General features: G+C 52.8%; 96 protein-coding genes and 3 tRNA genes (1 of these 99 running past the window's edge). 64 read left to right on the top strand and 35 right to left on the bottom strand.

Translation table 11 applies throughout. From position 1 onward, the window contains the following. From kduI to araE, 3 genes are all read left to right on the top strand, one after another. Positions 1–172: the 3' portion of a 5-dehydro-4-deoxy-D-glucuronate isomerase gene (kduI, locus tag OGY13_RS20965; protein ID WP_048215619.1), read on the top strand. 665 nt of this gene lie to the left of the window's left edge; the window shows 172 of its 837 coding nt (coding positions 666–837); its start codon lies off the left edge, out of view; its stop codon occupies positions 170–172. Positions 173–229: 57 nt separating this feature from the next. Continuing rightward, complete coding sequence (kduD, locus tag OGY13_RS20960; RefSeq protein WP_003033923.1) at positions 230–991, top strand: 2-dehydro-3-deoxy-D-gluconate 5-dehydrogenase KduD; 762 nt, start codon at positions 230–232, stop codon at positions 989–991. Positions 992–1,305: 314 nt separating this feature from the next. Then, positions 1,306–2,724 (top strand): arabinose-proton symporter AraE, encoded by a 1,419-nt coding sequence (gene araE / locus OGY13_RS20955; RefSeq protein ID WP_003033926.1) that lies wholly within the window; start codon positions 1,306–1,308, stop codon positions 2,722–2,724. A 106-nt stretch (positions 2,725–2,830) separates the two neighbouring features. Here araE and OGY13_RS20950 read toward each other — a convergent pair whose 3' ends face one another. Further along, entirely contained in the window at positions 2,831–3,157 is a 327-nt protein-coding gene (locus OGY13_RS20950; RefSeq protein ID WP_003825583.1) for a cupin domain-containing protein, read from the bottom strand. Positions 3,158–3,298: 141 nt separating this feature from the next. On the opposite strand from OGY13_RS20950, the gene OGY13_RS20945 reads away from it, so the two are divergent. Then, a complete protein-coding gene (locus OGY13_RS20945; RefSeq protein WP_048236705.1) occupies positions 3,299–4,006 on the top strand; it encodes an aspartate/glutamate racemase in 708 nt (235 codons plus the stop codon). On the opposite strand, the gene OGY13_RS20940 is transcribed toward OGY13_RS20945, so the two are convergent. Next, entirely contained in the window at positions 3,978–4,913 is a 936-nt protein-coding gene (locus OGY13_RS20940) for a LysR family transcriptional regulator (protein ID WP_213752989.1), read from the bottom strand. The genes OGY13_RS20945 and OGY13_RS20940 overlap by 29 nt on opposite strands. Positions 4,914–5,031: 118 nt before the next feature. Here OGY13_RS20940 and lysA point away from each other — a divergent pair, with 118 nt between their 5' ends. Further along, entirely contained in the window at positions 5,032–6,288 is a 1,257-nt protein-coding gene (gene lysA, locus OGY13_RS20935) for a diaminopimelate decarboxylase (protein WP_213752988.1), read from the top strand. A 78-nt stretch (positions 6,289–6,366) separates the two neighbouring features. On the opposite strand, the gene OGY13_RS20930 is transcribed toward lysA, so the two are convergent. Both OGY13_RS20930 and galR read right to left on the bottom strand, forming a co-directional pair. Continuing rightward, positions 6,367–7,377, bottom strand: a complete 1,011-nt coding sequence (locus tag OGY13_RS20930; protein WP_174771111.1) for a LacI family DNA-binding transcriptional regulator — start codon at positions 7,375–7,377, stop codon at positions 6,367–6,369. Positions 7,378–7,381: 4 nt separating this feature from the next. After that, on the bottom strand, positions 7,382–8,419 hold the full coding sequence (galR, locus tag OGY13_RS20925) for an HTH-type transcriptional regulator GalR (protein WP_213752987.1): 1,038 nt from the start codon (positions 8,417–8,419) through the stop codon (positions 7,382–7,384). Positions 8,420–9,016: 597 nt separating this feature from the next. Here galR and aas point away from each other — a divergent pair. Beyond that, positions 9,017–11,176, top strand: a complete 2,160-nt coding sequence (aas, locus tag OGY13_RS20920) for a bifunctional acyl-ACP--phospholipid O-acyltransferase/long-chain-fatty-acid--ACP ligase (RefSeq protein WP_213752986.1) — start codon at positions 9,017–9,019, stop codon at positions 11,174–11,176. Beyond that, positions 11,169–12,362 (top strand): lysophospholipid transporter LplT, encoded by a 1,194-nt coding sequence (lplT, locus tag OGY13_RS20915; RefSeq protein WP_048236702.1) that lies wholly within the window; start codon positions 11,169–11,171, stop codon positions 12,360–12,362. Before aas ends, lplT begins: the two co-directional genes overlap by 8 nt. 100 nt (positions 12,363–12,462) lie before the next feature. On the opposite strand, the gene OGY13_RS20910 is transcribed toward lplT, so the two are convergent. The 4 genes from OGY13_RS20910 to mutH all read right to left on the bottom strand — a co-directional run bounded on the left by OGY13_RS20910 (position 12,463) and on the right by mutH (position 15,457). Continuing rightward, positions 12,463–13,503, bottom strand: coding sequence for an NADP(H)-dependent aldo-keto reductase (locus OGY13_RS20910; RefSeq protein WP_213752985.1), 1,041 nt, complete (start codon positions 13,501–13,503; stop codon positions 12,463–12,465). Positions 13,504–13,609: 106 nt separating this feature from the next. After that, the gene (ygdR, locus tag OGY13_RS20905) at positions 13,610–13,828 is read right to left on the bottom strand and encodes a lipoprotein YgdR (RefSeq protein ID WP_000758660.1); all 219 of its coding nucleotides are present in this window, start codon (positions 13,826–13,828) and stop codon (positions 13,610–13,612) included. Positions 13,829–13,972: 144 nt separating this feature from the next. Next, positions 13,973–14,686, bottom strand: a complete 714-nt coding sequence (locus tag OGY13_RS20900; RefSeq protein WP_003033961.1) for a TerC family protein — start codon at positions 14,684–14,686, stop codon at positions 13,973–13,975. 75 nt (positions 14,687–14,761) lie between these two features. Next, entirely contained in the window at positions 14,762–15,457 is a 696-nt protein-coding gene (gene mutH, locus OGY13_RS20895; RefSeq protein WP_003033965.1) for a DNA mismatch repair endonuclease MutH, read from the bottom strand. Positions 15,458–16,141: 684 nt separating this feature from the next. Here mutH and rppH point away from each other — a divergent pair. The 12 genes from rppH to recD all read left to right on the top strand — a co-directional run bounded on the left by rppH (position 16,142) and on the right by recD (position 34,531). Beyond that, a complete protein-coding gene (gene rppH / locus OGY13_RS20890) occupies positions 16,142–16,672 on the top strand; it encodes an RNA pyrophosphohydrolase (RefSeq protein WP_003825602.1) in 531 nt (176 codons plus the stop codon). Between the two features lie 12 nt (positions 16,673–16,684). Next, a complete protein-coding gene (gene ptsP / locus OGY13_RS20885) occupies positions 16,685–18,931 on the top strand; it encodes a phosphoenolpyruvate--protein phosphotransferase (protein WP_003825604.1) in 2,247 nt (748 codons plus the stop codon). A 190-nt stretch (positions 18,932–19,121) separates the two neighbouring features. After that, the gene (gene lgt / locus OGY13_RS20880; protein ID WP_003825606.1) at positions 19,122–19,997 is read left to right on the top strand and encodes a prolipoprotein diacylglyceryl transferase; all 876 of its coding nucleotides are present in this window, start codon (positions 19,122–19,124) and stop codon (positions 19,995–19,997) included. A gap of 6 nt (positions 19,998–20,003) precedes the next feature. Further along, entirely contained in the window at positions 20,004–20,798 is a 795-nt protein-coding gene (gene thyA, locus OGY13_RS20875) for a thymidylate synthase (protein ID WP_003033990.1), read from the top strand. Between the two features lie 183 nt (positions 20,799–20,981). After that, positions 20,982–21,452: a prepilin peptidase-dependent protein gene (locus tag OGY13_RS20870; protein ID WP_213752984.1), complete on the top strand. Its 471-nt coding sequence runs from the start codon at positions 20,982–20,984 to the stop codon at positions 21,450–21,452. Continuing rightward, the gene (locus OGY13_RS20865) at positions 21,443–22,006 is read left to right on the top strand and encodes a prepilin peptidase-dependent protein (protein WP_008785710.1); all 564 of its coding nucleotides are present in this window, start codon (positions 21,443–21,445) and stop codon (positions 22,004–22,006) included. Before OGY13_RS20870 ends, OGY13_RS20865 begins: the two co-directional genes overlap by 10 nt. Further along, positions 22,003–22,410, top strand: a complete 408-nt coding sequence (locus OGY13_RS20860; RefSeq protein WP_213752983.1) for a DUF2509 family protein — start codon at positions 22,003–22,005, stop codon at positions 22,408–22,410. The genes OGY13_RS20865 and OGY13_RS20860 overlap by 4 nt, the downstream gene beginning before the upstream one ends. Further along, positions 22,395–22,718, top strand: a complete 324-nt coding sequence (locus OGY13_RS20855; RefSeq protein WP_008785708.1) for a prepilin-type N-terminal cleavage/methylation domain-containing protein — start codon at positions 22,395–22,397, stop codon at positions 22,716–22,718. Before OGY13_RS20860 ends, OGY13_RS20855 begins: the two co-directional genes overlap by 16 nt. 12 nt (positions 22,719–22,730) lie before the next feature. Further along, on the top strand, positions 22,731–26,099 hold the full coding sequence (gene recC, locus OGY13_RS20850) for an exodeoxyribonuclease V subunit gamma (protein WP_213752982.1): 3,369 nt from the start codon (positions 22,731–22,733) through the stop codon (positions 26,097–26,099). 179 nt (positions 26,100–26,278) lie between these two features. After that, on the top strand, positions 26,279–29,167 hold the full coding sequence (gene ptrA, locus OGY13_RS20845; RefSeq protein ID WP_198801788.1) for a pitrilysin: 2,889 nt from the start codon (positions 26,279–26,281) through the stop codon (positions 29,165–29,167). Continuing rightward, positions 29,160–32,705, top strand: a complete 3,546-nt coding sequence (gene recB, locus OGY13_RS20840; protein ID WP_213752981.1) for an exodeoxyribonuclease V subunit beta — start codon at positions 29,160–29,162, stop codon at positions 32,703–32,705. The genes ptrA and recB overlap by 8 nt, the downstream gene beginning before the upstream one ends. Beyond that, entirely contained in the window at positions 32,702–34,531 is a 1,830-nt protein-coding gene (gene recD, locus OGY13_RS20835) for an exodeoxyribonuclease V subunit alpha (RefSeq protein ID WP_103284769.1), read from the top strand. Before recB ends, recD begins: the two co-directional genes overlap by 4 nt. Positions 34,532–34,628: 97 nt before the next feature. Here the strand turns inward: recD and argA are convergent, their stop codons facing one another. Beyond that, entirely contained in the window at positions 34,629–35,960 is a 1,332-nt protein-coding gene (argA, locus tag OGY13_RS20830; RefSeq protein ID WP_003034012.1) for an amino-acid N-acetyltransferase, read from the bottom strand. 235 nt (positions 35,961–36,195) lie between these two features. Between argA and amiC the strand changes: the two genes are divergently transcribed. Further along, positions 36,196–37,449 carry an N-acetylmuramoyl-L-alanine amidase AmiC gene (gene amiC, locus OGY13_RS20825; RefSeq protein WP_048215635.1) on the top strand — a complete coding sequence of 418 codons (1,254 nt, stop codon included), beginning with the start codon at positions 36,196–36,198 and terminating at the stop codon, positions 37,447–37,449. A gap of 74 nt (positions 37,450–37,523) precedes the next feature. Here amiC and OGY13_RS20820 read toward each other — a convergent pair. The 3 genes from OGY13_RS20820 to OGY13_RS20810 all read right to left on the bottom strand — a co-directional run bounded on the left by OGY13_RS20820 (position 37,524) and on the right by OGY13_RS20810 (position 37,939). Then, positions 37,524–37,600: transfer RNA gene (locus OGY13_RS20820), tRNA-Met, on the bottom strand. Positions 37,601–37,633: 33 nt separating this feature from the next. After that, positions 37,634–37,710, bottom strand: a tRNA-Met gene (locus tag OGY13_RS20815). A 152-nt stretch (positions 37,711–37,862) separates the two neighbouring features. Further along, positions 37,863–37,939 (bottom strand) — tRNA-Met (locus OGY13_RS20810). Positions 37,940–38,144: 205 nt separating this feature from the next. Here OGY13_RS20810 and mltA point away from each other — a divergent pair. Next, entirely contained in the window at positions 38,145–39,242 is a 1,098-nt protein-coding gene (gene mltA, locus OGY13_RS20805) for a murein transglycosylase A (protein ID WP_103284770.1), read from the top strand. A 108-nt stretch (positions 39,243–39,350) separates the two neighbouring features. After that, entirely contained in the window at positions 39,351–40,157 is an 807-nt protein-coding gene (tcdA, locus tag OGY13_RS20800; protein ID WP_003825630.1) for a tRNA cyclic N6-threonylcarbamoyladenosine(37) synthase TcdA, read from the top strand. 77 nt (positions 40,158–40,234) lie between these two features. On the opposite strand, the gene csdE is transcribed toward tcdA, so the two are convergent. Both csdE and csdA read right to left on the bottom strand, forming a co-directional pair. Further along, complete coding sequence (csdE, locus tag OGY13_RS20795; RefSeq protein WP_057067295.1) at positions 40,235–40,681, bottom strand: cysteine desulfurase sulfur acceptor subunit CsdE; 447 nt, start codon at positions 40,679–40,681, stop codon at positions 40,235–40,237. Beyond that, positions 40,681–41,886 carry a cysteine desulfurase CsdA gene (gene csdA / locus OGY13_RS20790; RefSeq protein WP_204191821.1) on the bottom strand — a complete coding sequence of 402 codons (1,206 nt, stop codon included), beginning with the start codon at positions 41,884–41,886 and terminating at the stop codon, positions 40,681–40,683. Before csdA ends, csdE begins: the two co-directional genes overlap by 1 nt. A gap of 192 nt (positions 41,887–42,078) precedes the next feature. On the opposite strand from csdA, the gene OGY13_RS20785 reads away from it, so the two are divergent. The 4 genes from OGY13_RS20785 to rlmM all read left to right on the top strand — a co-directional run bounded on the left by OGY13_RS20785 (position 42,079) and on the right by rlmM (position 45,096). Then, positions 42,079–42,306 (top strand): YgdI/YgdR family lipoprotein, encoded by a 228-nt coding sequence (locus OGY13_RS20785; RefSeq protein ID WP_003825635.1) that lies wholly within the window; start codon positions 42,079–42,081, stop codon positions 42,304–42,306. Between the two features lie 365 nt (positions 42,307–42,671). Next, entirely contained in the window at positions 42,672–43,589 is a 918-nt protein-coding gene (gene gcvA / locus OGY13_RS20780; protein WP_003034035.1) for a glycine cleavage system transcriptional regulator GcvA, read from the top strand. A gap of 18 nt (positions 43,590–43,607) precedes the next feature. Next, positions 43,608–44,003, top strand: a complete 396-nt coding sequence (locus tag OGY13_RS20775; protein ID WP_003034037.1) for a DUF423 domain-containing protein — start codon at positions 43,608–43,610, stop codon at positions 44,001–44,003. Continuing rightward, positions 43,996–45,096 (top strand): 23S rRNA (cytidine(2498)-2'-O)-methyltransferase RlmM, encoded by a 1,101-nt coding sequence (rlmM, locus tag OGY13_RS20770; protein ID WP_003034040.1) that lies wholly within the window; start codon positions 43,996–43,998, stop codon positions 45,094–45,096. The genes OGY13_RS20775 and rlmM overlap by 8 nt, the downstream gene beginning before the upstream one ends. 35 nt (positions 45,097–45,131) lie before the next feature. On the opposite strand, the gene fucR is transcribed toward rlmM, so the two are convergent. From fucR to fucP, 5 genes are all read right to left on the bottom strand, one after another. Beyond that, positions 45,132–45,860 (bottom strand): L-fucose operon activator, encoded by a 729-nt coding sequence (gene fucR / locus OGY13_RS20765; RefSeq protein ID WP_003825642.1) that lies wholly within the window; start codon positions 45,858–45,860, stop codon positions 45,132–45,134. Between the two features lie 57 nt (positions 45,861–45,917). After that, a complete protein-coding gene (gene fucU, locus OGY13_RS20760; RefSeq protein ID WP_213752694.1) occupies positions 45,918–46,340 on the bottom strand; it encodes an L-fucose mutarotase in 423 nt (140 codons plus the stop codon). Position 46,341: 1 nt separating this feature from the next. Continuing rightward, positions 46,342–47,760 (bottom strand): L-fuculokinase, encoded by a 1,419-nt coding sequence (gene fucK / locus OGY13_RS20755; RefSeq protein ID WP_213752693.1) that lies wholly within the window; start codon positions 47,758–47,760, stop codon positions 46,342–46,344. Positions 47,761–47,867: 107 nt separating this feature from the next. Then, positions 47,868–49,643, bottom strand: coding sequence for an L-fucose isomerase (gene fucI, locus OGY13_RS20750; RefSeq protein ID WP_003825648.1), 1,776 nt, complete (start codon positions 49,641–49,643; stop codon positions 47,868–47,870). Between the two features lie 31 nt (positions 49,644–49,674). Then, positions 49,675–50,985: an L-fucose:H+ symporter permease gene (gene fucP / locus OGY13_RS20745; RefSeq protein WP_008785696.1), complete on the bottom strand. Its 1,311-nt coding sequence runs from the start codon at positions 50,983–50,985 to the stop codon at positions 49,675–49,677. Positions 50,986–51,548: 563 nt separating this feature from the next. On the opposite strand from fucP, the gene fucA reads away from it, so the two are divergent. Both fucA and fucO read left to right on the top strand, forming a co-directional pair. Continuing rightward, complete coding sequence (gene fucA, locus OGY13_RS20740) at positions 51,549–52,196, top strand: L-fuculose-phosphate aldolase (protein WP_003825656.1); 648 nt, start codon at positions 51,549–51,551, stop codon at positions 52,194–52,196. An 11-nt stretch (positions 52,197–52,207) separates the two neighbouring features. After that, the gene (fucO, locus tag OGY13_RS20735) at positions 52,208–53,356 is read left to right on the top strand and encodes a lactaldehyde reductase (protein ID WP_213752692.1); all 1,149 of its coding nucleotides are present in this window, start codon (positions 52,208–52,210) and stop codon (positions 53,354–53,356) included. 76 nt (positions 53,357–53,432) lie between these two features. Here fucO and xni read toward each other — a convergent pair whose 3' ends face one another. From xni to queF, 5 genes are all read right to left on the bottom strand, one after another. Next, entirely contained in the window at positions 53,433–54,188 is a 756-nt protein-coding gene (gene xni / locus OGY13_RS20730) for a flap endonuclease Xni (protein WP_213752691.1), read from the bottom strand. Between the two features lie 169 nt (positions 54,189–54,357). Continuing rightward, the gene (locus OGY13_RS20725; protein ID WP_003034070.1) at positions 54,358–55,725 is read right to left on the bottom strand and encodes an L-serine ammonia-lyase; all 1,368 of its coding nucleotides are present in this window, start codon (positions 55,723–55,725) and stop codon (positions 54,358–54,360) included. Positions 55,726–55,778: 53 nt separating this feature from the next. Next, a complete protein-coding gene (locus OGY13_RS20720; protein ID WP_003034073.1) occupies positions 55,779–57,068 on the bottom strand; it encodes an HAAAP family serine/threonine permease in 1,290 nt (429 codons plus the stop codon). Positions 57,069–57,628: 560 nt separating this feature from the next. Beyond that, positions 57,629–58,993, bottom strand: a complete 1,365-nt coding sequence (gene ppnN, locus OGY13_RS20715; protein WP_003034076.1) for a nucleotide 5'-monophosphate nucleosidase PpnN — start codon at positions 58,991–58,993, stop codon at positions 57,629–57,631. Between the two features lie 113 nt (positions 58,994–59,106). Continuing rightward, on the bottom strand, positions 59,107–59,955 hold the full coding sequence (gene queF, locus OGY13_RS20710; RefSeq protein WP_286637850.1) for an NADPH-dependent 7-cyano-7-deazaguanine reductase QueF: 849 nt from the start codon (positions 59,953–59,955) through the stop codon (positions 59,107–59,109). A 68-nt stretch (positions 59,956–60,023) separates the two neighbouring features. Between queF and syd the strand changes: the two genes are divergently transcribed. The 8 genes from syd to OGY13_RS20670 all read left to right on the top strand — a co-directional run bounded on the left by syd (position 60,024) and on the right by OGY13_RS20670 (position 68,407). Next, a complete protein-coding gene (syd, locus tag OGY13_RS20705; RefSeq protein ID WP_032944836.1) occupies positions 60,024–60,569 on the top strand; it encodes a SecY-interacting protein in 546 nt (181 codons plus the stop codon). 632 nt (positions 60,570–61,201) lie between these two features. Continuing rightward, positions 61,202–61,531, top strand: a complete 330-nt coding sequence (locus OGY13_RS20700) for a YqcC family protein (protein WP_003825670.1) — start codon at positions 61,202–61,204, stop codon at positions 61,529–61,531. Next, the gene (gene truC / locus OGY13_RS20695) at positions 61,531–62,313 is read left to right on the top strand and encodes a tRNA pseudouridine(65) synthase TruC (protein WP_071445292.1); all 783 of its coding nucleotides are present in this window, start codon (positions 61,531–61,533) and stop codon (positions 62,311–62,313) included. The genes OGY13_RS20700 and truC overlap by 1 nt, the downstream gene beginning before the upstream one ends. A gap of 19 nt (positions 62,314–62,332) precedes the next feature. Continuing rightward, positions 62,333–62,782, top strand: coding sequence for a flavodoxin (locus OGY13_RS20690; RefSeq protein WP_003825676.1), 450 nt, complete (start codon positions 62,333–62,335; stop codon positions 62,780–62,782). A 343-nt stretch (positions 62,783–63,125) separates the two neighbouring features. Then, the gene (gene gudP / locus OGY13_RS20685) at positions 63,126–64,478 is read left to right on the top strand and encodes a galactarate/glucarate/glycerate transporter GudP (RefSeq protein WP_048215647.1); all 1,353 of its coding nucleotides are present in this window, start codon (positions 63,126–63,128) and stop codon (positions 64,476–64,478) included. A gap of 2 nt (positions 64,479–64,480) precedes the next feature. Beyond that, positions 64,481–65,821 (top strand): enolase C-terminal domain-like protein, encoded by a 1,341-nt coding sequence (locus OGY13_RS20680; protein ID WP_213752690.1) that lies wholly within the window; start codon positions 64,481–64,483, stop codon positions 65,819–65,821. Between the two features lie 20 nt (positions 65,822–65,841). Beyond that, a complete protein-coding gene (gudD, locus tag OGY13_RS20675) occupies positions 65,842–67,182 on the top strand; it encodes a glucarate dehydratase (RefSeq protein ID WP_008785687.1) in 1,341 nt (446 codons plus the stop codon). An 82-nt stretch (positions 67,183–67,264) separates the two neighbouring features. Beyond that, the gene (locus OGY13_RS20670) at positions 67,265–68,407 is read left to right on the top strand and encodes a glycerate kinase (RefSeq protein WP_153686789.1); all 1,143 of its coding nucleotides are present in this window, start codon (positions 67,265–67,267) and stop codon (positions 68,405–68,407) included. Between the two features lie 196 nt (positions 68,408–68,603). Here OGY13_RS20670 and barA read toward each other — a convergent pair whose 3' ends face one another. After that, a complete protein-coding gene (gene barA / locus OGY13_RS20665) occupies positions 68,604–71,360 on the bottom strand; it encodes a two-component sensor histidine kinase BarA (protein WP_048215651.1) in 2,757 nt (918 codons plus the stop codon). 57 nt (positions 71,361–71,417) lie between these two features. On the opposite strand from barA, the gene rlmD reads away from it, so the two are divergent. The 5 genes from rlmD (at position 71,418) to eno (ending at position 79,347) form a co-directional block, all read left to right on the top strand. Next, the gene (rlmD, locus tag OGY13_RS20660; RefSeq protein WP_008785684.1) at positions 71,418–72,716 is read left to right on the top strand and encodes a 23S rRNA (uracil(1939)-C(5))-methyltransferase RlmD; all 1,299 of its coding nucleotides are present in this window, start codon (positions 71,418–71,420) and stop codon (positions 72,714–72,716) included. A gap of 100 nt (positions 72,717–72,816) precedes the next feature. Continuing rightward, positions 72,817–75,051 carry a GTP diphosphokinase gene (gene relA, locus OGY13_RS20655; protein WP_003825690.1) on the top strand — a complete coding sequence of 745 codons (2,235 nt, stop codon included), beginning with the start codon at positions 72,817–72,819 and terminating at the stop codon, positions 75,049–75,051. A gap of 130 nt (positions 75,052–75,181) precedes the next feature. Beyond that, positions 75,182–75,973 (top strand): nucleoside triphosphate pyrophosphohydrolase, encoded by a 792-nt coding sequence (gene mazG, locus OGY13_RS20650; protein WP_213752689.1) that lies wholly within the window; start codon positions 75,182–75,184, stop codon positions 75,971–75,973. A gap of 350 nt (positions 75,974–76,323) precedes the next feature. Then, the gene (pyrG, locus tag OGY13_RS20645) at positions 76,324–77,961 is read left to right on the top strand and encodes a glutamine hydrolyzing CTP synthase (protein ID WP_003034127.1); all 1,638 of its coding nucleotides are present in this window, start codon (positions 76,324–76,326) and stop codon (positions 77,959–77,961) included. Positions 77,962–78,048: 87 nt separating this feature from the next. Beyond that, positions 78,049–79,347, top strand: a complete 1,299-nt coding sequence (eno, locus tag OGY13_RS20640; protein ID WP_003034129.1) for a phosphopyruvate hydratase — start codon at positions 78,049–78,051, stop codon at positions 79,345–79,347. A 55-nt stretch (positions 79,348–79,402) separates the two neighbouring features. On the opposite strand, the gene OGY13_RS20635 is transcribed toward eno, so the two are convergent. Beyond that, complete coding sequence (locus OGY13_RS20635) at positions 79,403–80,227, bottom strand: MurR/RpiR family transcriptional regulator (RefSeq protein WP_032944830.1); 825 nt, start codon at positions 80,225–80,227, stop codon at positions 79,403–79,405. A 165-nt stretch (positions 80,228–80,392) separates the two neighbouring features. Between OGY13_RS20635 and OGY13_RS20630 the strand changes: the two genes are divergently transcribed. The 3 genes from OGY13_RS20630 (at position 80,393) to queE (ending at position 83,381) form a co-directional block, all read left to right on the top strand. Further along, a complete protein-coding gene (locus OGY13_RS20630) occupies positions 80,393–81,949 on the top strand; it encodes a maltose/glucose-specific PTS transporter subunit IIC (RefSeq protein ID WP_213752688.1) in 1,557 nt (518 codons plus the stop codon). Beyond that, positions 81,949–82,638, top strand: coding sequence for an N-acetylmannosamine-6-phosphate 2-epimerase (locus OGY13_RS20625; RefSeq protein ID WP_032944829.1), 690 nt, complete (start codon positions 81,949–81,951; stop codon positions 82,636–82,638). Before OGY13_RS20630 ends, OGY13_RS20625 begins: the two co-directional genes overlap by 1 nt. 71 nt (positions 82,639–82,709) lie before the next feature. Further along, a complete protein-coding gene (gene queE / locus OGY13_RS20620) occupies positions 82,710–83,381 on the top strand; it encodes a 7-carboxy-7-deazaguanine synthase QueE (RefSeq protein ID WP_043017395.1) in 672 nt (223 codons plus the stop codon). Positions 83,382–83,472: 91 nt separating this feature from the next. On the opposite strand, the gene queD is transcribed toward queE, so the two are convergent. Then, positions 83,473–83,835: a 6-carboxytetrahydropterin synthase QueD gene (queD, locus tag OGY13_RS20615; protein WP_003825707.1), complete on the bottom strand. Its 363-nt coding sequence runs from the start codon at positions 83,833–83,835 to the stop codon at positions 83,473–83,475. Between the two features lie 430 nt (positions 83,836–84,265). On the opposite strand from queD, the gene cysJ reads away from it, so the two are divergent. The 3 genes from cysJ to cysH all read left to right on the top strand — a co-directional run bounded on the left by cysJ (position 84,266) and on the right by cysH (position 88,595). Further along, on the top strand, positions 84,266–86,065 hold the full coding sequence (gene cysJ, locus OGY13_RS20610; RefSeq protein WP_008785680.1) for an NADPH-dependent assimilatory sulfite reductase flavoprotein subunit: 1,800 nt from the start codon (positions 84,266–84,268) through the stop codon (positions 86,063–86,065). After that, positions 86,065–87,777 carry an assimilatory sulfite reductase (NADPH) hemoprotein subunit gene (cysI, locus tag OGY13_RS20605; protein WP_003034148.1) on the top strand — a complete coding sequence of 571 codons (1,713 nt, stop codon included), beginning with the start codon at positions 86,065–86,067 and terminating at the stop codon, positions 87,775–87,777. Before cysJ ends, cysI begins: the two co-directional genes overlap by 1 nt. Before the next feature lie 83 nt (positions 87,778–87,860). Then, complete coding sequence (gene cysH, locus OGY13_RS20600) at positions 87,861–88,595, top strand: phosphoadenosine phosphosulfate reductase (RefSeq protein WP_060683316.1); 735 nt, start codon at positions 87,861–87,863, stop codon at positions 88,593–88,595. Positions 88,596–88,640: 45 nt separating this feature from the next. Here the strand turns inward: cysH and OGY13_RS20595 are convergent, their stop codons facing one another. Continuing rightward, positions 88,641–89,684, bottom strand: a complete 1,044-nt coding sequence (locus OGY13_RS20595; protein ID WP_213752687.1) for an aminopeptidase — start codon at positions 89,682–89,684, stop codon at positions 88,641–88,643. 254 nt (positions 89,685–89,938) lie between these two features. On the opposite strand from OGY13_RS20595, the gene cysD reads away from it, so the two are divergent. The 12 genes from cysD (at position 89,939) to rpoS (ending at position 99,764) form a co-directional block, all read left to right on the top strand. Further along, a complete protein-coding gene (gene cysD, locus OGY13_RS20590; RefSeq protein ID WP_003034152.1) occupies positions 89,939–90,847 on the top strand; it encodes a sulfate adenylyltransferase subunit CysD in 909 nt (302 codons plus the stop codon). Between the two features lie 9 nt (positions 90,848–90,856). Further along, positions 90,857–92,284, top strand: coding sequence for a sulfate adenylyltransferase subunit CysN (gene cysN, locus OGY13_RS20585; RefSeq protein ID WP_008785677.1), 1,428 nt, complete (start codon positions 90,857–90,859; stop codon positions 92,282–92,284). Beyond that, positions 92,284–92,889: an adenylyl-sulfate kinase gene (gene cysC / locus OGY13_RS20580; RefSeq protein ID WP_060683317.1), complete on the top strand. Its 606-nt coding sequence runs from the start codon at positions 92,284–92,286 to the stop codon at positions 92,887–92,889. The genes cysN and cysC overlap by 1 nt, the downstream gene beginning before the upstream one ends. A gap of 47 nt (positions 92,890–92,936) precedes the next feature. Next, complete coding sequence (locus OGY13_RS20575) at positions 92,937–93,260, top strand: DUF3561 family protein (protein WP_020996298.1); 324 nt, start codon at positions 92,937–92,939, stop codon at positions 93,258–93,260. Between the two features lie 214 nt (positions 93,261–93,474). Further along, a complete protein-coding gene (ftsB, locus tag OGY13_RS20570) occupies positions 93,475–93,786 on the top strand; it encodes a cell division protein FtsB (protein WP_003034163.1) in 312 nt (103 codons plus the stop codon). A gap of 18 nt (positions 93,787–93,804) precedes the next feature. Next, a complete protein-coding gene (ispD, locus tag OGY13_RS20565) occupies positions 93,805–94,500 on the top strand; it encodes a 2-C-methyl-D-erythritol 4-phosphate cytidylyltransferase (protein WP_195995334.1) in 696 nt (231 codons plus the stop codon). 54 nt (positions 94,501–94,554) lie between these two features. After that, the gene (ispF, locus tag OGY13_RS20560; RefSeq protein WP_003034167.1) at positions 94,555–95,034 is read left to right on the top strand and encodes a 2-C-methyl-D-erythritol 2,4-cyclodiphosphate synthase; all 480 of its coding nucleotides are present in this window, start codon (positions 94,555–94,557) and stop codon (positions 95,032–95,034) included. Continuing rightward, positions 95,031–96,080, top strand: a complete 1,050-nt coding sequence (gene truD / locus OGY13_RS20555; protein WP_213752686.1) for a tRNA pseudouridine(13) synthase TruD — start codon at positions 95,031–95,033, stop codon at positions 96,078–96,080. The genes ispF and truD overlap by 4 nt, the downstream gene beginning before the upstream one ends. Continuing rightward, complete coding sequence (surE, locus tag OGY13_RS20550) at positions 96,061–96,822, top strand: 5'/3'-nucleotidase SurE (RefSeq protein ID WP_213752685.1); 762 nt, start codon at positions 96,061–96,063, stop codon at positions 96,820–96,822. The genes truD and surE overlap by 20 nt, the downstream gene beginning before the upstream one ends. Next, a complete protein-coding gene (locus tag OGY13_RS20545) occupies positions 96,816–97,442 on the top strand; it encodes a protein-L-isoaspartate(D-aspartate) O-methyltransferase (RefSeq protein WP_003034172.1) in 627 nt (208 codons plus the stop codon). Before surE ends, OGY13_RS20545 begins: the two co-directional genes overlap by 7 nt. A gap of 184 nt (positions 97,443–97,626) precedes the next feature. Continuing rightward, positions 97,627–98,709 carry a murein hydrolase activator NlpD gene (gene nlpD, locus OGY13_RS20540; protein WP_250153140.1) on the top strand — a complete coding sequence of 361 codons (1,083 nt, stop codon included), beginning with the start codon at positions 97,627–97,629 and terminating at the stop codon, positions 98,707–98,709. Between the two features lie 62 nt (positions 98,710–98,771). Further along, the gene (rpoS, locus tag OGY13_RS20535; protein WP_000081498.1) at positions 98,772–99,764 is read left to right on the top strand and encodes an RNA polymerase sigma factor RpoS; all 993 of its coding nucleotides are present in this window, start codon (positions 98,772–98,774) and stop codon (positions 99,762–99,764) included. Positions 99,765–99,905: 141 nt separating this feature from the next. Here rpoS and OGY13_RS20530 read toward each other — a convergent pair whose 3' ends face one another. Further along, positions 99,906–100,310 (bottom strand): MarR family winged helix-turn-helix transcriptional regulator, encoded by a 405-nt coding sequence (locus OGY13_RS20530; RefSeq protein WP_020996296.1) that lies wholly within the window; start codon positions 100,308–100,310, stop codon positions 99,906–99,908. Between the two features lie 160 nt (positions 100,311–100,470). Here OGY13_RS20530 and OGY13_RS20525 point away from each other — a divergent pair, with 160 nt between their 5' ends. The 3 genes from OGY13_RS20525 to OGY13_RS20515 are packed head-to-tail and all read left to right on the top strand — an operon-like array spanning position 100,471 to position 102,738. Then, positions 100,471–101,064, top strand: coding sequence for a non-oxidative hydroxyarylic acid decarboxylases subunit B (locus tag OGY13_RS20525; protein ID WP_048215657.1), 594 nt, complete (start codon positions 100,471–100,473; stop codon positions 101,062–101,064). Continuing rightward, the gene (locus OGY13_RS20520; protein ID WP_213752683.1) at positions 101,064–102,491 is read left to right on the top strand and encodes a non-oxidative hydroxyarylic acid decarboxylases subunit C; all 1,428 of its coding nucleotides are present in this window, start codon (positions 101,064–101,066) and stop codon (positions 102,489–102,491) included. The genes OGY13_RS20525 and OGY13_RS20520 overlap by 1 nt, the downstream gene beginning before the upstream one ends. 10 nt (positions 102,492–102,501) lie before the next feature. After that, positions 102,502–102,738 carry a non-oxidative hydroxyarylic acid decarboxylases subunit D gene (locus tag OGY13_RS20515; RefSeq protein WP_032944812.1) on the top strand — a complete coding sequence of 79 codons (237 nt, stop codon included), beginning with the start codon at positions 102,502–102,504 and terminating at the stop codon, positions 102,736–102,738. 92 nt (positions 102,739–102,830) lie between these two features. Here OGY13_RS20515 and mutS read toward each other — a convergent pair whose 3' ends face one another. The 3 genes from mutS to OGY13_RS20500 form a co-directional block, all read right to left on the bottom strand. Further along, positions 102,831–105,398 (bottom strand): DNA mismatch repair protein MutS, encoded by a 2,568-nt coding sequence (gene mutS / locus OGY13_RS20510; protein WP_079934207.1) that lies wholly within the window; start codon positions 105,396–105,398, stop codon positions 102,831–102,833. Between the two features lie 206 nt (positions 105,399–105,604). Continuing rightward, on the bottom strand, positions 105,605–106,117 hold the full coding sequence (locus OGY13_RS20505) for a YqeJ family protein (RefSeq protein WP_003825820.1): 513 nt from the start codon (positions 106,115–106,117) through the stop codon (positions 105,605–105,607). Beyond that, a complete protein-coding gene (locus OGY13_RS20500; RefSeq protein WP_128612549.1) occupies positions 106,117–106,902 on the bottom strand; it encodes a winged helix-turn-helix domain-containing protein in 786 nt (261 codons plus the stop codon). Before OGY13_RS20500 ends, OGY13_RS20505 begins: the two co-directional genes overlap by 1 nt. 455 nt (positions 106,903–107,357) lie before the next feature. On the opposite strand from OGY13_RS20500, the gene OGY13_RS20495 reads away from it, so the two are divergent. Further along, the gene (locus OGY13_RS20495) at positions 107,358–107,963 is read left to right on the top strand and encodes a helix-turn-helix domain-containing protein (RefSeq protein WP_008785664.1); all 606 of its coding nucleotides are present in this window, start codon (positions 107,358–107,360) and stop codon (positions 107,961–107,963) included. Positions 107,964–108,004: 41 nt separating this feature from the next. Here OGY13_RS20495 and OGY13_RS20490 read toward each other — a convergent pair whose 3' ends face one another. From OGY13_RS20490 to OGY13_RS20480, 3 genes are all read right to left on the bottom strand, one after another. Then, positions 108,005–109,378: an HlyD family type I secretion periplasmic adaptor subunit gene (locus OGY13_RS20490; RefSeq protein WP_213752682.1), complete on the bottom strand. Its 1,374-nt coding sequence runs from the start codon at positions 109,376–109,378 to the stop codon at positions 108,005–108,007. Further along, a complete protein-coding gene (locus OGY13_RS20485; RefSeq protein WP_250153139.1) occupies positions 109,365–111,557 on the bottom strand; it encodes a type I secretion system permease/ATPase in 2,193 nt (730 codons plus the stop codon). The genes OGY13_RS20490 and OGY13_RS20485 overlap by 14 nt, the downstream gene beginning before the upstream one ends. Before the next feature lie 89 nt (positions 111,558–111,646). Next, positions 111,647–112,990, bottom strand: coding sequence for a TolC family outer membrane protein (locus OGY13_RS20480; protein ID WP_057068072.1), 1,344 nt, complete (start codon positions 112,988–112,990; stop codon positions 111,647–111,649). A 332-nt stretch (positions 112,991–113,322) separates the two neighbouring features. On the opposite strand from OGY13_RS20480, the gene OGY13_RS20475 reads away from it, so the two are divergent. After that, on the top strand, positions 113,323–115,343 hold a 2,021-nt coding region (locus tag OGY13_RS20475), incomplete at its 3' end, for a retention module-containing protein (protein WP_286593466.1).

Below are 115,343 nucleotides of genomic sequence, written 5' to 3'. Positions count from 1 at the left end.
GCCTCAGGAAACGCGTCATATTGTGATGCACAACGAGCAGGCGGTGATTTCTCCAAGCTGGTCTATTCACTCCGGTGTCGGCACAAAAGCTTATACGTTCATTTGGGGCATGGTCGGCGAAAACCAGGTCTTTGATGATATGGACCATGTTGCAGTAAAAGATCTGCGCTAGTTGCGGGCGACAGCCGTGCCTGCTGCGGCGGGCATTATAAAAAATTAAGGATTTACAATGATTTTGAATGCATTCTCTCTTGAAGGTAAAGTCGCCGTTGTGACCGGTTGTGACACAGGTTTGGGTCAGGGTATGGCGCTGGGCCTGGCTGAAGCGGGCTGCGATATCGTCGGTATCAATATTGTTGAACCGACAGAAACCATCGAACGCGTGACCGCACTGGGCCGCCGTTTTTTAAGCCTGACCGCCGATCTGCGTCAAATCGATGGTATTCCGGCGCTGCTGGAGCGCGCAGTGGCAGAATTCGGCCATATTGATATTCTGGTCAACAACGCGGGTCTTATCCGTCGTGACGATGCGATCGACTTCAGCGAAAAAGACTGGGATGACGTGATGAACCTGAACATTAAGAGCGTGTTCTTTATGTCTCAGGCTGCGGCGAAGCATTTTATCGCTCAGGGTAACGGCGGCAAAATTATCAATATCGCCTCTATGCTTTCCTTCCAGGGCGGGATCCGCGTGCCGTCTTACACCGCATCTAAAAGCGGCGTAATGGGTGTTACCCGTCTGATGGCGAACGAGTGGGCAAAACATAACATCAACGTCAACGCGATTGCACCAGGTTACATGGCGACGAATAACACCCAACAGCTGCGTGCTGATGAGCAGCGTAGCGCAGAGATCCTCGATCGTATCCCGGCGGGTCGTTGGGGTTTACCGAGCGACCTGATGGGGCCTGTCGTGTTCCTGGCGTCCAGCGCATCTGACTATATCAACGGCTATACCGTTGCAGTAGATGGCGGCTGGCTGGCACGTTAATTCACTTTCCAGAACCGTTAAACCCTGCCCTCTGGCAGGGTTTTTTATATTCGGATTAATAAAATCCATATTGTGGTTATAAATTATTCCATATTAAATTTCATACGTATAAATTTATTGTTTTTAATATCCTTTAATATCAACAAATTAAATTTAATTGAGTGATTGTCGGTAAATTTTAAAATTGGAATATCCATCACATAACCATGTGGTGTAGCTATTTAATCCATGTTTTTGCCGTTTCCCGCCTGACGCTTCCTGCAAGGGATCCCTTACTTTCAATGGCATGGTTACTCTGTATCTGGCAGGAAAAAATGGTCTCAATAAATAATGATGCTGCTTTAGCGCCGCGCCCAGTGCGCGATACGCGACGTATGAATATGTTTGTTTCTATCTCTGCGGCTGTCGCAGGGTTGTTATTCGGCCTGGATATTGGCGTGATTGCTGGCGCGTTGCCTTTTATCACCGATCACTTTGTGTTGACCAGCCGCCTGCAGGAGTGGGTGGTAAGCAGCATGATGCTGGGTGCGGCAATTGGTGCGCTGTTTAACGGTTGGTTGTCATTCCGCCTGGGGCGCAAATACAGCCTGATGGCGGGCGCGATCCTTTTCGTCGTCGGATCTCTGGGCTCGGCGTTTGCCTCCAGCGTAGAAATGCTCATTTTTGCCCGCGTGGTGCTGGGCGTAGCGGTGGGGATCGCGTCTTACACCGCACCGCTCTATCTCTCTGAAATGGCCAGCGAAAATGTGCGTGGCAAGATGATCAGTATGTATCAGCTGATGGTGACGCTGGGCATCGTTCTGGCCTTTTTGTCCGATACCGCGTTCAGCTACAGCGGTAACTGGCGCGCTATGCTTGGCGTGCTGGCGCTTCCGGCTGTATTGCTGATTATTCTGGTTGTTTTCTTGCCCAACAGCCCGCGCTGGCTGGCGGAGAAAGGTCGCCACATCGAAGCTGAAGAAGTACTGCGCATGTTGCGCGATACGTCAGAAAAAGCCCGCGATGAGCTGAACGAAATCCGTGAAAGCCTGAAGCTGAAGCAGGGTGGTTGGGCGCTGTTTAAAATTAACCGTAACGTGCGTCGTGCGGTTTTCCTCGGAATGTTACTGCAGGCGATGCAGCAGTTCACCGGGATGAACATCATCATGTACTACGCGCCGCGTATTTTTAAAATGGCGGGTTTTACCACCACAGAGCAGCAGATGATTGCCACGCTGGTAGTTGGCTTAACGTTTATGTTCGCCACCTTTATTGCCGTCTTCACGGTCGACAAAGCAGGACGTAAACCGGCGCTGAAAATTGGTTTCAGCGTAATGGCCATCGGGACGCTGGTGCTTGGTTATTGTCTGATGCAGTTTGATAACGGCACGGCTTCCAGTGGGCTATCCTGGCTGTCAGTTGGTATGACGATGATGTGTATTGCAGGCTATGCAATGAGCGCCGCGCCGGTGGTGTGGATCCTGTGTTCGGAAATTCAGCCACTGAAATGCCGAGATTTTGGTATTACCTGCTCCACCACCACCAACTGGGTGTCGAACATGATCATTGGCGCAACGTTCCTGACGCTGCTCGACAGCATTGGCGCCGCCGGTACGTTCTGGCTCTATACTGCGCTGAACGTCGTATTTATTGGCATCACGTTCTGGCTGATTCCAGAAACCAAAAACGTCACGCTGGAGCATATCGAACGTAAGCTGATGGCAGGCGAGAAGTTAAGAGATATTGGGGTGTAAGTCAGACAAGCATGCCGGATAGTGGTTCAGCCTTATCCGGCCTGCGAGTGGAATCTCTTATAGGCCGGGAAAGCGTCAACGCGACCCGGTTTTTTTATTTAGCGCCTTACCCGTGCAGAAAATCTTCGCGAATAGGGGTAAAGGTATCCAGCAGCGTTCCCGGTTTTAAACAGACGCAGCCATGCATAATGTTGGGCTGTTTATACAGAGTATCGCCCGCCCTAACGATATGTTTCTCTTCGCCGATGGTAAATTCAAACTCACCGGACAACACGTAAGTCAGCTGCTCGTGCGGATGATTGTGCATCGGGCCGATTGCGCCTTGCTCGAAGTTCACCTCAACCGCCATCATGTTACCGCCGTGAGCAAGAATGCGCCGGGTAACGCCATTGCCCAGATCGTCAAGCGTGGTCTCTTTATGAAAAATAAACATCCGGCCTTCCTGTAATTAATTAAAACAATGTTTCATTAAAGCTATATCAGAAAATTAAAAAAAGAAATGCACGCCAACAGATGTGGAAAGTTGATCACATCTTTGGTTCACTGGAGAGACAACAACGAGTCAGGGGAAATGATGAAAACGATCGGTCTGTTAGGCGGTATGAGCTGGGAATCTACCATTCCTTATTATCGACTCATTAATGAAGGCATAAAACAGCGTCTGGGCGGTCTGCATTCTGCGCAGATTCTGTTGCACAGCGTGGATTTTCACGAGATTGAAGTCTGCCAGTCAAGCGGTGACTGGCAGCGAGCCGGTGAGATCCTCGCGCAGGCCGCCACAGGGCTACAGCAAGCCGGGGCGCAAGGAATTGTGCTGTGTACCAACACCATGCACAAAGTTGCTGAGGCGATTGAAAGCGCCTGTGACGTGCCGTTTCTGCATATTGCTGACGCGACGGGTCGGGCGATACAAAAGCAGCAGATGAACAACGTGGCGCTACTGGGTACGCGTTACACCATGGAGCAGGATTTTTACCGCGGGCGTTTACAGACTGAATTCGGCATTAGCACGTTGATCCCTGAAGCTGATGATCGTCAGAAAATAAACCAGATTATTTTCGATGAGCTGTGTCTCGGTGAATTCAGCGAGGCTTCCCGCGATTATTACCTGGGCGTCATCGACCAACTGGCGAAACAGGGGGCGCAAGGGGTGATCTTTGGCTGTACCGAGATTGGTCTGCTGGTTCCCACCGAGCTAAGCCCACTACCGGTTTTCGACACCGCGGCAATCCATGCGCAAGATGCGGTGGCGTTTATGCTTTCGGCTGTGGATGCAAAATAGCCTCCAGCAGGTCAATAAGCCTCGGTAGATGGGCCTGCAGATGCGCCGTAAAAGCATCAACCAGCGCCGAGGCGGGGCGATGAAGCGGGTGAATCAGGCTGACTGTAAAGGGTACCGAAATACTGAAGCGGCGGATAACGACTCCGCTGCTGGCGTAATCCAGCGCGGTAAGTGGGTTCACCACCGAGATCCCCACGCCTGCCCGTACCATTGCACAAATTGAAGCGGCGCTATGGGTTTCAATCACCATGCGGCGCTTCACCTGGTGCTCATTAAACAGGGTATCCAGTAGCTGACGGTAGCTGTCGGTGCGCGACAGGCTGATGTAGTTTTCTCCCTGAAAATCCTGCGGCGTTAACACCGCTTTCTTAGTCAGCGGATGGCCCTGCGGCAGCACGCACACTTCATCCAGCGCCAGCAATTCGGTGCGTTTCGTTCCGGCAGGCGTATGCAGCGTTTCCGTTAACCCCAGATCGTGGCGCTGCGCCGACAGCCACTCTTCCAGCAGCGGTGACTCCTGCGGCACTATCTGAATATTGACCTGTGGATAGCGAGCGAGGAATGGCTGCAGCAGCGGCGGTAAAAAAGACTGTGAGAATACCGGCAGGCAAACAATCGACAATTCGCCCTGGCGAAACTCGCGCAGGCTTTCGGCGGCGCTCACAATTCTGTCCAGGCCATACCACGAACGTTGCACCTCTTCAAACAGACGTAACCCTTGCACGGTTGGGTGCAGTCGGCCACGCGTACGTTCAAACAGCGTTAACCCCAGCACTTTCTCGAATCGGGCCAGTTCCCGGCTGACGGTGGGCTGCGAGGTATGTAGCATGCGCGCGGCTTCTGTCAGATTGCCTGCCGTCATGATGGCGTGAAAAATTTCGATGTGTCGCAGGTTAACGGCGGGCATGGGCAATCCTCGAATGAATCAATCCATATCATTTTTGCATAGACTCACGATAAAACGATATTTTTTATTCTTTTCGGGCTGTGGCGTAATCATAAAAAAGCCAATACCGGAGCACACCATGCCACGCCCACTCAATAGTACTGACACTGACCTGACCGCCGACAACCTGCTACGCCTGCCTGCCGAATTCGGCTGCCCGGTGTGGGTCTATGATGCGCAGATTATCCGCGGGCAGATTGCCAAATTGAGTCAGTTTGACGTGGTGCGTTTCGCCCAAAAGGCATGTTCGAATATTCATATTTTGCGCCTGATGCGCGAGCAGGGCGTGAAGGTTGATTCCGTCTCGCTTGGCGAAATTGAACGTGCGTTGGCGGCAGGCTTCGTACCGGGGAAAGATGAAATCGTCTTTACCGCCGATATGATTGATGAAGCGACGCTCGCGCGGGTGCATGAATTGCGCATTCCGGTAAATGCCGGGTCGGTGGATATGCTTGAACAACTGGGCCAGGTCTCGCCGGGCCATCGCGTGTGGCTACGCGTAAACCCTGGCTTTGGGCATGGGCACAGTCAGAAAACCAATACCGGCGGCGAAAACAGCAAGCACGGGATCTGGTATAGCGATCTTCCCGCGGCGCTGGAGGTGATTCAGCGCTATAAGCTGAAGCTGGTGGGGATTCATATGCATATCGGCTCCGGCGTGGACTATGCGCATCTGGAGCAGGTGTGCGGTGCGATGGTGCGCCAGGTGGTTGAATTTGACCAGGATCTGGAGGCGATCTCCGCAGGTGGTGGTTTATCAATCCCGTATCGCGAAGGCGAAGAGGCAATCGATACCGATCACTACTTTGGATTGTGGAACGCTGCGCGTGAACAGATTGCTAAACACCTGGGTCATCCGATCGCGCTTGAGATCGAGCCTGGTCGTTTTCTGGTCGCGGAAGCCGGCGTGTTAGTGGCGCAGGTGCGTAGCGTTAAAGAGATGGGTAGCCGCCACTTTGTGCTGATCGATGCGGGCTTCAACGATCTAATGCGCCCGGCCATGTACGGTAGTTATCACCATATCTCCGCGCTGGCAGGAGATGGTCGCTCTCTGGAGCACACACCGCAACGGGAAACCGTGGTAGCCGGGCCGCTGTGCGAATCTGGCGACGTGTTTACCCAGCAGGAAGGCGGAAATGTGGAAACCCGTCTGTTGCCTGCGGTGGTGCCGGGCGATTATCTGGTGCTGCATGATACCGGGGCGTACGGCGCGTCAATGTCGTCAAACTACAATAGCCGTCCGCTGCTGCCGGAAGTTTTGTTCGATAACGGCGTGGCGCGGCTGATTCGCCGTCGCCAGACCATTAATGAGCTGTTAGCGCTGGAATTAATCTGATTACAGCGTTGTGAAATGCCGGATGGCGCTACGCTTATCCGGCCTACAAGATTAACTGCGCCGCCATCCGGCATTTGATTACTTAAAGTATGGCCCGAGCGTTACTGAGTCACGTAGTACAAGTTTGCCGGTGAACGGTGGGATTGGCTCGACGCTCTCGCCGTTGGCCAGCCGGATAGCCTGGTCGATTGCCGTGGTTATCATGGTATCAATCGGCAGATAAACGGTAGACAGCCCCGGCTCCAGCCATTTGGCGCTGGGCGCATCATCAAAACCAAACAGTGAGACGTCCGTTGGGATCCTCAGCCCGGCCTGATGTAACGCTTTTGATGCGCCTAATGCCATGTCATCGTTACAGGCGAACAGGGCGCTGAATCTCACCCCTTCCTCCAGCAGTTCACGGCAGGCCTCATAGCCTCGCGTCATCGTGGAGTCGCCGTATTTGACCTTATCGGGATCCCAGGGAATACCGTTTTTTTCCAGCGCCTTACGATACCCCATCAGGCGGGATTTACCGGTAGGCGTATGACCTGGCACAGTGATACAAGCAATATCGCTATGGCCCTGGGAGATCAGGTAATTGACCGCCTGATAGGCCGCGTCTTCCTGTTCAAAGAAAATTGCGCGATCGCGGGCCTGGCTGACATCACGGTTGATGACCAGCAAGGGCATAGCAATGCTGTTCATCAACGACATAATCGCCTTTTCACTCATATAGCGTGTATAGAGAATAATGGCGTCGCACTGCCTGTCCGCCAGCATTTGCACGGCTTCCTGCTCACGCTCTGGTGTGTCGTGGCCGTCGGTGACGATCAACTGCTTGCCGTGAGATTCCGTCTGGCGTGAAGCCTGTTGCAGCAGGCGGCCAAAGTAGAATCCATCAAATGTGGAAACTACCAGACCAATGCTGTTGCTGGTGCGGTTTGCCAAAGAGCGCGCTAAAAAATTAGGCCGATAATCAAGTGCCTGCATGGCCTTAAACACTTTCTGGCGCGTGCTCTCTTTTACCTGACCCGTGCCATTCAGTACGCGCGAAACGGTCGCTTTTGAGACGCCTGCGTGTCGTGAAACGTCCAACATCGTAGTCATAACGCTATCCTGGTAATTCGTTTGACGATGAATTCCCCGGCTCTGTCAGCGTCGAAACGGAATGGCGACGCACCAGAGTTGGGTTAAAAACGTGGGTAATTTCAGGCACGGGACGCTTCTCCGCCAGCGCGAGCGCCAGTTCGGCAGCCTGGGTTGCCATCGTCACGATCGGGTAGCGCACCGTGGTCAGACGCGGGCGCACGTAGCGGGAAACCAGCACATCATCAAAACCAATCAGCGAGATTTCTCCCGGCACATCAATGCCGTTATCATTCAATACGCCCATGGCACCAGCCGCCATTGAGTCGTTGTAGCAGGCTACCGCAGTGAAGTTTTTGCCACGGCCAAGTAACTCGGTCATAGCCTGTTCACCGCCGCTTTCATCCGGTTCACCAAACGTTACCAGTCGATCGCTGACAGGAATATTGCTCTCTGCCAGCGCGTCGTAATAGCCTTGCAGACGATCTTCCGCATCTGAAATCGTGTGATTGGAGCACAGATAACCAATGCGCGTATGGCCCTGCTGAATGAGGTGTCGGGTCGCGAGCCAGGCGCCGAAACGGTCATCAAGGGCAACGCAGCGTTGTTCGAATCCCGGCAGAATTCGGTTAATCAATACCATGCCGGGGATTTGCTTCATGAGTGATGCCAGCTCAGCATCCGGGATAATTTTCGCGTGGACAACAAGGGCTGCGCAGCGGTGGCGAATGAGCTGTTCAATCGCCAGTCGTTCCTTCTGTTCGTTATGGTAGCCGTTACCAATCAGTAAAAAATTACCGGTGTTATACGCCACCTGCTCGACAGCTTTAACCATTGCCCCAAAAAATGGATCGGACACATCACCTACCACCAGACCGATGGTTTCAGTGGATTGTTGTGCCAGCGCACGCGCATTGGCGTTGGGGTGGTAGCTGAGTGATTCCATTGCACTCGTTACGGCCAGGCGCGATGCTTCGCTGGCTTTAGGGGAATCATTAATCACTCGAGAAACGGTGGCGACTGATACACCAGCTAGTCGGGCTACATCCTTTATGGTCGCCATGATAGTACCTGTTGTGGGTAAACGCTTACATTCCGTCAGTGTTACGGAAAATGGCTGGCTGTTCAAGCAGATTGCCCGTCAGAACGTCGCAAATGTGAGCGCACACGAGCGAAGTAAGACAGAAAATAGAAAATGCTAATTTTTGCTTACACTTTGCGATGTGCTGTTGCGATTGTTCGCTGGTGAGGGAACTGAGCAGATTGCTAGAGTTGAGATCCCAGAGGTATTGATAGGTGAAATCAACTTTCGGGTTGATCACTAGAATTACACCAGCCTGCGCAGATGCGCAGGTTTTTTTTTACCTTCAGCCTATCTGTAACAGTAACCGATAATTTACACAACTCGTTGCATTTGGGTTCATTCCTTTGCGTTTTCGCACTGGCGTATCTGGCTGCTGACGACCACAATCAAGATCCCAGAGGTATTGATTGGTGAGATTATTCGGTACGCACTTCGTACCTGTCTCTTGCACCAACCTGCGCGGATGCGCAGGTTTTTTTTCGGATTGTATTTACCAGTTACCTGTCGCGCCCATTCCCCAACTCGTATACTCTCCCACCATTGATGTTTATATAATTAATGGCACAGGGAGTTGAGATGCTATTTGGCTTTTTTCGTAATCTGTTTCGCGTGCTTTTCCGCGTTCGCGTCACGGGCGATGTCAGCGCGCTACAGGGAGAACGCGTTCTAATCACTCCCAACCATGTCTCATTTATAGACGGCATCCTGTTGGCGCTCTTTTTACCGATTCGTCCCGTCTTCGCTGTTTACACCTCGATCAGCCAGCAATGGTATATGCGCTGGCTAACCCCGTTGATTGATTTCGTACCGTTAGATCCAACCAAACCGATGTCGATTAAACATCTGGTTCGTCTGGTCGAACAGGGCCGTCCGGTGGTTATTTTCCCGGAAGGACGTATTTCGACGTCCGGTTCGTTAATGAAAATTTATGACGGCGCGGGGTTTGTCGCCGCAAAGTCGGGGGCGACGGTGGTTCCTGTGCGCATTGAAGGCGCGGAGCTTTCCCGCTTTAGCCGCCTGAAAGGTTTGGTTAAACAGCGATTCTTCCCGCGCATCCGCTTACATATCCTACCGCCGACACAACTGCCGATGCCGGAAGCACCGCGTGCTCGCGATCGCCGCAAAATTGCCGGAGAGATGCTGCATCAAATTATGATGGAAGCACGCATGGCGGTTCGTCCGCGTGAAACGCTATATGAGTCGCTGCTGGCGGCGAAATACCGTTTTGGCGCAGGCAAAAACTGCATTGAAGATGTTAACTTTACCCCGGACAGCTACCGCAAACTGCTGACAAAGACGCTCTTTGTGGCCCGTATTCTGGAAAAATACAGCGTCGAAGGTGAAAAAATCGGCCTGATGCTGCCAAACGCGGGGATCAGCGCGGCGGTTATTTTTGGCGCCATTGCGCGTCAACGCATTCCGGCCATGATGAATTACACCGCGGGCGTGAAAGGATTAACCAGCGCCATTACTGCGTCTGAAATTAAAACGATCTTCACATCCCGACAGTTTCTCGATAAAGGCAAACTCTGGCATTTACCGGAACAGCTCACCCAGGTGCGTTGGGTTTATCTGGAAGACTTAAAAGCTGATGTGACCTTCAGCGATAAGCTGTGGATTTTCTCACATCTGCTGGCACCTCATCTGGCGCAGGTGAAGCAGCAGCCGGAAGACGCTGCGGTGATCCTCTTTACTTCTGGCTCAGAAGGCCATCCGAAAGGTGTGGTTCACAGTCATAAAAGCATTCTGGCGAACGTTGAGCAGATCAAAACGATTGCCGATTTCACCGCCGATGACCGTTTTATGTCGGCGCTGCCGCTGTTCCACTCCTTTGGCCTGACGGTGGGATTATTCACGCCGCTACTGACTGGCGCAGAAGTGTTTCTTTATCCCAGCCCGCTGCATTACCGCATTGTGCCAGAGCTGGTATACGACCGGAACTGCACCGTGTTGTTTGGTACTTCAACGTTCCTCGGCAACTACGCGCGTTTTGCGCATCCGTACGATTTCCACCGCCTGCGCTATGTGGTGGCGGGAGCGGAAAAACTTCAGGACAGCACAAAGCAGCTGTGGCAGGAGAAATTTGGCCTGCGCGTTCTTGAAGGCTATGGCGTGACGGAATGTGCGCCGGTTGTGTCGATTAACGTACCAATGGCGGCAAAATCGGGAACGGTAGGGCGCATCTTGCCTGGTATGGATGCTCGACTGTTGGCCGTTCCGGGAATTGAGGACGGTGGGCGTTTACAACTGAAAGGTCCTAATATTATGAGCGGCTATTTGCGCGTCGAAAAACCTGGCGTGCTGGAAGTGCCGACAGCAGAGAATGCGCAAGGTGAGATTGAGCGCGGCTGGTATGACACCGGAGACATCGTGCGCTTTGATGAAAACGGCTTTGTACAGATTCAGGGGCGCGCTAAGCGTTTCGCTAAAATTGCCGGAGAGATGGTTTCGCTGGAAATGGTTGAGCAACTTGCGTTGGCGGTATCTGCAGACAAAATGCACGCCACGGCGATCAAGAGTGATGCCAGCAAAGGTGAGGCGCTGGTGCTGTTCACTACCGACAGCGAACTGACACGTGAAAAACTACAGCAGTATGCGCGGGCGCACGGTGTACCTGAACTCGCCGTACCGCGTGATATTCGCCATCTGAAGCAACTCCCCTTACTCGGCAGCGGTAAGCCGGATTTTGTTACGCTGAAAAGCTGGGTCGATGAGCCGGAAAAACAACATGAGTGAGTCAGTGCACACTAACACTTCAATCTGGTCCAAAGGGATGATGTCCGTTATCGCCGCGCAGTTTCTGTCGGCGTTTGGCGATAATGCGTTGCTGTTTGCTACGCTGGCGTTGCTGAAAGAACAATTCTATCCGGACTGGAGTCAGCCAATTCTGCAAATGGTGTTTGTGGGCGCTTACATTCTGTTTGCTCCCTTTGTGGGACAGGTGGCGGATAGCTTTGCCAAAGGCAGAGTGATGATGTTCGCGAACGCTCTGAAACTGCTGGGCGCGGCGAGTATTTGCTTCGGTATTAATCCGTTTCTTGGGTATACGCTGGTGGGGATCGGCGCGGCGGCATATTCACCGGCCAAGTACGGCATTCTCGGTGAACTGACTACCGGCGACAAACTGGTGAAGGCTAACGGCCTGATGGAAGCCTCCACCATTGCCGCGATTTTGCTCGGTTCTGTCGCCGGCGGCGTTCTGGCCGACTGGCACGTGATTGCCGCGCTTTCTGCCTGTGCCCTGGCCTATGCTGGCGCGGTGGTGGCTAACCTGTATATCCCGAAACTGGCCGCGGCTCGTCCTGGCCAGTCCTGGCATCTGGGGAAAATGACGCGCAGTTTCTTCTGTGCTGCTTCATCGTTGTGGCGTAATGGCGAGACGCGTTTCTCGCTGGTGGGAACCAGCCTTTTTTGGGGCGCGGGCGTTACGCTGCGTTTTCTGCTGGTGCTGTGGGTCCCGGTGGCGCTCGGCATCACCGATAACGCCACACCGACCTACCTCAATGCCATGGTAGCAATCGGGATTGTGGTCGGTGCGGGTGCGGCAGCGAAGCTGGTAACGCTGGAAACCGTGTCGCGCTGTATGCCTGCGGGGATCCTGATTGGCGTCGTGGTGCTGATTTTCTCTCTTCAACATTCGCTGCTTCCGGCCTACGCATTGCTGATGCTTATCGGCGTGTCGGGTGGCTTCTTTGTGGTGCCGTTGAATGCGTTGCTGCAGGAACGGGGTAAGAAAAGCGTCGGCGCGGGTAATGCGATAGCGGTGCAAAACCTGGGTGAAAACAGCGCGATGCTGTTGATGCTGGGGATTTACTCACTGGCGGTGCTGGTGGGGATCCCGGCAGTTGCGATTGGTATTGGATTTGGTGCGCTGTTTGCGCTGGCGATTGCGGCGCTGTGGATTTGGCAGCGCCGCCAATAGTCTGTTGTATGCTGTTGCCGGATGGCGGCGTTGCCTTATCCGGCCTACAGGATGCTCACTTTGTAGGCCTGATAAGCGTAGCGCCATCAGGCGCTAATCGTCACGGTGCAGGATAGGTATACACCTGATGCACCGCTTCAATCTCTGCCAGTACTTCTTCGCTCAACTCCAGATGCAGGCTTTCAACGTTGGTTTTTAGCTGCTCCATCGTCGTGGCGCCCAGCAAAGTGCTGGCGACAAACGGCTGACGACGCACGAATGCCAGCGCCATTTGCGCAGGATCCAGATTATGGCGTTTCGCGATATCCACATAGGCCGCAACGGCTTTCTGCGTCTGCTCGCCGCTGTAGCGCGTGAAACGACTAAACAACGTATTGCGTGCACCGGCAGGTTTCGCGCCGTTCAGGTATTTCCCGGTTAACGTACCGAAGCCCAGGCAAGAGTAAGCCAGCAGCTCAACGCCTTCATACTGGCTCACTTCAGCCAGTCCAACCTCAAAGCTGCGGTTCAGCAGGCTGTAGGGGTTCTGGATGGTGGCGATGCGTGGCAGATCGTGTTTGTCCGCCAGGTGTAGATAGCGCATCACGCCAAACGCGGTTTCATTAGAAACGCCGATGTAGCGAATTTTCCCGGCGCGCTGAAACTCGGCCAGTGCGTCCAGCGTATCGAGAAGGGAAATGACCGGCGCGGAGTCTGTCCAGCTGTAGCCTAACTTACCAAAACAGTTGGTCGGGCGCTGCGGCCAGTGAACCTGATACAGATCCAGATAATCAGTTTTCAGTCTTTTCAGGCTGTCGTGCAGCGCTTCACGGATATTTTTACGGTCCAGCGCCTGATTCGGTCGAATGCCGCTGTCGTTGTTACGTGATGGTCCGCTGACCTTAGACGCAACGATCAGCTTTTCGCGGCTACCGTGTTTGGCGAGCCAGTTACCTACGTAGGTTTCGGTGAGACCCTGGGTTTCAGGACGCGGCGGTACCGGATACATCTCGGCAACGTCGATCAAATTAATGCCCTGTGCTACGGCATAATCGAGCTGTGCATGTGCGTCGGCTTCGCTGTTTTGTTCACCAAACGTCATTGTGCCCAGCCCCAGTGTACTGACTTCCAGCGAGCTGTGGGGTATACGGTGATATTGCATAGCCGTTTCCTTTTTATAATCACGACATAAGGATTATAAAAATGGCTGAGGGAAGAGAAAAAGGGAAGTAAAATTGTTAAGGCCAGCGCGCTGCTGACCTCAACCATCAGCGTTCAATGATTTGAGACACATCATCGCGGTTAATCTGCATCGCATTGCCCTGCTGGTCGTGATAGCTCACCAGACCAGTATCATCGTCAATTTCTGGTTTTCCATCGGTCAGGATCATTCGACCATCTTTTGTCGCCATAACATAATCGCTGCTGCATCCGGAAACGGCAAAAGCCAGTCCTACGGCGGAAATCAAAACTGCCCATTTTTTCATCTGCTTATCCTCACATGGTCTGCGTCTGACAATAGTTTAGTAATAACGCGAAGTTGTGCAGGGTGAAAGCAGTAAAATCTTAAACTGTGAGAAGGGGTAGGTGTGGCTGGCATTCGCTCCCCTTGCGGGGAGCGATGGGTTTCATCAGAGCGGATTTTTTTTATTACGCCACAGGTTCAGGGTCTCTACCGCGATAGAGAAGAACATGGCGAAATAGATATATCCTTTTGGAACGTGGACGTCGAAACTTTCCAGAATCAGCGTAAAACCGACCAGAATCAGAAACGAGAGCGCCAGCATTTTTACCGAAGGGTGGCGATCGACAAACTCACCAATCGGGCGAGCAGCAAACATCATCACGCCTACGGCAATCACCACCGCCGCCATCATGATAAACAGATGATCGGACAAACCAACCGCAGTAATCACGGAATCCAGACTGAAGATAATGTCTAACAACATGATCTGTACAATCGCGCCCAGGAAAGAAGATACGCGGGTTTTTAACCCCTCTTCCTCACCTTCAATGGATTCGTGGATCTCTTTACTGGCTTTCCAGATCAGGAACAATCCCCCCAGCAGAAGGATCAGGTCGCGTGCTGATATCGCCTCGCCAAACAGCTCGAATAACGGGTTTGTCAGCCGCGTTACCCAGGCGATAGAAGCCAGCAGTGCCAGACGCATGATCATCGCCGCCGCCAGCCCAATACGTCGGGCATGATTGCGTTGCGCTGTCGGGAGTTTGGCTACAACCAGAGAAAGGAAAATAATATTGTCGATCCCAAGAACGATCTCCAGCAGCGTCAGCGTACCGAGCGCAAGCCAGGCGTTAGGATCGGTTATCCATGCAAATAACATCGAACAAAGTCCTGCCAAAAAAAAGAAGCGGTAATTATAGGCCCGTAACGCGGCGGGTGAAAGGCCGGACGGTGCCTATTGCGCCTGGAACAAGAAATGTCGCTCAAGCAATGCGCGGGTGAAGTTCTTTTTCAGGTAAAAGCCGCGTGGCAGGGTCAGGATGGGTTCGCCGTTGGCGCCAATGGCCTCGGTAAGCGCGCGGGCGTTGGCGGCTTTAGGACGCAGTTGCAGTACTTCCCCATGGCGAGCGGTGATGCGTTCGACATGTCCTAACACAATCATGTCCATTAACTCTTCCCAGTCCAGACGCAATTGCCGGTCTTCTTCTTCATTCGGGCTCCACAGCAGGGGAGAGCCGACGCGGCGCTCAGCCAGAGGGATGCTGCGTTCGCCTTCTACCGGGATCCACAGAACACGTTTGAGTTTGTGCCGTACATGGCTGGTTTCCCAGGTGACGCCGGTATTGCCGGTTAACGGCGCCACACACACAAAGGTGGTTTCCAGCGGTCTGCCAAGACTGTCCACAGGGATCGTTTTCAGCTCCACGCCCAGCGCCGCAAAATCCTGCTCTGGTTTACTGCCCGCGCTGGCACCGAGCCAGATTTCCAGCAGGACGCCAATCCAGCCTTTATCGCGCTTAAGATCCTTCGGCGTAACGATTCCCGCCATTGCCGCTAATTCTCCTAACGCGTAGCCCGAAAGTTGCCGTGCCTGGCTCAGCAACTGGGCTTCAGATTCAGGGGGAGAAAGTAACGGACGGAGTTCTGGCATCGGGTTAACCCTTAGGTGAAAAAATGAGCAATGATTTTATACCGTGTGGACAGAGTTTATCTTTTTCCACATGCTTTATTCAATTCTATGATTTATATTGGTTTTTAGATTTACGTTCGCAGAGTTGCGCAACAGCGAAGCGGGTTTTCCAATTCTGGTCACTGACAATGAACAGGATCTTACACCATGTTATCCACAGAAAGATGGGATAACTGTGAAAAACCCCCACTACTGTTTCAATTTACAGCCTTGACGTGCGACGAAAATCGAATTTTCACACAAATTGTGCCTAACTTATTGGCATAATCTGTGGATAAAACCAACGCTGGTCGATCTTTCATCAGCGTGAAGATCGTATGCGTGATGCACATCACATTTCTGTGTGTTTATCTGCGTGGATCGGTTTTAACTTTATGAATGTATAAGAGTATTTTTGATATGTGACGAATGTCTTATTCGGACTGTTCTGGGTTTTCCCATAGTAATTCCGTACTTCTTCACAACTATATCCACAGAAAAGGTGAATAAAATCGCCTTGCTTGCCCTTCTTCTGTTTATAACTCGGCCTTTAACTGTGAGTTATTCAATTGTTATTAGAATATCGCACCCTTAACAGAGTGGTTTACCGCCCCTCAGGAGTGTGAAACAATCGTTTGTATATAAGGTTTATGTTGAGGTAGTCCGGTGATTGATGACGATGGCTACCGCCCGAATGTAGGGATAGTAATTTGTAACCGCCAGGGGCAGGTCATGTGGGCCCGGCGATTTGGTCAGCACTCCTGGCAATTCCCACAAGGTGGGATCAACGCAGGAGAGACAGCAGAGCAGGCGATGTACCGGGAACTCTTTGAAGAAGTGGGTCTCAGTCGTAAAGATGTACGGATCCTTGCTTCTACTCGTAACTGGTTGCGTTACAAGTTACCGAAACGTTTGGTGCGTTGGGACACGAAGCCGGTTTGTATCGGCCAGAAACAAAAATGGTTTCTTCTGCAATTGGTCAGCAGCGATGCTGAAATCAATATGCAAACCAGCAGTACACCTGAGTTCGACGGCTGGCGCTGGGTGAGTTACTGGTATCCGGTTCGACAGGTGGTGTCATTTAAACGCGATGTCTATCGCAGGGTGATGAAAGAATTCGCAAGTGTTGTCATGGCGCTTCAGGAGAGCACTCCTAAACCGCAAAGCGCACCTGCGTACAGACGTAAAAGAGGTTAAGCTACGCAAATTATGCTCACCCGCCTGCGCGAAATAGTCGAAAAGGTGGCCAGTGCTCCGCGTCTGAACGAAGCGCTGAATATACTGGTTACCGACATCTGTCTTGCGATGGATACAGAGGTCTGCTCGGTCTATCTGGCCGATCACGATCGACGTTGTTATTACCTCATGGCGACCCGGGGACTAAAAAAACCACGTGGTCGCACTGTCGCACTCGCGTTTGATGAAGGTATCGTTGGCCTGGTTGGCAGGCTGGCGGAACCTATCAACCTCGCCGATGCGCAAAAACATCCCAGCTTTAAATACATTCCTTCGGTAAAAGAAGAGCGTTTTCGTGCATTCTTAGGCGTACCGATCATTCAGCGTCGCCAGCTTTTAGGTGTGCTGGTGGTGCAGCAGCGTGAACTGCGTCAGTACGATGAAAGTGAAGAGTCTTTCCTCGTCACGCTCGCCACGCAAATGGCGGCCATACTTTCGCAGTCGCAGCTAAACGCGCTGTTCGGCCAGTACCGTCAAACGCGCATCCGTGCGCTGCCTGCCGCTCCCGGTGTGGCAATAGCCGAAGGTTGGCAGGATGCGACGCTGCCGTTGATGGAACAGGTCTACCAGGCTTCAACGCTGGATCCTGTGCTTGAACGCGAGCGACTGACCGGTGCGCTGGAAGAGGCGGCGAACGAATTCCGCCGCTACAGCAAGCGTTTTACCGCTGGGGCGCAGAAAGAAACGGCGGCGATCTTTGATCTTTACTCGCACTTGCTTTCCGATACCCGTCTGCGCCGCGAGCTGTTTGCGGAAGTGGATAACGGTTCGGTGGCCGAGTGGGCGGTTAAAACGATCATTGAAAAGTTTGCCGAACAGTTCGCCGCGCTGAGCGATAACTACCTCAAAGAGCGGGCCGGAGATTTACGCGCGCTGGGCCAGCGCCTGCTGTTCCACCTTGATGACTCTATCCAGGGGCCGAATGCCTGGCCGGAACGCTTTGTGCTGGTGGCGGATGAACTTTCAGCAACCACGCTGGCGGAGCTTCCTCAGGACCGGTTAGTTGGCGTGGTTGTCCGGGACGGCGCAGCCAACTCTCATGCGGCAATTATGGTGCGTGCGCTGGGTATCCCTACCGTCATGGGGGCCGATATCCAGCCGTCGGTGCTGCATCGCCGTACGCTGGTGGTGGACGGTTATCGCGGTGAACTGCTGGTCGATCCGGAACCGGTATTGATCCAGGAATACCAGCGTCTTATCAGTGAAGAAATTGAGCTGAGCCGCCTGGCAGAAGACGACGTCAACCAGCCAGCACAGCTGAAAAGCGGCGAGCGCGTGAAGGTGATGCTCAATGCGGGCCTCAGCCCGGAACATGAAGAAAAGCTGGGTAGCCGAATCGACGGCATTGGCCTCTATCGCACCGAAATCCCGTTCATGCTGCAAAGCGGATTTCCTTCGGAAGAAGAACAGGTTGCGCAGTATCAGGGTATGCTGCAAATGTTTAACGACAAGCCGGTGACCCTGCGTACGCTGGATGTCGGCGCCGATAAACAGCTGCCCTACATGCCGATCAGTGAAGAGAACCCGTGCCTTGGCTGGCGAGGGATCCGCATAACGCTCGATCAGCCGGAGATCTTTTTGATCCAGGTTCGCGCTATGCTGCGTGCGAATGCGGCAACCGGAAACCTGAGCATTTTGCTGCCGATGGTAACCAGCATCGATGAAGTGGACGAAGCGCGACGTTTGATTGAACGCGCCGGACGCGAAGTGGAGGAGATGATCGGTTACGAGATCCCGAAACCGCGCATTGGCATCATGCTGGAAGTTCCGTCGATGGTGTTCATGCTGCCGCATCTGACAAACCGGATAGACTTTATCTCGGTCGGAACCAACGACCTTACCCAGTACATACTGGCCGTCGATCGTAACAACACACGGGTAGCCAGCATTTATGACAGCCTGCATCCGGGGATGTTGCGTGCGCTGGCGATGATTGCGCAGGAAGCCGAAAGAAGCGGTATCGATTTGCGCCTGTGTGGTGAAATGGCGGGCGACCCGATGTGCGTGGCTATTCTGATCGGTCTCGGTTTCCGTCATTTGTCGATGAACGGTCGTTCTGTCGCTCGCGTAAAATATCTGCTGCGTCATATCGATTTTGATGAGGCGCAAACGCTGGCGCAGCGCAGCCTGGAGGCACAGATGGCAACAGAAGTACGCCATCAGGTAGCGGCCTTCATGGAGCGTCGTGGCATGGGGGGCTTGATTCGCGGGGGATTGTAGGTCTGACAAGCGTAGCGCTATCAGGTATTACGGGGGATAGAGATTACCTATACAGATCTTTTACATCTTCCCGGCATCCGCTTCTAACCCCTTGTGCTATCATTCGCACCTTTGGAGCGCCTGCATTATGCAGGCGCGCTTATCAATTGCTGTCTGACTTCAGCGAAATAACAAGAACTTGTGGTGACAGATGACCAGTAGCTATCTGCATTTTCCGGATTTCGATCCGGTCATTTTCTCAATCGGACCCGTCGCGCTTCACTGGTACGGCTTAATGTATTTGGTGGGGTTTATTTTCGCGATGTGGCTGGCGACGCGCCGCGCGAATCGTCCGGGCAGTGGCTGGACCAAAAATGAAGTAGAAAACTTACTGTATGCGGGCTTCCTCGGGGTTTTCCTCGGTGGGCGTATTGGTTACGTGCTGTTCTATAACTTCCCGTTATTCCTCGATAATCCCCTGTATCTGTTCCGCGTCTGGGACGGCGGTATGTCCTTCCACGGTGGACTTATCGGTGTGATCCTGGTGATGATTATCTTCGCCAAACGCACTAAGCGTTCGTTCTTCCAGGTTTCTGATTTCATTGCCCCGCTGATTCCCTTTGGCCTTGGTGCAGGGCGTCTGGGCAACTTTATCAACGGTGAGCTGTGGGGACGCGTTGACCCGAACTTCAAGTACGCCATGCTGTTCCCGGGCTCCCGTACCGAAGATATTTTACTGCTGCAAACTAACCCGCAATGGCAGTCTATTTTTGATACCTACGGCTCGCTGCCACGCCACGCCTCACAGCTTTATGAGATGGCGTTGGAAGGCGTTGTGCTGTTTATCATTCTGAACTTGTACATTCGCAAACCGCGCCCGATGGGCTCGGTATCCGGTCTGTTCCTGATTGGTTATGGCGCGTTTCGTATTATTGTTGAATTCTTCCGCCAGCCGGATGCGCAGTTTACCGGCACCTGGGTACAGTACATCAGCATGGGGCAGATCCTCTCTATCCCGATGATTGTCGCAGGCATTATTATGATGGTTTGGGCGTACCGCCGCAGCCCACAGCAACACGTTTCCTGAGGAACCATGAAACAGTATTTAGAACTGATGCAAAAAGTGCTGGATGAAGGCACACAGAAAAACGACCGTACCGGAACCGGAACGCTTTCCATTTTTGGTCATCAGATGCGTTTTAATCTGCAGGAAGGGTTCCCGCTGGTTACGACTAAACGCTGCCATTTACGCTCGATCATTCATGAGCTGCTGTGGTTCTTGCAGGGCGATACTAACGTTGCCTACCTGCATGAAAACAACGTCTCAATCTGGGACGAATGGGCGGATGAAAACGGTAATTTAGGCCCGGTTTATGGCAAACAATGGCGCGCGTGGCCTACGCCAGATGGTCGCCATATCGACCAGATCACCACCGTGCTAAACCAGCTGAAAAATGATCCGGACTCTCGCCGCATCATCGTTTCAGCATGGAACGTCGGTGAGCTGGATAAAATGGCGCTGGCACCGTGCCATGCGTTCTTCCAGTTCTACGTGGCGGATGGCAAGCTCTCCTGCCAGCTGTATCAGCGTTCGTGCGATGTGTTCCTCGGCCTGCCGTTTAACATTGCCAGCTACGCTTTGCTGGTACACATGATGGCGCAGCAGTGCGATCTGGAAGTGGGTGATTTTGTCTGGACCGGCGGCGACACGCACCTGTACAGCAACCATATGGATCAAACGCATCTGCAGCTTAGCCGTGAACCGCGCGCGCTGCCGAAACTGGTTATCAAACGTAAGCCTGAATCAATCTTTGACTATCGCTTCGAAGACTTCGAAATTGAAGGCTACGATCCGCACCCGGGTATTAAAGCACCGGTAGCTATCTAACCTGTTTCATGCTGTCACAACCGACGCCCATGTGCGTCGGTTTTTTTTGTCTCAAATCGCGTTCTTCGGCGAGGATTCCTGAAATATTGCAACGGCCTGTAACGCGCTAAATATTCCCCATAGCTCGCCGTAGAAACCGAATTTCCCGCTCGTTATTCATTTTCCTCACGCCATACTGGCGACATGAAAAAACAACAAGGTTACACGCTTCTCGAAACCCTGATTGCGATGCTGATTGTCGCGGCGCTTGGTGCATCTGGGCTGTATGGTTGGCAGCGCTGGCAGCAGCAACAGCGGCTGTGGCAGACCGCCTGCCAGGTGCGGGACTACCTGCTGCAACTGCGTGAAGATGCTAACTGGCGTAACCGCGATCACGTGATAAGCGTGATTCGGGATGGCACATCATGGTGTTTTGTCAGCTCTGCGGCTTCGCAAACCACGTGTCGACCCGCTTCGTCTTTGGTTTTTACACCGCTCTGGGACGACGTCGAAATGGCAGAGATAACACCTTCACTGGCCTTTTTTGGACTGCGCAATACGGCATGGGCCGGACATATACGCCTGAAAAATGCGAGTGGGGAATGGCGCGTGGTGGTGTCTGGCTGGGGGCGAATCAGGCTTTGCGAGCGCGATGAGGCCAGATTATTTCAGTAAATGAACGGGGATTTTCACTGCTGGAGATGCTCATTGCCATGGCGATTAGCAGTATTTTATTGCTTAGCTCAGCACGATTTTTACCGGCGCTACAGCGAGAGATTCTGCGTAACACACGCCAGTTAGTACTGGAAGATGAAATATGGCAGCGGGTCTACACCGTGGCGAAGCATCTTCAGCGGGCGGGGTATTGCCGGGGAAACTGTGTCGGAGAGGGACTGGTGATATCGGCTAAGGGAGACTGTGTTATTGCCCGCTGGGATGCCAACAGCAATGGCGTTTGGGAAAACAGTCCCGTGAAAGAGGCTGATTCTATTGGGTTTCGTTTACAGGACAAGGTGTTGGAAACCGTGCGTGGAGCCACCGGCTGCACTGGCAAAGGATGGGAGAAAATGACCGATCCGGCCACGATGCAGATTGAGGCATTCCAGGTTGAAAGGCTGAATTTCAGCGGATATTCCCCGCTTCTTACGCTGCGTTTGCGTGGAGTGAGCAATGACCAACCACAAAAAGTTGTTGAAGCGGTCTACAGCGTTACGGGATTCAACCTGTGAACCGTGAGCGAGGCGTATCTTCTCTGGCAATGGTCCTGTTGCTGCTGGTGCTCGGTAGTCTGCTGCTGCAAGGCGTTAGCAGACAGGAGGCCAGTTTTGCTGCGCGTGTGGTCACACAAAGTCAGGCGCTGCAGCGTCAGGCGGTAGTGCAATCCGCGATGGAATGGGGGCGTATGCAGCCCTGGCGCTTACAACCCCCTGTACAGTGTCGGCGCGTTCCCACGCAGGATGCCGCGGTTTGCCTGCGCCTGCTTACCAATAATTTTGTTCTGCTTATTGCCCACTATGAAGGGATATCGTTATGGCGTCAGGGGGCGGTTATTGATGGCAACATAGAATTTTCGGCGCGTGGCTGGAGCGATTTTTGTCCGCTAAAGGAGCAGACGTTATGCCAGATCCCCTGAACAGACAGCGTGGCTTTAGTCTGCCGGAAGTGATGCTGGCAATGGTACTGATGATCATGATTGTGACCGCGTTGTCAGGATACCAGCGGGTACTAATGAACAGCTTTATCATCAGAAACCAATATCAGCAACTCTGGCGCCACGCCTGGCAGCAAACCCAGCTGTACCCGTTTTCATCGCCTGTGAACTGGCAGGTTAACCGAATGCAGACAACGAGAGCGGGATGTGTCAGCATCAACGTTATAATTTCTTCACCCCTCGGCAGGCAGGGTCAGATGACGCGTCTGCATTGCCCGAATCGTCAGTAGTCAGGAGTCGCTATGTTAAGGGTCTACCACTCCAACCGTCTGGATGTGCTGGAAGCGTTAATGGAATTTATCGTTGAGCGCGAGCGGCTGGACGATCCCTTTGAACCTGAGATGATCCTGGTTCAAAGTACCGGTATGGCGCAGTGGCTACAAATGACTCTTGCACAGAAGTTTAGTATTGCCGCCAATATCGATTTTCCGCTGCCCGCGAGTTTTATCTGGGATATGTTTGTGCGCGTGCTGCCGGATATCCCGAAAGAGAGTGCGTTCAGCAAACAGAGTATGAGCTGGAAGTTGATGACGCTGTTGCCACAATTGCTGGATAGCGATGACTTCGCATTGCTACGCCACTATCTGACGGACGATACTGATAAACGTAAGCTTTTTCAGCTTTCCTCGCGCGCGGCTGACCTTTTCGACCAGTATTTGGTCTACCGCCCTGATTGGTTGACCCAGTGGGAATCGGGGCGACTGGTTGAGGGGCTCGGCGAGTCTCAGGCCTGGCAGGCGCCGTTGTGGAAAGCGCTGGTGGAATACACCGCGGAATTGGGCCAGCCGCGCTGGCATCGTGCCAATTTATACCAACGATTTATTCAGACCCTGGAAAATGCGTCTGAATGTCCGCAGGGGCTGCCTTCTCGCGTCTTTATTTGCGGAATTTCGGCGCTACCGCCGGTTTACCTGCAGGCCTTGCAGGCGTTGGGTAAGCACATTGATATTCATCTGCTATTTACCAACCCTTGTCGCTACTATTGGGGCGACATTAAAGATCCTGCCTGGCTGGCGAAGCTGATGGCTCGTCAGCGTCGGCACAGCTTTGAAGAACGGCATCTGCCGCTGTTTCGTGATAACCAGAAAGCCGAAGGATTATTTAACAGCGATGGCGAACAGGATGTGGGCAACCCGATGCTGGCCTCGTGGGGCAAGCTGGGGCGTGATTACATTTATTTGCTTTCGGAGCTGGAAAACAGTCAGGAACTGGATGCGTTTGTCGATATTACGCCTGACAACCTTTTGCATAATATTCAATCGGATATTCTGGAACTTGAAAGTCATGCCGTGGCGGGCGTTACGCTGGAAGAATATTCCCGTAGCGACAATAAACGCCGGCTTGAGCTGAACGACACCAGCGTGACTTTTCATGTCTGCCATAGCCCACAGCGCGAGGTGGAAATTCTTCATGACCGGCTGTTGGCCATGCTGGAAGCGGACCCAACGCTGACGCCGCGCGATATTATTGTGATGGTGGCGGACATCGACAGCTACAGCCCATTCATTCAGTCGGTCTTTGGTAGCGCGCCAGCCGAGCGTTACTTACCTTATGCAATATCTGACCGTCGGGCACGCCAGTCTCATCCCGTCTTACAGGCCTTTATCAGCCTGCTGTCGCTGCCGGATAGCCGTTTTGTCTCAGAGGATGTCCTGGCGTTACTGGATGTTCCCGTGCTGGCGGCGCGTTTCAACATTGATGAAGAAGGGTTGCGCTATCTTCGCTTATGGGTCAATGAATCCGGGATTCGTTGGGGAATTGACGACGATAACGTGCGTGAACTGGAACTTCCGCCGACAGGTCAGCATACATGGCAATTTGGTTTAACGCGTATGCTGCTCGGCTACGCGATGGAAAGCTCGCAGGGCGAGTGGCAATCGGTATTGCCTTACGATGAGTCCAGCGGCCTGATTGCCGAGCTGGTAGGGCATCTGGCCTCGTTGCTGATGCAGCTTAATCTCTGGCGTAGAGGGTTAGCGCAGGAACGTCCGCTGGAAGAGTGGCTACCCGTTTGTCGGGAAATGCTTAATGATTTCTTCCTACCGGACGCGGACACCGAAGCGGCAATGACGCTGATTGAACAGCAGTGGCAGGCCATTATTACCGAAGGTTTAGGGGCCGAGTACGGCGATGCTATACCGCTCTCTCTGTTGCGTGATGAGCTAGCCCTGCGCCTTGACCAGGAACGCATCAGCCAACGCTTCCTGGCGGGGCCCGTTAACATTTGTACGCTGATGCCGATGCGCTCCATTCCGTTCAAAGTGGTGTGCCTGCTGGGTATGAACGATGGGGTTTATCCGCGTCAACTTGCGCCGCTGGGCTTTGATTTAATGAGCCAAAAACCGATGCGGGGCGATCGCAGTCGTCGCGATGATGACCGCTATCTGTTCCTCGAAGCATTAATTTCGGCACAGCAGACGCTCTACATCAGCTACATTGGCCGCTCTATTCAGGATAACAGCGAGCGCTTCCCGTCGGTGCTGGTACAAGAACTGATGGACTACATCGGGCAAAGCCACTATCTGCCGGGCGATGAATCGTTGACCTGCGATCAAAGCGAGGCAAGGGTAAAAGCGCATATAACCCGTTTGCATACCCGTATGCCCTTTGATGCACAAAACTATTTGCCGGGCGAACAGCAAAGCTATGCCCGGGAATGGCTGCCTGCGGCGAGTCTGTCAGGAAAAGCGCACACGGATTTTGTGCAGCCTCTGCCCTTTGAAATGCCAGAAACGCTAACGCTGGAAACGCTGCAGCGATTTTGGGCACATCCGGTACGCGCCTTTTTCCAGATGCGTTTAAGGGTCAACTTCCGCTCTGAAGAGAGTGAGATCCCGGATACGGAACCTTTCACTCTTGAAGGGTTGACCCGCTACCAGCTTAATCAGCAATTGCTTAATACGCTGGTTGAAGAGAACGATGCTGAACGACTGTTCCGCCGTTTTCGTGCGGCGGGCGCGCTACCCTATGGGCCGTTTGGCGAAATTCTGTGGGATACGCAGCGTCAGGAAATGCAGTCGCTGGCTGAACGCATTATCGCCTGTCGTCAGCCCTGTCAGAGCATGGAAATCGATCTTAACTGTCACGGCGTGCAAATCACCGGCTGGCTGCCGCAGGTGCAAGAAGACGGTTTGTTGCGCTGGCGCCCATCTTTGATAAGCATTGCGCAGGGTGTGCAACTTTGGCTGGAACATCTTGTCTATTGTGCCAGTGGCGGTAGGGGAGAGAGCCGATTGTTCCTGCGTAAAGACGGAGAATGGCGTTTTCCGCCGCTGGATGCAGAACAGGCGTTGCTGTACCTGTCGCAACTCATTGAGGGGTATCGGGAAGGCATGTCGTCACCATTGCTGGTATTACCCGAAAGCGGTGGTGCATGGATAAAAACCTGTTATGACGCCGCAAATGATGCCATGTTAGATGACGATGCAACGTTGCAAAAAGCGCGTAGTAAGTTTCTGCAAGCCTATGAAGGCAACATGATGGTACGTGGCGAAGGTGATGATATCTGGTATCAGCGTCTTTGGCGTCAACTGGATGCTGATACGCTGGAGGCTATTGTTTTACAGTCTCAGCGCTACCTGTTACCGATTTTTCGCTTTAATCAGTCATGATGATTGTATAAAAATTGCGCAATTCGATGGCTTCCACTATGATGCGCATTCTGTCACGGACTGATTCTTACAAAGAGAAGATGCTGGCTCGTTCAGCACATAGTCTTGCCCTGTTCAGATCATGTATTTATGCGTGGTTTGTAGTGAACAGGTGAATTCGTTAATGATGAGGTTTGTGAATGCCCCGCAGCACCTGGTTCAGCGCATTACTGTTGTTCGTCGCCCTTTGGGTTCCCGTAAGTCAGGCAGATACCGGTTGGCAGCCTTTAGCTGAAACCATCCGTAAAAGCGATAAAGACACCCGTCAGTATCAGGCTGTGCGCCTTGATAACGGCATGGTTGTGCTGCTGGTATCCGATCCTCAGGCCGTGAAATCCCTTTCTGCACTGGTAGTCCCCGTGGGCTCGCTGGAAGATCCGGACGATCATCAGGGGCTGGCGCACTATCTCGAACACATGTGTCTGATGGGCTCGAAAAAATACCCACAGCCGGACAGCCTGGCTGAATTCCTGAAAATGCACGGCGGTAGCCACAATGCCAGCACTGCGCCTTATCGTACGGCCTTCTATCTTGAAGTCGAAAACGACGCGCTGGTGGGGGCGGTGGATCGCCTGGCGGATGCTATTGCCGATCCATTGCTGGATAAAAAATATGCCGACCGCGAGCGTAACGCGGTTAACTCCGAGCTGACACTGGCGCGTACCCGAGACGGGATGCGTATGGCGCAGGTGAGCGCTGAGACGATCAACCCGGCGCACCCAGGTTCGCGTTTCTCTGGCGGGAATCTTGAGACATTAAGCGATAAACCGGGCAACCCGGTGCTGCAAGCATTACAAAAATTTCATGAAAAGTACTACTCTGCGAACCTGATGAAGGCGGTGATTTATAGCAATAAACCGCTGCCAGAGCTGGCGCGGATAGCGGCTGACACCTTTGGGCGCGTACCGAACAGGAATATCGCAAAGCCTGAGATTAGCGTCCCGGTCGTCACTGATGCGCAAAAGGGCATCATCATCCACTATGTTCCGGCAATGCCGCGTAAAGTGCTGCGCGTCGAGTTTCGTATCGATAACAACAGCGCGCAGTTCCGCAGTAAAACCGATGAACTGGTGACCTACCTGATTGGCAATCGTAGCCCGGGCACGTTGTCTGACTGGCTGCAAAAGCAGGGCCTGGTTGAAGGTATTCGCGCAGACTCCGATCCGGTAGTCAACGGGAACAGCGGCGTATTAGCCATTTCCGCGACGTTAACCGACAAGGGGCTGGCGAACCGCGATGAAGTTGTCGCAGCAATCTTTAGCTACCTCAATTTGTTACGCGAGAAAGGTGTCGATAAACGCTATTTTGACGAGCTGGCGCACGTGCTGGATCTCGATTTCCGTTATCCCTCCATCACCCGTGATATGGACTATGTGGAATGGCTGGCTGATACCATGATCCGCGTTCCTGTCGAGCATACGCTGGATGCGGTGAATATTGCTGATCAGTACGATGCGAAAGCCGTTGAGCAACGTCTGGCAATGATGACGCCGCAGAATGCGCGTATCTGGTATATCAGCGCGAAAGAGCCACATAATAAAACCGCTTATTTTGTCGATGCGCCTTACCAGGTGGATAAAATCAGCGACAAAACCTTTGCCGACTGGCAGCAAAAAGCGCAGGGCATTGCGCTGTCGTTACCGGAGTTGAACCCCTACATTCCGGATGATTTCACGCTGATTAAGACGGATAAAAAATATGCTCACCCAGAGCTGATTGTTGATGAGCCGGATTTACGCGTGGTGTATGCCCCGAGCCAGTATTTTGCCAGCGAGCCGAAGGCTGACGTCAGCGTGATCCTGCGTAACCCGAAAGCCATGGACAGCGCCCGCAACCAGGTCTTATTCGCCCTGAACGATTACCTGGCAGGGATTGCGCTCGATCAGTTAAGTAACCAGGCATCGGTAGGTGGAATTGGTTTCTCTACCAACGCTAACAATGGGTTGATGCTTAACGCCAACGGCTACACCCAACGTTTGCCGCAGCTTTTTCAGGCGCTGCTGAGCGGCTATTTCAGCTATACCTCAACGGACGAACAGCTGGAACAGGCGAAATCCTGGTATGCCCAGATGATGGATTCCGCAGAAAAGGGTAAAGCTTACGATCAGGCTATTATGCCGGTGCAGATGCTTTCTCAGGTGCCGTACTTCTCCCGCGACGAGCGCCGTAAGCTGCTGCCTTCCATCACCCTGAAAGAGGTGATGACCTACCGCGACGCTTTAAAAACCGGTGCGCGACCTGAATTCCTGGTCATTGGCAATATGAGCGAAGCTCAGACAACGAGCATGGCGCGGGATATCCAAAAACAGCTTGGTGCGAACGGGTCACAGTGGTGTCGCAACAAAGATGTGGTTGTGGACAAGAAGCAGTCCGTCATCTTTGAAAAAGCAGGCAGCAGCACGGATTCAGCGCTGGCGGCGGTATTTGTGCCAACCGGATACGATGAATACGCCAGTTCAGCCTACAGCGCTATGTTAGGTCAGATTGTTCAGCCGTGGTTCTACAATCAGCTGCGTACTGAAGAACAGTTAGGCTACGCCGTATTTGCTTTCCCGATGAGTGTTGGCCGTCAGTGGGGAATGGGGTTCCTGCTGCAAAGCAGTGATAAGCAGCCGTCTTACCTCTGGGAGCGTTATAAAGCGTTCTTCCCGACGGCGGAAGCGAAGCTGCGGGCGATGAAACCTGAAGAGTTCGCGCAAATTCAGCAGGCGATTATTGCGCAAATGCTGCAGGCGCCGCAAACGCTGGGGGCAGAAGCCTCACAGTTAAGCAAAGATTTTGATCGCGGCAATATGCGCTTCGATTCACGTGATAAAATAGTGGCTCAGATTAAACTGCTGACGCCGCAAAAACTTGCCGACTTCTTCCATCAGGCGGTGGTTGAGCCGCAAGGCATGGCGATATTGTCACAGGTTTCCGGCAGTCAGAATGGGAAAGCAGAATATGTGCACCCGGAAGGCTGGAAAGTGTGGCAGACCGTCAGCGCGTTGCAGCAAACCTTACCCCTGATGAGTGATAAGAATGAATGATGCCGCTGAGTCCCTTGATCCACTGCGCTTGCCCCTGACGGGCGAGCGCCTGATTGAAGCCTCTGCGGGCACCGGTAAAACCTTTACCATCGCCGCCCTCTATTTACGTTTACTGCTTGGACTGGGCGGCTCTGCCGCCTTTCCTCGTCCTCTGACCGTCGAAGAACTGCTGGTGGTCACCTTCACCGAGGCGGCTACCGAAGAGTTGCGCGGTCGAATTCGTAGCAATATTCATGAACTGCGAATTGCCTGCCTGCGTGAAACCACCGACAACCCGCTATATGCCCGTTTGTTAGATGAAATTGCCGATAAAAAACAGGCCGCGCAGTGGCTGCTATTGGCTGAAAGACAGATGGATGAAGCGGCGGTGTTTACCATCCACGGCTTTTGTCAGCGTATGCTCAGTCTCAATGCCTTTGAGTCAGGCATGCTGTTCGAACAGCAACTGATAGAAGATGAATCGCTGCTGCGCTATCAGGCCTGCGCGGACTTCTGGCGTCGGCACTGCTACCCGCTGCCCCGCGACATTGCGCAGGTGGTTTTTGAAACGTGGAAAGGACCGCAAGCGCTGCTGAGAGATATCGATCGCTATCTGCAGGGGGAAGCGCCGGTTATCAAGGCGCCACCGTCTGATGACGAAACGCTGGCCTCCCGGCATGAACAAATTCTCGCGCGCATTAACCAGATCAAGCAGCAATGGCGTGATTCTGTTGATGAGCTGGATGGCCTGATGGAAGCCTCCGGAATTGACCGGCGTAAATTTAATCGCGGTAATCAGGGCAAGTGGATCGAAAAGATCAGCGCGTGGGCGCAGGAAGAAACACAAAGTTACCAGCTTCCTGACGCGCTGGAGAAATTCTCACAGCGTTTTCTGGAAGAGCGAACCAAAGCGGGCGGGATAACCCCTCAGCATCCGCTGTTTGTCGCTATTGATGAACTGCTTAGCGAACCGTTAACTCTCCGCGATCTGGTGATCACCCGGGCGCTGGCGGAGATCCGCTCGGCAGTTGCCGAGGAAAAACGTCGCCGCGGCGAGCTGGGTTTTGACGATATGCTCAGCCGTCTGGATGCGGCGTTGCGCAGTGAAAGCGGCGATGCGCTGGCGACGGCTATTCGTACTCGTTTCCCGGTCGCCATGATCGATGAATTCCAGGATACCGATCCGCAGCAGTACCGTATTTTTCGTCGGATCTGGCAGCATCAGCCGGATACCGCACTGCTGCTAATTGGTGATCCGAAACAGGCAATTTACGCGTTTCGCGGCGCGGATATCTTCACCTATATGAAGGCGCGCAGCGAAGTCAGCGCACACTATACGCTTGATACCAACTGGCGTTCGGCCCCCGGCATGGTCAATAGCGTGAATACGCTTTTCAGCCAGATGGACGACGCCTTTATGTTCCGCGAAATCCCTTTCAGCCCGGTAAAATCCGCAGAAAAAAACCAGGCGTTACGGTTTGTTTTGCACGGCGAAACGCAGCCAGCTATGAGTATGTGGCTGATGGAAGGAGAAAGTTGCGGCGTAGGCGATTATCAGAGCTACATGGCCCAGGTGTGCGCCACACAAATTCGCGACTGGCTTAAAGCCGGGCATTCTGGCGCAGCGCAACTGGTCAGTGGCAAAGCATCCAGCCCGGTACGCGCGTCAGATATCAGCGTACTGGTGCGTAGCCGCCAGGAAGCGGCGCTGGTCCGTGATGCGCTGACGCAACTGGCCATTCCCTCTGTCTACCTCTCCAACCGTGACAGCGTATTTGAAACACTGGAAGCGCAGGAGTTGCTATGGGTGCTGCAGGCGGTGATGACGCCGGAACGTGAGAACACGTTGCGTAGCGCGCTGGCGACCTCAATGATGGGGCTGAATGCGCAGGATATTGAAGCGTTAAATACCGACGAGAATGCCTGGGATGCGGTGGTCGAAGAATTCGACGGCTATCGTCAGATCTGGCATAAACGCGGCGTGATGCCGATGCTACGTGCGCTGATGACGGCTCGACAGATTGCAGAGAACCTGCTGGCGACGGCGGGAGGCGAACGTCGACTGACCGACATTTTACATATCAGCGAACTGTTGCAGGAAGCGGGCTCGCAGCTGGAAAGCGAGCATGCGCTGGTGCGCTGGTTGTCCCAGCATATTCTTGAACCCGACAGCAACGCGTCCAGCCAGCAGCTCAGGCTGGAAAGCGACAAGCATCTGGTCAAAATCGTCACCATCCATAAATCGAAAGGGCTGGAGTATCCGCTGGTCTGGCTGCCGTTTATCACCAATTTCCGCGTTCAGGATCAGGCTTTCTACCACGATCGTAGCTCTTTTGAAGCCGTGCTGGATCTCAGCGATGCTGAGGAGAGCGTTGAGCTAGCCGAAGCAGAGCGTCTGGCGGAAGATCTGCGTTTGCTGTATGTCGCGCTAACCCGTTCGGTATGGCATTGCAGCCTTGGCGTTGCGCCGTTGGTACGACGTCGGAGCGATAAAAAAGGGGATACCGATGTGCATCAGAGCGCCCTTGGTCGCCTGTTGCAAAAAGGTGAGCCGATGGATGCCGTGGGTCTGCGTAGCGCGATTGAAGCGCTTTGTAGCAACGATATTGCTTGCCAGACTCCCGCGCAGCCTGACGGTGAACCCTGGCAGGTTGCGCAGGCTGTTAGCAGCGAACTGAGTGCGAAAATACTGCAGCGTAAGCCCGGTGATAGCTGGCGCGTGACCAGTTATTCCGGTTTGCAACAGCGTGGACAGGGTATCGCGCAGGATCTGATCCCAAGACTGGATATCGATGCCGCAGGCGTCGGTGAGGTTATTGAAGAACTAGGACTCACACCGCACCAGTTCCCGCGTGGCGCTTCGCCGGGTACGTTCTTGCATAGCCTGTTTGAAAATCTCGATTTTACGCAACCGGTGGATCCGCATTGGGTCGAGGAGCAACTGGCGTTGGGCGGTTATGACGCGCACTGGACGCCGGTTTTGACCGAATGGCTGGACGCCATTTTGCAGGCGCCTCTCAACGAGACGGGCGTGAGTTTGAGCCAGCTATCCGCGCGTGAAAAACAGGTGGAGATGGAGTTTTATCTGCCGATTTCGCAGCCATTGATGGCCAACCAGCTTGATGCGTTAATTCGCCAATACGATCCGCTCTCGGCGGGGTGCCCTGCGTTGGACTTTATGCAGGTTCGCGGCATGCTGAAAGGTTTTATTGACCTGGTATTTCGCCACCAGGGGCGTTATTACCTGCTCGATTACAAATCGAACTGGCTGGGTGAAGACAGCTCCGCCTATACGCAGCAGGCAATGGCCTCTGCCATGCAGGCGCATCGCTACGACCTTCAATACCAACTTTATACCCTCGCGCTGCATCGCTACTTACGCCATCGCATTGCTGATTACGATTATGAACGCCATTTTGGCGGCGTTATCTATCTCTTCCTGCGCGGCGTTGACAGTGAAAATCCGCAGCAGGGAATTTACGCGACCCGACCTGACGGAGAGTTGATTGCATTGATGGACGAGATGTTTGCCGGTGCGGTGCAGGAGACGATGTTATGACAATCCAGAAACGATTTCTGGAGGCTGTTGAGCAAAAACAGCTCCGGCCTCTGGATGCTCAGTTCGCGCTGGCGGTTGCCGGAAGTGACAACCCTGCCGTTGCGCTGGCTGCGGCGTTGCTCAGTCGTGAAGCGGGAGAAGGGCACGTCTGCTTACCGCTTTCACGGTTATCTCTGAGCGAGGACGCGCATCCTCTGTTAAGCGCCTGGCTCGCTGAAACGGGCGAACCAGAAGACTGGGCGGAATGTCTGCTGGCTTCCAGTGCGGTAAGCCGTGGCGAGCAACCCACGCCGCTGGTGCTGTACGGCGATCGCTTGTATCTGAACCGGATGTGGCACAACGAACGTACGGTAGCTCGCTTTTTCAGTGAAGTGAACCACGCTATTGAAGTGGATGAACAACGGCTGACCCACACGCTGGCGGCGCTGTTTCCGCCATCGGAGGGGGTTAACTGGCAAAAAGTAGCCGCTGCTGTTGCGCTCACCCGCCGGATATCGGTGATCTCAGGCGGACCGGGGACGGGAAAAACGACAACGGTCGCAAGGCTGCTGGCGGCGTTGATTCAAATGGCCGACGGTGAGCGCTGTCGTATTCGACTGGCGGCGCCAACGGGAAAAGCGGCTGCGCGCCTGACCGCCTCACTAGGCGCGGCGTTACGAGAACTACCGCTAACCGATGAGCAAAAGAAACGCATCCCCGATGACGCCAGTACGCTGCATCGATTATTAGGCGCTCAGCCTGGCAGTCAGCGCCTGCGTCATCATGCGGGAAACCCGCTGCATTTGGATGTGCTGGTGGTGGATGAAGCCTCGATGATTGATTTACCGATGATGTCGCGCCTTATCGATGCGCTGCCGCCGCACGGACGGGTGATTTTTCTGGGCGATCGCGACCAGCTCGCTTCCGTCGAAGCGGGGGCCGTGCTGGGGGATATCTGTGCTTTCGTCGGTGACGGGTTTACCCCGGAACGCGCCCGCCAGCTCAGTCGCCTGACCGGGAGCGCTATTCCTGCCGGTTCGGGAATTCAGGCAGCAGCGTTGCGCGACAGTCTGTGCCTGCTGCAAAAGAGCTACCGTTTCGGCAGCGATTCCGGAATCGGTCAGTTGGCCGCGGCGATTAATCGCGGCGACAAAACTGCGATAAAAACGGTGTTCCAGCAGGGATTTAGCGACATCGAAAAACGCACGCTACACAGCAGCGAGGATTATGCCGCGATGCTGGATGAGGCGCTGGCGGGATATGGGCACTACCTGGATTTGTTGCACGAGGGTGCGGAGCCGGGGGCTGTCATTCAGGCCTTCAATGAGTATCAACTGCTATGCGCCCTGCGGGAAGGTCCGTTTGGCGTTAGTGGTTTGAATGAACGCATTGAGCAGGTGATGGCGCAAAAACGTAAAATTCATCGTTCGACGCATAGCCGCTGGTATGAGGGAAGGCCGGTGATGATCGCGCGCAATGACAGTTCGCTGGGATTATTTAACGGTGATATCGGCATTGCCCTTGACCGTGGACAGGGCCTGAGGGTGTGGTTTGCGTTGCCGGATGGTTCTATCAAATCGGTGCAGCCCAGCCGCTTGCCTGAACATGAAACCACCTGGGCGATGACGGTGCACAAATCGCAGGGATCTGAGTTTGACCACGCGGCGTTGATTTTACCCAGCCAGCATTCACCCGTGGTTACCCGCGAGCTGGTCTATACCGCCGTTACCCGCGCGCGCCGCCGCCTGTCGCTGTATGCCGATGAGCGGATATTGAGCCGCGCCATTGCTACCCGCACTGAACGCCGCAGCGGACTGTCAGCATTATTTAATGACGGCATGATGTAGATGTAGGCCGGATAAGCGTCAGCGACATCCGGCCTAAAAAAGATGTGCCAGCGATGTAGGCCGAATAAGGCAGTTATGCCGCATCCGGCAACCACTCCTATGCCAAATCCGCCATCAGCACTTTTGACCGCCGCTGATAGTTGTACATCTCTTTCTTGCTTTCCGGCAGCAGGTCGATATCCACCGGCGTGAAGCCGCGTTCCTGGAACCAGTGGATGCTGCGTGTGGTTAACACAAACAGCTTGCTCAACCCCATTTGCCGGGCCTGCGCGGCGATTCGTTCCAGCAACACTTCCCCGCGTGACGAGCTACGGTAGTCCGGATGCACTGCTACACACGCCATTTCGCCAATTCTCTCTTCCGGGAAAGGGTACAGAGCGGCACAGGCGATGGTCAGGTTATCACGCTGAATAATGGTGAATTTGTCGATCTCCATTTCCAACTGCTCGCGCGAGCGGCGCACCAGAATACCTTGCTGCTCCAGCGGGCGGATAAGCTCCAGAATCCCGCCGATATCGTTAATGGTAGCGCGACGGATCTGCTCGGCACTTTCCATTACGATCTGCGTACCGATCCCGTCGCGGGAGAACAGTTCCTGCAGCAATGCACCATCTTCCTGATAACTGATCAGATGGCAACGGCGTACGCCACTGCGACAGGCCTTCACTGCCCCACGCAGGAAGCGCACCGTGCCGGAGCTGTAATCGCCTTTCTCTTCCTGCAACTCAACACGAGCCTGAGCTTCGTTAGGAAACAGCTCGGAAATAATATCGCCGTCATCGTTGGTGACACCCTGAGAGGAGCAAAAGCCGATCATTTTCTCGGCCTTCAGTTTGATAGCCAACTGCGTGGCGACCTCCTCTGACGTCAGGTTAAAGCTCTCACCGGTGACAGAAACGGCAACCGGGCCCATCAGCACAATTGCGCCGCTGTCTAACTGGCGGTGAATGGCATCTTCATCAATACGACGAATACGCCCGCTATGGCAGTAATCTACGCCGTCATCAACGCCCAGCGGCTGAGAGATAATAAAATTACCGCTAACCACATTGATGTGAGCACCCTGCAATGGCGTATTATTCAGGCTCATCGACAGGCGGGCGGTAATATCAAGCTGAAGTAATCCCGCAGCCTGCTTGACCAGCTCCAGCGTTTTAGCGTCGGTAACGCGCGTATTTTTGTGGTACACCGGCTCATGATGATGCGCCGCAAGATTGGCATCAATCTGCGGTCGTGCGCCATAGACCACGACCAGGCGGATGCCGAGGCTATGAAGAAGACCAATGTCATTGACGATACTGGAAAAGTTTTCATGCTCGATGGCTTCGCCGCCCAGCATAATGACAAACGTTTTTCCCCGATGGGTATTGATATAGGGAACAGAATGGCGGAATCCCTGTACCAGTTCGGTTCTACGCTCCTTCACCACGGCACACCCTCATTGCATGATTATTCGTAATTTGTGTATTTTTATTCTGTTTTTGCGCTGTGCGCAAGCGTAATTTTTACCCATGCCGAAGATTTTTCTCAGTAATGCCGTGAATATAAAAAGAATGTTTACCCTTTTATAGATGACAGATTATGCGTCATTCGCTAAAGTTTCCGGTCAATTCGGACGTTTTACGTATTACCTCTAAAAAAGATTTCTTTTGCTCGGGAGAAGCATGTCGGGATCCAATTCAGCAATCAGTCGCCGCCGTTTATTGAAAGGTGCGGGTGCTATGTGGCTTTTGAGCGTCAGCCAGGTGGGTCTGGCGGCCGTGAGTCAGGTCGTTGCCGTACGTATCTGGCCTGCGTCCAGCTACACTCGCGTCACGGTAGAATCTAACCGTCTGCTGAAATACAAACAGTTTGCCCTGAGTAATCCTGAGCGTGTGGTTGTGGATATTGAAGACGTTAATTTGAACTCGGTGCTCAAGGGTATTGGTACGCAGATTCGTCCTGACGATCCGTATATTAAGTCGGCGCGCGTTGGCCAGTTTGATCCAAAGACCGTGCGGATGGTGTTCGAGCTGAAACAGAATGTGAAGCCGCAACTTTTTGCGCTGGCTCCGGTGGCAGGCTTTAAAGAACGTCTGGTGATGGATCTCTATCCCGCGAATGCCCAGGACGTTCAGGATCCGCTGCTGGCATTGCTGGAAGATTACAACAAGGGCGATCTGGATAAACAGGTGCCACCTGCACAAAGTGGCCCGCAGCCGGGTAAAGCGGGGCGCGATCGTCCCATTGTCATTATGCTGGATCCAGGCCACGGCGGAGAAGACTCCGGTGCGGTGGGGAAATACAAGACGCGTGAAAAGGATGTGGTGCTGCAGATTGCCCGCCGCCTGCGAGCCCTCATAGAGAAAGAGGGCAACATGAAGGTCTTTATGACACGAAATGAAGATATCTTCATTCCGCTTAAAGTCCGCGTGGCGAAAGCGCAGAAGCAGCGTGCTGACCTGTTTGTCTCTATTCACGCCGATGCCTTTACCAGTCGACAACCCAGCGGTTCGTCGGTGTTTGCGCTCTCGACCAAAGGTGCGACAAGTACCGCCGCGAAATATCTGGCGCAGACCCAGAACGCCTCGGATCTCATTGGTGGCGTCAGTAAGAGCGGTGACCGCTATGTCGACCACACCATGTTCGACATGGTGCAGTCGCTGACCATCGCCGACAGTCTGAAGTTTGGTAAAGCGGTATTGAGTAAGCTTGGCAAAATCAACAATCTGCACAAGAACCAGGTTGAACAGGCCGGGTTTGCGGTACTAAAAGCGCCGGATATCCCGTCTATTCTGGTCGAAACGGCATTTATCAGTAACGTTGAGGAAGAGCGCAAACTCAAAACGGCGACCTTCCAGCAGGAAGTTGCAGAGTCTATTCTGGCAGGGATTAAAGCCTACTTCGCCGATGGGGCGACGCTGGCGAGAAGGGGATAACAAAAAAGCGCTGAAAAGCGCTTTTTTTATGGGCGGCAGAAACAAAAAAACACCCGTTAAGGTGTTTAATGTGTTGGTTGCGGGGGCCGGATTTGAACCGACGACCTTCGGGTTATGAGCCCGACGAGCTACCAGGCTGCTCCACCCCGCGTCACCGTACTGCTTATATTTTATCAAATTTGATTGGTTGCGGGGGCCAGATTTGAACTGACGACCTTCGGGTTATGAGCCCGACGAGCTACCAGGCTGCTCCACCCCGCGTCCGTCTTTTTGCTTCGTATTTCAAACTACATCAGCGTTGGCTTTCCTCGTTCACCTCAGTCACTTACTGGAGTAAGCTCCTAAGGATTCACTGCGTCGCCGCCTTGCTGTGATTCGAACTACTTTGCAAAAATCTTACATCAAATTTTAATTGGTTGCGGGGGCCAGATTTGAACTGACGACCTTCGGGTTATGAGCCCGACGAGCTACCAGGCTGCTCCACCCCGCGTCCGTGGATGCGCACTATACTCTGCTCGCATTTTCATGCAACCCTTTTTTCACCTTGATCACGTTTTTAGGGTGAAAATGAACAAAAACAACGCATTCTGGATTATTTTTTGCTCAAAATTTGCGTTCGGGTATGTATACGCATTTCATTAGGTTCGGGGGTTTGTTATCTTCGTCTCGCATTCAGGCAACATAAGACGAGAACAATGAAAGGACGTTGGGCAAAATATCTTCTGGCGGGAGCTGTAGTCGCGATGCTCGCCGCGTGTTCCTCAAAACCCACCGATCGTGGGCAGCAGTATAAAGACGGGAAATTTACCCAGCCTTTCTCACTGGTGAACCAGCCTGATGCGGTTGGCGCGCCAATCAATGCCGGTGATTTCGCCGAGCAGGTTAATCAAATTCGCAGCGCTTCGCCACGTTTGTACGGCAACCAGAGCGACGTCTACAACGCTATCCAGCAATGGTTACGTGCGGGCGGTGATACGCGCAGTATGCGCCAGTTTGGTATTGATGCCTGGCAAATGGAAGGGGCGGACAACTACGGTAACGTCCAGTTTACCGGTTACTACACACCGGTTATCCAGGCGCGCCATACGCGCCAGGGCGAGTTTCAGTATCCTATCTATCGCATGCCGCCAAAACGTGGGCGCTTACCCTCTCGTGCCGAGATCTACGCGGGCGCGCTAAGCGACAATTATATTCTGGCATACAGCAACTCCCTGATGGATAACTTCATTATGGATGTTCAGGGCAGTGGTTACATCGATTTTGGCGATGGCAGCCCGCTCAACTTCTTTAGCTATGCCGGGAAAAACGGCCACGCCTATCGCAGTATCGGTAAAGTGCTTATCGACCGTGGCGAAGTGAAAAAAGAAGATATGTCGATGCAGGCTATTCGCCACTGGGGTGAAACGCACAGCGAAGCCGAAGTGCGTGAGCTGCTGGAGCAGAACCCATCGTTTGTCTTCTTTAAACCGCAATCTTTTGCTCCGGTGAAAGGGGCCAGCGCGGTGCCGCTGATTGGCCGCGCGTCCGTAGCTTCTGACCGTAGTATCATTCCTGCGGGCACAACGTTACTGGCGGAAGTCCCGTTACTGGACAATAACGGCAAGTTTACCGGCCAGTACGAACTGCGCCTGATGGTGGCGTTAGATGTGGGTGGGGCTATTAAAGGGCAACACTTCGACATCTATCAGGGTATTGGCGCTGACGCCGGACACCGTGCCGGGTGGTATAATCACTACGGTCGCGTATGGGTACTAAAAACAGCGCCGGGTACGGGTAATGTGTTCAGCGGTTAATGGCGGGATGGCACTTCGCTTATCAAGCCTACATTATTGAGTAGGCCTGATAAGGCGTAGCCGACATCAGGCAGTCAGACTGCTCGGTATTAATGAATTTGAGGTTCTATGTCTGTGGTTATTAGCGATGCCTGGCGCCAACGTTTTGGCGGTACGGCACGTCTGTATGGCGAAAATGCGTTGCAGCTGTTTGCCCAATCACACGTTTGCGTTGTTGGGATTGGTGGAGTAGGGTCATGGGCGGCGGAAGCGCTGGCGCGAACCGGTATTGGCGCTATCACACTCATCGATATGGATGATGTGTGCGTCACCAATACAAACCGCCAGATCCATGCGCTGCGTGATAACGTCGGTCTGGCAAAAGCTGAAGTGATGGCGGAGCGTATCCGACAGATTAACCCGGAGTGCCGGGTGAACGTGGTCGATGATTTTGTTACGCCAGATAACGTTGCTGAATATATGAATGCGGGATTTTCGTACGTCATCGATGCGATTGATAGCGTGCGCCCAAAAGCGGCACTGATCGCGTACTGTCGGCGTAACAAAATTCCGCTGGTGACCACCGGTGGTGCGGGCGGACAGATCGATCCTACGCAGATTCAGGTCGTTGATTTGGCAAAAACCATCCAGGATCCGCTGGCGGCCAAGCTACGTGAGCGGCTGAAAAGCGATTTTGGCGTGGTGAAAAACAGCAAAGGCAAGCTGGGCGTGGACTGCGTGTTCTCGACCGAAGCGCTGGTTTACCCGCAGGCGGATGGCTCGGTATGTGCGATGAAAGCGACGGCGGAAGGGCCGAAGCGTATGGATTGCGCGTCCGGGTTTGGCGCGGCCACCATGGTGACAGCCACATTTGGCTTTGTTGCTGTCTCCCATGCGCTGAAGAAGATGATGGCGAAGGCCGCGCGTCAGGCCTGATTGTGTCAGATGTCGCTACGCTTATCCGACCTACGGTTCGTGCAGTGTTGTAGGCCGGATAAGACGTATCAGCGTCGTCATCCGGCTTTCTGGGCCGCCTCGAGAATCGCCTCGTTCAGAGCATGTAGTCCCTGGCTACGCGAGGCGCTGAGCTGAGCGCGTAAACCCAGTTCGTCAAATAACGCCATCGGCGCACGCGCCAGTAATTCGGCTGCCGTTTTACCTTCGACCGCGGTGAGTAATACCGCCAACAGCCCGCGTACTATTCGACCTTCGCTGTCGCCGAAGAAATGCAGAGTGCCATTCTCATGAAGAGTATGCCCCAGCCAGACGCGGTTTTCGCAGCCCGCAATTTCTTTGGCCTGCGCCTTTAGCGCATCCGGGAGCGCCGGCAACTGCTTACCCAGCAGAATCAGCTGGCGATATTTATCTTCCCACTGAGTAAGCGGGATAAAGGTATTGCGTAACGTCTCTTCGGTTACGGTTGTGCCAAACGGGTGTCCGGCGAACTGAGGGCTTGTCATTAATCCACCAATATTTCCAGCGCGCGGTCGACGGCTGCGACCAACGCATCCACATCGCTTTGGGTATTATAAGGGGCAAATGAGGCGCGTAGTGTTCCGGATACGCCAAGTTCCGCCAGCAGCGGTTGTGCGCAGTGTTGCCCCGCGCGCAGCGCAATGCCATATTCGGCCAATAGAGTGACCATATCGCTGTGATGAACACCCGCGAAATCAAAGGCTAACAGACTGGAGTCCTGGCAGCGGAAGGAACGAAAGCCAGGGCGTTTCGCCAGGGCATCTTCTGCCAGCGTCGCCAGACCCCGGCTCCAGTTTTCGGCCTGCGCAACGTCGACGTCCGCCAGCCATTCGAGCGCCGCGCTTAGCCCGATAACGCCTGCAACGTTAGGCGTACCGGCTTCCAGCTTCCATGGTGCGGGCTGAGTGGTGAAACCGTCAAAACTGACTTCGCTAATCATCTTACCGCCCCCAAGCCAGGGAGACATGGCTTCCAGCAGTTCCGGCTTACCGTACAGCACGCCAATACCGGTGGGGCCATATAGCTTGTGGCCTGAAAACGCATAGAAATCAATATCCAACTGCTGTACATCGGCAGGGTAATGCACAATCCCTTGGGCACCATCAACCATCACCACCATGCCAGCCGCATGGGCGAGCGTAATTGCGCGGGTCAGATCCGGGCAGCCACCGGTGACGTTCGACATTTGCCCGAGCGCCAGAATGCGGCTGCGCGGGGTAATGAGCTGCGTGAGGCGCTCAACGTCTGGCAATAAATGGGGGGTGAGTGGGAGTTTGACAACCTTAGCCCCCGTTTGCTCCGCGACCATCAGCCAGGGAACGAGGTTGGCGTGATGTTCCGCTGCGCTAACGATAATCTCATCACCCGGTTGAAGGCGTGGACGCGCATAGCTTTGGGCAACCATGTTGATCGCTTCCGTTGTGCCGCGGGTCCAGACGATGGTTTTGTCATCCGACGCATTAATCAGGTGTGCGACTTTTTCCCGCGCGGCTTCATAGCGTGCGGTCAGACGCTGGGCTTCAGCAAACTGGCTGCGATGGACGTTCCCGGCACTCAGGCTATAAAACTGATGGGTAGCTTCAATGACCGCCTGTGGCTTCAGCGCCGTAGCAGCACTGTCGAGATAGACGCCAGCATCGTTGAGTGCGGGAAATTGTGCGCGAAACTGCGCGGGGTTAAAAGCGTTCATGGTATTCCTCAGTTCAGTAAACCGATCGTGGCGCAAAAAGGGCATTGATACAAGGGTTGTGCTAACCATCGGAATACTCTGGATATCCTGGCAAAGCCCGTTCAGTGTCTTATGCTAAATAGCGTTAGGCGAACAATTTTGCCTGTTACGGAGTATGTTTTTAATAGCATAAATCGCTTTAAGGAGAAGAAGATGAAAAAGACTGCCGCCATTATTTCTGCCTGTATGCTGACTTTTGCCCTGAGCGCCTGTTCTGGTTCGAATTACGTGATGCACACCAATGATGGTCGATCAATCGTAGCTGATGGTAAACCACAGACCGATAATGAGACGGGGATGATTTCGTATAAAGACGCTAACGGCAACAAACAGCAGATTAACCGCACTGACGTGAAAGAGATGGTAGAACTGGAGCAATAATAGCCGGTTGGCCATCGACGAAACGTGGACAAAAAAAAGCACCGCAATTTGGCGGTGCTACATTAATCACTATGGACAGACAGGGTAAATGTACAGGAAGTGAAAAAGGGTAGCTTTGCTACCATGGTCTGAATCGCAGACCAATTGCAAACACAACAACACAACATCACAACCGTAAGCCAAAAGCCCACCAGAACACGCATTCCGATAAAACTTTTCGTTCCGGCTTCAGGAAGTGCCGCCACTATAGGTATTTGCTGGTAGAACCTCAACGGACAATTTATAATGGCTCAGATAAAAAAAACTAATAGGTTACAGCCTGTTAGCTAATTGTTAAATTCATTTAACATCAAAGCCTAAAAGTCATGTCAAAACGATTACCACCCTTAAATGCGTTACGTGTTTTTGATGCTGCAGCGCGTCATTTAAGCTTTACTCGCGCAGCAGAAGAGCTTTTTGTGACGCAGGCCGCAGTAAGTCACCAAATCAAGTCACTTGAGGATTTTTTGGGGCTAAAACTGTTTCGTCGACGCAATCGATCTTTGCTGTTAACGGAAGAAGGTCAAAGCTACTTTCTCGACATTAAAGAGATTTTTTCGCAATTAACCGACGCGACGCGTAAACTTCAGGCACGCAGTGCAAAAGGTGCGCTTACCGTTAGTTTATTGCCCAGTTTTGCGATCCAATGGCTGGTGCCCAGACTCTCTAGCTTTAACTCAGCTTATCCGGGAATCGATGTCAGGATCCAGGCGGTAGACCGTCAGGAAGACAAACTGGCTGATGATGTTGATGTGGCGATTTTCTACGGACGCGGCAACTGGCCGGGTCTGCGCGTTGAAAAATTGTACGCAGAATATTTATTGCCGGTCTGCTCTCCGCTGTTGCTTACCGGTGATAAACCGCTAAAGACACCGGACGACCTGGCAAAACACACTTTATTGCATGATGCGTCGCGGCGAGACTGGCAAGCCTATACGCGCCAGCTTGGCCTGAATCATATCAACGTGCAGCAGGGACCTATCTTCAGCCATAGCGCCATGGTGCTACAGGCTGCAATCCATGGACAGGGGATCGCGCTGGCTAACAACGTCATGGCGCAGTCCGAAATTGAAGCCGGACGTCTGGTCTGTCCGTTTAACGATGTTCTGGTCAGCAAAAACGCATTTTATCTGGTTTGTCATGACAGTCAGGCAGAACTGGGTAAAATAGCCGCCTTCCGTCAGTGGATTCTGGCGAAAGCGGCCACGGAACAAGAAAAATTCCGCTTTCGTTATGAACAATAATTTACGTAGGGTATTCAAATGACCAGCCGTTTTATGCTGATTTTTGCCGCCGTAAGTGGCTTTATCTTTGTGGCGTTGGGCGCCTTTGGGGCACATGTTCTGAGCAAAACCCTCGGTGTTGTTGAAATGGGGTGGATTCAGACCGGCCTTGAGTATCAGGCGTTTCATACGCTGGCTATCTTTGGCCTGGCCGTCGCCATGCAACGGCGCATTAGTATTTGGTTTTACTGGAGTAGCGTGTTTCTGGCATTAGGTACAGTGCTGTTTAGCGGCAGCCTGTATTGTCTCGCGCTCTCTCATTTACGCCTGTGGGCGTTTGTTACCCCTGTCGGCGGCTTCAGCTTCCTCGTAGGCTGGGCGCTGATGTTAGTGGGCGCTATTCGATTGAAACGTAAGGGCGTTAGCCATGAATAAGGTTGTATTGTTGTGTCGCCCAGGTTTTGAAAAAGAGTGCGCCGCAGAAATTACGGATAAAGCAGGACGCCGGGAAATCTTCGGTTTTGCCCGCGTGAAAGACAATGCGGGTTACGTCATCTTCGAATGCTATCAGCAGGACGATGCTGAAAAGTTAGTGAAAGAGCTGCCGTTTAGTTCGCTGATTTTTGCGCGTCAAATGTTTGTGGTGGGCGAGCTGCTGCAATACTTACCGCCGGAAGATCGTATTACACCGATCGTTGGCATGTTGCAGGGTGTGGTGGAAAAGGGTGGCGATCTGCGAGTAGAAGTCGCCGACACCAATGAAAGCAAAGAGCTGGTTAAATTTTGCCGTAAATTTACCGTACCGTTGCGTGCAGCGCTGCGCGAAGCAGGCGTACTGGCAAAGTATGAAACGCCAAAACGTCCGGTGGTTCACGTCTTCTTTATCGCCCCTGGTTGTTGTTATACCGGCTATTCCTGGCCTGACAATAACTCACCGTTTTACATGGGGATTCCGCGTCTGAAGTTTCCAGCCGATGCGCCGAGCCGTTCAACGCTCAAGCTGGAAGAAGCGCTGCACGTGTTTATCCCTGCCGATGAATGGGATGAGCGTCTGGCGAACGGAATGTATGCGGTGGATTTAGGCGCCTGCCCGGGCGGATGGACCTATCAGCTGGTTAAACGCAACATGTGGGTTTATTCCGTGGATAACGGCCCGATGGCGCAAAGCCTGATGGATACCGGGCAGGTCACCTGGCTACGTGAAGACGGATTTAAGTACCGTCCGAATCGCAATAACATTTCGTGGATGGTCTGTGACATGGTGGAGAAGCCGGCGAAGGTTGCCGCGCTGATGGCACAATGGCTGGTCAACGGCTGGTGTCGTGAGACGATCTTCAACCTCAAGCTGCCGATGAAAAAACGCTACGAAGAGGTATCACAGAACCTGGCTTACATTCAGGCCCAGCTTGATGAACATGGTGTAAATGCCCAGATTCAGGCGCGTCAGCTGTATCATGACCGTGAAGAAGTAACCGTTCACGTACGTCGTCTGTGGGCTGCCGTCGGCGGTCGTCGCGACGAGCGATAAGGCTACAACCCAGGCCGGATGGCGGCATAATTGCCCTATTCGGCCTGGATTGCTTCAATCAGCTGTGTATCTGAAACAATATGCGTCACATCATCCAGATGCCCAATTCTGGCCTCTCCCGAACGATTAAATTTACTTTTATCGATCAGTAATAAAGACTGCGATGCACGCTTAAGCAGAATGGATTTGAAGTCTGCGTTGGTTGCATTTGAGTCCCAGAGCGCACCGTCGCTGTCGATCCCTTCGCAGGAAAAAATAAACAGGTCAATCTCGAGTGGTTTTAGCTGCGAGATAAGCGAGGGATTAACGTAGCAACCGTATTTGCGCTCAAGGCGACCGCCGGAGCTGATAAGCTGAATATGTTCACGTTTAGCCAATTCCTGGCAGATGGGCTGGCTGTTGGTAAAAACGTGAATGTTGATGTCCGGTAACTGTCGCGCAAGATACCAGCAGGTAGAGCTGGCGTCTAAGGCAATCACCATACCTTCTTCGATCCATGCCAACGCTTCACGGGCAATATCCGCTTTGTGTGCATAGTGGCTTTTGAGTCGAATATGAAATGGGTCACCGCTGTCCTGATTTTCCCGGTGAATAACTTTGGCCCGACCGTGGTTGCGTAACACTTTTCCCTGGGTCTGTAACTCGCTGAGATCGCGGCGGATGGTCTCTTTGCTGACGTTAAGCTGCAAAGCCAGGGCTTCGGTTGTCAGGCTTTTGTGGTTAGTAAGCAGATCTACGATTGCCTGCTGGCGCGCCGCTTTCATGTTCTGATCCTCATCTTATGATGAATGCCCGTACCTGACGGGCATTCTGACCAGAGATTACGGCGTTACCCCTTTTTTTAAAAGAATATTCCCGTACTTTGCCCGCTCTCCTGTGATAACGATCGCAAAGGCCTTTTGTGCTCGTTCGTAAAAGGCATAGCGGTCAATACGCGTGATGTTCGGGCAGGGGGTCTGTAATGAAAGCGCCTGACGATAGCGAGTCTCAACGTCAGGATCGAGAGTGTCGCCTTCAACCGCAGCCATCATCACCAGCGGTGGGGCGTAGCTGTCCAGTTCAAATAGCGGAATAAGCGCCTGCAGCAGATCGCTGACCAGCAGACCGTCAGCGCGGATGACCTGTGGCCCCATGCTGTTGGCCGGGAAGTGGGCATCGGAAAAGATAATCTCATCGCCGTGTCCCATTTCGGCCAGCACTTTCAGTAAGTCGGGGGAAATTAAGGGAGATATCGTTTTAAGCATGTTACTCGACTCCTGTGAGTTCGGATTCGGTTTGCGGATAGAAGTAACGGTACTGATAGCGCACCTGTTCGCGCGCCTGCTCCGGGGAGGTAAATTCCCCGATGCCTGACCAGGCAAACATTGCGGCGCCTGCCACGGTGGTTTCGGCATCATCCAGCACTTTGACAGGGATCCCGAGAACGTTCGCTTTGATTTGGTTCCACAAGATGTTGCGGCTGCCCCCGCCAACTAATAGCAGTTCAGAGGCCTGGAAATGGCCGATTTTTTCCAGCGTTTGCAGATTCCGCTGCAGCTGTTCTGTCAGTCCTTCCAGCGCGGCGCGATAAAAGTGCCCACGGGTAGTATTGAGGGTAACCCCTTGCCAGCCCGCATTCTGACAGGCCAGCAGGTCGCATTGCATCTTCACCCCTTCGGCACCAGCGGGAATATCCCGAGCTTCATCAATCAACGTTTGCCAGGGCGTGTCCGCGGTCCATAACAGCTTTCGAACCCATTCAAGCACGCCGGAGGCCAGCCACTGCATTCCGGGATTGTTAAGCCCAGCCTGACTATCCAGCTCACAGGTGGAGCCCGCATAATGGCTGAGCAGGGAGGTATTTACCTGCGCACTGCGCACCATCAGAATTTCCCATGTGCCGGAAGAGAGTACCGGTTCATCCTGTTGGGCTCCTGCGCCAAATAGCGCAAACTGTGTGTCGTGTCCGGCAGAGATGACTGGAATACCCTCTGGAAGTCCGAGCTGGCTGGCGGCCTCGCGTTGCAGTACCCCAATTTGTTCGCCTGCTTCAACCAGGCGCGGAAACAGGCGACGCGGTATGCCAGTTGCCTGCAAAATGTCCTGGCTGAAATCACGTTGCTGGATATCCAGCATCTGGCTGGTTCCCGCCATGGTGATGTCAGTTGTGAACTCGCCGGTTAAACGTTGGTTGATAAGCGACGAGATAAACAGCCAGGCGTGCGCCTGTTCCAGTAATTGCGGGTGGTTCTCTTTCAGCCACACCAGTTTGTACAGCGTATTGAAGCTAAACGCCCCAACGCCGGAGATTTCCTGCAGTTGCTGCGGTGACATGTAGCGATGGATATTCTCCATTACCGCTGCGGTACGTGGGCATTTCCAGCTGATCACCGGGTACAGTTGTTTGCCGTTCTTATCCACCAGCGCACCATCCACGCCGAAGGTGGTGACGGCGATCCCGCTAATTTGGCAGGCGGCCAATTGCGAGGAAAGCCGCTGACAGCAGTCGGCAAAGCGCTGCAGAATGGCCTCCAGCGACCATTGGTGCCAGGCACTGTTTTCTGCGGCGATGTCACTGGCGTTCGGGGTCGCTGCGCGGGCGACAATCTTTCCCTGTCGGTCAACGGCAATGGCCCGTACGTTGGTCGCGCCACAGTCGAGAACCAGAATAACCTCTTGTTTCATAATTGCTCCTGGGAGATTACCTATTGCCGGATGGCGGCTTCGCCTTATCCGGCCTACAAAACCGTGTGCTTCGTAGGCCGCACCGCCATCAGGCAATCGCTCGATGTTTAACGCTTATACAGCGGACCGTAGTTCTGACAAGCGCGGTAATCCTGACCTTCCGTATCCATACCGTGGGCGGCCCAGGAGGAAGGACGATAAATTTTCTCGTCTTCCACGTTGTGCATGCACACCGGGATACGCAGCATGGCAGCCAGAGTGATAAAGTCCGCACCTACGTGACCGATCGTCAGCACCCCGTGGTTAGCGCCCCAGTTAGCCATGACGGAATAGACGTCGCTGAACGGGCCCTTGCCGGTTAAGCGCGGAGCAAACCAGGTGGTTGGCCATGTGGAGTTGGTACGCGCATCAAGCTGGTCGTGCATATCTTTCGGCAACTCCACGCTCCAGCCTTCCGCGATTTGTAGCACCGGCCCCAACCCTTTGATGATGTTGATACGGCTCATGGTGAACGGCACACCGCCTTCAGTCAGGAAGCGAGATGAGTAACCGCCCCCGCGGAAGTATTCGTGAATAGCCGGGCACCATTCGGTTGCCGCAAGGCATTCATCCGCCTCTTTCTGCGAGATTTCCCAGTGTGGTTTCATGGTCGGTTTACCTTCGCTGTCGCGCTGTTTGCAGGAACCGTCCAGTGCCGCAGAACCGGAGTTAATCAAGTGAATAATGCCGTGCTCAGCAAGACCGGTCAGCGGTTTACCCGTGACGCGTTCAACCGCCTCTGGCGACCAGTAGGTACGCACATCGGCAAAGACCTGGGCCGTGCCGGTGAGTTGATGGCCGAACAGCATCGCCACGCCGTTCAGGCTGTCGTTTTCGGTTGCGACAACGAACGGTTCACGAACGCCATTCCAGTCAAAGGAGCTGTTGAGCAACGCTTCGGCGGTATCGCCATTTGGGTATTGATCGGTCCAGTGACGCTGGCCCTGGAAGCCTGCGGCGATCGCGTTATAGCCCAGGGATTCTTCGACCAGACCTTTGTCTGCCAGCTTTTTGTTACCCTGCATCATGTCGCGAATGCACATGGCCATCAGCAGGCTTTCTTTCAGCACTGCGCGGCTTTGTTCTGCGTTACGTTTATATTGTTGTGCGTTCTGATCTTCGCCGTAGCGGAAGTTTTTGTCCGCCCACGCCAGCGCCATTTCCAGCTCGGTTTCATCATAGATTTTCTGGTCAATGCGACGACGCAGCTCGGTCATATCAACCGCCTGCACCTTCATACCCAGCCAGGATTCAAAGAAGTTATGGTCGACGATAGAACCGGCGATGCCCATTGATACACCACCGACAGACAGGTAGCTTTTCCCTTTCATACTGGCGACCGCTAAGCCGGCACGGGCAAAGCGCAGCAGTTTTTCTTCAACATCGGCAGGGATAGATGTGTCGTCTGCATCCTGTACGTCATGACCATAGATGGAGAAGGCAGGAAGGCCTTTTTGGCTGTGAGCTGCCAGTGCGGCGGCCAGGTAAACCGCCCCCGGACGTTCCGTGCCGTTGAAGCCCCAGATCGCTTTCGGGCGCATCGGATCCATGTCGATGGTTTCACTGCCGTAGCACCAACATGGGGTAACGGTAATCGTCACGCCAACATTCTGGCTGCTGAATTTTTCTTCACAGGCTGCGGATTCCGCCATGCCGGCGATACAGGTATCGGCAATCACACATTCAATTTGTGCGCCGCAGGCATGACGAAGTTTTTCAGTGATAAGCGCTGCGGTAGCTTTAGCCATATTCATGGTTTGCTCTTCGAGCGACTCACGTACACCCATACGACGTCCGTCAATAACCGGGCGAATACCAATTTTTGGTAAGCTGATTTTTTTCATCACAGATTCCTCACGTTATTCGGATAAATATTCAGTTGGCTGCCGTTTGTGAACGGAAGCGGGCAAAAATAAAGATGATGGCGAAGCAAAGCGCCGGGACCAGTTCAGCGGTCGGGATATTGCCAGCGGCATCGCTGACAAAGCCCATCACCGGGGTCACAATGCCGCCGCCAATGATGGTCATGACGATAAAAGACGAGCCGTATTTGGTGTCTTGTCCCAGATTTTTGATCCCCAGAGAAAAAATGGTTGGGTACTGAATCGACATAAATGCGCTGCACAACGTCAGGGCCAGCAGGCCGATCTGGCCACCGGTGAAGGCGGAAATCAGGCACAGAATCATGGCAAGCAGGGCATATGCGGCCAGCACTTTATGCGGCGCAAAGCGACTGATAAGCCAAGTGCCGGAGAAACGACCGATAAAGAAGCACACCATGGTGCCGGTCAGGTAGTTGGCGGCGAAACCTGGCGTCATGCCTGGGATCTCTTCGATTGCGTAGCGAATCAGGTAGCTCCAGCAGGCAGTTTGTGCACCGACGTAGCAGAACTGCGCCAGTACCGCCCAACGCCAGTGGCGAATGCGCACCAGGCGGGAAAGGGACGCGGAGAATGAACTCTGAGCGTTGTCACTGTGATCGTCACTTTGCAGGGTCGGAAACTTGGTAAACATGATCAGCAGGGCGACCAGCAAAACGACCGCGACGATGATCATATAAGGGGTTTGAACCGATAACACCAGGCTGTGCTTGTAGGCGCTTAGCTGTTCTGGCGCCATCTTATCGAGTACGTCTTGAGATTGATGTGGCACATTAGACAAAATAAGACTTTGCCCAAAAACAACCGCAATAATGGCACCAAATGAGTTAAAAGTTTGCGCGAGATTTAATCGGAAGTGACCGCCGCTTTCCGGGCCCAGTACGGTTACAAAGGGGTTGGCAGCCGTTTCCAGACAACCTAAGCCCGCCGCAATAATAAATAGTCCAATCAGGAATAAGGTGTAATTCATTACCTCAGCCGCTGGCCAGAATAATGCTGCACCGATGGCATATAAGAATAATCCGGTAATAATTCCTGCTTTATAACTTAGTTTTTTCATCAGGATCCCGGCTGGGATTGGAATGACGAAATAACCAAAATAAAAAGCAGATTGAATCAGACCAGCCTGAAAGTTTGTTAATGTAAAAGCTTGCTGAAATTGTGGTAATAAAATGTCATTAAGATTATTGGCAACCGCCCAAAGAAAAAACAGTGAACAGAGTAACGCGAAGGGAATGACATAATTTTTTGTCTGCCCCCGCTCTACCGCATGAAAACTTTGTGTTTGTATTGATGTGTTTCCCATAGCATCCTCATCAGTTCATAAGCATGTTCAACAGCTTAAGAGTACGATTGGTGATTTTCACCAACCTGCTAATCCAGGTGAGTTCCGGTAACCTGCCAGATAAAATTGGCCTTCATGAATGAACTCATGAATTCATTTTCAAATAAAAACCGGCCATTAATATGATGGTGGTCACATTTATGCTCAGGGTGTGGGTTTATGTGATTATCATCACTTTAATTTCTTTAAAACAATGACCGTTTGAGAAAAATAAATTAAAAAGCCACAGGGATAATGCCCGAATTAATTAGTTAAGTGGAAAACGGGCAATGGTAACAATTTATTCGCAAATGACCGTTTTACAATGGTTTTATTAAGAACGGACATTTTGCAATTGTAATATTATGCCTGCATGTTTTTATTCAGCGTTATTAGTTGATGAACATCACAAAATCCAGTGCTAAAAATTCCCTTCTCTTTATTCAGCATGATGATAGTTAGCAAATACCCGCTTAAATCAACAGAGCGTCGAGGTATTAGCAATGTTCTGTTGTCGCATTTTGACTCACTGAGAGAGGTAAGTAATGGAACGAAATACGCTGGCACGGCAGATTATCAATACCTGCCTGGAAATGACCCGTCTGGGGTTGAATCAGGGGACTGCGGGTAATGTAAGTGTGCGTTACCAGGACGGGATGTTAATTACCCCGACGGGTATTCCGTATGACAAACTCACCGAATCCCACATAGTGTACATCAACGCTGAGGGGCAGCACGAAGAAGGGAAATTACCTTCCAGCGAGTGGCGGTTCCATATGGCCGCTTATCAGACGCGTCCCGATGCTCAGGCGGTGGTCCATAATCATGCCGTGCATTGTACTGCTGTTTCTATTCTCAATCGGCCAATCCCGGCAATCCATTACATGATTGCGGCGGCTGGCGGTAACTCAATTCCCTGTGCGCCATATGCGACGTTTGGTACGCGTGAGCTTTCCGAGCACGTTGCGGTAGCGCTGAAAAACCGAAAAGCAACGCTGTTGCAGCATCATGGGCTGATCGCCTGCGAGGAAAATCTGGAAAAAGCCCTGTGGTTAGCGCATGAAGTGGAAGTGCTGGCGCAGCTTTATCTCAGCACGCTGGCGATTACCGATCCGGTTCCGGTACTGGACGATGAGGCTATCGCTATTGTGCTGGAAAAATTCAAAACATATGGATTGCGTATTGAGGAATAGGAGATAAAACGATGGCGAACAGAATGATTCTGAACGAAACGGCATGGTTTGGCCGGGGAGCTGTTGGCGCATTAACCGATGAAGTTATTCGTCGTGGTTATCGCAAAGCATTGATTGTGACTGATAAAAATCTGGTGCAGTGCGGCGTTGTTGAGAAGGTGACTTCCCGAATGGATGCTGAAGGTCTGGCATGGGAAATCTATTCAGGCGTTATTCCTAATCCAACCATTGCGGTAGTGCAGGAAGGATTGAGTGTCTTTCAGCAAAGCGGCGCAGACTATCTGGTCGCCATTGGCGGTGGCTCCCCGCAGGATACCTGTAAAGCGATTGGCATTATTAACAATAACCCGGAGTTTGCGGATGTACGCAGCCTTGAAGGGTTATCGCCGACACGCTTCCCGAGCGTGCCAGTTATGGCTATCCCAACCACTGCGGGAACGGCGGCGGAAGTGACCATTAACTACGTGATCACTGACGAAGAGAATCGGCGTAAGTTTGTTTGTGTCGATCCACATGACATCCCGCAGGTGGCGTTCATTGATGCTGACATGATGGACGGCATGCCTACTGCATTAAAAGCGGCTACTGGCGTAGATGCACTGACTCATGCCATTGAAGGCTACATCACGCGGGCTGCGTGGGCGCTTACCGATGCGCTGCACATTAAAGCCATCGAAATTATTGCCGGGTCATTACGCGGTTCCGTTGTGGGCGACAGCCAGGCGGGGGAAGCGATGGCTCTGGGCCAGTACGTTGCCGGGATGGGTTTCTCCAACGTAGGTCTGGGATTAGTGCATGGCATGGCACACCCGTTAGGCGCGTTCTACAACACGCCGCACGGCGTCGCGAATGCCATTTTGCTGCCGCACGTGATGCACTATAACGCCGAATTCACCGGGGAAAAATTCCGCGATATCGCCCGGGTAATGGGGGTTAAGGTTGAAGGACTGACGCTGGCAGAGGCACGCAAAGCGGCGGTGGATGCCGTCTTCGCCCTTAATCGCGATGTAGGTATCCCACTGCATCTACGCGATGTTGGCGTCCGTAAAGAGGATATTCCTGCGCTGGCGCAAGCCGCATTTGACGATGTTTGTACCGGGGGAAATCCGCGTGAAGCGAGCCTTGGGGATATCGTTGAGCTGTACCATACCGCCTGGTAATCACCTGGCGTTTATCTGGCCTACAGGGTTGTACAATAAGTAGGCCGGATAAGCGCAGCGCCATCCGGAAATAAGGCTACCGCGCCAGCCGTAGTTGCCGTAGGTTTCCGTCGATATGTAAGTCTGTTTGCAGCCGCGCGATATCGCGGCACAAAAACGCCATCTCCCGATGTTCTTCGAGTTTCTTACGCCATTTCTCCGGTACGTCATCCAGATGTTCATACAGCGCTTCCAGCGTTGGAAACTGTGCCAGCAGTTGTGTGGCGCTTTTAGGACCAATACCGGCAACCCCCGGTATTTTAGAACTGCTGATCCCGGCCAGTCCCCAGTAATCTGGCAGCTGTTGCGGCAGTACGCCGAACTCTTTCTCGATAAACGGCGCATCCAGCCAGCGTTTCTGGAAATAATCGCGAATCCGCAGCGTTGGGGAGAGTAGCTGACAGTAGCCTTTATCGGTTGAGACGATAGTCGCCTGGTGTCCCGCCTGGCTAACTTTCACCGCCAGAGTGGCGGCTAAATCATCGGCTTCATTCCCGCTGGATACCCAGCAGCAGACGCCGCGCTGTTCAAAAGCGGCGCGTAAGGCGGGCATTTCCTGGTGTAAATCGTCAGGCATCGGCGGGCGACCGGCTTTGTAGTCAGGTAACCGTTGGTGACGCCAGCCGCTGTTACGCGCTTCGTCATCAAATACCGCCACGGCGTGCGTGGGCTGACTGTGCACAATCAGCTGATCGAGCGCGTGTTGGCATGTCTCCACGCAGGGGGAGCCCTGTACGGCGTGAATACGGCGGATGAGATTCAGTGCATCAACAATGAGCAGGTGGACGGCCACGGTGTTCTCCCTAACAAATTAGTCTGTAGGGTAACATTCACGACGAGTGGAGACGAGCATTGCGAAAGAGCGCTATCCGTAAGCCTGATAAGCGAAGCGCCATCAGGCAATAAAAGCCGGATGCGGCGAGCGCCTTATCCGGCCTACAGATACAAAAATGTGCTGAGAATTAATCGCAGGTGACAATCTTCATCGCCAGACCACCACGAGAGGTTTCGCGGTATTTGGCGTTCATGTCTTTACCGGTTTCGTACATGGTCTCGATAACTTTATCGAGGCACACGCGTGGTTCACTGGTACGGCGCAGCGCCATACGTGCAGCGTTCACCGCTTTAACCGAAGCAATGGCATTACGCTCAATGCACGGTACCTGAACCTGGCCGGCAACCGGGTCGCAGGTCAGACCCAGGTTGTGTTCCATACCGATTTCTGCCGCGATGCATACCTGCATTGGGCTACCACCCAGCAGTTCAGCCAGACCAGCCGCTGCCATGGAGCAGGCGACGCCAACTTCACCCTGACAGCCGACTTCGGCACCAGAGATAGAGGCGTTCATCTTGTACAGTGAACCAATGGCGCTCGCGACCAGCATGTAGCGTGCCAGCGAGTTAGCGTTCACTTCACGGATAAACTTGTCGTAATACGCCAGTACGGCAGGAACAATCCCGCATGCACCGTTGGTTGGTGCAGTCACCACGCGTCCACCGGCTGCGTTTTCTTCGTTCACGGCCAGCGCGAACATGTTGATCCAGTCAACAACCGCCATCGGGTCGGTGGTGGTTTTGTCGCTGCTGACCAGCATGCGACGCAGCGCAGCAGCACGACGCGGAACGCGCAGTTTGCCCGGCAATACACCTTCGGTGGTGATGCCGCGTTCAATCCCGCTACGCATCACTTCCCAGACGTTAGCAAAGTGCTGTTCCAGCTCTTCTTTGCTGTGCAGCGCCAGTTCGTTTTGCATCATCAGACCGGAAAGCGACAGGCCGGTTTCCTGGCAATGACGTTGCAAATCAGCTGCGGATTTATACGGATATGGCACGTTTACCGGAGAGTTGTTCGGTAAACCAAAATGTTCTTCATCAACGATGAACCCACCGCCAATGGAATAGTAAGTCTGGCTGTAAATAGCCTTTTCGCCCGCCAGTGCGGTAATGCGCATCCCGTTTTCGTGCAGGGACAGATTGTCCGCATGGAAATTCATGCACTTGTCGACCGGGAACTCGACCTCATGTTGACCGTCTGCCAGCAGCAAACGCCCATGAGTATTCACATCCTGGATAAAGGACGGAATGGCATCAATGTCTACGGTATCCGGCAGATTACCCGCCAGGCCCATAATAATCGCGATGTCGGTATGGTGACCTTTCCCCGTCAGAGATAAAGAGCCATAGACATCAACCACTACGCGGGTTACGTCAGTGAGAATTCCGCGTGCAATCAGGTCATCCGTGAATTGTTTGCCTGCTTTCATCGGGCCAACAGTGTGGGAGCTGGAAGGGCCAATGCCGATTTTGAAAATATCGAATACGCTAATCATGAGGCGTCCATTGTGTATCGAGGTGCGCCGCCCCGAGGAGCGGCGCAGGGGAATTAACTGAACAGAGAGTAGAAAATAGCGGAGATAGCGATCAGGCCCATAATCACAACGAAGACGTTGCTGATATGGCCGCTGTACTTACGCATTGCCGGTACTTTCTGAATGGCATACATCGGCATCAGGAACAGAATCATCGCGATGATTGGGCCACCCAGGGTCTCAATCATGCCGAGGATGCTTGGGTTCAGCGTCGCCACAATCCAGGTGGTTACCAGCATGAACAGCGCAGTGATTTTGTTCAGTTTGTTGATTTCGATGGATTTGCCTTTGCCACGCAGAGACTTAATCACCATACCATTGAAGCCTTCACGTGCGCCCAGGTAGTGGCCCAGGAAGGATTTGGTGATAGCGATAATCGCGATGATCGGTGCCATCCAGGCAATAATCGGCGCGTTAAAGTGGTTCGCCAGGTAAGACAGAATCGAGATGTTCTGCTCTTTCGCTGCTGCCAGGTCTGCCGGAGTCAGGCTGAACACGCAGCTGAAGACGAAGAACATAACGGTCAGTACCATCATGATGTGAGCGAATGCCAGAATCTTGGAGCATTTTTTCTCTGCTTCATCACCGTACTCTTCACGCTTCGCCACGGCGAAGGAGGAGATGATCGGGGAGTGGTTGAAGGAGAACACCATTACCGGAATTGCCAGCCACAGGGTCAACAGCAGGCCGTTGCCGGTGGTTGCCGCAGAGTCAAAAGACATGGTTTCCAGAATCGCACCGCTCCACTGAGGGATCAGGTACAGCGCCAGCAGCATCAGAGCCGCAACGAACGGGAATACCAGGATGCTCATCGCCTTAACGATCATCTGCTCACCGAAGCGCACGATGGTCATCATGCCGACAATCAGGATCAGTGACAGGATTGCGCGCGGCGGCGGCGTAATCGCCAGCTGGTGGGTCAGGAAGCTTTCAACCGTGTTGGTGATTGCTACGCTGTAAACCAACAGAATCGGGTAGATAGCGAAGAAGTAGAGCAGGGTAATCAGTTTACCTGCACCAACACCAAAGTGTTCTTCTACAACTTCGGTGATGTCTTCACCCGGATTTTTACCGGACAGCACAAAGCGAGTCAGGCCGCGGTGTGCAAAGAAGGTCATTGGGAAGGCAAGGATCGCCATGATGATCAGCGGGATCATACCGCCTACGCCTGCGTTAATCGGCAGGAACAATACACCCGCCCCAATCGCCGTGCCGTAAAGGCCCAGCATCCACATGGTGTCTGTTTTGCGCCATGCGCTGCGGGTCTGGCCCGTAACGATAGTGCTGGTTTGAGTGTTTTCCATCTATTTCTCCTGGAGGAAGCTTAAAAAGTCGGGTTTGGGGTCAATCCAATGAGAAAGTACCCGACTGTAAATCGAAATTCGTTGAGCGATTTTTATATAATTTTTCGCCGTAATAATTTTCGGGCGGAAAGATACATTTTAGTAATGAATGTATCAGTGATCGGGATCCCAAATGCAATAATCCACCTTTTATGTGGATAAATTTGGGCCATTAATCTGTTAAAAAATAGTCAAAGCGAATTTACGGGCGCGAAGGCTAACATTAACGACATATCTCATGAAAGCGAAGGCGCGAAGATAGGCGTGTTCAGCTGTAAAAACTGTTGTTTTTAGATGATTTCGGCGACTAATAATAATTTTCTAAGATAAATCACGGTTGGTTTTTCAAGGTAATCGTTTGCGTGACGCGCTGTTTTTAATGAATCATCACTGGTATTTATATGATTGTCGGGGCTATGTGACTGGTATCACTAAAAAAAGCCGGGAGGCAAGTGCGCCAAACCCGGCTTTGATATGGACAAAACTGTCACCGCTATAGCGCTGCTAGCGGGTGTTGAAGGTTAGGCGCAGATCTCGTAGCAAGGGATATACGCAGTGCCCGGTAACTTCATACGATGTTGTGCAACAAAGCCCTGCAGGAGATCGTCCATGCGGCGCATCATTTCGCGGTCACCGTGGATTTTGTACGGGCCAAACTCTTCAATAGCGCGGATCCCGACTTCCTTCACGTTACCTGCCACAATACCGGAGAATGCACGACGTAAATCGGCGGCCAATACTTCAACGGGTTGATCCGGGTACAGCTTCAGGTTGGCCATGTTTTCATGGGACGGCTCGAACGGCATCTGCAGATCGGGCGCGATACGAATCGACCAGTTAAAGCTGTAAGCATCTCCTGTGTCGCGACGGTTTTCTTTCACCAGCGGCATCGCTTTTTTCATCAGACGCGCCACTTCTGCCGCATCGTCAATGATAATGCGATAGTGGCGACGTGCATCTTCCCCTAGCGTGTGCACGATAAATTCGTCCAGCACGCGGAAGTAATCCGCACTCTCTTTTGGTCCGGTCAGGATCAGCGGTAGAACCTGATCTTTGTTGGCCGGATTCATCAGGATCCCCAGCAGATACAGCAGCTCTTCTGCTGTCCCTACGCCACCCGGGAAGATGATAATACCGTGAGCGATACGCACGAACGCTTCCAGACGTTTTTCAATGTCCGGCATGATGATCAGTTCGTTTACCAGCGGGTTAGGCGGTTCAGCGGCGATGATTGACGGTTCGGTCATGCCAATAAAGCGGCTGTCTTTGTATCGCTGCTGGGCGTGGCCGACCGCGGCGCCTTTCATTGGCGCTTCCATCGCCCCCGGACCGCAGCCGGTACAGATGTTCAGTTCGCGCAGGCCCAGTTGGGTGCCGACGCGACGGGCATACAGGTACTCATTTTCGTTGATTGAGTGACCGCCCCAGCAGACGACCATGTTCGGCGCTTCACCGACGTGTAGCGCCCGCGCATTACGCAGGATCGAGAATACGAGGTTGGTGATATGCACCGAGCTTTCGAGATCCAGATGCTGAAAACGACCGGCGTTATGGATCTGGCCATTGACGAACAGAATGTCGCGCAGTACGGCAAACAGGTTAGCCTGTAGCGCACGAATAATGCGTCCGTCAACAAACGCATCTTCAGGTGGGTTGATCAGTTCCAGCTTCACGCCCCGTTCGCGGCGCAGTACGTTAATATCGAAACTTTCAAAGCGTGACAGCAGTTCTTTACTGTTGTCGGTTAAACTGCCGGAGTTCAGAACGGCAAGCGAACAGTTACGAAACAGTTGATACAGGTCGCTGCTGGCCGTGCGTTTAAGCATATCGACTTCCAGCTGCGACAACATGTCCATTGAGCCAAGCGGGCTAATATGTGTAATCAAGTAAACTCCTTATGGGACGCAACACGTCATTCCCTATTGATTACAATAGCCCTGGCTTATGACCTTTCACAACCTTGCGCGCGGAATCCGGCACGCAAAATTGAGAAAAAAGATTACTGACGTACCAGACGACCGGTTGCCGGAGTGAAATCGGTGTTGGTGCGCCATGGGTTAATGTCCAGGCCGCCACGTCGCGTGTAGCGTGCATAGACGCTCAGTTTCTCTGGCTGGCAGAAGCGCAGAATGTCATTGAAAATACGTTCCACGCACTGCTCATGAAATTCATTATGGTGGCGGAAGGAGACCAGATAACGCAGCAGCTTCTCTCTGTCGATTTTGCGTCCGCGATACTGAATTTGTATGGAGCCCCAGTCTGGCTGGTGGGTGATCAGACAGTTGGATTTCAGCAGGTGGCTGACCAGCGTCTCTTCGACTGCCTTTTCACCGCTCACGGCATTTTCCAGATACGCAGTGCTGAACTGATAGTTGTCGATGACGATATCCTGATTGTCGATACAGGTCCCATTAAAGTGGGCTATCGGCTGCCCTTCCAGTTCGTCAAGGCGGTACAGCGCCACGCTGACATCGCCCTGAGCGCAGGCGCGAAGATCGTTTTCCAGTGTCTGGCGTACCGCGTCCCAGGAATCAAAACGCGTCTGGTTAAAACTGTTCAGGTAAAGCTTAAAGCTTTTCGACTCAATCAGATTTACGCTGGTGTAATCCAGTTCTACGTGACCGACCGCGACTTGCGGTAAGCCGTTGGCATTCAGCCACGACAGTTCATATAGCCTCCAGATATCCGCACCGTGAAAAGGCAAGTTATCGGCCTTTAAATCCAGCGGGTCGCGATTCAGGCTGCGCGGAACGCCCTGCAACAGACTTGCATCGTAATTGTCTCGGTAATCCGTTGATTTACCGAGTGTCAGGCCGTTAAGCGCCTGATGATTTTCATAAGAGGACATGTTTCACCGTCATAAACCAGATACACTATGCGACAAGTGTATCCTGGCTTTTGTGAAGAGAGAAATCAGTGGACGAATTGACAGCGCAGGCGTTGATAGCCTTTACGACGCGTTATTGCGACGCATGGCATGAAAAAAACAACAGTTGGCCGCTCAGCGAAGAGCTGTATGGCGTACCTTCTCCGTGTATCATTTCTTCCACAGACGATGCGGTATTTTGGCAGCCTCAACCTTTTGTCGGCGAAAATAACCTCAATGCGGTTGAACGGGCCTTTGATATTGTGGTACAACCTGCCGTTCACGCTTTTTACACCACCCAGTTTGCTGGTGATATGCACGCGCAGTTTGCGGATGAAAAGCTCACGCTGCTGCAAACCTGGAGTGAAGATGACTTCAGGCGCGTTCAGGAAAACCTGATTGGTCATCTGGTTACGCAAAAGCGCCTCAAGCTATCACCTACGCTTTTTATTGCCACACAAGATAATGAGCTTGACGTCATTTCGGTGTGCAATCTGTCCGGTGAAGTGTGCAAAGAAACGCTGGGAACCCGTAAACGAACGGTGCTGGCGGCCTCACTTGCGGAATTCCTCACTCAACTTAAGCCAGTTCTGTAATCCAGTTTGCCCTGAATCTTGTGAGAGATCTCTTACAAACCCTGTAGGACATTGCCAGGTGATAAGTAAAGACTTAATGAATTGATAAAATAATAATTTATTATTATTCAATTGGTTAGTGTTTTATTGTCAACTTTCATATGAAAATAATCATAAGGGTAAGCCTGTAAGCATCTTGTAAGACAAAGCGAAACAGGCGATTCTATATCTGTCGACAAGGAGTCGCACAACGAAGAGAACATCAGGATGATGGCTCTTCGCCAGGACACACCAGGACGGTGTTGCAAGGACAGGCTTCAGGACGAAGCAAAGAGGAAGACGCTGGATGCGTTAAAGGACACCTCCAGGATGGAGAATGAGAGCCGGTCAGGATGTTCGGCGGGTCTGGATGGCCAGGATACTTCAGGATGAAGTTTTCACATCGGGGTGATGTGAGCAGGATGCAAAAGTTCAGGATGAACACGGTCGCAAGACCACAGGAAAAGTTGTCAAGGATGAGCAGGGAGCACTAAAAGTAGCTGGAATGCTGCGAAACGAACCGGGAGCACTGTTTTTACAGTGCTCCCTTTTTTTATTTCCCTTCACTAGTGCTATTCTTCGCGCCAGATTTTTTCATCATTGAGGTTAATTTCATGACGACTCATGACCGTGTGCGCCAGCAGTTACATGCACTTGAAGCGCTACTGCGTGAACATCATCACTGGCGGATGGATGAGCCAGCAGAGCATCTGTTTACCAGTACACAGCCTTTTTGTATGGATACCATGGAACCGGTCGAGTGGCTGCAGTGGGTGTTGATTCCCCGCATGCATACGTTGATTGATAACGCGCAGCCGCTTCCGCAGGCTTTTGCCGTCGCACCGTATTACGAAATGGCGCTGGCAGCCGATCACCCGCAACGCGACATTCTTCTGGCGGCATTGCAGGAGCTGGATGCGCTGTTTACAAGTGATAACGCCTGATGCTGGAAATTCTTTATCAGGACGAATGGCTGGTCGCCGTCAATAAACCTTCGGGCTGGTTGGTTCACCGCAGTTGGCTCGACCGGGATGAGAAAGTGGTGGTGATGCAAACGGTGCGCGACCAAATTGGTCAGCACGTATTTACCGCCCATCGTCTCGACAGACCAACCTCCGGCGTGCTGCTGATGGGACTGTCCAGCGAAGCCGGGCGTTTGCTGTCCCAGCAGTTTGAACATCATCAAATTCAGAAACGCTATCATGCGATTGTGCGTGGCTGGCTGATGGATGATGCCGTGCTGGATTACCCGCTGGTCGAAGAGCTGGATAAGATTGCCGATAAGTTTGCCCGCGATGATAAAGGCCCGCAGCCTGCTGTCACCCATTATCGCGGCCTGGCAACGGTAGAAATGCCGGTAGCGACCGGGCGTTATCCGACTACCCGTTACGGGCTGGTGGAGCTGGATCCTAAAACCGGTCGCAAGCACCAGCTCAGACGCCATCTGGCGCACTTGCGCCATCCGATTATCGGCGACAGCAAGCACGGTGATTTGCGGCAAAACCGCAGCGCCGCAGAGCATTTCGGTTGCCAGCGATTGATGCTGCATGCCAGCCAGCTTGCGCTGACCCATCCTTTCACCGGCGAACCGCTGGTTATTCGCGCCGGACTGGATGACGTCTGGATGCAGGCGTTGTCACAATTTGGCTGGCGTGGACTTCTCCCTGAGAATGAAAGGGTTGAGTTCAGCGAGCTGTCAGGTCAGGATGAGCAGATAGATTCTTAAGTCCCAGGAGATTACGGTTATGGCGGAAATTGGAATTTTTGTCGGCACGATGTACGGAAACGCGCTGCTGGTTGCCGAAGAGGCCGAAGCTATTTTGACGGCGCAGGGTCATAAAGCTACGGTGTTCGAAGATCCGGAGCTTAGCGACTGGCAGGCATATCAGGATAAATATGTACTGGTGGTGACTTCCACGACCGGGCAGGGCGATCTGCCGGATAGCATCGTGCCGCTGTTTCAGGGGATCAAAGATAATCTCGGTTTCCAGCCAAATCTGCATTACGGGGTAATTGGGCTGGGCGACAGTAGCTACGTTAATTTCTGCAATGGCGGCAAACAGTTCGATGCCTTGTTGCAGGAACAAAGCGCCCACCGTGTAGGAGAAATGCTGCTGATTGATGCCAGCGAGCATCCTGAACCGGAAAGCGAATCCAATCCCTGGGTAGAAAACTGGGGAACCTTGCTTAAATAACTCCCTCGCTCGTACGGGCATGCAACCCCCATTTGAACCGCAAGCCGGGCCAGGCGAAGCCACCACCCGGCAATAAAACCCCAATTACGTGAACTAACTTCCACTACTTTGGGCTTATGCCCCAAACAACTTCTCACTGTCTCCCTAATGTTGTGTTCATGCACGGTGAGGGCAAGTGGCACTCCTTCATATACTTTTCCCGTCAGTTCCCGGAATGGCAGCGAGTCAGAATAAAACGGCCCTGAGCTGTACCAACACTGCCACACACTAACCTCTCATTCTGATCACCCTACAGGTGCTGTACAGAATGAACTGGCGAAAGCCAGGATTCAGGAGTGCAACAATGAGTTCATTAAGTCAGGCGGCGAGCAGCGCGGAAAAACGCACTAACGCTCGCTACTGGATAGTGGTGATGCTGTTTATCGTCACATCCTTCAACTACGGCGATCGCGCCACCTTATCCATTGCCGGTTCGGAGATGGCCAAAGACATTGGTCTGGATGCGGTAGGGATGGGGTATGTATTCTCCGCTTTCTCATGGGCCTATGTTATCGGCCAGATCCCCGGCGGCTGGTTGCTCGACCGCTTTGGTTCAAAACGCGTTTATTTCTGGTCCATCTTTATTTGGTCCATGTTTACCCTGTTGCAGGGTTTTGTCGATATCTTCAGTGGCTTCGGCATTATCGTTGCGCTGTTTACTTTGCGCTTCCTCGTTGGTTTAGCTGAAGCGCCCTCCTTCCCCGGCAACAGTCGTATTGTGGCGGCGTGGTTCCCGGCACAGGAAAGGGGCACAGCGGTCGCTATCTTTAACTCTGCGCAATACTTTGCCACCGTTATCTTCGCGCCAATCATGGGTTGGCTGACCCACGAAGTGGGTTGGTCGCACGTGTTCTTCTTTATGGGCGGTCTTGGGATTGTTATCAGCTTCGTCTGGCTGAAGGTGATTCATGAACCGAACCAGCACCCGGGCGTAAACCAAAAAGAGCTGGAGTACATTGCCGAAGGTGGGGCGCTGATCAACATGGATCAGGCGGCAGCCAAAACAAAAGTGCCGTTTAGCGTGAAGTGGGGGCAAATCAAACAGCTGCTGGGTTCACGGATGATGATCGGGATTTACATCGGCCAGTACTGCATTAACGCGCTGACCTACTTCTTTATCACCTGGTTCCCGGTTTATCTGGTGCAGGCTCGCGGTATGTCGATTTTGAAAGCCGGTTTTGTTGCTTCGGTTCCGGCCATTTGCGGATTCGCCGGCGGCGTGCTCGGCGGCATTATTTCCGACTGGCTGATGCGCCGTACCGGTTCGCTGAATATCGCCCGTAAAACGCCAATCGTACTCGGTATGCTGCTGTCGATGGTGATGGTGTTCTGTAACTACGTCAATGTGGAGTGGATGATCATCGGCTTTATGGCGCTGGCCTTCTTCGGCAAAGGTATCGGTGCGCTGGGATGGGCGGTGATGGCTGATACCGCACCTAAAGAGATCAGCGGTCTGAGCGGCGGTTTGTTCAACATGTTTGGCAACATCTCCGGCATTGTCACGCCAATTGCTATCGGCTACATCGTCGGGACTACCGGCTCGTTTAACGGCGCGTTGATTTACGTCGGGGTACATGCGCTGATTGCGGTGGTGAGCTATCTGGTGCTGGTGGGCGATATTAAACGTATCGAACTGAAACCTGTCGCAGGACAATGATGATGACAACACAATCGAGTCCCGTTATTACCGATATGAAGGTCATCCCGGTGGCCGGTCATGACAGCATGCTGCTCAATATTGGCGGCGCGCATAACGCATACTTTACTCGTAATATCGTGGTGCTCACCGATAATGCCGGAAACACCGGTATCGGTGAAGCGCCAGGTGGCGAAGTGATTTATCAGACGCTGGTGGATGCGATTCCGCAGGCGCTGGGCCAGGAAGTGGCGCGCCTGAATAAGGTGGTGCAGCAGGTGCATAAGGGCAACCAGGCCGCTGATTTTGACACCTTTGGCAAAGGCGCCTGGACCTTTGAACTACGGGTCAATGCGGTAGCGGCGCTGGAAGCCGCATTGCTCGACCTGCTGGGTAAGGCGCTGAACGTGCCGGTTTGTGAACTGTTAGGGCCGGGCAAGCAGCGCGATGCGGTCACCGTACTCGGTTATCTGTTCTACGTGGGCGATCGCACAAAGACCGATTTACCGTATCTGGAAAGTACGTCGGGAAACCATGAGTGGTATCACCTGCGTCATCAGCAAGCGATGAACAGTGAGGCAGTGGTACGTCTGGCTCAGGCTTCGCAGGATCGCTACGGCTTTAAAGATTTCAAACTCAAAGGCGGTGTACTGCCTGGCGAGCAGGAAATCGACACCGCTCGTGCGCTGAAAAAATGCTTCCCGGATGCGCGTATTACGGTTGATCCCAACGGTGCCTGGCTGCTGGATGAAGCCATCTCCCTGTGTAAAGGGCTGAACGATGTTCTGACCTACGCCGAAGATCCATGCGGCGCTGAACAGGGTTTTTCTGGCCGTGAAGTGATGGCCGAGTTCCGCCGTGCAACCGGTCTGCCGGTAGCAACGAACATGATAGCTACCAACTGGCGTGAAATGGGCCATGCGGTGATGCTGAATTCAGTAGATATTCCGCTGGCCGATCCGCACTTCTGGACCCTTTCTGGCGCGGTACGCGTGGCACAGTTATGCGACGACTGGGGCCTGACCTGGGGCTGCCATTCTAACAATCATTTTGATATTTCCCTGGCGATGTTCACCCACGTTGGTGCGGCAGCACCGGGTAATCCAACGGCTATTGATACCCACTGGATCTGGCAGGAGGGCGATTGCCGCCTGACCAAAAATCCGCTGGAGATTAAAAACGGAAAAATTGCGGTACCCGATGCGCCCGGTCTGGGCGTGGAACTGGACTGGGATCAGGTACAGAAAGCACATGAAGCCTATAAGGCGCTGCCCGGTGGCGCGCGTAATGACGCAGGCCCAATGCAGTATCTGATCCCCGGATGGACTTTTGACCGTAAACGTCCCGTTTTCGGCCGCCACTAATTTTGAATAAGGACTTAATTATGAGCGCACAATTTTCTACCCCATTGGTTACCTCTATGCAGGTTATTCCGGTTGCGGGTCATGACAGCATGTTGATGAACCTGAGCGGCGCACATGCTCCGTTCTTCACGCGCAATATTGTGATTATTAAAGATAACTCCGGTCATACCGGCGTGGGTGAAATTCCCGGCGGCGAAAAAATCCGCAAAACGCTGGAAGATGCGATCCCACTGGTGGTAGGCAAAACGTTAGGTGAATACAAAAATGTGCTGAATGCAGTACGCAATACTTTTGCCGATCGTGATGCGGGCGGTCGCGGTTTGCAGACCTTCGATTTACGTACCACTATTCATGTGGTTACAGGGATCGAAGCGGCCATGTTGGATCTGTTAGGTCAGCATCTGGGCGTAAACGTCGCCTCTTTGCTGGGGGATGGCCAGCAGCGTAGCGAAGTTGAAATGTTGGGTTATCTGTTCTTCGTGGGTAACCGTAAGGCAACGCCGCTGCCGTACCAGAGTCAGCCGGATGATAAATGCGACTGGTATCGTCTGCGTCATGAAGAAGCGATGACCCCGGATGCGGTAGTGCGCCTGGCGGAAGCCGCGTATGAGAAGTATGGTTTCAACGACTTTAAACTGAAAGGCGGCGTACTGGCCGGGGAAGAAGAAGCGGAATCTATTGTCGCGCTAGCGAAACGCTTTCCGCAGGCCCGCGTCACGCTGGATCCGAACGGCGCGTGGTCGCTAAATGAAGCGATTAAGATCGGCAAATATCTGAAGGGTTCTCTGGCCTATGCGGAAGATCCGTGCGGTGCCGAGCAGGGCTTCTCTGGTCGTGAAGTGATGGCGGAGTTCCGCCGCGCCACCGGTCTGCCGACCGCCACCAACATGATCGCCACCGACTGGCGTCAGATGGGGCATACACTGTCGTTGCAGTCTGTGGATATCCCACTGGCGGACCCGCACTTCTGGACTATGCAGGGTTCTGTCCGTGTGGCGCAGATGTGCCATGAGTTCGGGCTGACCTGGGGATCGCACTCTAACAACCACTTTGATATTTCGCTGGCGATGTTTACGCATGTTGCGGCGGCGGCTCCAGGAAAAATTACCGCTATCGACACCCACTGGATCTGGCAGGAAGGCAACCAGCGCTTGACCAAAGAGCCGTTTGAAATCAAAGGCGGCATGGTGCAGGTTCCGGCAAAACCGGGTCTGGGCGTGGAGCTGGATATGGATCAGGTCATGAAAGCGCATGAGCTGTACCAGCAACATGGACTGGGTGCGCGTGATGATGCGATGGGTATGCAGTATCTTATCCCGAACTGGACGTTTGATAATAAGCGTCCGTGCATGGTTCGCTAAGTGATCCAGGACCGCTCCTATAGAGTGAGCGGTTTTGCTCCTGGTGTATGCTTAACATAATCAACATGCGTAAGGATGCTTTATGAAAATAGTAATCGCACCCGATTCCTATAAGGAAAGTTTGAGTGCGCTTGAGGTGGCAACGGCTATAGAGCTGGGGTTTCGTGAGATCTGGCCCGATGCGGATTACGTGAAGATTCCGGTTGCAGATGGCGGTGAAGGAACGGTCGAAGCGATGGTTGCCGCAACGCAAGGTCACCTTGTGCATGTTGATGTTACCGGCCCTTTGGGCAACACAATTCAGGCATTTTATGGTTTATCTGGTGATGAGCGCTCGGCGTTTATCGAAATGGCGGCCGCCAGCGGACTGGAACAGGTTCCTGTGGGTTTACGCGATCCGCTGAAAACGACATCCTGGGGAACCGGGGAGTTAATCCGTCATGCGCTAGACGCTGGCGTTGAGCATATCATTATTGGGATTGGCGGTAGCGCCACCAATGATGGCGGTGCCGGGATGGTGCAAGCGCTGGGAGCAAAACTGCTGGATGCGCAAAATAACGAAATTGCGCAAGGCGGAATCGGTCTGGAATCTCTGTCCCAGATTGATATTTCTCAGTTAGACAGCCGTCTTGCCGGGTGCCTTATAGAAGTGGCTTGCGATGTGACCAACCCGTTGACTGGAAAAGAGGGCGCATCTGCGGTTTTTGGTCCGCAAAAAGGGGCGACGCCGGAGATGATTACCCGCCTGGATCGGGCGCTCACGCACTATGCGCGACTTATTGCCCGCGATCTGGACGTCAACGTGCTGGATCTGGCCGGTGGTGGTGCGGCGGGTGGTATGGGGGCGGCGCTGTATGCGTTTTGCGGCGCACAGTTACGCTGCGGTATTGAGATAGTGACCGATGCGTTACACCTTGATGCCTGCGTTGCGGATGCGGATTTAGTAGTCACAGGTGAAGGGCGCATTGATAGTCAGACCATTCACGGTAAGGTTCCGGTTGGCGTGGCGAAGGTCGCAAAGCGTTACAACAAGCCGGTTATCGGTATCGCAGGTAGCCTGACGGCGGATGTCGGTGTGGTCCATGAGCATGGGCTGGATGCGGTTTTCAGCGTCATCTACTCCATTTGTACCCTGGATGAGGCGCTGAAGAACGCGAGCGACAACGTACGAATGACGGCGCGAAACGTAGCCGCAACGCTTAAAGCAGGGCAGCAATTACGCTGAGTTGTAGGTCGTATAAGGCGGTCACGCCGGATTCGGCGATGTGCCCGATGCGCGACGCTTATCGGGCCTACGGTAAACAGCGAAACCTGTAGACCGGATAAGGCGTTTACTGCCCGATGCACGACGCTTATCGGCTCTACGGTAAGCAGCGAAACCTGTAGGCCGGATAAGGCGTTTACGCCGCATCCGGCGAATATCACCCCAATATCCGTTTCGCTTCGCGCGCAACGTTGTCCATTTCATCCAGAAGCTCTAAAAATTCAGGTTCCAGCTCTTCTTCTTTGGTTCCACTGCGTAGCTGTTGTTCAATGAGCTGACACAGGTTTTTCATGCGGGGGACACCACTATAACCGCAACTGCCGTGCAGCTTGTGAATCATATCCACCAGCCCTTCGGGGTTCTCTCCGACCAGTTGCTCTTCGATTTTGTTACGCACCTCAGGCAGAAAATCGATCAGCATTTGCAGCATATCCCGCGCCAAATCGTTCTTACCCGCGGCTTGCCTTAATGCCAGTTGCCAGTCGAGCGTCGTGTTCGGATTGACGACCGGCTCAAGAGGTTCTGCGGTGAGTGCCCGCAGCGATGTGCTTGCGCCCGGTTTGTAACGTAACAGCAGATTATGCAGCTTATCTTCCTCGATAGGCTTCGCCAGGTAATCGTTCATCCCGGCGCTGAGCAGCTTCTCTTTCTGCCCGGCCATGGCGTGTGCGGTGACCGCAATGACTGGTGTCTGCTGTTGATGAGGAAGCTGGTGGATCAGTTCGCAGGCACGAATGCCGTCCATGTCTGGCATCTGAATATCCATCAGGATCAGGTCAAACGGCATTTGTCTGGCGCGATCCACCGCCTGATGCCCGCTGTCGCAAAGCACGACGTGCTGGACCTTATCTTCCAGCAATGCGCCAATCAGCTTGAGGTTCGCCGGGTTGTCGTCTACCGCCATGACGGTCATCGCGATTTTGCTCTCATCTAACAGCAGCGGATCCGCGCTGTGGTTCAGCTGACAATACTCTGTCAGCGCAGGCAGTAAGCGGGTTGAGGTGAGAGGTTTCAACAGACACGCCGCCGCGCCGCCCTGTTTCAATTTCTCAGCATTAATTTGTGCATGACAAGGCAAGGCTAGCAACAGGAAGTCGGTCATCGCTGCTGCGCTTGCCAGCCGCTCATGCTGCATGGTGAGTGGTTCGCGCAAAGTGACCGGAATGCCCAGCAACAGAATGTCGTAGTGCTCCGCTGGCAACCCGGAGAACGAAGGGCTGTAAATCACCTCCAGCGGTGTTTCACTCAAGATATCTAACGTGCATTGCGCGGCAGTGGCGTTAGGTTCGACGTAGGCCAGTCGTTTACCGGCAAGGCATCGGGTTGTCGAACGATCAATAAGCACGTTAGGGTTGAGATCGAGGCTGATATGGAACCAGAACGTGGAACCCCGATTAGGTTGGCTGTGGAAGGAGATATCTCCACCCATTTCGTTGACCAGTTTTTGCGTAATGACCAGACCTAGCCCGGTTCCGCCATGACGCCGGGAAATACTGGCATCCGCCTGACGGAAAGCCTGGAACAGACGGGATTGATCGCGCTCAGGAATACCGATCCCGGTATCGCGGATTTGTACTTCAATTTGCACTTTCGTGTTACTAAGGGCTCGCTTCTCGACCAGAATGTCGATGTTGCCGCCTTCGGTAAATTTGATGGCATTGCCGACCAGATTGGTGATCACCTGCTGTAAACGCAGCGGGTCACCGATGACGTTGTCCGGTACGTCATTCTTAATATTCAGCGTCAGCTCAAGCCCTTTATCATGGGATGAATGCGCTAACAGCGTAACGACGTCATCCAGCGTGCTGCGCAGCGGGAACGGAATGCTTTCCAGAATCAGCTTGCCCGCCTCAAGTTTGGAGAAGTCGAGTACATCATTGATGATGGCCAGCAGATTGTTAGCCGAGCGTTCAATGGTATTCAGGTGATCGCGCTGTGTGGTGTTGAGCTCGGTTTTTAGCGTCAGACGGGTGAAGCCAATCACGCCATTCAGCGGTGTTCGCAGCTCGTGGGACATGTTTGCCAGAAACTCAGACTTAATACGTGCCGCTTCCTGGGCGCGTTTCTTCGCCAGATCCAGCTCGACGTTCTGGATTTCCATCTGCTCCAGCGTTTCGCGCAGGTCAGAGGTGGCCTGATCGATGTTGTGCTGCATCTCTTCATGGTAGGCCGCGAGAGACATCGCCATCGAGTTGATACCATTTTTGAGCATATCCAGCTCGCCCAGCATGAAACCTTCCACGCGGCTGTCGAGCTGTCCTCTACGTATTCGGTCAACGGTATTCACCATATTGCGAATCGGGCCGGTCACGTCGCGCATTAGACGCCAGCCGAAAATTAACGCAATACCAATACAAAACAGCATCATTACGCTGGAGATAAAGATCTCTTTGTACTGCTGCAATCGTACGGACTTAAGGTCCAGCTCAAGCGCCACATACCCCAGCATATTTTTGGTGTTTTTGGCGTCGCTTACGGCGGATTCATCCGGTGAATAGCTTTCCGATATAATAGGGGTTCGTAGGATCATGATATCCCCGTGCCGGGTGACGCTCAGCTTCCGGGGAAACGGTGAACCTGTCGCCAACTGCATTTCAGACGGATCGAGATGAAAATTAGAGGTGACGAATAGTCGGTTATTTTCGTCATAAACAGAAATTGCCCGCACGATATCGGAATGGCGACGATGCAGTACGCTGATAAGTTGGCCGATGGATTCCCTGTTTTGCAGGTTCATGCCATATTCGCTGGAGACCGCGAGTGGTTCAATGATGCTGGCACCAGCATCTTCCAGTTGACGCTGCAAGTCGTTATAGCGATGCACAACAAAAAAGATACTGAGCAACAAACCTATCAGGACGGTCGGGGCCAGGATCAGAATCATCATGCGTGCGCGCAGGCTGTAGTTGGTCATGGAGTTCCGTTATGGGACAATTAGGGTCACACTGTTAAATAGAGAAATATCTCGTCGATGGCGCAATTCTACTCTGCAAAACGACGCGTGACGACGCGTCAGATCATAACCGTTACCGTCAATGACCTCGATCCTTTTGGTCAGGGCGTCGCTCGCCATAACGGAAAGGCGTTGTTTATACCGGAATTGCTACCCCAGGAAAGCGCCGAGGTGGTGATTACCGAAGATAAAAAACAGTTTGCCCGCGCGCAAGTAAAACGACGTTTAAACGACAGCCCACAGCGTGAAGTGCCACGTTGCCCGCATTTTGGCGTGTGCGGCGGTTGCCAGCAGCAGCATGCCAGCATCTCATTGCAGCAGCGTAGCAAAAGCGCAGCGTTGTCGCGTTTAATGAAATGTGAGGTGTCGGATGTTATAGCTGATGCCCCGTGGGGCTATCGTCGTCGCGCACGTTTGAGTCTGAACTATCGGCCAAAAGAACAAAAATTGCAGATGGGGTTTCGCAAATCCGGTTCCAGCGACATTATCGATGTCAAACAATGCCCTATTTTGGTGCCCCAGCTTGAGGCGTTATTGCCCCATCTCAGAGCGTGTCTGGAAAGTCTGCAAGGGTTACGCCATCTTGGCCATGTCGAACTGGTGCAGGCGGGAAGCGGAACCCTGATGATTTTGCGCCACACGGCGCCATTGAGTGCTGCGGATAAAGAAAAACTGGAATGCTTTTCGCATTCTCAGGGGCTGTCTTTGTTTCTGGCCCCGCAAAGCGAGATACTGGAATCAATATCAGAAGAATCGCCCTGGTATGATTCAAATGGACTACGGTTAACCTTCAGCCCGCGCGATTTTATTCAGGTCAATGAAGGGGTAAACCAACAAATGGTCGCCCGTGCGCTGGAATGGCTCGATGTGCAACCTGAAGATCGTGTACTCGATCTGTTCTGTGGAATGGGAAATTTTACCCTACCGCTGGCAACTCGGGCAGCAAGCGTGGTTGGCGTGGAAGGTGTTCCTGCGTTGGTGGAAAAAGGCCGAGAAAACGCGCTGAATAACGGATTACACAATGTGACATTCTTTCATGAAAACCTTGAGGAAGATGTTACCCGACAGCCGTGGGCGAAAAACGGATTCGACAAAGTATTGCTTGATCCTGCGCGTGCGGGGGCTGCAGGTGTGATGCAACATATTATAAAATTAGAACCTATACGCGTTGTTTATGTATCCTGTAACCCAGCAACGCTGGCTCGTGACAGCGATGCTTTGCTCAACGCTGGATACGCCATACGGCGACTGGCGATGCTCGATATGTTTCCGCACACTGGACACCTGGAATCAATGGTCCTGTTTGAGCGTTTGTAATGAATTTTGTACCCATTGGATTTCGGGTTGTAATGCAGCATGAAAGACAATGGGTAGGGCTTGTCGACTTCGACAGGCCTGGCCCCTTAAGGAGAGGACAATGGTTGCGGTAAGAAGTGCACATATAAATAAAGCTGGTGAGTTTGATCCAAAGAAATGGATCGCGAGTCTGGGGATCTCCAGCCAGCAGTCGTGTGAACGCTTAGCCGAAACCTGGGCGTACTGCCTCCAGCAGACACAGGGGCATCCGGATGCGGATCTGCTGCTGTGGCGTGGCGTGGAGATGGTAGAAATTCTCTCCATGTTGAGCATGGATATCGACACGCTGCGTGCAGCAATGCTGTTCCCTCTGGCTGATGCCAACGTGGTCAGTGAAGACATCCTGCGCGAGAGCGTGGGCAAATCCATTGTTCATCTTATCCACGGTGTGCGTGATATGGCGGCGATACGCCAGCTTAAAGCCACGCATACCGATTCAGTTTCTTCCGAGCAGGTGGATAACGTCCGTCGCATGCTGCTGGCAATGGTGGATGACTTCCGCTGTGTGGTCATCAAGCTGGCAGAGCGGATTGCACATCTGCGTGAAGTGAAAGATGCGCCGGAAGATGAACGCGTTCTGGCGGCAAAAGAGTGCACCAATATCTATGCACCGCTGGCCAACCGTTTGGGAATCGGGCAATTAAAATGGGAGCTGGAAGATTATTGCTTCCGTTATCTGCACCCGGCTGAATACAAACGCATAGCCAAGCTGCTGCATGAACGTCGTATCGACAGGGAACATTACATTGATGAGTTCGTCGGTCATTTGCGCTCAGAGATGAAAACGGAAGGCGTCAAAGCCGAAGTGTATGGACGTCCGAAGCATATCTACAGCATCTGGCGCAAAATGCAGAAAAAGCAGTTGGCCTTCGATGAACTGTTCGATGTACGCGCAGTCCGTATCGTGGCAGAGCGTTTACAGGACTGCTATGCCGCACTCGGGATAGTACATACTCACTATCGCCATCTGCCGGATGAGTTCGATGATTACGTTGCTAATCCGAAACCCAATGGCTACCAGTCAATCCATACGGTTGTACTGGGGCCGGGCGGGAAAACCATCGAAATTCAGATCCGTACCAAACAGATGCACGAAGATGCCGAACTGGGCGTCGCGGCGCACTGGAAGTACAAAGAGGGCACCGCTTCAGGCGCGGCGCGTTCTGGTCATGAAGATCGCATTGCGTGGCTGCGTAAGCTGATCGCCTGGCAGGAAGAGATGGCAGATTCCGGTGAAATGCTGGATGAAGTCCGTAGCCAGGTCTTTGATGACCGCGTGTACGTCTTTACGCCAAAAGGCGACGTTGTAGACTTACCTGCGGGCTCCACGCCGCTCGATTTTGCTTACCACATTCATAGCGATGTGGGGCATCGATGCATTGGCGCGAAAATTGGTGGGCGCATCGTACCGTTTACCTACCAGCTGCAGATGGGCGATCAAATTGAAATTATCACCCAGAAACAGCCAAACCCAAGCCGCGACTGGCTGAATCCTAACCTTGGCTACGTAACCACCAGTCGTGGGCGTTCGAAGATCCACGCCTGGTTCCGTAAACAGGACCGCGACAAAAACATCCTTGCTGGTCGCCAGATCCTCGACGATGAGCTGGCGCATTTAGGTATCAGCCTGAAAGAGGCGGAAAAACACCTGCTGCCGCGCTACAGCTTCAATGAGCTGGACGAGTTGCTGGCGGCGATTGGTGGGGGAGACATCCGCCTCAACCAAATGGTGAACTTCCTGCAGGCACAGTTTAATAAGCCCAGTGCTGCCGAACAGGATGCCGCCGCGCTGAAACAGCTTCAGCAGAAAACGCAGGCACCGCAGAGTCGTCGTAAAGACGACGGTCGTGTGGTGGTGGAAGGGGTAGGTAACCTGATGCACCACATCGCCCGCTGCTGCCAGCCGATTCCGGGCGATGAGATTGTCGGATTTATTACCCAGGGACGCGGTATTTCCGTGCACCGGGCGGATTGTGAACAGCTGGCTGAGCTGCGCTCCCATGCACCGGAACGTATTGTTGATGCAGTCTGGGGCGAAAGCTACTCGGCAGGGTATTCGCTGGTGGTTCGCGTCCAGGCCAACGATCGCAGCGGCTTGTTACGTGATATCACCACGATTCTCGCCAACGAGAAGGTGAACGTGCTGGGAGTTGCCAGCCGAAGTGATACCAAACAACAGCTGGCCACCATCGATATGACCATCGAAATTTATAACCTGCAGGTGCTCGGGCGCGTGCTCGGCAAGCTGAACCAGGTACCGGATGTGATCGACGCACGTCGCTTGCACGGTAATTAATGATTTTGTAGGCCGGATAACCTTGTAGGCCTGATAAGACGCGTTAGCGTTGCCATCAGGCATTGCTATGTTGCCGGATGTCGGCTATCGCCTTATCCGGTCTACTGTATTGAAATCTCAGGATATCCCAATGAATCAAATCGACCGACTGCTCGGTATTATGCAGCGCCTGCGCGACCCGGAAAACGGCTGTCCGTGGGACAAAGAGCAGACATTCTCCACTATTGCCCCATACACCCTCGAAGAAACCTATGAAGTGCTGGACGCGATTGCGCGTGAAGATTTTGACGACCTGCGCGGAGAGCTGGGCGACCTGCTGTTCCAGGTGGTGTTTTACGCCCAGATGGCGCAGGAAGAAGGGCGCTTCAACTTCGATGATATTTGTGCTGCGATAAGCGATAAACTTGAACGCCGTCATCCACATGTTTTTGCTGATGTTTCTGCCAGTAACAGTACTGAGGTTTTGACCCGTTGGGAAAAAATCAAAAGTGAAGAACGTGCCCAGAAGGCACAGCATTCCGCACTCGACGATATTCCCCGCAGTTTACCGGCATTAATGCGCGCCCAAAAAATCCAGAAACGCTGCTCAAATGTTGGTTTCGACTGGAAAACATTAGGACCGGTTGTCGACAAGGTTTACGAAGAGATCGACGAAGTCATGTTTGAGGCTAAGCAGGCTGTTGTCGACCAGGCTAAACTGGAGGAGGAAATGGGCGATCTGCTGTTTGCTACGGTTAATATGGCCCGGCATTTATGCACTAAAGCAGAGACCGCTTTGCAGAAAGCGAACGAGAAGTTTGAGCGGCGTTTTCGTGAAGTTGAGCGAATTGTGGCTTCGCGCGGTCTGGAAATGACTGGTGTTGATCTGGAAACTATGGAAGAAGTCTGGCAACAGGTAAAACGGCAGGAAATTGATCTCTAAGGGATTTCGTCGGTCAAGGGCGATTTGTGTGATTTTTTAAATAACAAGCGCTTGATTTACGTCAAAAACATTTACCCAAAAGAGGCTATTTTCTCTTCCCGTTATGTTGATGAAACACCTTGTATACTGCCTCTTCGAGTTATTCGAGTCGCAACAAGGCGGCGACTGAAAGAATCCCCAGGAACATAGAAATGCTATGTGACTGGGGTGAGTGAAGGAAGCCAACACCGGTGCGGCTTGAAGAACGAAGGAGAGGGGATAATGAAAGTTTGTGGCGCTCGTCATGTTCGGGTATACTACTTTCCCGTCTTGGTAATTCCATCGTTTCACCCTAACTTCTCAGGTCCAGCATGACAACGAACTATATTTTTGTGACCGGCGGGGTCGTATCCTCTCTGGGAAAAGGCATTGCCGCAGCCTCCCTGGCAGCCATTCTTGAAGCCCGTGGCCTCAATGTAACCATGATGAAACTGGATCCGTACATCAACGTCGATCCAGGTACTATGAGCCCAATCCAACACGGGGAAGTGTTCGTTACCGAAGACGGCGCTGAAACCGACCTGGACCTGGGTCACTATGAGCGTTTCATTCGTACCAAAATGAGCCGCCGCAACAACTTCACTACGGGTCGTATCTACTCCGACGTTCTGCGTAAAGAGCGCCGTGGCGACTACCTGGGCGCAACAGTTCAGGTTATCCCGCACATCACGAATGCCATTAAAGAGCGCGTTCTGGAAGGCGGTGAAGGTCATGATGTTGTTCTGGTCGAAATCGGCGGAACCGTTGGGGATATCGAATCTCTGCCGTTCCTTGAAGCGATTCGCCAGATGGCCGTAGAAATTGGCCGTGAGCACACGCTGTTTATGCATCTGACGCTGGTTCCGTACATGGCGGCGGCTGGTGAAGTCAAAACTAAACCGACTCAGCACTCTGTAAAAGAGCTGCTTTCTATCGGTATTCAGCCAGATATCCTGATTTGCCGCTCCGATCGCGCAGTTCCGGCTAATGAACGTGCAAAAATTGCATTGTTCTGTAACGTTCCGGAAAAAGCGGTGATTTCTCTGAAAGATGTCGATTCCATCTATAAAATCCCGGGCCTGTTGAAATCTCAGGGCCTTGACGATTATATTTGTAAACGATTCAGCTTGAACTGTCCGGAAGCTAATCTGTCAGAATGGGAACAGGTTATCTACGAAGAAGCGAATCCGGCAGGCGAAGTGACTATCGGTATGGTCGGCAAGTACATTGAACTGCCGGATGCCTATAAGTCAGTTATCGAAGCGCTGAAGCACGGTGGTCTGAAGAATCGTGTCACCGTCAACATCAAGCTGATCGATTCGCAAGATGTCGAAACGCGTGGCGTTGAGATCCTGAAAGGTCTTGATGCAATCCTGATCCCAGGCGGCTTCGGCTACCGCGGTGTTGAAGGTAAAATCGCGACGGCGCGCTTTGCGCGTGAGAACAATATTCCTTATCTGGGCATTTGCCTGGGTATGCAGGTTGCGTTGATTGAGTTTGCACGTAACGTAGTGGGTATGGATAACGCCAACTCCACGGAATTTGTGCCAGACTGTAAGTACCCGGTGGTGGCCCTGATTACCGAATGGCGCGATGAAGACGGCAACGTCGAAGTCCGTACCGAGAAGAGCGATCTGGGCGGCACAATGCGCCTTGGTGCGCAGCAGTGTCAGTTGAGCGACGATAGCCTGGTTCGTCAACTGTACGGCGCGCCGACAATTGTTGAACGCCATCGCCACCGTTACGAAGTCAACAATATGCTGTTGAAACAGATTGAAGCTGCGGGTCTGCGTATTGCAGGCCGTTCCGGTGATGATCAGTTGGTCGAGATCATTGAGGTACCGAATCATCCGTGGTTCGTGGCCTGTCAGTTCCACCCGGAATTTACTTCCACGCCACGTGATGGGCACCCGCTGTTTGCCGGCTTTGTGAAAGCCGCCAGTGAACATCAGAAGCGTCAGGCGAAGTAAGAAGTAAATAAGTTAGAACGGCAATGCACCCATTAGGGTGCATTGTTTGTCTGGAGTTTTAGTTTAACTTGTACTGAGGAAAATCTAATGTCCAAAATCGTTAAAATCATCGGTCGTGAAATCATCGACTCCCGTGGTAACCCGACTGTTGAAGCCGAAGTACACCTGGAAGGTGGTTTCGTTGGTATGGCAGCAGCTCCGTCAGGTGCTTCTACTGGTTCCCGCGAAGCACTGGAACTGCGCGATGGCGACAAATCCCGTTTCATGGGTAAAGGCGTACTGAAAGCTGTTGCAGCTGTTAACGGCCCAATTGCTCAGGCTCTGCTGGGTAAAGATGCTAAAGATCAGGCTGGCATCGACAAGATCATGATCGATCTGGACGGTACTGAAAACAAATCCAACTTCGGTGCAAACGCCATCCTGGCTGTGTCCCTGGCGAACGCCAAAGCAGCAGCAGCTGCAAAAGGCCTGCCGCTGTATGCACACATCGCTGAACTGAACGGTACTCCGGGTAAATACTCCATGCCGGTTCCGATGATGAACATCATCAACGGTGGTGAGCACGCTGACAACAACGTCGACATCCAGGAATTCATGATTCAGCCGGTTGGCGCTAAGACTCTGAAAGAAGCCGTTCGTATGGGTTCTGAAGTGTTCCACAACCTGGCTAAAGTTCTGAAAGCTAAAGGTATGAACACTGCAGTTGGTGACGAAGGTGGCTACGCGCCGAACCTGGGTTCCAACGCTGAAGCTCTGGCTGTAATCGCTGAAGCGGTTAAAGCAGCTGGCTACGAGCTGGGCAAAGACATCACCCTGGCGATGGACTGTGCAGCTTCTGAATTCTACAAAGACGGTAAATACGTTCTGGCTGGCGAAGGCAACAAAGCATTCACCTCCGAAGAATTCACTCACTTCCTGGAAGAACTGACCAAACAGTACCCGATCGTGTCCATCGAAGATGGTCTGGACGAGTCTGACTGGGACGGTTTCGCATACCAGACTAAAGTACTGGGCGACAAAATCCAGCTGGTTGGTGACGATCTGTTCGTAACTAACACCAAGATCCTGAAAGAAGGCATCGAAAAAGGCATCGTTAACTCCATCCTGATCAAATTCAACCAGATCGGTTCTCTGACCGAAACTCTGGCTGCGATCAAAATGGCGAAAGACGCTGGCTACACCGCTGTCATCTCTCACCGCTCTGGCGAAACTGAAGACGCTACCATCGCTGACCTGGCTGTTGGTACCGCTGCAGGCCAGATCAAAACTGGTTCTATGAGCCGTTCTGACCGCGTTGCTAAGTACAACCAGCTGATTCGTATCGAAGAAGCTCTGGGTGAACAAGCACCGTACAACGGTCGTAAAGAGATCAAAGGTCAGGCGTAATCCTGTTCTTTAACTCTTAACGTAAAAACCCGCTGCGGCGGGTTTTTTTATGCTCTTAAAGCAGTAGAGGAAGGGTCGCGCTGGCGGTTTGCTGGCTCACATCACTGTACTTTTCATCCAGAGCAATCAGCGACGTAGTCAGTAGTTCTACCAACAGCATCACTCCCACCTTGGCGTTTAGCGCGCCAGCACTCAACGGACCTTCTGGTTTGGCTGCGACCAGTTGAATATCACTCAGCGAAGCCAACGGGCTGCGCGGCGTATTACTTAACGCCAGTACGCGCACGCCTTGCTTACGCGCCAGTTTAACGACATGCAGTAGATCGCGCGTCGAACCTGAACTGGAAATCGCTACCACCAGCGTGTCTTTGTTAAGCGTTGCGGCGTTCATGGCTGCACGATGCATGTCACTGAACAATTGTGCAGGTTTGCCGAGGCGCAGGAGTTTGTAATGTAAATACTCACCCAGAATAGCGCTGGCCGCTACGCCATAAATCTGTACCGACTGGGCCTGATGCAGCGCCAAAGCGGCGGATTCCAGTAATGTCCTGTCGAGTAATTTTGCTGTGTCCTGCAGCGCTTGTACGGATTCATTGACCACATTGTCAATCTCATCTCCGCTGTGCTCTACCGGCTGTCCTTGCTGGAGATCGAGTGCCAGCGCCATTTTGAATTCGTTATAACCCTTACACCCTAGTGCGCGGCACAGACGTGTGACGCTCGCCTCGCTGGTGTCGCTTTCACGCGCCAGTTCGGTAATCGTCAGGTAGACAACTTTTGCCGGATCGCTGAGCACAAACTCTCCCAGCTTCTGCTGTGTTCGGCTATATCCGTCAACGCCCTGGCGCAATCTCAGCAGCAGGTTTTCATTTTCTGACATGCAAAATCCTTAATGCGTTTCTCTGCTGATAGTGTGGCGGAAAGCAGGGGAGAGATGCCAGTCATTTTAAAAAAGTATGATCGGCTTCCTGGATTTTGATGAAAATTTTCATTATTAATATTAAATATGGTAAAAATTTTCATCATTAATCGGAGAGATGAAAAAATGATGCAAATGTTTAGCGGCGCTTCATCGGGCGCATGGTTCGAAAAGGCACAGCGGTTCGGCAAATCGTTCATGCTGCCGATTGCGGTACTGCCCGCTGCGGGGCTGTTGTTAGGGATTGGCGGCGCGCTGTCGAATCCAAACACATTGACTGCTTATCCGTTTTTGGACGTTGACTGGTTACAGGCAATCTTCACGATCATGACCAGCGCAGGTTCTATTGTGTTTGCCAACCTGTCGGTGCTCTTTGCGGTGGGTGTTGCAGTAGGACTGGCTAAAACGGATAAAGGCACCGCTGGGCTTGCGGCATTGCTGGCATTTCTGGTGATGAACGCCACCATCAACGCTTTATTGACGCTCAACGGAACGCTGGCACACGAGAATCCCGGTGCCGTAGGCCAGGGGATGACGCTGGGTATTCAGACACTGGAAACGGGTGTGTTCGGTGGGGTGGTGATTGGGCTTGTCACCTGCGCGCTGCATAGCCGTTTCAATAAAGTCTCATTACCTCAGTTCCTTGGTTTCTTCAGCGGTTCGCGCTTTGTACCGATTATTAGCTCCCTTGCCGCGATTGTCGTGGGGGCGATCATGACGGTGGTTTGGCCGCATTTCCAGAAACTCATTTTTGGACTGGGTGGTCTGGTGGATGCGACAGGCTATCTGGGAACGCTGTTGTACGGCTTCATCCTGCGTATGCTCGGCCCATTGGGTTTACACCATATCTTTTATTTGCCCTTCTGGACAACGGCGCTTGGCGGTAGCGAAATCGTTAACGGCCAGTTAGTTGAAGGTACGCAGCGTATTTTCTTCGCGCAACTTGCCGATCCGAATACGCAGCAGTTCTATGCGGGCACCTCGCGCTTTATGTCCGGGCGCTTCATCACCATGATGTTTGGCCTGCTTGGCGCATGTCTGGCGATGTACCACACCGCCAAGCCTGAGAACAGAAAACTTGTCGCCGGTCTGCTGTTGTCAGCGGCCCTGACCTCTTTCCTGACAGGCATCACTGAGCCTATCGAGTTCTCCTTCCTGTTTGTCGCACCCGTGTTATACGTCATTCACGCCTTCTTCGATGGGCTGGCGTTTATGATGGCGCATATTTTACATATCACCATCGGGCAAACCTTTTCGGGTGGGCTTATCGATTTCCTCCTTTTCGGCGTGCTACAGGGGGAAGCTAAAACCAACTGGATGTACGTCCCCATGGTGGGGATCCCGTGGTTCTTCCTTTACTACTTCACCTTCCGCTATTTGATTAACCGCTTTAACTGGTTGACGCCTGGTCGTGAAAACGCAGCACCGACTGAATCCGGCCTGCCGCAAAGTGAGCGTGCTGCGGCCGTAATTACTGGGCTGGGAGGCAAAGAGAATCTGGAAGAGGTGGACTGTTGCGCCACACGCCTGCGCGTGACGGTGAAAGAGAGCAGCAAGGTCGATGAAGCGGCGCTGAAAGCGACCGGGGCCCGTGGCGTAATTATTCGCGGCAACGGGGTTCAGGTGATTTATGGCCCGCATGTCACCATCATTAAAAACGAAGTCGAAGAGATCTTATCGTAATGAAAACTGTACTGGATTCCCTGAAAGGTAAATTAATTGTCTCCTGTCAGGCGCTGGAAAATGAGCCTCTGCACAGCCCGTTTATTATGTCACGTATGGCGCTGGCGGCAGCGCAGGGCGGTGCGGTAGGTATTCGTGCGAACAGCGTGGTGGACATTCGCGCGATCAAAGAGAGCGTCTCCCTGCCGGTGATTGGGATTATCAAGCGTGATTATCCGGGTAGCGATGTGTTTATCACGGCCACTTTACAGGAAGTCGATGAACTGATGACCGTTGAGCCGGAAATTATTGCTCTGGATGCGACAGCGCGCCCGCGCCCCGGTGGGCAAACGCTGGAAGAACTGGTTACGCAGATCCGCGCTCGCTATCCGTCCGTACTGCTGATGGCGGATATTGCCACCGTAGACGAAGCGGTGACCGCCGAGCGCCTGGGCTTTGACTGTGTGGGCACTACGCTCTACGGCTATACCGCTGATACTGCCGGGCATGTGCTGGCGGAAAACGACTGCGGTTTTTTACGTGATGTGTTGGCTGCGGTTAGCGTACCGGTTGTGGCGGAAGGGAACGTTGATACTCCTGAACGTGCTGCACGATGCCTGGCATTAGGTGCCCATACCGTGGTGGTTGGTGGGGCTATCACGCGTCCGCAGCAGATAACGGCGCGCTTTGTCGCGGCGATCGCCTCGTAAAGCATCGATGGGGCATGATACTTTGGCGGGGATCTGCGATAATTATCGTTTATCCCCATATTGAGAGCGCTATGCAGTACCCGATTAACGAGATGTTCCAGACCCTGCAAGGCGAGGGCTACTTTACCGGCGTCCCCGCCATTTTTATTCGTTTACAGGGATGCCCGGTTGGCTGTGCCTGGTGCGATACCAAACACACCTGGGATAAGCTTGAGGATCGGGAAGTCTCCCTGTACAGCATCCTGGCCAAGACTAAAGAGAGCGACAAATGGGGTGCTGCGAGCAGCGAAGATCTGCTGGCGGTCATTTTGCGTCAGGGCTATACCGCCCGTCACGTGGTGATCACTGGCGGCGAGCCCTGCATTCATGACCTGATGCCGCTGACTGACTTGCTGGAAAAGAACGGCTTTAGCTGCCAGATTGAGACCAGTGGTACCCACGAAGTACGCTGTACGCCGAATACCTGGGTAACCGTATCGCCGAAGGTGAATATGCGCGGTGGTTATGATGTGCTGTCGCAGGCGCTGGAGCGCGCGAATGAAATCAAACATCCGGTTGGTCGCGTTCGCGATATTGAAGCGCTGGATGAACTGCTGGCGACGTTGAGTGACGACAAACCGCGAATCATCGCCTTACAGCCAATCAGCCAGAAAGAAGATGCGACGCGTTTGTGCATTGATACCTGTATTGCGCGTAACTGGCGTCTGTCGATGCAGACCCATAAGTATCTGAATATTGCCTGATAACTGTGCCGGGGGCGTTTCGCTTACCCGGCCAGAGTTTGTTGCTCGTTGCAGGCCGGATAAGACGCATTGCCATCCGGCAAGCCTATAATCACTCGCCGCGGTATACGCAGCCCGCTGTGCAGGTCTCTTTCACCATTACGGCACTCAGCAGAGGGACCACAGGTTTAACCTGATCCCAAATCCATTTGGCCAGCACTTCGCTGGTTGGATTTTCTAAGCCAGGAATATCGTTCAAATAGTAGTGATCGAGTCTGTCGTAAGTCGGCTTAAACGCGGCTTTTAACTCAGCAAAATCCATGATCCAACCGGTATGCGGATCGACTTCACCGGTAATTTCAAGACGCACCATAAATGAGTGACCATGCAGGCGGCCACACTTATGCCCTTCCGGTACATGCGGCAGGTGGTGAGCGGCTTCGAAGGTGAAATCTTTAAACAAGGTGGTGGACATTTTTTACTCTCAAGAATGCGAAAAACCGCGGTAGGGTACCGTAAAGAGCAAATTTTATCATTATTTATACACGTCATTCTTTAAGCTGCTTCTTTGTTGGCTGCCTTTGCTCGCCCCAGTCACTTACTCATGTAAGCTCCTGGGGACTTGCTCAGTTGCCGCCTCGATGCATCTTAAATTATTTAGTGTATAAAAGGATGCTCAGTACTAAAGCTACGTATTCATACGATCAATATTAGTTAATTATTTATATATCAAATGCTTATATAATCTGTTTTGCAGTTAATAACTATAACTAAAACAGGTTAGTCCATTTGGTTATTTGTTATTTCCATCCCTTCTTTAATTGTTACTATCCCCGCCGTTAACCTTATCTTCAGTTTGGGTTTTATTGCTGAAATCCGCTTTGCTTACTGGAACATGACAACGCATGACGACACAGGCCCCACCTTCCGCTTTGCTACCGCTAAACCCGGAGCAACTGGCACGCCTTCAGGCGGCCACGACCGATTTCACTCCCGCACAGCTTGCGTGGGTTTCTGGCTATTTTTGGGGCGTGCTGAATCAGCAGCCTGGCAGCAACGCGGTGGCGCCTGCGCCTGTCGCTGAAATGCCTGGCATTACGCTTATCTCCGCCTCGCAAACCGGTAATGCGCGACGTGTGGCGGAAGCCCTGCGCGATGATCTGATCGCCGCGAAGCTCAACGTCACTCTCATCAACGCTGGCGACTATAAATTCAAACAAATCGCCAATGAAAAACTGCTGATCGTGGTGGCGTCGACGCAAGGGGAAGGTGAACCGGCGGAAGAAGCCGTGGCGTTGCATAAATTCTTGTTCTCGAAAAAAGCGCCGAAACTTGATAACACCGCTTTTGCCGTGTTCGGTCTTGGCGATACCTCTTATGAGTTTTTCTGCCAGGCAGGAAAAGACTTCGATGCGAAACTGGCTGAGCTGGGCGGTGAACGTCTGCTCGACCGCGTCGACGCCGACGTCGAATACCAGGCCGACGCCGCGCAGTGGCGTGCTCGTCTGGTTGATGTCCTGAAAGCCCGTGCGCCTGCGGCACCGTCTGTGCAAGTTGCCGCGAGCGGTGCAGTAAATGAAGTACACACCAGCCCATACACCAAAGAAGCGCCACTGACGGCGTCCCTTGCGGTGAATCAGAAAATTACCGGCCGCGACTCTGAAAAAGACGTGCGCCATATTGAAATTGATTTAGGCGATTCTGGCCTGCGTTATCAGCCGGGCGATGCGCTGGGCGTCTGGTATCAGAATGACCCGGCTCTGGTTAAAGAACTGGTTGAACTGCTGTGGCTGAAAGGTGATGAGCCGGTCACGGTTGAAGGAAAAACCCTGTCGCTCGCTGAAGCGTTGCAGTGGCATTTCGAGCTGACGGTTAACACCGGCAATATCGTAGAGAACTATGCCACCTTAACCCGCAGCGAAACTTTGCTGCCGTTAGTCGGTGACAAAGCACAGTTGCAGCATTACGCCGCAACCACGCCCATCGTCGATATGGTGCGCTTCTCTCCGGCGCAACTGGATGCTCAGGCGTTAGTTGATCTTCTGCGTCCGCTGACGCCGCGTTTGTACTCCATTGCTTCTTCCCAGGCGGAAGTGGAAAGCGAAGTGCACGTCACCGTGGGCGTGGTGCGTTATGAGATAGAAGGTCGCGCCCGTGCTGGTGGTGCTTCCAGTTTCCTCGCCGACCGCGTGGAAGAAGAAGGTGAAGTTCGCGTGTTCATTGAACACAACGACAACTTCCGTCTGCCGGCGAACCCGCAGACGCCGGTAATTATGATTGGACCGGGTACGGGGATTGCGCCGTTCCGTGCATTCATGCAGCAACGTGCGGCTGACGGAGCCGAAGGCAAAAACTGGCTGTTTTTTGGTAACCCACACTTTACCGAAGATTTCCTGTATCAGGTGGAATGGCAGCGTTACGTCAAAGAGGGCGTACTGAGCCGTATCGATCTCGCCTGGTCCCGCGATCAAAAAGAAAAAGTCTACGTACAAGATAAACTGCGCCAACAGGGCGCGGAACTGTGGCGCTGGATTAACGACGGTGCGCACATTTATGTCTGTGGCGACGCCAATCGCATGGCGAAAGACGTTGAGCAGGCGTTGTTGGAAGTGATTGCCGAATTCGGTGGTATGGATATCGAAGCGGCGGATGAATTTTTAAGTGAGCTGCGCATTGAGCGCCGTTATCAGCGAGATGTCTACTAATGAGCGAAAAACATCCAGGACCATTGGTGGTCGAAGGCAAACTGTCCGACGCTGAGCGTATGAAGCTGGAAAGCAACTATCTGCGCGGTACCATTGCCGAAGATTTAAACGACGGCCTGACCGGCGGGTTTAAAGGCGACAACTTCCTGCTGATCCGTTTTCACGGTATGTACCAGCAGGACGACCGCGATATCCGCGCCGAACGTGCCGAGCAAAAGCTGGAGCCACGTCACGCGATGCTGCTGCGCTGTCGTCTGCCGGGTGGGGTGATCACCACCAAACAGTGGCAGGCGATCGACAAGTTCGCCCATGACAACACCATATACGGCAGCATTCGTCTGACCAACCGTCAGACCTTCCAGTTTCACGGCATTCTGAAGAAGAATGTTAAGCCGGTACACCAGATGCTGCATTCAGTCGGGCTTGACGCTCTGGCGACCGCCAACGACATGAACCGTAACGTGCTGTGCACCTCGAATCCGTATGAATCTGAGCTGCATGCCGAAGCCTATGAATGGGCGAAGAAAATTTCCGAGCACCTGTTGCCGCGCACCCGCGCCTATGCAGAGATCTGGCTTGATCAGGAAAAAGTCGCGACTACCGACGAAGAGCCGATCCTCGGTCAAACCTATCTGCCGCGTAAGTTTAAAACCACGGTCGTGATCCCACCGCAGAATGACATCGATCTGCACGCCAACGACATGAACTTCGTGGCGATTGCGGAAAACGGCAAGCTGGTGGGCTTTAACCTGCTGGTGGGCGGTGGTTTATCGATTGAGCACGGCAACAAGAAAACCTATGCCCGTACGGCAAGCGAGTTTGGTTATCTGCCGCTTGAGCATACGCTGGCCGTGGCGGAGGCTGTGGTGACCACGCAGCGTGACTGGGGTAACCGTACCGATCGTAAAAACGCGAAAACCAAATACACGCTGGAACGCGTAGGCGTTGAGACCTTTAAAGCTGAAGTTGAGCGCCGGGCGGGGATCAAATTTGAGCCGATCCGTCCGTACGAGTTCACCGGTCGCGGCGATCGTATCGGCTGGGTGAAAGGGATCGACAATAAATGGCATCTGACGTTGTTTATTGAAAACGGACGAATCCTCGATTATCCGGGCCGACCGCTGAAAACCGGTCTGCTTGAGATCGCGAAGATCCACAAAGGTGAGTTCCGCATTACCGCGAACCAGAACCTGATCATTGCCGGTGTTCCTGAGAGTGAAAAGGCGAAGATCGAGAAGATTGCGCAGAAGAGTGGCTTAATGAACGCGGTCACTCCGCAGCGTGAAAACTCGATGGCTTGCGTCTCGTTCCCGACCTGTCCGCTGGCGATGGCGGAAGCTGAGCGCTTCCTGCCAACGTTTATCGACAACATCGACACGCTGATGGCGAAGCACAGCCTGAGTGATGAAAACATTGTCATGCGTGTGACCGGCTGCCCGAACGGTTGTGGTCGTGCGATGCTGGCGGAAGTTGGTCTGGTGGGTAAAGCTCCTGGGCGTTACAACCTCCATTTAGGGGGCAACCGTATCGGAACCCGTATTCCCCGGATGTTTAAAGAGAACATCACCGAGCCGGAAATTCTGGCATCGCTGGATGAACTGATTGGGCGCTGGGCGAAAGAGCGCGAAGCGGGTGAAGGCTTCGGTGACTTTACGGTGCGTGCGGGCATTATTCGCCCGGTGCTCGATCCCGCACGGGATTTCTGGGAATAATGTGAAATTGACTTATCGGGTCTGCTGAATCGGTAGGCCTGATAAGCGCAGCGCCATCAGGCAAGGCAAACAGTGAGGAACTTATGTCCAAACTCGATCTCAACGCGTTGAACGAACTGCCGAAAGTTGAACGCGTTATGGCGTTGGCACAAACCAACGACCAACTGGAAAAATTGAGCGCCGAGGATCGCGTAGCGTGGGCGCTGGAAAACCTGCCTGGTGAATATGTACTGTCATCAAGTTTCGGTATCCAGGCGGCAGTGAGCCTGCATCTGGTAAATCAGGTTCGCCCGGATATCCCGGTGATCCTCACCGATACTGGCTACCTGTTCCCGGAAACCTATCAGTTTATTGATGAGTTAACGGACAAGCTTAAGCTTAATCTGCAAGTCTACCGGGCAAAGGAAAGTGCGGCCTGGCAAGAAGCGCGCTACGGCAAACTGTGGGAGCAGGGCGTTGAAGGCATTGAAAAATACAATGACATCAACAAAGTCGAGCCGATGAACCGGGCGCTGCAGGAGCTGAACGCGCAAACCTGGTTTGCCGGTCTGCGTCGAGAGCAATCGGGCAGTCGTGCGCATTTGCCGGTGCTGGCTATCCAGCGCGGCGTGTTTAAAGTTCTCCCAATCATCGACTGGGATAACCGTACGGTTTACCAGTATCTGCAAAAATACGGTTTGAAATACCATCCGTTGTGGGATCAGGGCTATCTGTCGGTAGGTGATACCCACACCACCCGCAAATGGGAGCCGGGTATGGCGGAAGAAGAGACGCGTTTCTTCGGATTGAAGCGTGAGTGCGGACTGCACGAAGGGTAACAGGAAAGTGGTCCGGTAAGATTTACATCCTACCGGACCACTTCTTCAGGATTTACCCGCTTTTGCCAGTTCCTTTACCAGCGGCAGCATAATGCGTACCACGTCGCGGCTACGGTGTTCTATCCTGCCCGGTAACGCTTTATCGATATGCTGCTGGTTATCCAGTCGCACATCGTGCCAGCTGTTGCCTGCCGGGAACGAGGCGCTTTTGGCGCGCTGTTGATAGCCATCTTTCTTGCCCAGGTTCCAGTTGGTCGCTTCAACGGAGAGAACGGAAATGCCCGCGTTGTCGAAGACCTCTGCATCGTTACAACATCCAGTGCCTTTCGGATAGTCTTTGTTCAGACCTGGATTGGTGCTGGCAACGATACCGCGGCTGTGCGCGATAGCCAGTGCCCGGTCGCGCGTCAGTTTTCGCACCGCTTCCGGGGTTTTCTTACCGCTATTGAAATAGAGCTTATCGCCGACGATCAGGTTATCGAGGTTGATAACCAGCAGCGTGTTTTTCTTCTCGGCGGCGCTCATTCGCTTCAGGATGTTCTCCGCGCCCAGTTTGCCTTCTTCCTCGCCGCTGGTGGCGATAAATCGAATACCGTACTGTGTCGGCACGTTTTTGAGTTTTTCCGCCAGTTCCAGCATTACGCCAACACCTGCAGCGTTGTCATCGATACCTTGCAGGGTTAATCCACCCAGATTGGCATCGGAATCGGCGTCGCTTTGTGCGGCGTAGGTGTCGAGGTGCGCCATAATAATAATCTGTTGCGGCGCTTTGCCTTCATGTGCAGCAATAACGGTGCTTCCCGTTACGTTATGCCAGTTTTTACGGTTATCTTTGGCGGTATAAACATAACGGCTATTAAACGTCCGAATATCGCTGCTATAACCCATCTGCTGAAATTGTTGACGTATATAATCAGCAGACAACATTTCTGCCGGAGATCCCGTCACGCGGCCTGGGAAAAACGTTGCGATATATCGAGCCTGGGTATTTGCGATATCTCCGGGCTTCGAAGATGTTGCCTGTGCGGGAAGGATGAAGCACGCGCCGAGCGCCATGGCTGCAAGAAGGTGGCGCAATGCGAGAAACATGATGAGTCCTTAAATACCAAGCAGAAATTTTCAGCCGCTAGTATGAAACCGTGATCGAGGTAAAACAATTTCATTTGCTCTTAAATGCCCGAATTCCGGTAGCTTAAGCACTTTTTGATATTTGCTTTTCCGGATCGTTATTCCTTTGAGGAACTACTCATTCCAATTCGTAATTTCATTCGCCCCCTTGCCCTCCCTATAGTCAGGTTATCTGAGCATCGTTAGCAAAATAACGGCATTACATAGGAACGGTTATGGATCAAAAACGACTTACCCACCTGCGGCAACTGGAAGCGGAAAGCATCCATATCATTCGTGAGGTGGCCGCCGAGTTTTCTAATCCGGTGATGATGTATTCCATCGGCAAAGATTCCAGCGTAATGCTGCATCTGGCGCGTAAAGCGTTTTATCCGGGCACGCTGCCGTTCCCATTGCTGCACGTTGATACCGGCTGGAAATTCAGCGAAATGTACGAGTTTCGTGACCGCACGGCGAAAGCCTACGGCTGCGAACTGCTGGTGCATAAAAACCCGGAAGGGGTGGCGATGGGCATCAACCCGTTTGTCCACGGTAGCGCCAAGCATACCGACATTATGAAAACTGAAGGGCTGAAGCAGGCACTGAATAAATACGGTTTCGATGCCGCGTTTGGCGGTGCTCGTCGTGACGAAGAGAAATCGCGTGCCAAAGAGCGTATTTACTCTTTCCGCGATCGTTTTCATCGCTGGGATCCTAAAAATCAGCGCCCGGAGCTGTGGCACAACTACAACGGGCAGATTAACAAAGGCGAAAGCATTCGCGTCTTCCCGCTCTCTAACTGGACTGAACAGGATATCTGGCAGTACATCTGGCTGGAAAATATCGACATCGTGCCGCTGTATCTGGCGGCGGAGCGTCCGGTGCTGGAACGCGACGGCATGCTGATGATGATTGATGACGACAGAATCGATCTGCAACCCGGTGAAGTGATTAAAAAACGCATGGTGCGTTTCCGTACGCTCGGTTGCTGGCCGCTGACAGGCGCGGTGGAGTCGAATGCGCAGACGCTGCCGGAAATTATCGAAGAGATGCTGGTTTCAACCACCAGTGAACGTCAGGGCCGCGTGATTGACCGCGACCAGGCGGGCTCCATGGAGCTGAAGAAACGTCAGGGGTATTTCTAAGGAGCCGCCATGAACACGACACTTGCACAACAAATTGCTAATGAAGGCGGCGTTGAAGCCTGGATGGTTGCCCAGCAACACAAAAGTCTGCTGCGCTTTTTAACCTGCGGTAGCGTGGATGATGGGAAAAGTACCCTGATTGGCCGCCTGCTGCACGACACGCGTCAGATTTATGAAGACCAGCTTTCATCGCTGCACAATGACAGTAAACGTCACGGCACTCAGGGCGAAAAGCTTGATCTGGCGTTATTGGTTGACGGCTTGCAGGCCGAGCGCGAGCAGGGCATCACCATCGACGTGGCGTATCGTTATTTCTCTACCGAGAAGCGTAAATTTATTATTGCGGACACTCCCGGGCATGAGCAGTACACCCGTAACATGGCGACCGGTGCGTCGACCTGCGACCTGGCGATCCTACTGATCGATGCGCGTAAAGGCGTGCTGGATCAGACTCGTCGTCATAGCTTTATCTCCACGCTGCTTGGGATCAAACACCTGGTAGTGGCGATCAACAAAATGGATCTGGTGGACTTTAGCGAAGAGACATTTAACCGCATTCGCGAAGACTATCTTACTTTTGCTGAACAACTGCCGGGCAACCTGGATATCCGGTTTGTGCCGCTCTCTGCGCTGGAAGGCGATAACGTGGCTTCGCAAAGCGCCAGTATGCCGTGGTACAGCGGTCCGACGCTGCTGGAAGTGCTGGAAACCGTTGAGATCCAGCGCATTGTTGATACTCAGCCGATGCGCTTCCCGGTGCAGTATGTGAACCGACCGAATCTGGATTTCCGTGGTTATGCCGGAACGCTGGCCTCCGGTAGCGTGAAGGTTGGACAGCGCGTCAAAGTGTTGCCGTCCGGCGTGGAGTCGAGCGTGGCGCGGATCGTAACCTTTGATGGCGATTTACAGGAAGCGCATGCGGGTGAAGCGATCACCCTGGTGCTGAAAGATGAGATCGATATCAGCCGGGGCGACCTGTTACTTGATGCCGGTGAAACGCTGCCGACAGTACAAAGCGCTGCAGTTGATGTGGTGTGGATGGCGGAACAACCGTTGTCGCCCGGGCAGAGCTACGACATAAAAGTCGCAGGCAAGAAGACCCGCGCACGCGTTGATAGCGTGCAGTATCAGGTCGATATAAACAACCTGACCCAACGTGACGTTGAAGCGCTGCCGCTGAACGGCATCGGTCTGGTTAATCTGACTTTTGATGAGCCGCTGGTGCTGGATACCTATCAGCAGAATCCGGTTACGGGCGGGCTGATTATCATTGACCGCCTGACCAACGTTACCGTTGGCGCGGGACTGGTGCGTGAGCCAATCGTCCAGGAGCTTGCCACAGCTTCTCAGTTCAGCGCGTTTGAGCTGGAGCTTAATGCACTGGTGCGTCGCCACTTCCCACACTGGGGTGCGCGCGATCTGCTGGGAGGAAAATAATGGCGCTGCATGACGAAAACGTCGTCTGGCATGCCCATCCTGTTACACCGCAACAGCGGGAACAACGCCACGGTCATCGTGGTGTTGTGCTGTGGTTTACCGGGCTGTCAGGTTCCGGTAAATCCACGGTAGCAGGGGCGCTGGAAGAAGCGCTGCATAAGCTAGGGGTGAGCACCTATCTGCTGGATGGCGATAACGTGCGTCACGGTCTGTGCAGCGATCTTGGGTTTAGCGATGCCGATCGCAAGGAGAATATTCGTCGGGTTGGTGAAGTGGCTAACCTGATGGTAGACGCCGGCCTGGTGGTGTTGACTGCGTTTATCTCTCCACATCGCGCCGAGCGAAAAATGGTTCGCGAGCGCGTGGGCCAAGGGCGTTTTATTGAGGTTTTTGTCGATACGCCATTAGCAACGTGTGAAGCACGCGATCCAAAAGGGCTGTATAAAAAAGCGCGAGCGGGGGAGTTGCGCAATTTCACCGGAATTGACTCGGTTTACGAAGCGCCTGAATCGCCAGAGATTCATCTTGATGGTGAACAATTGGTAACAAATTTGGTTCCTCAATTATTAGACCTGCTGAGGCAGGAAGATATTATCAGATCCTGAGACACCCGAGCTTGCATGCCCGGTCAGTCACGGTCACAGGATTAGATATGCGTAACAGCCATAACATTACTATTACAGAGTCAGATACCTTCGCTGCCGACGACGAAACTACCTGGTCACTCCCAGGAGCCGTGGTCGGTTTTGTCGCTTGGTTGCTGGCGCTGGGATTCCCATGTCTGATGTATGGCCCTAACACACTGTTTTTCTTCCTCTATACCTGGCCCTTTTTCCTCGCGTTGTTGCCCGTGGCGATTGTCGCGGGTATTGCCCTGCATTCGCTATTGAAGGGGAGATTGCTGCTGAGTATTGCCTGTACCCTGCTGGTGGTTGGCGCAATGTTTGGCGCACTGTTCCTGTGGCTACTGGGTTAGGCATACGCCCTTTCACGCGATCGCCGCTGTTGTTCACTGTCTGGCCATAATTCAAACCGTAACCAACAATGAGATTATGTTCTCCTTACATGGGGTATACGTAACAACGGGCAAATGTGGTACATTTGCGCGCGTTGTCGCGGCATTCCCGTCCGTTGATGTAAAGTTGTCAGCGGAGTTTATGGGATGTTGATGCCGTTTTTCAGGGGGCAGGATGGGTAAACTTACGTTGCTGTTGCTGGCTTTATTAGTCTGGCTACAGTATTCGCTGTGGTTCGGTAAGAACGGCATACATGACTATAGTCGCGTCAACGATGATGTTGCGGCGCAGCAAGCTACAAACGCGAAACTGAAAGCGCGTAACGATCAGCTTTTTGCCGAAATTGACGATCTCAATGGCGGGCAAGAGGCTATCGAAGAGCGCGCGCGTAACGAACTCAGTATGACTAAGCCAGGCGAAACCTTTTATCGTCTGGTGCCTGACGCGTCTAAACGCGCTCAGACTGCAGGGCAAAACAATCGATAAACCGTCCAGGGATTTAACATGGCAGCCACTTTAATGGACGTTTGCGCCGTGGTGCCGGCTGCCGGGTTTGGCCGCCGAATGCAAACAGAGTGTCCTAAGCAGTACCTCTCTATTGGCAATAAAACCATTCTCGAACACTCGGTTGATGCGCTGCTGGCTCATCCCCGGGTGACGCGAGTCGTCATCGCTATTAGCCCAGGCGACAGTCGCTTTGTCCAACTTCCACTCGCAGCGCACCCGCAAATTACCGTGGTGGATGGTGGCAACGAGCGTGCCGATTCTGTCCTTGCTGGTTTGCAAGCCGCAGGTGAGGCCAGTTGGGTACTGGTGCATGATGCCGCGCGTCCGTGCCTGCATCAGGAAGATTTATCTCGTTTGCTGGCAATAAGTGAAACCAGCCGAATCGGTGGGATCCTTGCCGCGCCGGTGCGCGACACGATGAAACGCGCGGAGCCGGGCCGAACAGACATCGCCCATACGGTCGATCGCACCGATTTATGGCATGCGTTGACGCCGCAGTTTTTCCCTCGCGAGCTGTTGCATGACTGTCTGACCCGTGCGCTAAACGAAGGCGCAACCATTACGGACGAAGCCTCGGCGCTTGAATATTGCGGTTTTCATCCGCTGCTGGTCGAAGGACGCGCTGACAACATCAAAGTCACCCGCCCGGAAGACCTGGCGCTGGCGGAATTTTATCTGACCCGAACTATCTAGATACATCATTCTTCAGGCTGCCTGGAGATGTTGTGTATATCAGGAGAAGGCATAATGCGAATTGGACACGGTTTCGACGTACACGCTTTTGGCGGAGTTGGCCCAATTATCATTGGTGGTGTGCGCATCCCGTATGAAAAAGGATTGCTGGCGCATTCTGATGGCGACGTGGCGTTACACGCGTTAACCGATGCACTGCTGGGCGCGGCTGCGCTGGGGGATATCGGTAAACTCTTCCCGGACACCGACCCGGCCTTTAAAGGTGCAGATAGTCGTGAATTATTGCGAGAAGCCTGGCGGCGTATTCAGGCCAAAGGCTATACGCTTGGTAATGTGGATGTGACGATTATTGCTCAGGCGCCGAAGATGCTGCCGCACATTCCGCAAATGCGTGTGTTTATTGCCGAAGATCTCGGCTGCCATATGGATGATGTTAACGTGAAAGCGACCACCACGGAAAAACTCGGTTTTACCGGGCGTGGGGAAGGGATTGCCTGTGAAGCGGTGGCGTTACTCATTAAGGCAACGAAATGACTGCGTTTGAAGATCTGACGTATCTCCATGGCAAACCACAAGGCCATGGCGTTCTGAAAGCGAATCCGGAAGACTTTGTCGTCGTCGAAGATTTAGGCTTCGAACCGGATGGCGAAGGTGAGCACATTTTGGTGCGTATCCTGAAAAACGGCTGTAATACCCGTTTTGTGGCTGACGCGCTGGCGAAGTTCCTGAAAATTCACGCCCGTGAAGTGAGCTTTGCTGGCCAGAAAGACAAGCATGCAGTCACTGAACAGTGGCTGTGCGCGCGCGTGCCGGGCAATGCAATGCCTGATTTAAGCAAATTTGAACTCGAAGGCTGTAAAGTGCTGGAGTACGCGCGCCACAAGCGTAAGCTGCGTTTAGGGGCGCTGAAAGGTAACGAATTTACGCTGGTGCTGCGTGAAGTGAGCCAGCGAAATGACGTTGAAGCGCGTTTGCAGGCGATTAGCGAGCGCGGCGTACCGAACTATTTTGGTGCTCAGCGTTTTGGTGTTGGCGGCAGCAACCTGCAAGGGGCGCTGCGTTGGGCGCAAAGCGATGCGCCGGTGCGCGATCGCAATAAGCGCAGTTTTTGGTTGTCGGCGGCCCGTAGCGCGTTGTTTAATCAGATAGTCAGTGAACGCTTGAAAAAAACAGACTTTAATCAAGTTGTTGACGGCGATGCGCTACAATTGTCGGGACGCGGAAGCTGGTTTGTCGCCACATTGGAAGAACAAACTGAATTACAGCGTCGCGTCGATGATAAAGAATTGATGGTAACAGCGGCATTACCGGGCAGCGGTGAGTGGGGAACTCAGCGCGACGCGCTGGCGTTTGAAGAAGCCGCTATTGCTGATGAAACCGCGCTGCAATCGCTGTTGTTGCGCGAGAAAGTCGACGCATCGCGTCGTGCTATGTTGCTGTATCCACAACAATTAAGCTGGAACTGGTGGGATGACGTAACCGTTGAGTTACGTTTCTGGCTACCGGCAGGTAGCTTCGCCACCAGTGTTGTAAGGGAACTTATTAACACAATGGGTGATTATGCGTATATTGCTGAGTAACGATGATGGGGTCCACGCACCCGGTATACAAACGTTGGCGAAAGCGCTGCGTGAGTTTGCTGACGTACAGGTGGTTGCCCCGGATCGTAACCGCAGTGGCGCGTCTAACTCGCTGACGCTGGAATCCTCACTTCGCACGTTCACCTATGAAAACGGTGATATCGCCGTACAAATGGGTACACCTACCGATTGCGTCTATCTGGGCGTGAACGCATTAATGCGTCCGCGTCCGGACATTGTCGTGTCTGGTATTAACGCAGGTCCTAATCTGGGCGATGATGTTATCTATTCCGGTACCGTTGCGGCGGCGATGGAAGGTCGTCACCTGGGCTTTCCTGCGCTGGCGGTCTCACTTGATGGGCATAAACACTACGATACTGCTGCCGCAGTAACTTGCCGTATCTTACGGGCGCTGAGTCGCGAACCGCTGCGCACCGGGCGAATTTTGAATATCAACGTGCCGGATTTACCGCTGGATCAGATTAAAGGTATCCGCGTCACCCGCTGCGGTAGTCGCCATCCTGCGGATCAGGTGATCCCACAGCAGGATCCGCGCGGTAATACGCTGTACTGGATCGGGCCGCCGGGCGAAAAGTGCGACGCCGGACCGGATACAGATTTTGCCGCCGTCGATGAAGGCTATGTTTCCATTACGCCGCTGCATGTCGATTTAACCGCCTACGGCGCGCATGAAGTTGTTTCTGACTGGTTAGGCAGCGTGGGAGCCGACACGCAATGGTAAGCAGACGCGTACACACTCTTCTTGAACAATTACGTGCGCAGGGCATCAGAGATGAGCTTGTTCTCGATGCACTTGCCGCCGTGCCGCGTGAAAAATTCATTGATGAGGCGTTTGAACATAAGGCCTGGGACAATATTGCTCTGCCGATTGGTCAGGGGCAGACGATTTCGCAGCCCTATATGGTTGCGCGGATGACCGAGCTGCTTGAGTTAACGCCGCAGTCCCGGGTGCTGGAAATTGGTACCGGCTCTGGCTACCAAACGGCGATTCTGGCGCACCTGGTGCATCATGTGTGCTCTGTTGAGCGCATTAAAGGTTTGCAGTGGCAGGCGCGTCGTCGACTTAAACAGCTTGATTTACATAATGTTTCTACCCGTCATGGTGATGGATGGCAGGGCTGGCAAGCGCGAGCCCCGTTTGACGCTATCATTGTTACGGCAGCGCCGCCTGAGATCCCAACTGCGCTAATGATGCAGTTGGATGAAGGCGGCATTCTCGTCTTACCCGTGGGCGACGAGCATCAGTTTCTGAAACGGGTGCGTCGTCGGGGAGGCGAATTTATTATCGATACCGTGGAGGCCGTACGTTTCGTTCCCTTAGTAAAAGGGGAGCTTGCGTAGATACAGGCTCTGAATACCTGGAGTTTTCCTGGATATTCTGGAATTAGTAAGCGTATCGTGGTCACGTTTCCAGTGCCCAGTCCGATGCCTTGCACGGTGATTACGTCACTGGTTTTAACCAAATTTTCCTGGGGGATAAATGAGCGCGGGAAGCCACAAATTTACCGTCCGCCGCATTGCGGCATTGTCACTGGTTTCATTATGGCTGGCAGGTTGTTCAAATACCTCGAATCCACCTGCACCGGTCAGTTCCGTTGATGGCGGTGCATCAACGAACACCAATTCCGGCATGCTGATTACGCCTCCACCAAAAATGGGCTCGACGTCGACAGTACAGCAAACGCCACAGATCCAGCCGGTGCAGCGTCCGACCACACAGTCAACACAGATCCAGCCTGTTGCGGAACAGCCTGTGCAGATGGAAAACGGTCGTATTGTGTACAACCGTAAGTATGGGAACATTCCGAAAGGTAGCTATACGGGCGGCAGTACCTATACTGTTAAGAAAGGCGATACCCTTTTCTATATCGCCTGGATTACCGGGAACGATTTCCGTGATCTCGCACAACGCAATAACGTTCCGGCCCCGTATGGTCTGAATGTCGGTCAAACTCTGCAAGTGGGCAACGCGTCGGGTACACCGATTACTGGTGGTAATGCTATTACCCAGGCGGATGCAGCACAGCAAGGAGTTGTGACCAACACTGCACAAAATTCCACCGTTGCTGTTGCTTCGAAACCAACAATTACGTATTCTGAGGATTCAGGTGAACAAAGTGCTAATAAAATGTTGCCGAACAACAAGCCTGCTGGGACCGTTGTCACAGCGCCTGTAACGGCTCCAGCAGTTAGCGCAACCGAATCAACTGCAAGCTCAACGTCAACCAGCTCGCCAATCTCTACCTGGCGCTGGCCGACTGACGGCAAAGTAATCGAAAACTTCGCGGCTACTGAAGGTGGCAATAAAGGGATCGATATTGCAGGCAGTAAAGGACAGGCTATTGTCGCGACCGCAGATGGACGCGTCGTATATGCCGGTAACGCACTGCGCGGTTACGGTAATCTTATTATCATCAAACACAACGATGATTACCTGAGTGCCTACGCCCATAACGATACAATGCTGGTCCGGGAACAACAAGAAATCAAGGCGGGGCAGAAAATAGCTACCATGGGTAGCACCGGAACCAGTTCAACACGCTTGCATTTTGAAATTCGTTACAAGGGGAAATCCGTAAACCCGCTGCGCTATTTACCGCAGCGATAATTCGGCGGAACCAGGCTTTCACGTGCTAGTTCCGTTAGGGATCACGGGTAGGAGCCACCTTTATGAGTCAGAATACGCTGAAAGTTCATGATTTAAATGAAGATGCGGAATTTGATGAGAACGGAGTAGAGGCTTTTGATGAAAAAGCCTTGAGTGAAGAGGAACCCAGTGATAACGACCTGGCTGAAGAAGAGCTGTTATCGCAGGGGGCCACACAGCGTGTGTTGGACGCGACTCAGCTTTACCTTGGTGAGATTGGTTATTCACCACTGTTAACAGCCGAAGAAGAAGTTTATTTTGCGCGTCGCGCACTGCGTGGGGATGTCGCTTCTCGCCGTCGCATGATTGAAAGTAACCTGCGTCTGGTGGTGAAAATTGCTCGTCGTTATGGCAATCGTGGTCTGGCATTGCTGGACCTGATTGAAGAGGGCAATCTGGGACTGATCCGTGCCGTCGAGAAGTTTGACCCGGAACGCGGGTTCCGCTTCTCAACATACGCAACCTGGTGGATCCGCCAGACGATCGAACGGGCGATTATGAACCAAACCCGTACGATCCGACTGCCGATCCACATTGTAAAAGAGCTGAACGTCTATCTGCGTACCGCGCGTGAGTTGTCGCATAAACTGGACCACGAACCGAGCGCAGAAGAGATTGCTGAACAACTGGATAAACCGGTTGATGACGTCAGCCGTATGCTCCGACTCAACGAGCGTATTACCTCGGTAGACACCCCGCTGGGTGGCGATTCCGAAAAAGCGTTGCTGGATATTCTGGCCGATGAAAAGGAAAACGGTCCGGAAGACACCACGCAAGACGATGATATGAAACAGAGCATCGTCAAATGGCTGTTCGAACTGAACGCCAAACAGCGTGAAGTGCTGGCACGTCGTTTTGGTCTGCTGGGGTACGAAGCTGCGACACTGGAAGATGTGGGCCGTGAAATTGGTCTCACCCGTGAACGGGTTCGCCAGATTCAGGTTGAAGGTCTGCGTCGTCTGCGTGAAATCCTGCAGACTCAGGGACTGAATATCGAAGCGCTTTTCCGCGAGTAAGCACAAGTTCTATCAAGAAAGGCCAGTCTCATTGGGACTGGCCTTTTTCTATGTTTGTTGCCTGATGGCACTGCGTTTATCAGGCCTACGGGGAGCAGGACTTTGTAGGCGGATAAGACATTTATGTCGCCATCCGGCAGATTAGTTCATCATCTTACGCACCAGACGTGTGAACTGCTCACGTTCTTCATCAGATAATCGCCCCAGAAACTCATCATCCACGCTATCGCCTAACGGAGTTGCGCTGGCCAGTAATGCTTCTCCTTGCGCGGTCAAATAAACAAACCGTCGACGCTTATCTGCCGGGTCATGTTCACGCCTGACCAGCTCCCGTTTTTCCATTCGGCTCAGCATTTCTGCAAGGGTTGCCTTGGTACAGACTGCGGCTTCGGTCAGGTCAACCTGCTCAATGCCGGGACGTTCAGCAATGGCGCGCATCACCGCATACTGTGGTTTGGTCAGGTCCGGTAATTCATGTTGCCAGCGGGACGTATGCTGCTGGAAGAGCTGACGTAATAGGTGAAATGCTTTATTTCGTAACGGCATGAGCGCTCCGGAATTCCTGTCAGTCTCTATCATAGCGGGTTACGCATCTTTTTTTAACAATTGCGGCTTTAGCGATCTGTGCGCGATGGCCTTGCCCGAAATGTTATGTGAGAGTATTTTAATTAAAATGTTCGTACACGAACAATAATTGAGAGGCTAAATGAGACTGATCGTCGGAATGACCGGGGCAACCGGCGCTCCCCTTGGTGTGTCGCTATTGCAGGCGCTGCGAGAAATGCCCGAGGTGGAAACCCATCTGGTGCTGTCAAAGTGGGCCAAAACCACTATTGAACTGGAAACGCCGTACAGCGTCCGTGATGTGTCTGCATTGGCCGATTTTTGCCACAACCCGGCGGACCAGGCGGCGACCATCTCCTCTGGATCGTTTCGCACTGACGGCATGATTATTATCCCCTGCAGTATGAAAACGCTGGCCGGTATTCGTGCAGGCTACGCGGAAGGGCTGGTGGGGCGCGCTGCTGATGTGGTGCTGAAAGAAGGGCGCAAGCTGGTTCTGGTTCCGCGTGAAATGCCGCTTAGCACTATTCATCTGGAAAACATGCTCGCGCTTTCCCGCATGGGCGTGGCGATGGTCCCGCCCATGCCCGCGTATTACAACCACCCGCAAACGGTCGATGACATCACTCAGCATATCGTTGCGCGTGTGCTCGATCAGTTTGGTCTGGAACACCCCAACGCCCGTCGCTGGCAGGGTTTACGGCAGGCGCAGAATTTTTCACAGGAGAATGAATAATGGCATTTGATGATTTGCGCAGCTTTTTACAAGCGCTGGACGACCAGGGACAATTGCTGAAAATCAGTGAAGAAGTTAACGCCGAGCCGGATCTGGCTGCGGCAGCCAATGCGACCGGGCGCATTGGTGACGGTGCGCCAGCGCTGTGGTTTGACAATATTCGTGGTTTTACCGATGCCCGCGTGGCGATGAACACTATTGGTTCGTGGCAGAATCACGCCATCTCTTTAGGCCTGCCGCCAAATACCCCAGTGAAAAAACAGATTGATGAGTTTATTCGCCGTTGGGATAAATTTCCGGTTACGCCGGAGCGTCGCGCCAATCCGGCGTGGGCTGAAAACTGTGTTGATGGTGATGAGATCAACCTGTTTGATATTCTGCCGCTGTTTCGCCTGAACGATGGCGACGGCGGTTTCTATCTTGATAAAGCCTGCGTGGTGTCGCGCGATCCGCTGGATCCGGACAACTTTGGCAAACAGAACGTCGGCATTTATCGTATGGAGGTGAAGGGCAAACGCAAGCTTGGCCTGCAGCCGGTGCCGATGCACGATATCGCGCTGCACCTGCATAAAGCCGAAGAGCGCGGTGAAGATCTGCCGATTGCCATCACGCTGGGTAACGATCCGATCATCACCCTGATGGGGGCCACGCCGCTGAAGTACGATCAGTCGGAATACGAAATGGCGGGAGCGCTGCGTGAAAGTCCGTATCCGATCGCTACCGCGCCGCTCACCGGCTTTGACGTGCCATGGGGTTCAGAAGTGATCCTCGAAGGGGTAATTGAAAGCCGTAAGCGTGAAATCGAAGGGCCGTTTGGCGAGTTTACCGGGCACTATTCCGGTGGACGTAATATGACGGTCGTGCGTATCAATAAAGTCTCTTATCGTACCAAACCGATTTTTGAATCGCTGTATTTGGGGATGCCGTGGACGGAGATTGACTACCTGATGGGGCCGGCAACCTGCGTACCGTTGTATCAACAGTTGAAAGCCGAATTCCCGGAAGTGCAGGCGGTGAATGCCATGTATACCCACGGTTTGCTGGCAATTATCTCCACCAAAAAACGCTACGGCGGCTTTGCCCGCGCGGTGGGGCTGCGCGCAATGACGACGCCGCATGGCCTGGGTTACGTGAAAATGGTGATTATGGTTGATGAGGATGTTGATCCGTTCAACCTGCCGCAGGTGATGTGGGCGCTGTCTTCGAAGGTCAATCCGGCGGGCGATCTGGTGCAATTGCCGAATATGTCGGTGCTGGAGCTTGATCCGGGTTCCAGTCCGGCGGGGATTACCGACAAGTTAATTATTGATGCGACCACGCCGGTTGCGCCGGATAACCGTGGGCACTACAGCCAGCCGGTAAGTGATTTACCGGAAACGAAAGCCTGGGCAGAAAAACTGACCGCCATGCTGGCCAACCGTAAATAAGGAGTAGCAGATGATTTGTCCACGTTGTGCCGATGAACATATTGAAGTGATGGCAAACTCGCCGGTAAAAGGTGTCTGGACGGTATATCAGTGCCAGCATTGTCTATACACCTGGCGTGATACTGAGCCGCTACGCCGTACCAGCCGCGAGCACTACCCGCAAGCGTTTCGCATGACGCAGAAGGATATTGATGACGCACCGATGGTGCCAAGTATTCCACCGCTGCTGGCAGAAGATAAGCGCTAATCAACTCGCCGGGTGCGGCTTTGCCTTACCCGGCCTACATATAGCGATATTTTGAAGGCCCGATAAGCGTATCACTATCGGGCATTACGGCGTTACACCAGACTCTTCAACCGGTAGATCCACTCCAGTGCCTGGCGAGGCGTTAGCGAATCCGGGTCGAGATTTTCCAGTGCTTCAACGGCGGGCGACGTTTCTTCCGGAGCTGACAGGAGCGACATCTGTGTGCCGTCGACCTGAGTTGCAGCAACATTCGGCGCGATGCTTTCCAGTTCGCGCAGTTTTTGCCGCGCGCGTTTAATAACCTCTTTTGGTACACCAGCCAGGGCAGCTACCGCCAGACCATAGCTCTTGCTCGCCGCACCATCCTGTACGCTGTGCATGAAGGCGATGGTATCGCCGTGCTCTAACGCATCAAGATGCACATTTGCTACGCCTTCCATTTTCTCCGGTAACTGAGTCAGTTCGAAGTAGTGGGTGGCAAACAACGTTAATGCTTTGATTTTATTGGCCAGATTTTCAGCGCACGCCCATGCCAGCGACAGACCGTCGTAGGTGGAGGTGCCGCGTCCAATCTCATCCATCAGCACCAGGCTGTTCTCGGTGGCGTTATGCAGAATGTTGGCGGTTTCGGTCATTTCTACCATGAAGGTGGAACGACCGGAGGCCAGATCATCCGCCGCGCCCACGCGGGTAAAGATGCGGTCGATAGGCCCGATCTCCACTTTCTGCGCCGGAACGTAGCTGCCGATGTAGGCCAGCAACGCAATTAACGCAGTCTGGCGCATATAGGTACTTTTACCCCCCATGTTCGGGCCGGTGATAATCAGCATCCGTCGCTGAGGCGAGAGGTTAAGTGGGTTGGCGATAAACGGCTCGGTCAGCACCTGTTCAACCACCGGATGACGTCCCTCGGTAATACGAATACCAGGCTTGTCGGTGAAGGTCGGGCAGGTGTAATTCAGGGTATAAGCGCGTTCCGCAAGGTTGACCAGTACGTCCAGTTCTGCCAGCGCGCTGGCGCTTTGTTGCAAATCAGCCAGGTGCGGCAGCAGCATGTCGAACAGCTCATCGTACAGCTGTTTTTCCAGCGCCAGCGCTTTACCTTTTGATGTCAGAACTTTGTCTTCGTACTCTTTCAGCTCCGGAATAATGTAGCGTTCGGCATTTTTCAGCGTCTGGCGACGCACATAGTTAATCGGCGCCAGATGACTTTGCCCGCGACTGATCTGAATGTAGTAGCCATGGACGGCGTTAAACCCAACTTTCAGCGTATCCAGACCGGTGCGCTCGCGCTCACGAATTTCCAGTCTGTCCAGATAGTCAGTTGCGCCATCAGCCAGCGCTCGCCACTCGTCCAGTTCTTCGTTATAGCCGGGGGCGATGACGCCACCGTCGCGAACCAGCACAGGTGGAGCTTCCACTACGGCACGTTCCAGCAGTTCACGCAGGTCAGCAAACTCACCCATTTTCTCGCGCAGCATCTGCACGGGGGCACTGTCTATGCTTTCCAGTTGTGCGCGCAGTTCTGGTAATTGCTGGAAGGCATGACGCATACGGGCCAGATCGCGCGGGCGCGCGGTACGCAGGGCCAGACGAGCAAGGATACGTTCCAGATCGCCGACCTGACGCAGCACGGGTTGCAATTCACCGGTGGAATCCTGTAGCGCGCCGATGGTCTGTTGGCGCTCAGTGAGGACTTTGGTGTCACGGACCGGCATATGCAGCCAGCGTTTGAGCATACGGCTGCCCATCGGCGTCACGGTGCAGTCGAGTACTGAAGCCAGCGTGTTTTCAACACCGCCCGCCAGGTTCTGGGTAATTTCCAGATTGCGGCGCGTGGCGGCATCCATAATGATGCTGTCCTGCTGACGTTCCATGGTGATGGAACGAATATGCGGCAGCGAGGTACGCTGGGTATCTTTTACGTATTGCAGCAGGCAGCCTGCCGCGCATAATCCACGCGGGGCGTTTTCTACGCCAAAGCCAATCAGATCCCGCGTGCCAAACTGCAGGTTTAGCTGCTGGCGAGCGGTATCGATTTCAAATTCCCATAGCGGACGACGACGTAATCCGCGACGTCCCTCAATCAGTGAAGTTTCAGCGAAATCTTCGGCATACAACAGTTCAGCGGGATTGGTGCGCTGCAATTCTGCGGCCATGGTCTCGCGGTCGGCGGGTTCGCTAACACGAAAACGCCCGGAGCTGATATCCAGCGTGGCGTAACCATAACCTTTACTGTCCTGCCAGATAGCGGCCAGCAGGTTGTCCTGGCGTTCCTGTAACAGCGCTTCATCACTGATGGTGCCTGGCGTGACGATACGCACCACTTTGCGCTCGACCGGACCTTTGCTGGTCGCCGGATCGCCAATCTGCTCACAAATAGCGACGGACTCACCCTGGTTGACCAGCTTGGCGAGGTAGTTTTCTACCGCATGGTGAGGAATGCCCGCCATCGGGATTGGCTCGCCCGCAGACGCGCCGCGTTTGGTCAGGGAGATATCAAGCAACTGAGACGCACGTTTCGCATCGTCATAAAACAGTTCGTAAAAGTCGCCCATGCGGTAAAACAACAGTATTTCCGGATGCTGGGCTTTCAGCTTGAGATATTGCTGCATCATTGGGGTGTGGTTCGTGAAGTCCGTATCAAGTGACTCTTTCATATCGCTTTTGCTCTTTTTTTAATCTTTTTGGGTACCAGGGGAGTCTCATGTGAGCCCCTGGAAACTCACATAAACCCACAAATTTGTCATTCGAAAGCCGCCTGATGGGCAGTAACGACGAGCGTTGGCTCGACCTGAATGGTCTATCTTATCACCGACAACGACTGAGATTCATCCGTAGGTTTTGCCGCCAGAACGCTTATTGATTATTCATTTTCCGGCAAAGCATAATTCTGGCAGTACAGATAGGGGATCCCCTCTTTGGTAATCAGGTATGTCGCGCTGTTCAGTGCAAAAAAATCGACGTTGGATACGCTGGTGTTGGTCAGGAAAAAATCGGGGAGGAGTTCCTGAATAAGGCTGGCGGGAGCCGTTTCTCGATTGGAAATTTGGATTTTCTGTGAAATCCAAACCGGGCTTGAGCCGTAGCTGGATTGTGTAAAAAGTACCATGCGTTGCACGGTTTGCTCATTATTTTCGGCATCTTTGATAATACCATCAATATTCACAATACCTTTACTGCCCCCGGTTTTAATATCAATAATCCCTCGGAACGAGCTTGTATTGCGTACAATTTCGATGGCAGAGCGGCAGGTGAGATCATGTAACTCGCCATTGTTCTTACTGTACCGATAGACGACAGTAAGAATAAGCGCAGCAAAACAAAGCAGCAGGATAATACCTGTCTGGATGCGGGACGTTCGGGGATATAAGTTCATTAGCTATCATACCGTGGGTAATATACCGACTGACAGGCATTTTCTTGCCTGGCTTTTATCGGTGAGCGACACACCAGTACGGACAGTTTCTTAGACTCAGGATAGGTCGTGATATAGATAAATTTATGGCTCTGACACAGTCCTGGGTTTTTGTCGATAAACGCGGTATGCCGGGAGAAATTACTGGCATCGTTATTGAAATAATACTGACAGCCAGTGGGTGCTTTATCCGCAGTGATATAGCCGGAGAAATAATCATCGCTGGCTTGCCACGGATATAATATAAGCACACAAATTATCAGGGTAAGTGCCAACATTACTGTTTCTGCAGCCGTTATCAAAGGTTGACGCGGTGTGTCAGCCAAAAATTCCTCAATGGTGGCATCTGGCGCTAAGGATTCTTCAGCAGAAGCAGAGTTCTCCTCCGGTGTTTCAATGACCTGAATATCAAACTCTTCTTGAATGATCAGCCCTTTGCGGGGGATCGTTGTGATCAGCGGTTGTTCAAGCTCCAGCTGCAGTAAGCTTTTACGCAACGAGAGAATGCTTTGATAAAAGGCGTTGAAACTCACCTGCCGGTGATTTTTACCCCAACCGAATTCCAGTAATTCGTTTTGAGAAACCACTTGCCCGCGATGTTGAATAAGTAATAAAAGACATAGCGACGCTGAGTGTTTGAGTTTTATCCGCTGATTGGGGTGATCTACCCGCGCCAGACATTGTGTGGCTGGCGTAAATATTATTCTATTTTCAATCAGATAACTGACATTGCCAGTCTCAGACATATTGTCTCTACTCTTGATGATGCGTCTGGTGGTTGTTTAGTCATGATACCACTGAGCCTATAAAGACCACCAGCATGGACCTGATTCCACAGCGAGAACCGCTAAGTGTTGCAAATTGGTATCATGATATAACAAGAATGATAACTTTTTAATGAAAATAAAACCCATTAAAATCAATTGATTGTGTCTTTTTAGCTACTTTGTAAAGAACAGAAAGATGAAAAAATGTCGACAAAGATGATTGCCATTAATTCTTTATGGACAGCGCCATATACTGCATGGCACCACCACGCGAAAACAGCATGAACCTTAACGCGTCAATGGCACCAGGGAATGCCGGTGGTAGATGTAGATGGGAATAAATGTCAGCTTGTTTGCGAGCTGACATTTATTTTTAGTGCCGAGTAAATTTAACCATCTTTTTGACTAAGCCATAATTTGCGGTAGAGAGTCCCATGTTCCAGAAAGAAATTGAAAATGCTGTAGTGCTCGTTGGCGATGAAATGAAGAAGTCGGATAATGCCTGGCTGTCGTTACGTAAAAAACGTCAGCGTATTGATTTGAAGACCGATGGACAAATCTTATTTCTGGAGAAAGGGACTGTCTCTGTTTATCGTGTGGAAAACGATTTAGTCACCGTGAGTATTTCTGCACCTGCTATTCTCGGCCTGCCACAAATGCGGACGGAAGTGGCTGGCCACTATTTGCGTTGTGATACCGATTGTGAAATGTGGGCGATGAGCGTCCAAAATGCCGATCACCTGTTTACGACCAAAAACTTATGGAAGCAGGCGTTTGATATCTTAACGCATCATCTTCAACGTTATTTTCAGCGTGAGGCGTTGCAGTCGCACCGCACTATACGTGAGCAGATTATTGAACACGTGAAATATATCTGGTCGATGGAACCAGAGGTTCGCGAGAAAACATCCGTGTATACTTTTATTTTGACCCGTAACCATATTTCACGTAGTGCCATCCATAAGGTGTTACAGGAGCTGGTTAATGACGGGAAAATCACCCTGAATCGTGGAAAGCTCTCTTTTTGCACGCCGTTATAAATTCATGCGCTCCCCGGCAAAATGTAAGGGAGCGCAACCGATCAACGTTCTCTGAGTGCTTCCGCGCGTGCGCGAATAATCGGTTTTAACAGGTAGCTCAGAATCGTTTTCTTGCCGGTGAGAATATCGACGCTCGCCACCATGCCGGGAATGATCAGCATCGGATGCTCTTTTGTTCCCAGGTAATTTTTGTCCGTCTGCAAACGCACAATATAAAAGCTTCGCCCCTGCTTATCGGTAACGGTGTCCGGGCTTATCTGCACTACTTCGCCTTGCAGACCACCATAGATGGTGTAATCGTAAGCGGTAAATTTCACCATCGCATGTTGACCCGGATGGAGGAAGGCGATATCGCGCGGCTGGATTTTGGCTTCGATTAACAGTTTGTCATCCAGCGGAACGATTTCCACCAGATCGCTGCCCGGTTGAATGACGCCGCCGATAGTATTCACCATCACCTGCTGGACGATACCCCGCACCGGTGAGGTGACCATGGTACGGTTCACCCGATCCTCCAGTGCTTTAACGCTTGCCTGGGTCTTACTCAGATTGGTGCGAGCTTCATTGAGTTGGGCCAGCGCATCGCTCTGGAAACGGCCACGGCTTTCACCGATTTTATTCTCAATCTCTTTAATTTCTGACGTGGCCTTGGGGAGCGACAGGCTAATAGAATTGAGCTGCCCGGCGGTTTCCACTTCGGTACGACGCAGTCGCAACAGTTCGACTTTTGAAATGGCGCCTGAAGCGAGCAGCGGCTCGGACATTTTGATTTCCTGACGGATTAACCCGAGGCTGTGCTTAAACTGATCCTCCTTTGACTCAAAGTCGCGCAGCTCCTGTTTTTTCTGCACCAGCTGTTCTTCGAGCCCGGAAATTTCGTTGTGAAATTGTTCCCGGCGGCTGTTGTACAGCTCGGTTTCTCCTCGGGCGACATCAGGTGCCTGGCTGGCTATCTCGTGTGAAATCACAAAGTCCCGGTTTTCAACTTCCGCCGTCAGGCGTTCTACCTTGGCGCGCAGACCGAGTTTGTCGGCTTCGGTTTCACCCACGTTGGAGGCGAAACGCGTGTCATCGAGGTGCAGTAGTGGAGTTCCGGCGTTAACGATTTGCCCTTCATGCACGTACAGCTCCGTGACAATTCCCCCTTCCAGGTTCTGGATTTTTTGCAGTTTTGATGAAGGGATCGCTTTGCCTTCACCGCGTGTTACTTCATCAATTTTTGCAAAACCAGCCCAGATGAAGGACAGCACCACCAGCGCGAGGATCACCCACAACGTCAGTCGTATCACTCTTGGGGCGTCATCAATTATGGCCTGACTAACCTCATTAATACTGTCGGTTTGATTTTCATCACGACCGCGATAATAGTGCTGCATATAGCTGCGGGCACGAGTCAGGAGATCAGCGAGACGCATTAATTTGCCCCTTTTTCAACGCATCCATCACTACCCCTTTCGGACCGTCTGCGATGATGCGACCTTTATCAACAATAATCAGACGGTCAACCAGCGACAGCATGGAAGCGCGATGCGTGACCAGTAATAACGTTTTTCCCGCAATACAGGGGGCCAGCGCGTGTTTGATCTTCTCTTCGCTGGTGTTGTCCATCGAACTGGTGGGTTCATCCAGTAGCAGGAGAGGGGGATCAAGCAACAGTGCGCGCGCGAGCGCCACCGCCTGCCGTTGCCCACCGGAAAGCTGGGAGCCGCGTTCGCCTACCTGCAGGTTATAGCCGTCGGGATGCAGGCGTGCGAATTCGTTGACGCCAGCCAGTTCTGCCGCTCGCAGCATGGTTTCGTCATCGACATAGCGCGCTCCGCACAGCAGGTTATCGCGCAGCGTGCCGTTGAATAGCTGGATGTCCTGTGGCACGTAGCCGATGCTGTGGCGCAGATCGTTCACATCCAGTTGACGAGAGTCGATACCATCGATCAGCAGGTTCCCGGCGCTCGGCTGGTATAAATTGACGATTAGTTTACTCAACGAACTTTTACCGGAACCGCTGCGCCCGATAATGCCGATGCGCTCACCGGGCTGAATGGTCAGGTTAATTTTGTGCAGCGACAGGTTTTGTTGCTCCGGGTAGCTGAAATCCACATCGCGAAATTCAATGCTGCCCTGTAACTGTTCACGCTTGAGCGGGTTTTCATCCGCACGGCGCTCCTGCGTCAGCGACATCATTTTCTCAGTGTTTTTGATGGTCAGTTTCGCCTGCTGATAGCGGGCGATAAGGCCAGTGAGCTGACCCAGCGGCATCAAGGCGCGACCATTGAGCATGTAGCAGGCGATCAAGCCACCCATACTCAGTTTGCCGTCGATAATCATGTACACCCCGACGATGATCATCACCACGCCTGAAATTTGCTGGAACCAGCCAGTGAGGTTGCTGGCCAGGCTGGACAAGGTTTTCACCCGCAGTTCGAGACGGCTCAGGCTACCCAGCGTTTGTTCCCACTGGAACTGGCGTTCGCTTTGGGCATTATTCACTTTGATGGCATCCAGACTGCTCAGGGTTTCAATCAGTAGCGCCTGGCGTTCGCTGGCGAGATTCATGGTTTTTGCCACCGCAGCGTTGACCGGCTTTTGTAGTGCCCAACTGCACAATAGGGCAATCGGTAATGTCAGTACCGGGATCCACGCCAGCGCGCCGCCGATAATGCCAATAACAATCAGCAGTAACAGGGTGAAGGGCAAATCGATAATTGTCGTCAAAGTGAGGGATGAGAGGAAATCACGCAGTGACTGAAACTCGTGAATGTTTTGTGCAAAGCTGCCCACGCGCGCCGGGCGCTCTTTCATCTCCATACCGACAATGCGCTCAAACAGGGTTGAAGAGATGATGAGATCGCTTTTCTTACCTGCAATATCAAGGCAGATGCCGCGCAGCATTTTTAAAATCAGATCAAAGACAAAAGCCAGGCAGATGCCGACTGCCAGCACCCATAGTGTGACCGTTGCCTGGTTTGGCACGACGCGGTCATACACATTCATGGTAAAGAGCGGTGTGCCGAGCGCAATCAGGTTGATTAACAGACTGGCCAATACCGCATCCATATACAGAAAACGCGACAGCTTCAGCGTGTCTTTAAACCAGGATTTGGTACGCGGCAGAAAGGCCTCTGCCTGCAAATCGAATTCGTGGCGCGGATGCGCAAAAATGACTTTGCCCGCATAGTTTTGCTCAAGCGTGGCGGCATCAACGCTAATTTCCCCACCTTCGCTTTCGCTGGGCATAAAGCGGGCGCTGCCGTCATCGTTCCATGCCAACAACACCCCGGTTCCCCCTGCGTTCAATAACAAGACAGCAGGCAGAGACATTGCCGGAATTTTATCGAGCGTGCGCGTGACGACTCGCGCCTTTAAACCGGCCCTTGCCGCTGCGCGTGGAAATATATTCAGCGTGAGCCGATCGTTTTCTAATGGCAGGCCACTGCTTAATGTTGAACGACTCGCCGGTTTACCGTGCAGAGAACACAGAATCAGTAAGCTATCTAATAACGGGTCGTCATTATGGCTACGTGGGTCGTGATGTTGAGAATTAGGACGAGCGTAATTCTCAGGGACGTCATTTAATAATTCGGCTTGTGCACTCATTTTCGCAACCATTCTGACCGTGCACGGTTAAATAATAGCAAGCTAATTATAAGCGTGCAGGTCAGAGATTTATTGGGGATTAATAATTATTAATGAAGTTCCGGTAAGCTATTTTCTTCTGCTGAATCTACCGGTTGCCCCGAAGGCGGCGGTGTGATTTTTAGAATATTCATTAATTCCCCGGTGCGTTCGCTAATACGATAGCCACTGGTCATGGCCAGATAACGTAATTCAACAAGACGGCGTTTAGAGGAGAACACTTCATTTTCACTATCGAGTAAATCCAGCAACGTACGTTCGCCAAGACTAAATTGATCCTGATAAGCCGTGCGAACTTTGACGCTGCGGTCGGCATATTCTTCCGCCGAAGGAAGCTGGGCGCGTGCGTTTTGCAGTGCGGTCCAGGCCAGGCGTAGCTCCTGATTCAGCTGGCGCAGTGTGTTATTACGTACATCCTGAGCCTGCTTGTGCAGATAAGCGCGGGAGTTCATGTTGGCTTTGTCGCTGCCGCCCTGGTACAGGTTGTAGTGCAGTTTTACCATCGCTTCCCACTCTTCGGTGTGTGCGCTGGTGGTATCGGTGTTATTGCTAATCCCGCGGGAAAGCTCTACGTCCACACGTGGATAGAAGGTTGATTTCGACGCTTCATACTGCTGGTGCGCAGCTTCGATGTCCGCATTGGCAGACTTCAGTAATGGATTATTTTTTTCCATCCGACTTTTGGCATCTTCCAGCGAGGTTGGCAGCTGAGAGTCAATGCTTTCTGGCTGGCTTAAGCCCTGCGGATCCATGCCCGTCACGCTGACAAAGGTGGTTTTCGCGTCTTCAAGGTTAGTCTGCTCGGTCAGCAGGTTGTTTCGCGCCTGCGCCAGACGCGCTTCGGCCTGCATAAAATCCCCGGAGCGCCCAACGCCCTGATCGGTACGCAGTTTTATCTGGTCGTAAATGCGCTCGTGGTTCGCCAGATCGTCTTCAGCAAGGCGAACAAACTCTTCGCGTTGCAGCACGTCGAAATAGGCCTGAATCACCGCATAAGCGGTGCTTTCACTGGTGTTCATCACACCGTAGGCGCGTGAGTCAACGGTCGCTTTTTGTCGCGCCACTTCGCTGTTGGTCGCAAAGCCGTTAAACACATTCTGCTCGAGGCTGATAGTCGCCTCGTTAGGTGATTGAGTCAGACCGTTATTGCGTCCTGCAGCGCGGGTAGTTGCATCATCAACATTTTTGCGCCCGGCCTCGGCATTTAAATTCAGTGATGGCAAATAGCCACCTTGTGCCGCCCGCAGATCTTGCTCCGAGGAATAACGGCTATTTATTGCAGCATTAACTTCAGGATGATTCGCTAATGCATCTTTAACGGTATTTTGTAAGTCTTCTGCGTTTACTGCATTTATTGAAAAACATGAAAGCAGAAAAACTAAAAACTTCTTCATGACATGAATGCCCTATATCTCACGGTTATGACATCCAGGTGTCGTCGCTATCATCCATTTTTACAAACACGTTATATTAATTAACAAATATGAATTGTCTTAATTGATGACTGTAATCAGCTATTCAGCGACATGTTTTGTCACATCGTGTTTTATTTTTGGTTATTTTTTATTATATTCATTTGCCAGTCAAGTCTCATGTAATTGCATTCTATAAAATGTGTTTTTTTCTACATTGAGATATTAATGTTTACATTAATTGAATGTGATATTTGTTCGTTAATATATTAACGAGTTTATAAAAATAATGATGGTAATTAAGTGAGGTTACGGTGAGCAAATTACTCGGTGTGATCAAAGCAACTATTGGACAGGTTTACGTAGTTGATGCCAATGGTGCACAACGACTGGTTCATGAAGGCGACAGGGTATATAGCGGTGAAGAAATTGTGACCGGTGCCAGCGGCGCGGTAAGTATCTCTTTACCAGACGGAAAAACGCTGGATATAGGCCGTAATAGCCATTGGGGTGAGCACGGGCTACAGGTCAGCCATCATCCGGAAAGTAGTGCTCAGGATATTGCCGCCGCACAAAAGGCCATTGCCGATGGCGCTGACCCGACGCAGGTGCTGGAAGCCACCGCGGCGGGTAATGAAGCACCGGTAACATTAGAAGGTGGCGGCGGGGGGCACACTCTGGTTCAGCTTAAATTGACCGGGCAGGTGGTTGATCCGACAGCAGGTTTTAACACCAAAGGTCTGGGAAGCCCGAACTGGGATATCAATCTGCCGATAGGGGGAGTTACCGCAGGTTCCGCGAGTGTTTTCCCGCCTGAGGTACAAATTACCGAGTTTGCCGGCAACGACGGTTTCATTAACAAAAGCGAATTCCATCAGACCCATTTAAGCGGCACCAGTAATCAAAATCACATCACACTCACTTTCACCGATAGCCAAAAAAACACATTCACCGTTACTGTTCCGGTGAGCAACGGGCACTGGAATATTGATACCGATCTGGGGGGACTGGTCCCGGGAAATGTAACAGTGGTGGCAATAGCCACCGATGTGACGGGACGGACGGCAGAAAGTTTTGATCATGCGCTGATTGATATTACCGGACCACACATCGACATTACCGTTGATAATGTCACGCCGGATAACCTCATTAACTACGAAGAGTCACGTCAGCCGCAAACCCTGATCCACGGGTCGGTCGGCGGCGACACTAAACCCGGCGATATCGTTACTTTATTGGTTGATGGTAAAGAATATACCGGTGTTGTTACCGACCCCGGAAATGGGACTCTGACTTATACCATCCCGGTACTGACCCAGGGGTTACTGCATGACCCGAACATCCACGCCACGTTAACCTCTACTGACGACGCAGGAAATACCACCATTGTTTCCACGGATCATCATGTCGATAACGACCTGTATGCGCAAAATGCCGTGACCATTGAAACGGTGGCGAATGATGATGTCGTCAACGCTAATGAGTTTCGTATGCCGACCATTATTTCTGGCATTGCCAGCGGTGATGCGAAAGCGGGTGATCCGGTCACGTTGACCATTCAGGGCAAAGCGTTTCACGGCACGGTTTTCGACGATCATGGCCAGCTACGCTATGAAATCGTTGTGCCTTCCGCAACCCTCAACGAGGGGGCTAACGATGTGCAGGTGACGCTGGTAAGCCATGACGCGGTAGGCAATGAAGCCACTGCCGTGACGCACCGCACCGTGGTACTGGACACCCAGGCACATAACGCCCTCACGATTGATGATGTCACGACAGATAACACCCTGAATCGTGCTGAGCTGTATATGCGTAACCAGGTGATTTCCGGAATCGTCAGCGGGGAAGACGCGAAAGCGGGCGACCCGGTGCTGGTAGAGATCAATGGCCACCAGTACAACGGTCAGATCATCGATCTCGGCAATAGCACGCTGGGCTATCGTATTGCGGTAAACGCTGCCGATTTTGCCAACAACGTTGCAAAAGTCGATGGTTATATGGACGTGAAGGTAACGGTCACCTCTCACGATGCGGTGGGCAATCTGGCGATTGCCACCGACACCCACAGCGTGCATGTCGACAATTTCGCGAAAAACACGGTATATATCGACACCGTCGCGAACGACAATGTGGTTAACGCCATTGAAAACCGCATGACCGCGCTGATAAGCGGCGTGGCAGGCGGCGATGCCAAAGCGGGGGATACCGTTACCGTCAGTGTACAGGGGCAGAATTTTACCGGGACGGTGGTCGAGGATAACGGCGAACTGCGCTACGAAGTGGCGGTGCCGGTCGGCACGCTGAAGGAAGGTAAAAATGCGGTGGTGGTGACGCT

This window comes from Citrobacter sp. Cpo045 (genome assembly GCF_030332875.1).
GTDB lineage: Bacteria > Pseudomonadota > Gammaproteobacteria > Enterobacterales > Enterobacteriaceae > Citrobacter > Citrobacter portucalensis.
This window is presented reverse-complemented; position numbering and strand designations above follow the sequence as displayed.

Excerpts from the sequence above, each read along its gene's own strand:
- kduD (WP_003033923.1), top strand. The coding sequence starts at position 230 with ATGATTTTGAATGCATTCTCTCTTGAAGGTAAAGTCGCCGTTGTGACC.
- araE (WP_003033926.1), top strand. The coding sequence starts at position 1,306 with ATGGTCTCAATAAATAATGATGCTGCTTTAGCGCCGCGCCCAGTGCGC.
- OGY13_RS20950 (WP_003825583.1), bottom strand. The coding sequence starts at position 3,157 with ATGTTTATTTTTCATAAAGAGACCACGCTTGACGATCTGGGCAATGGC.
- OGY13_RS20945 (WP_048236705.1), top strand. The coding sequence starts at position 3,299 with ATGAAAACGATCGGTCTGTTAGGCGGTATGAGCTGGGAATCTACCATT.
- OGY13_RS20940 (WP_213752989.1), bottom strand. The coding sequence starts at position 4,913 with ATGCCCGCCGTTAACCTGCGACACATCGAAATTTTTCACGCCATCATG.
- lysA (WP_213752988.1), top strand. The coding sequence starts at position 5,032 with ATGCCACGCCCACTCAATAGTACTGACACTGACCTGACCGCCGACAAC.
- OGY13_RS20930 (WP_174771111.1), bottom strand. The coding sequence starts at position 7,377 with ATGACTACGATGTTGGACGTTTCACGACACGCAGGCGTCTCAAAAGCG.
- galR (WP_213752987.1), bottom strand. The coding sequence starts at position 8,419 with ATGGCGACCATAAAGGATGTAGCCCGACTAGCTGGTGTATCAGTCGCC.
- aas (WP_213752986.1), top strand. The coding sequence starts at position 9,017 with ATGCTATTTGGCTTTTTTCGTAATCTGTTTCGCGTGCTTTTCCGCGTT.
- lplT (WP_048236702.1), top strand. The coding sequence starts at position 11,169 with ATGAGTGAGTCAGTGCACACTAACACTTCAATCTGGTCCAAAGGGATG.
- OGY13_RS20910 (WP_213752985.1), bottom strand. The coding sequence starts at position 13,503 with ATGCAATATCACCGTATACCCCACAGCTCGCTGGAAGTCAGTACACTG.
- ygdR (WP_000758660.1), bottom strand. The coding sequence starts at position 13,828 with ATGAAAAAATGGGCAGTTTTGATTTCCGCCGTAGGACTGGCTTTTGCC.
- OGY13_RS20900 (WP_003033961.1), bottom strand. The coding sequence starts at position 14,686 with ATGTTATTTGCATGGATAACCGATCCTAACGCCTGGCTTGCGCTCGGT.
- mutH (WP_003033965.1), bottom strand. The coding sequence starts at position 15,457 with ATGCCAGAACTCCGTCCGTTACTTTCTCCCCCTGAATCTGAAGCCCAG.
- ptsP (WP_003825604.1), top strand. The coding sequence starts at position 16,685 with ATGCTCACCCGCCTGCGCGAAATAGTCGAAAAGGTGGCCAGTGCTCCG.
- lgt (WP_003825606.1), top strand. The coding sequence starts at position 19,122 with ATGACCAGTAGCTATCTGCATTTTCCGGATTTCGATCCGGTCATTTTC.
- thyA (WP_003033990.1), top strand. The coding sequence starts at position 20,004 with ATGAAACAGTATTTAGAACTGATGCAAAAAGTGCTGGATGAAGGCACA.
- OGY13_RS20870 (WP_213752984.1), top strand. The coding sequence starts at position 20,982 with ATGAAAAAACAACAAGGTTACACGCTTCTCGAAACCCTGATTGCGATG.
- OGY13_RS20855 (WP_008785708.1), top strand. The coding sequence starts at position 22,395 with ATGCCAGATCCCCTGAACAGACAGCGTGGCTTTAGTCTGCCGGAAGTG.
- recC (WP_213752982.1), top strand. The coding sequence starts at position 22,731 with ATGTTAAGGGTCTACCACTCCAACCGTCTGGATGTGCTGGAAGCGTTA.
- ptrA (WP_198801788.1), top strand. The coding sequence starts at position 26,279 with ATGCCCCGCAGCACCTGGTTCAGCGCATTACTGTTGTTCGTCGCCCTT.
- recB (WP_213752981.1), top strand. The coding sequence starts at position 29,160 with ATGAATGATGCCGCTGAGTCCCTTGATCCACTGCGCTTGCCCCTGACG.
- recD (WP_103284769.1), top strand. The coding sequence starts at position 32,702 with ATGACAATCCAGAAACGATTTCTGGAGGCTGTTGAGCAAAAACAGCTC.
- amiC (WP_048215635.1), top strand. The coding sequence starts at position 36,196 with ATGTCGGGATCCAATTCAGCAATCAGTCGCCGCCGTTTATTGAAAGGT.
- mltA (WP_103284770.1), top strand. The coding sequence starts at position 38,145 with ATGAAAGGACGTTGGGCAAAATATCTTCTGGCGGGAGCTGTAGTCGCG.
- tcdA (WP_003825630.1), top strand. The coding sequence starts at position 39,351 with ATGTCTGTGGTTATTAGCGATGCCTGGCGCCAACGTTTTGGCGGTACG.
- csdE (WP_057067295.1), bottom strand. The coding sequence starts at position 40,681 with ATGACAAGCCCTCAGTTCGCCGGACACCCGTTTGGCACAACCGTAACC.
- csdA (WP_204191821.1), bottom strand. The coding sequence starts at position 41,886 with ATGAACGCTTTTAACCCCGCGCAGTTTCGCGCACAATTTCCCGCACTC.
- OGY13_RS20785 (WP_003825635.1), top strand. The coding sequence starts at position 42,079 with ATGAAAAAGACTGCCGCCATTATTTCTGCCTGTATGCTGACTTTTGCC.
- gcvA (WP_003034035.1), top strand. The coding sequence starts at position 42,672 with ATGTCAAAACGATTACCACCCTTAAATGCGTTACGTGTTTTTGATGCT.
- OGY13_RS20775 (WP_003034037.1), top strand. The coding sequence starts at position 43,608 with ATGACCAGCCGTTTTATGCTGATTTTTGCCGCCGTAAGTGGCTTTATC.
- rlmM (WP_003034040.1), top strand. The coding sequence starts at position 43,996 with ATGAATAAGGTTGTATTGTTGTGTCGCCCAGGTTTTGAAAAAGAGTGC.
- fucR (WP_003825642.1), bottom strand. The coding sequence starts at position 45,860 with ATGAAAGCGGCGCGCCAGCAGGCAATCGTAGATCTGCTTACTAACCAC.
- fucU (WP_213752694.1), bottom strand. The coding sequence starts at position 46,340 with ATGCTTAAAACGATATCTCCCTTAATTTCCCCCGACTTACTGAAAGTG.
- fucK (WP_213752693.1), bottom strand. The coding sequence starts at position 47,760 with ATGAAACAAGAGGTTATTCTGGTTCTCGACTGTGGCGCGACCAACGTA.
- fucI (WP_003825648.1), bottom strand. The coding sequence starts at position 49,643 with ATGAAAAAAATCAGCTTACCAAAAATTGGTATTCGCCCGGTTATTGAC.
- fucP (WP_008785696.1), bottom strand. The coding sequence starts at position 50,985 with ATGGGAAACACATCAATACAAACACAAAGTTTTCATGCGGTAGAGCGG.
- fucA (WP_003825656.1), top strand. The coding sequence starts at position 51,549 with ATGGAACGAAATACGCTGGCACGGCAGATTATCAATACCTGCCTGGAA.
- fucO (WP_213752692.1), top strand. The coding sequence starts at position 52,208 with ATGGCGAACAGAATGATTCTGAACGAAACGGCATGGTTTGGCCGGGGA.
- OGY13_RS20725 (WP_003034070.1), bottom strand. The coding sequence starts at position 55,725 with ATGATTAGCGTATTCGATATTTTCAAAATCGGCATTGGCCCTTCCAGC.
- OGY13_RS20720 (WP_003034073.1), bottom strand. The coding sequence starts at position 57,068 with ATGGAAAACACTCAAACCAGCACTATCGTTACGGGCCAGACCCGCAGC.
- queF (WP_286637850.1), bottom strand. The coding sequence starts at position 59,955 with ATGTCCTCTTATGAAAATCATCAGGCGCTTAACGGCCTGACACTCGGT.
- OGY13_RS20700 (WP_003825670.1), top strand. The coding sequence starts at position 61,202 with ATGACGACTCATGACCGTGTGCGCCAGCAGTTACATGCACTTGAAGCG.
- truC (WP_071445292.1), top strand. The coding sequence starts at position 61,531 with ATGCTGGAAATTCTTTATCAGGACGAATGGCTGGTCGCCGTCAATAAA.
- OGY13_RS20690 (WP_003825676.1), top strand. The coding sequence starts at position 62,333 with ATGGCGGAAATTGGAATTTTTGTCGGCACGATGTACGGAAACGCGCTG.
- gudP (WP_048215647.1), top strand. The coding sequence starts at position 63,126 with ATGAGTTCATTAAGTCAGGCGGCGAGCAGCGCGGAAAAACGCACTAAC.
- OGY13_RS20680 (WP_213752690.1), top strand. The coding sequence starts at position 64,481 with ATGACAACACAATCGAGTCCCGTTATTACCGATATGAAGGTCATCCCG.
- gudD (WP_008785687.1), top strand. The coding sequence starts at position 65,842 with ATGAGCGCACAATTTTCTACCCCATTGGTTACCTCTATGCAGGTTATT.
- OGY13_RS20670 (WP_153686789.1), top strand. The coding sequence starts at position 67,265 with ATGAAAATAGTAATCGCACCCGATTCCTATAAGGAAAGTTTGAGTGCG.
- barA (WP_048215651.1), bottom strand. The coding sequence starts at position 71,360 with ATGACCAACTACAGCCTGCGCGCACGCATGATGATTCTGATCCTGGCC.
- rlmD (WP_008785684.1), top strand. The coding sequence starts at position 71,418 with ATGGCGCAATTCTACTCTGCAAAACGACGCGTGACGACGCGTCAGATC.
- relA (WP_003825690.1), top strand. The coding sequence starts at position 72,817 with ATGGTTGCGGTAAGAAGTGCACATATAAATAAAGCTGGTGAGTTTGAT.
- mazG (WP_213752689.1), top strand. The coding sequence starts at position 75,182 with ATGAATCAAATCGACCGACTGCTCGGTATTATGCAGCGCCTGCGCGAC.
- pyrG (WP_003034127.1), top strand. The coding sequence starts at position 76,324 with ATGACAACGAACTATATTTTTGTGACCGGCGGGGTCGTATCCTCTCTG.
- eno (WP_003034129.1), top strand. The coding sequence starts at position 78,049 with ATGTCCAAAATCGTTAAAATCATCGGTCGTGAAATCATCGACTCCCGT.
- OGY13_RS20635 (WP_032944830.1), bottom strand. The coding sequence starts at position 80,227 with ATGTCAGAAAATGAAAACCTGCTGCTGAGATTGCGCCAGGGCGTTGAC.
- OGY13_RS20630 (WP_213752688.1), top strand. The coding sequence starts at position 80,393 with ATGATGCAAATGTTTAGCGGCGCTTCATCGGGCGCATGGTTCGAAAAG.
- OGY13_RS20625 (WP_032944829.1), top strand. The coding sequence starts at position 81,949 with ATGAAAACTGTACTGGATTCCCTGAAAGGTAAATTAATTGTCTCCTGT.
- queE (WP_043017395.1), top strand. The coding sequence starts at position 82,710 with ATGCAGTACCCGATTAACGAGATGTTCCAGACCCTGCAAGGCGAGGGC.
- queD (WP_003825707.1), bottom strand. The coding sequence starts at position 83,835 with ATGTCCACCACCTTGTTTAAAGATTTCACCTTCGAAGCCGCTCACCAC.
- cysJ (WP_008785680.1), top strand. The coding sequence starts at position 84,266 with ATGACGACACAGGCCCCACCTTCCGCTTTGCTACCGCTAAACCCGGAG.
- cysI (WP_003034148.1), top strand. The coding sequence starts at position 86,065 with ATGAGCGAAAAACATCCAGGACCATTGGTGGTCGAAGGCAAACTGTCC.
- cysH (WP_060683316.1), top strand. The coding sequence starts at position 87,861 with ATGTCCAAACTCGATCTCAACGCGTTGAACGAACTGCCGAAAGTTGAA.
- OGY13_RS20595 (WP_213752687.1), bottom strand. The coding sequence starts at position 89,684 with ATGTTTCTCGCATTGCGCCACCTTCTTGCAGCCATGGCGCTCGGCGCG.
- cysD (WP_003034152.1), top strand. The coding sequence starts at position 89,939 with ATGGATCAAAAACGACTTACCCACCTGCGGCAACTGGAAGCGGAAAGC.
- cysN (WP_008785677.1), top strand. The coding sequence starts at position 90,857 with ATGAACACGACACTTGCACAACAAATTGCTAATGAAGGCGGCGTTGAA.
- cysC (WP_060683317.1), top strand. The coding sequence starts at position 92,284 with ATGGCGCTGCATGACGAAAACGTCGTCTGGCATGCCCATCCTGTTACA.
- OGY13_RS20575 (WP_020996298.1), top strand. The coding sequence starts at position 92,937 with ATGCGTAACAGCCATAACATTACTATTACAGAGTCAGATACCTTCGCT.
- ftsB (WP_003034163.1), top strand. The coding sequence starts at position 93,475 with ATGGGTAAACTTACGTTGCTGTTGCTGGCTTTATTAGTCTGGCTACAG.
- ispD (WP_195995334.1), top strand. The coding sequence starts at position 93,805 with ATGGCAGCCACTTTAATGGACGTTTGCGCCGTGGTGCCGGCTGCCGGG.
- ispF (WP_003034167.1), top strand. The coding sequence starts at position 94,555 with ATGCGAATTGGACACGGTTTCGACGTACACGCTTTTGGCGGAGTTGGC.
- truD (WP_213752686.1), top strand. The coding sequence starts at position 95,031 with ATGACTGCGTTTGAAGATCTGACGTATCTCCATGGCAAACCACAAGGC.
- surE (WP_213752685.1), top strand. The coding sequence starts at position 96,061 with ATGCGTATATTGCTGAGTAACGATGATGGGGTCCACGCACCCGGTATA.
- OGY13_RS20545 (WP_003034172.1), top strand. The coding sequence starts at position 96,816 with ATGGTAAGCAGACGCGTACACACTCTTCTTGAACAATTACGTGCGCAG.
- rpoS (WP_000081498.1), top strand. The coding sequence starts at position 98,772 with ATGAGTCAGAATACGCTGAAAGTTCATGATTTAAATGAAGATGCGGAA.
- OGY13_RS20530 (WP_020996296.1), bottom strand. The coding sequence starts at position 100,310 with ATGCCGTTACGAAATAAAGCATTTCACCTATTACGTCAGCTCTTCCAG.
- OGY13_RS20525 (WP_048215657.1), top strand. The coding sequence starts at position 100,471 with ATGAGACTGATCGTCGGAATGACCGGGGCAACCGGCGCTCCCCTTGGT.
- OGY13_RS20520 (WP_213752683.1), top strand. The coding sequence starts at position 101,064 with ATGGCATTTGATGATTTGCGCAGCTTTTTACAAGCGCTGGACGACCAG.
- OGY13_RS20515 (WP_032944812.1), top strand. The coding sequence starts at position 102,502 with ATGATTTGTCCACGTTGTGCCGATGAACATATTGAAGTGATGGCAAAC.
- mutS (WP_079934207.1), bottom strand. The coding sequence starts at position 105,398 with ATGAAAGAGTCACTTGATACGGACTTCACGAACCACACCCCAATGATG.
- OGY13_RS20505 (WP_003825820.1), bottom strand. The coding sequence starts at position 106,117 with ATGAACTTATATCCCCGAACGTCCCGCATCCAGACAGGTATTATCCTG.
- OGY13_RS20500 (WP_128612549.1), bottom strand. The coding sequence starts at position 106,902 with ATGTCTGAGACTGGCAATGTCAGTTATCTGATTGAAAATAGAATAATA.
- OGY13_RS20495 (WP_008785664.1), top strand. The coding sequence starts at position 107,358 with ATGTTCCAGAAAGAAATTGAAAATGCTGTAGTGCTCGTTGGCGATGAA.
- OGY13_RS20490 (WP_213752682.1), bottom strand. The coding sequence starts at position 109,378 with ATGCGTCTCGCTGATCTCCTGACTCGTGCCCGCAGCTATATGCAGCAC.
- OGY13_RS20485 (WP_250153139.1), bottom strand. The coding sequence starts at position 111,557 with ATGAGTGCACAAGCCGAATTATTAAATGACGTCCCTGAGAATTACGCT.
- OGY13_RS20480 (WP_057068072.1), bottom strand. The coding sequence starts at position 112,990 with ATGAAGAAGTTTTTAGTTTTTCTGCTTTCATGTTTTTCAATAAATGCA.